We start from the raw sequence: 115,343 nt of genomic DNA on the forward strand, positions 1-115,343 counted from the left end.
GTGAGCAAGTGGACACTTGGACGGTCATGCGTCCCTCAGAGAACAACTTGAACATCCGTGTAGATGACTCGGCAGCCTTCAACACCTACTCCAACCTGACCTTTGGTTGGAGCCGTTCAGGTCAAGATGCCCCATGGTTCATGCCGACCTTCAACCGGGACAACCAAGACCTGATGACCGCCTCTGCAGGACATGCCCGTGACTGGGTCACAAGCACAGCCACAGATGGGGTAACAGACGGCGCCACTCACCCCGGAGACGGCACAGATGCCTACTGGTCTTCTGGCGACAGCTTTGATAACAGCGGACCAGTTTGGCCGGGAGAAGAAGTCACCCATGATGCAGCCCAAAACCTGCAACAAGACCGTGCCCCGATGATCATCAGCCAGTGGGCAGCCTTACCTAATAACCTGAAAGTCGGGAACTTCTGGGTCATCGACCACCAAACAGGCTGGGCTTACTGGGCGAATCAACTCCAAGCAGGAGAGACCACCTCTTACCTCTTGGATGCAGCAGAGATGACCGCAGCAGCGAATGCTATTCCGGGAGAATATTACTATGGTATCCATGTGGACGGGCAACTGATTAGTCCTGACCGTATCAATGACTTCTTGGCTGCAGATGGAAGCTTTACGCACCATGACGACTTGTCTGACTTCTTGACAGCCGTACAGAATGGTTCCATTGATAACAACTGGGGGAACCCGGGTCCAGATGATAATGTCCAACCCGACCAAATTAACTTTAGTATTATGGCACCGGGGACCATCTTCACTATGGCTAATGAGCAGTATCGTTATTTGGAGAATCAAGGTGGGGGGAATCATTTGATTATTCGGAATGATGCTATTGCAAGTGTTTCTTGGAATAATCAGAATATTCGTCTCAATGAATGGTATGATGCCCTTGATTCAACAGTTCGAACCATGGTTAGACCAGTTTCAGATAACTTTGTGACAGGGAGTGTTATGCAAACAGAAATTACCTGGGAAGGGGTACTTTGGCTACCAAGTAATCTCTTTGCTTTTCCTGAAGTTGCGCTAGATGAAACCAGAGTGGACTCCAGTGGTACTTCTCGTGCTTTTTCGCTTTCTTTAGCAGATGTGACTCGCTTATCAGGTCCAGGACGTGCTTTTCCTAATCCCGAACAACGTTTAAGTGGGAATGAGCTTGCGTGGTGGCTCCGTACTCCCGCAGGTAACGTTGAGGGTGAGCGTGCTTGGCGTGTAACTCGTAGATATGATGATGCTTCTCTTGGTCAGCTCCGAGGTGGGCATCCTGCTGCCGGTGGCGGAAATATCCGCCCCGCCCTAATCGTCCATCAATAAACTAAAAAAGCTTAGAACAATACAAAAAGAGTCAAAATCAGCATATATGCTCGTTTCGACTCTTTTTATTTTCAATTGAAAAATTTAAATCATTATCATTCACATTCTTAAAGATACCGCTCAGCAACAGTCCTATCCCCCGGGTAGGGCACACGCTCATCATTGATCAGTTGGAACTTGTCTGCCCCTTTTCCCGCGATAATCACAGCATCGTCTTTATCATGGACGCGTTGGATGGCAAGTTTGATAGCTTGGGCACGGTCAGCTTCAAAATCACAAGGCCGTGTCACATAGCTTGCGATTTCGTCAGCAATGACCTTTGGATCTTCGTGATTAGAGTCGTCCTGTGTGAGGATGACCTCCAAGCGTTGGTGTTCCTCAATGACTTGTCCGAAATCTTTGCGGCGACTTTCTCCCTTATTACCCGTTGCCCCAAGAACCAACACGATTTTTCCACTATGGTGTGGTTCGACGACAGAAACCAAGTTTTTCAAGCTAATGCCGTTATGAGCATAATCAACATAGACTCTTGCCCCATCTTTTGTTGCCAGCATTTCCATACGTCCAGGAACTACAGCCTTGGCAAGACCGGCTTTTATCTGAGCGATACTGGCACCCAGATGTTGTGTTGCGAGAGCTGTTGCAAGAGCATTTTCTTGGTTAAATTTACCCAGAAGCCGTATGTCGAAATGTCCATTAACCAGACCCTTTGTTGTAAAGTCATGTGCCTGTGAGTCGACGATTTGATTTTCAGAGTTTTTACCATAGAAAGCATGGGGAATGCCCAGTGTTTCCAGTTCCTGCTTGATGATATTGAAATGTGTCATTTCACTGTTGGCAACAAAGTATCCCGAGTGGTGTAAAAGTTGACGTTTGCAGTAGAAGTAATCTTCAAGCGTAGGATGCTCAATCGGTCCGATATGGTCGGGAGAAATGTTAAGAAAGACACCAACGTCGAAGTTTATCGCATAAACACGTTCTGTTTTATAGGCTTGTGAACTGACTTCCATGACTAAATGGGTCATGCCATTGTCGACAGCTTGACGCATCATTTTGAGCAAATCAAGACTTTCGGGCGTTGTTAACTCCGACTTGAAGAAATTTTTACCGTCTAAAGTTGTTTCAGCCGTTGAGAGGAGCGCTGTTTTTTGTCCATTCATCTCATCTAGGATGGATTTGGCAAAATAAGCAGAAGTTGTCTTGCCTTTGGTTCCTGTCAAAGCCAGTATTTTGAGTTCATTTTGCGGATAATCATAAAAGGCCTGCGCGAGCAGACTCATCGCACGCTTAACATTAGAAACGATAACAGCAGGAATGTCTACCTCGTAGTCTATTTCGGAAACGTAGAAGGGCGCTGCCAAGTCTTCTAAATACTCCGCTTTAAAATTCAGTCCCTTGGCAAAAAACAGGGTTGATGCAGACGTGTTACGACTGTCATAGCTCAACTGATCAAAGTCAAAATCTTCCTCCCAATTGTAGTAATAGTCTTTTTTAAAGGCAACTTCGTGGAAGTTTTCATCTTTTTTCAGAATTTCTAGAGCCTCTTGTAATTTTATCATGGAATGTTCTGCCTCCTTTGCTCATACCGCCTAAGCTCTGCCATGAGTTTAGACTATAAGGCCTATTATTTGATTATGAATTGGAGCTTATAATACAGGCTTAATTATACCATTTTCGCTACTGTTTTTGTGACTTGGCAGTCGTGTGAAGTTTTTGAGTTGGAGGAGAGGAGCTGTTCGATATAAGGCTAGAAAGTATTATAGAATGCTGGATGAACAGATGATTATGATTGATTTACTTTAATGAACATTCTAGACTTTTGATTTCTTGTTCGAGCTTTTGGGCGATTTGATAGGACTCACTCATCTCAAAAACATGCTGGCATTTTTTCATTGTGCATAGCCCATCAAAATTTCCGAAAGTAACTTCAAAGTGTGCTTTTTGGTAGATGAAACTGATTCTTTCAAAAAGGTCGAACTCATGGAATCTTAAGGAATCGATAAAATGAATAAGTTCCATGGCTAAGTATTTTTGCTTATTTTTAATAAAAATCTCAAGTACATTGATAGAGGTGAGGATTTGTACTTTTTTAGCGAAGGGATGACTGCTCTTGCTCTGCGTGCCCGTAAGCATTTTTTGACTGAATTTTGATAAAGTTCCTAGGTCCAGAAAATGAGCGATGTCATTTAATAAAGAAATCTCATATTCGCCCCATATTTTTACACTGTCCAAGTATTGCTTTATCATGCTAAGATTTTTGGGGGAGAACTGGAAAGAGGGCTCAACGGTACTTAAAGCAAGCTCTGCCCGGATTTTATCTAACTGCAGTCTTTTGGGGAGGGGGGCTTTTTTTGAAAGTATATATTCATATCTTTTGAGGATGTTTTTAAGATGGATAGAGTTGTTATTCAAGGAAGCTATTTCACGTTCTGCAAGTAAATTGAGGTGGTTGGCTTGATAATGTAGGTGGTAGAAAAATTCATGGGCTGAAACGTTGATATTACTCAGAAGATGGAGCAGTATGAGACAAGATACGAGACTTCGCCCCGTTTCAAAATTTGAGAGTTGCGAAATAGAGATGCATCCGTGAGCGGCTTCTTTGAGGGTGAAATTTTTAGAAATGCGGAAATGCCTATAAGTTTCTCCGACTGATGAGTTTGTTTGCATGAGAGCTCCTGAAATTTTAATATATTTATGTTTTTAAAGTTGTAATAAAACAGCATAAAACAGCTTATTAATGGCGAGTTTTTCATCAAATAAGCATCTGTAGAAGTACCAATATATAGTAAAATAAGCACAAGTTGTGACTATTTTTTGATTGTACTTGTGTTATATACTAAGTATGAGTTAGGCGGTGAAAATGGATAGGGCTTATTTTGCACTTCTTCTATTATTTATTCGTATTTTCACTGAGTGATTCACGTCTTAAACATATTAGGGAAAGATTTACTATGGAAGGAAAATTTCAATGAAAAAGCGAGCCAAAAAAATGACCACTTGTGTGGTAGCCACTGCTCTATTATTTTTGGGAGTTGCACCGTCTATGACAGGGACAGTAGAAGCCAAGGCCATTCAAGTTAACCAAAAAACCAGCAAAATATCGGACCTGCTTGAACAGACTGCATTTGATAAAGCTGACTTTGTTTTTTTGCAGCAAAAAGAAAGAGAGTTTATGGAAAGTCAAAACACGCCATTATTGGTCCCTCGTGCTTTCGCGCCCCGAACGGTTGGAAGAAGCTTGGGAGACTCGTGGCCTCCTCCGGAAGTTATGCACAAAGCTTTAACAGCAGTTGGGTTTGGATGGACACAAATTAGATTATCGCACCTGATATTTCTATCTATAGTTGTGGCGCAATTGCGGCTAAAATCACCATTGTTGCCGTCTGGAACTGAGCGCTTAGCGCTGTGATTGGTGCTTCATCTGCTGTGGCTATTTATGCGGTGGGCAATTTCCGACTTTTCGATTTAATTGCCCTTATAAATAAAAATATCCAAACACATATTTATAATTCTTTGCTTTTTCTTGCTGCCAGCTTTCTTATCTTTATTTCGGAGGAGAGCAAATTCACAGATTTTCATTCTCTTGTGGATTTGCTTGCAGTGATTCAGAGGAGCTTTATTTTGAGTTGCATCGGTATCTTCATCTTCCAAAAAGTGGCAGTCATGAAAAAATAGAAGAATTGCATTTTTATAAAAAACAATTGCTGAAAATTCAATCGATTTCCTACTTTCTTGTCCTATCTTTTTTACACTCATTTCCTTGGGTGAAGATAGTAACTCATAGTGTGAGTTGGGCTTCTTTTGTTAGTCCTTGTCTGCTAAAGTTAATGAATATCAAAGGTCAGATGAGGAAATATTTTTTTCGAGGAATTTTTTGGGTATTTCATTTATTCTCTTTATGATTTACCTTAATCTTTATACGGTGACATTTGTTCAGCAATACTTGTGAGTCGAACGATCTGGAACTTCAGACGGATCGTGGAAGGTAACTCTTCCGAATGAAAAAATTTAGATAAACTTTCTAAGAAAGGAAGACGAGGGCGCATGAACGTTACGGACTTTTATTGTCAAAACGCGCCTGTTCGTGGTAAAATAGAAAAATGAATAGTACAGAAATGAGTGGAAATCTCAGCATGGAAGAAAAGCTCCAGCAAATGGATGCCGAAACTAAGCGGAAAGAGATTCGAGACAATAAAGCAGCACAGCAAGATACAATGATGCGTGGAACCCTGTGGTTCACTTTATCAGATATTTCATCACGTCTTCTAGGTGCCATATATATCATTCCTTGGTTTGCATGGATGGGGGAGCATAATAATGAGGCAAATGCCCTGTTTTCAATGGGGTACAATATTTATGCGCTCTTTCTATTGATTTCTACGGCAGGTCTACCTGTAGCCATTGCCCGTGAAGTAGCGCACTACAATGCTATGGGGGATGAAAATCTAAGCAATCGTTTGGTTCGCCATATCTTTATCTTTATGGTTGGACTTGGTGCTATAGCTGCTGGTGTAATGTATCTTGGAGCCCCCGTGTTAGCCACTATGTCTGGGGGAGGAGAAAACTTGACGGAAGTGATGCGGTCACTTTCACTGGCTATTCTGATTTTCCCAGCTATGTCGGTTATTCGAGGCTACTTTCAAGGGCTAAATGATATGAAACCAATTGCCCTCAGCCAGATTTATGAGCAGGTTGTCCGTGTCATCTGGATGTTGGTGTTTACCTTTATGATCATGAAACTTGGTTTCTCAGGAGGCGACTGGACGCAAGCTGTTGTGCAATCAACAACAGCGGCCTTTGTTGGTATGCTGGGCTCCTGTGCTGTTTTATTCTGGTATTTGATTAAAAATAATATGCTGGGTAAAATTATCAATCCGGGACCAAGCATTACAAAGATTAGCGCCTTGCGTTTAATCTCACAAACGGTTTATCAAGCTATTCCTTTTGTTGTTATTGGCTCAGCTATCCAGATTTTCAAAATCGTTGACCAGGCGACTTTTGTTACAGTGATGCGTTGGGTATCTGACTACAGTGATACACAACTTTTGGTGTTCTTCTCATACTTTTCTGCCAATACAGATAAGCTGACGATGATTTTGATCGGTGAAGCCATGACATTAGGCGCTGTAGCTTTGCCATTGATTGCCTCTAACTTTGTGAAGAAAAACTACAAAGAAACAGCACATCTGATTTCTTATGATTTTCAGCTCTTTGTAGCCTTTATGCTACCAGCTGTTTTAGGGATGACTATTTTAGCCTCACCTATTTATACACTTTTCTATGGCTCTGTGAACAGTCTGCAGCTCGCACTCTTTATTTGGGCTGTTCTTCAAAGTTTCTTGCTGGCCTTGTATACAATGGTGGCACCTATATTACAAGCTTTGCACTATTCCAAGGTAGCGATGCGGTATTTCATTATTACTTTAGTGATTAAGCTACTTTTGCAGGTGCCTTCCATCATGATTTTCCATTCTTATGGTCCTCTTGTGGCAACAACCATCGCATTTGCCTATGGCACTTGGATTATTATCCGTAAGATTCATGAAGTGACAGGTTTCCGAGTAAAAAGTACATTGAAAGGAATTATAGGAATCTCGATTCTTACAGCCATGATGCTTGTAGTGACCCTAGTTCTCTATGGTTTGATTTCCTTAATCTTGAGGCCGCTTCCTTCAGGTCACTTCAAAGCTCTGCTTGTCGTTTTAGTTGCGGGAGGCGGAGGATTCTTTACCTATCTGTATTTGGCAGCTAAGGCAGGCTTGCTTGAAAAATTAATGGGCAGCCGTGGCACACGTCTTCGCCAAAAATTGCATATTTAAAGAAATAAGATGAATTTCCGAAGTCTTCTTCGGGAACCTGTTTTTTGAAGCTCCTGATGTGTTTCGGTAATCCTACAATGCTCAGTTCCCAATGAGTAGCTCTAAGTACAGGAGAAAAGATTAAAATAAAATTCATAATAGTACCGTGACGAGGAACACAGGCAGAGATTTAACTGATTCTAGTCGCAGTGCAAAAGTAAAAGCGCTTGAACCGCGACATTTTGTGGATGTGGTTCAGCGTATTTTTTTATTTTTGGAGAAATTTTTGCGCCAGCCTTGTTCCACAGCGTGTTTTTAGGTGTTATGAGGAGAGCGTTACGTTATTTTATAGTGAATGGACTTAAAAAACATCGGAGGGCGATTTTGAAAGAATGAGAAAGGTTTTAATTTGACAAACCACACCGTATGACTTTTAAGAAAACTTTGACCTGTAGAATCCGGCACAGCTTCTTTTTGGGTTATGCTGCGCTTCCTATCTTTTGTACATGTCTGAGGCTGAGTCAAGATTGCACCGCCGCAACTTAAAAGTTGAGAACGCGAGTGTTCGTTGTGTTATAATGGAAAAAAGCTTTTAGGAGGTTATAATGACACGAATACAAGATGATTTATTTATAGCAGTGAACGCTGAGTGGCTCGCTCAGGCTCAAATACCGAGTGATAAGCCTCGTATATCTGCCTTTGATGAGTTAGTATTAATTAATGAAAAAAACTTGACAGCGGATTTGCAGAAAATGTCGGTGGAACTTCCAGAAGATAATCCAGAGTTGTTAGAGGCTATAAAGTTTTATAACAAGGCAGGAGACTGGGAAGCACGCAATAACAGTGATTTTTCATCTGTATCGAAAGAGTTAGACAAGGTACAAAAGCTGGAAAGCTTTGAAGATTTTCGTGAACATTTACTTGACTTGGTTTTCCACTCTCAGGCATCGTTGCCCTTCTCGATGAATGTGGAGGCAGACATGAAGGATGCTGTGCATCATTCGCTTGGATTTATTGGACCGGATCTTATTTTACCGGATACGACTTATTATTCGGAGGAACATCCACGTAAGAGAGAGCTTTTAGAATTTTGGCAAAAAAACTCTGGAGACATCTTGGAGAAATTTCATTTAGAAGATGCGCGAGAAATTGCAGCTAAAGCTGTTGCTTTTGATAGTCTTCTGGTTGATTCAGCCAATACATCGGAAGAATGGGCCAAATATGCTGAGCTTTATCATCCGGTTCCTTTTGAAGAATTTGTGGATCATTTTGAAAATATAGATTTTCGCGCATTTGTTAAAGGACTGGTACATACGGAGCCAGAAAAGATTGTTGTTTTTGAAAAACGTTTCTATGAGAATTTCGACAGCATTGTTAATGAAGAAAATTGGCCTTTAATCAAAGCGTGGATGCTTGTGAAAATTGCGCGTAAGGCTTCTGGGTTACTCTCAGATGAACTTCGCCTTTTAGGCTCTGCATATGGGCGCTTTTTATCTAATGTGGCTGAGGCAAGAAGTCAAGAAAAACACCAGCTGGATATAACTGAAGGTTATTTTAGTCAAGTTATTGGCCTCTTTTATGGGTTAAAATATTTTGGGGAAGAAGCGAAGTCAGATGTTAAACGTATGACCTCCGAGATGATTAAAGTTTATCAAGAACGTTTGGATAAAAATGAGTGGTTGAGCCGTGCAACTATTGATAAAGCAATCGAAAAGCTGAGCGCAATCACTGTCTTTATCGGTTATCCAGACAAACTGCCAGAAATTTATAGTAAACTTAAAGTTGGAAGCGGTAGCCTTTATGAAGATGCTTGCAGCTTTGATGAGCTATTTACAGCTCGCTATTATGAAAAGTTTAGTGAAGAGGTTGATAAGAGCTTGTGGCATATGCCAGCACATATGGTAAATGCTTATTACAGTCCAGACAGTAATACAATTGTTTTCCCAGCAGCTATTTTACAGGCTCCATTTTACAGCCTTGAGCAAACAGCGAGTCAAAATTATGGTGGTATAGGTGCTGTAATCGCTCATGAAATCTCCCATGCTTTTGATAATAATGGCGCACAGTTTGATAAATATGGGAACTTGAACAAATGGTGGGCAGACGAAGATTATGCAGCTTTTGAAAAGAAACAGGAGGAGATGATTGCAATCTTTGATGGTGTGGAAACTGAAGCTGGTCCAGCCAACGGTAAGTTGATTGTCTCTGAAAATATTGCCGATCAGGGCGGGATAACAGCAGCGATGACAGCTGCACAAAAGGAAGCAGATGTTAATCTTGCTGAGTTCTTTAGCCAATGGGGCAAAATTTGGCGCATGAAGGCCAGCCTAGAATTTCAACAAATGCTTCTGTCAATGGACGTTCATGCCCCTGCTAAACTCCGGGCAAATATTCCACCGACAAACTTGGAAGAATTCTACCAAACCTTTGACGTGAAGGAGGGCGATGAGATGTATCGGGCGCCTGACAAACGTGTGAAGATATGGTAAAAGAATTTCAAGAACTCAAGCCAGAAACGCAACGTATACTCAGAGAGATTAAGAAAGTTCCTTATGGGCAAGTGAGTTCTTATAGAGATATTGCAGTCAGAGCAGGATTAATCAATGGCGCGCGGCAAGTTGCGCGAGCTCTACACGGACTTTCTGAAAGTCATCAATTGCCATGGTGGAGAATCATCAGGTCTGACGGCACTATCGGTATGCACGGCGAAGGCCGCATGGAACAAATACGCTTGCTAAAATTAGAGGGTTTCGAAGTAACGGACAGCGGAAAAGTGAAGCAGAAAATTGACCATAAGTAATAGGACTGATGCATGGGAAAGTTATGAAAACGAAACGGGCTCACGTGCGCTATCTTCACGTACAAGGTCGTTTTCCATCAAAAATATCAATGATGCGCTTGACTTGAAATAAGTGAGTGTAAACCTTGTAAAACAAGTCGATAAATGGTATAATGTAGGATAATGGTTTGTCGACAAATTCTGTGGGAAATATTGTCCCCATGGGTTTTGGAAGCAACGAAACATCGAGTTTTCGTTGCTTTTTTGGCGTTTCTGAACCGAAAAGATTCAAAAAAGTAATGAAAAAGACAAACTACTGACTTTTCAGAATTTTTTATGTAAGAAACCTAGAAGCGACAAATCTTGTATAACACATCCAGCAAAACTGGAAAAATAGAATGAGGAGAATCAACTTGGCAGGACATGACGTAAAATACGGTAAACACCGTACAAGACGCAGTTTTTCACGAATCAAAGAAGTAATTGGTTTGCCGAACTTGATTGAAGTTCAAACAGCAAGTTACCAGAACTTCCTTGATGAGGGATTGGCTAACGTTTTTAAAGAAATGTTTCCAATTGACAACTTTGCGGGCACAATGGAGCTTGAATTTGTCGGATATGAGATGAAAGCCCCAAAATACACGGTAGATGAAGCCCGTGCTCACGATGCAAACTACTCTGCACCAATCCATGTGACGTTTCGCCTTGTAAATAAAGAGACAGGCGAATTGAAAACACAAGAAGTTTTCTTCGGTGATTTCCCACTTATGACTGAAATGGGGACATTCATCAACAATGGTTCTGAACGTTTGATCGTCAGCCAGTTGGTACGTAGCCCAGGCTCATATTTCCATCTAAAAACAGACAAAAACGGCTTGGAATCATTTGGACATACAACTATTCCTAATCGTGGTGCTTGGTTTGAGTTGGATACAGATGCTAAAGGAGTTGGTTATGTACGTATTGACCGTACACGTAAATTGACATTCACAACGATGTTGCGTGCACTCGGCTTTGGTAGCGATGATGAGATTCTTGAACTTATGGGTCCAAGTGAGCTCCTCAGCACAACATTGGGCAAAGATGTACATAAAAACCCAGCAGATACACGTGTTGAAGAAGCACTCAAAGATATCTATGACCGTCTCCGTCCGGGTGAACCTAAAACAGCGGACAGTTCTCGTGGGCTTTTGATTGCGCGTTTCTTCGATCCACGTCGTTACGACTTTGCGCCAGTTGGACGCTACAAGTTCAACAAAAAACTTGCCCTTAAAAACCGTATTCTCGGTTTGACATTGGCAGAGCCAATCGTTGACCCAGAAACTGGAGAAATTCTTGTTGAAGCAGATACTGTGGTTACACGTGATGTGTTAAATTCCATTGAAGAACTTTTGGATAACGGTCTTAATACTACAGTTTACCAGCCTTCTGCTGATGCTGTTTTGCCTGACCCAATTGAACTTCAAACATTGAAAGTTTACTCTCCAAAAAATCCAGAACGTGTCGTGACCTTGATTTCTAACGGTCAAATTCCTGCGGAAAATCGTGTGTTGACACCGGCAGACGTTATTGCTAACATTAGCTACTGGTTAGGGCTTGCTGAAGGCATTGGTAAAGTTGATGATATTGACCACTTGGGAAATCGTCGTATTCGTTCAGTTGGCGAATTGCTTCAAAACCAAGTACGTATCGGTTTGTCACGTATGGAACGTGTGATCCGTGAGCGTATGTCATCTTCTGAAAATGAAAACATGACACCCCAAGGCTTGATTAACATTCGTCCTGTAACAGCTGCAATCAAAGAATTCTTTGGTTCTTCACAGTTGTCACAATTTATGGACCAGCACAATCCTTTATCAGAGCTTTCGCACAAACGCCGTTTCTCTGCTTTAGGACCTGGGGGTATCTCACGTGACCGTGCTTCCTATGAAGTGCGTGACGTTCACTATACGCACTATGGGCGCATGTGTCCGATTGAAACACCTGAAGGACCAAATATCGGTCTGATTAATAACTTGTCCTCTTACGCTAAAATTAATGAATATGGTTTCATTATGTCGCCTTATCGCCGTGTTGACCGTGCAACAGGGACAGTTACTGATGAAGTTGAATACCTGACAGCTGACGAGGAAGACAATTATACCGTTGCCCAAGCTAACTCGCCTTTGACAGAAGATAACAAATTTGTCAACGAAACAGTAATGGCGCGCCATGTCGGAAATAATATTGAAGTTGATGCTTCAACTGCCGACTACATGGACGTTTCACCTAAGCAGGTTATCGCCGTGGCTGCTGCTTGTATTCCTTTCTTAGAAAATGACGACTCTAACCGTGCTCTTATGGGTGCCAACATGCAACGTCAAGCCGTTCCATTGATTGACCCGCATGCGCCTTGGATTGGTACAGGTATGGAACATCAAACAGCACGTGACTCAGGAGCTGCCGTTATCGCTAAGCATGACGGTACCGTGGAATATGTAGATGCCGATGAGATTCGTGTACGTCGCGCATCAGGCGAGCTTGATATTTATAAGATTATGAAGTACCGCCGTTCAAACTCAGGCACTTCATACAATCAGCGTCCGCTTGCGGAACTGGGCGATAAAGTTGAAGCTGGCGATATTATTGGTGATGGTCCATCAATGGAGAAAGGGGAAATGGCGCTTGGTCAGAACCCACTTGTCGCTTATATGACTTGGGAAGGTTATAACTTCGAGGATGCCATCATCATGTCTGAACGTTTGATTAAAGATGACGTTTATACTTCTATCGCCATTGAAGAATATGAATCAGAAACACGTGATACAAAGCTTGGCCCAGAAGAAATCACGCGTGAAATTCCAAATGTTGGTGAAGAAGCGCTTAAAAACTTGGATGAAGATGGAATCATCCGCATTGGTGCTGAGGTAGAGGATGGCGATTTACTTGTTGGTAAAGTAACACCAAAAGGTGAAACTGATCCAACGCCAGAAGAACGTCTCCTTCGTGCCATTTTCGGTGAAAAAGCGCGTGAAGTTCGTGATACATCACTTCGTGTTCCTCACGGTGGTGGCGGTATTGTTCATGACGTTCGTGTCTTCACACGTGAGAATGGTGACGAATTGCCATCAGGTGTAAACAAATTGGTTCGTGTCTTTATCTCACAAAAACGTAAAATCCACGTTGGGGATAAGATGGCCGGACGTCACGGTAACAAGGGTGTCGTTTCAAACATCGTTCCTGTAGAAGACATGCCATATTTACCAGATGGTACACCAATTGATATCATGTTGAATCCATTGGGTGTCCCTTCCCGTATGAATATTGGTCAAGTTATGGAACTTCACCTGGGTATGGCCGCGCGTACTTTGGGTATCCACATCGCTTCCCCAGTCTTCGATGGTGCGAGCGACAAGGACATCTGGGATACAGTTAAAGAAGCAGGTATGGCTGACGATGCCAAAACAGTGCTTTATGACGGACGCACCGGTGAAGCCTTTGACAACCGTATCTCAGTTGGTGTCATGTACATGATTAAGCTTCACCACATGGTTGACGATAAACTTCACGCACGTAGTGTTGGTCCTTACTCACTTGTTACCCAACAACCGCTCGGTGGTAAAGCGCAGTTTGGTGGACAACGTTTCGGAGAGATGGAAGTTTGGGCTCTTGAAGCTTATGGTGCGGCAAATGTCCTCCAAGAAATCTTGACTTACAAGTCAGATGATGTTATTGGTCGTACACGTGCTTATGAAGCTATCGTAAAAGGCGAACGCATTCCTAAACCAGGTCTTCCTGAATCATTCCGTGTCCTTGTAAAAGAATTGCAAGCCCTCGGTATGGACCTTAAAGTCCTTGATGCTGAGAAGAATGTCCTTGATCTCCGTGAACTTGATGATGAAATTGAAGTGCGTCAAGAAAATATTGACATTACGCCAGAAATGCTTGAAGCACAAGAACGAATTGTTGCTGAAGCAGAGGAAACTGAGCAAGCCTTGATTAACGGAACAAAAGAAGAATAATTGTTCTTTTCTGTGAAACAAGTATAAATTTTTAGAAAGTTTGTCTGTAGACAAGCGCCCTTGAAAATTTTTCGGTAAAATCCTCTCGGGTGAATCGCTGTGCAAAATTGCTCGGCGGTAATACTGAGCTAAATTTATATAAAGTTGGTTCGGCATTGCTGCCGAGTGAGTTTTGGTCTTGCTGCTTTGATATACAGAGTGGAAAGGCAGCGCTCTTCACGCTCTTTTTACTGAGGCGAGGATATTCAAAAGAAAAGAAATAAATACAAAGAAAGTGGAGAAAACATTGGTCGATGTAAATAAATTTGAGAGCATGCGAATTGGTATCGCATCTCCACAAAAAATTCGTTACTGGTCATTTGGTGAAGTCAAAAAACCAGAAACCATCAACTATCGTACGCAAAAACCTGAACGCGAAGGTCTCTTCGATGAGCGTATCTTTGGTCCACAAAAGGACTGGGAGTGTGCTTGTGGTAAGCTTAAAGGCGTTTTCTACAAAAACCAAGTCTGTGAACTCTGTGGTGTTCAAGTAACGACAGCCAAAGCGCGCCGTGAACGTATGGGACACATCGAGTTGGCAGCACCAACTTCACACATCTGGTATTTCAAAGGGATTCCATCGCGCATGGGGCTTGCCCTCGACATGAGTCCACGTGCTCTTGAAGAAGTTATTTACTTCGCAAGCTATGTCGTTATTGACCCTAAAGAAACAGATCTTGAAAAGAAACAGCTTTTGACGGAACGTGAATACCGTGAACAACTCTTGAAAAATGGCTTCGACTCATTCGTCGCAAAAATGGGAGCAGAAGCTATTCAGGACTTGCTCAACGATGTCGATATTGAAGCAGAAATTGCTGAACTTAAAGAAGAACTGAAAAATGTGAGCGGCCAACGTCGTGTGAAAATCATTCGCCGTTTGGATGTTTTGACAGCCTTCAAAAAATCTGGGAATAAGTTGGCATGGATGGTCCTTAACGTTCTTCCAGTTATTCCACCTGATCTTCGTCCAATGGTTCAGTTGGATGGTGGACGTTTCGCTACATCTGACTTGAATGACCTTTATCGTCGTGTAATCAACCGTAACAACCGTTTGAAACGTTTGATGGAGCTTAACGCCCCAAATATCATCGTGCAAAATGAAAAACGGATGTTGCAAGAGGCCGTTGATACCTTGATTGATAACGGTCGTCGTGGGCGTCCAATTACAGGAGCTGGTAATCGTCCGCTCAAATCTCTCAGTCACATGCTGAAAGGTAAGCAAGGACGTTTCCGCCAAAACTTGCTGGGTAAACGTGTCGACTACTCAGGGCGTTCGGTTATCGCCGTTGGTCCAACGCTTAAAATGTATCAATGTGGTGTCCCACGTGAAATGGCAATAGAACTTTTCAAACCATTCGTAATGTCTGAATTGGTTAACAGGGGCATGGCTGCTAACATTCGTGCGGCTAAACGTAAAGTAGAGCGCCAAGATGCTGAAGTTTGGGACGTTCTTGAAGAAGTTGTTAAAGAACACCCAGTACTTCTTAACCGCGCACCTACGCTTCACCGTTTGGGTATCCAAGCCTTCGAGCCTGTACTTATTGATGGTCGCGCGATGCGTTTGCATCCATTGGCCTGTGAAGCCTACAATGCCGACTTTGACGGTGACCAAATGGCCATTCACGTACCATTGTCAGAAGAAGCGCAAGCTGAAGCACGCTTGCTTATGCTTGCGGCTGAACACATCCTTAACCCTAAAGACGGTAAGCCTGTCGTTACACCATCACAAGATATGGTCTTGGGGAACTACTACTTGACGATGGAAGCTAAAGGACGTGAAGGGGAAGGCATGATTTTTGCCAACCCAGAAGAAGTTGAGATTGCAATGCGTAACGGTTATGTTCACTTACATACACGTATCGGTATCGCGACACAATCAATGAACAAACCTTGGACAGAATTCCAAAAAGGTAAAATCTTGATTACAACTGTTGGTAAAGTCCTGTTCAACTCAATCATGCCTGAAGGAAATGATATTTATCCAGAAGGGATGCCTTATCTGAATGAAAATACGGATGAAAACATCACAACTAAAACAGATGACCGTTTCTTCATGGAACCTGGGGAAGATATTCATGCACGTTTGGCTGAACTTGATACAGTATTGCCATTCAAGAAAAAACATTTGGGTAATATTATCGCGGAAGTCTTCAAACGTTATCGTACAACAACAACTTCTGAGTTCCTTGACTTGCTCAAGAACTTGGGTTACCACCAATCAACATTGGCTGGTTTGACCGTTGGTATTGCAGATATTCCTGTGGTCCCTGAAAAAGCAGAAATCATTGGTGCTGCACACAAACGTGTAGAACAAATCACGAAACAATTCCGTCGTGGTTTGATTACTGATGATGAGCGCTACAATGCGGTTACTGATGTTTGGCGTGGTGCGAAAGATACACTTGAAAAACGCTTGATTGAAGAACAAGACTTGACCAACCCAATCGTTATGATGATGGACTCTGGTGCCCGTGGTAACATTTCCAACTTCTCACAATTGGCCGGTATGCGTGGTTTGATGGCTGCACCTAACGGACGTATCATGGAATTGCCAATCATCTCTAACTTCCGTGAAGGGCTTTCTGTCTTGGAAATGTTCTTCTCAACTCACGGTGCACGTAAAGGTATGACCGATACAGCCTTGAAGACTGCTGACTCTGGTTACCTTACTCGTCGTTTGGTTGACGTCGCTCAAGACGTTATTATCCGCGAGGTAGACTGTGGAACAGACCGTGGTCTTGTGATTTCTGATATCGCTACTGGTAAAGAGATGGTTGAACCATTGGTTGAACGTCTTGAAGGACGTTACACACGTAAAACAGTTGTGCATCCTGAAACTGGTGAAGTAATTATCGGTGATGATCAATTAATCACTGAAGATATCGCTAAAGAGATTGTTGCTGCAGGCATCAAAGAAGTGACTATCCGTTCTGTATTTACATGTAAAACACCACACGGTGTATGTAAACACTGTTATGGTAAAAACTTGGCAACAGGTGAAGCCGTTGAAGTTGGCGAAGCTGTTGGTACAATCGCCGCACAGTCAATCGGGGAACCTGGTACACAGCTGACAATGCGTACCTTCCACACGGGTGGTGTTGCGTCAAGCTCAGATATCACTCAAGGTTTGCCGCGTGTTCAAGAAATCTTTGAAGCACGTAATCCTAAAGGGGAAGCAGTTATTACGGAAGTCACTGGTACAGTTGACTCCATCGTGGAAGATACCATGGCGCGTACACGTGAAATCACAGTCAAAGGTAAAACAGATACACGGACGTATACTGTGTCAATGGCTGATGTGCTCATGGTTGAAGAAGGTGAATTTATCCACCGTGGTCAGCAATTGATTCAAGGTTCAATTGAACCTAAGCATTTGCTTCAAGTTCGTGATGCTTTATCTGTTGAAACTTACTTACTCGGTGAAGTTCAAAAAACTTACCGTTCACAAGGGGTTGAAATCGGTGATAAGCACATAGAGGTTATGGTTCGTCAAATGCTTCGCAAAGTGCGTATAATGGATACAGGTGATGTTGACATCTTGCCTGGTGGTCTTATGGACATTTCTGACTTTGAAAAGCTCAATGAAGAAGCGCTTCTTTCAGGCAAAACACCTGCGACAGCACGTCCAGTGCTTATGGGTATTACAAAAGCTTCATTGGAAACAAATTCGTTCCTGTCAGCTGCATCCTTCCAAGAAACGACACGTGTCTTGACAGATGCTGCGATTCACGGTAAAGAAGATCACCTGCTTGGTCTTAAGGAAAATGTTATTATCGGTAAGATTATTCCTGCCGGTACTGGTATGTTCCGCTACCGTAACATTGAACCTCTGGCAGACCTATCGGACGCTCCAGAAGTAGTTGCTTCAGTTGAAGTTGAAGAAGTAAAGTAATAGCATGACTTTTAAATAAACTTTTACAAAGTAGGAAAACGCTCAGTTGAGCGTTTTTTTTGTATGACAATTTTTCCACAGAGCCATAAAGTCAAGAAGCTCCAGTTGGAGCTTCTTTTCTCATACCTTCCTTGGTTCAGAAAAGAGAAAAAGCAAACCTCAAAGCCAAACTAAGCACCCTTTTCTCATCAAACACTCATTTCATTTGACCTTTTTTTTTTTATACTATAGACTCAGAAAGTAAACGTAACATTAGAAATGTATATGTAACGAAAATCTAAACCACACGTTACGTCAAAGGAGGAGTTTATGACACCAGAAAAGAAAAATCAATGGCGGCTGCGCAACCTCGCGCTCCTGTCCCTCTTATTGCTCTTGGTAGGCGGCACCTTCGCCTTCCAAGCCTTCAACCAGCGGGCCATCAATGACCGCATTCGAGAAAACATCCCCGGAGGCCGTGTTCACGACTACTACAACCGTGACACGGAAAACAAGGACGTCTTCGTGGAGAACTATGGCAATGTGCCCCTCATGGCTCGTATCCGCCTCTCCGAGTTCATGGAGAAACGCTCAGTAGGAGATACAGACTTCACCCCTATAGTGAACGGCACCATCCGTGACCAAGTAGACACTTGGACGGTCATGCGTCCCTCAGAGAACAACCTCAACACCCGTGTAGGTGACTCGGCAGCCTTCAACACCTACTCCAACCTGACCTTTGGTTGGAGCCGCTCAGGTCAAGATGCTCCATGGTTCATGCCGACCTTCAACCGGGACAACCAAGACCTGATGACAGCAGCCGCAGGACATGCCCGTGACTGGGTCACAAGCACAGCCACAGACGGGGTAACAGACGGCGCCACTCACCCCGGAGACGGTACAGATGCCTACTGGTCCTCTGGCGACAGCTTTGATAACAGCGGACCAGTTTGGCCGGGAGAAGAAGTCAGCCATGATGCAGCCCAAAACCTGCAACAAGACCGTGCCCCGATGACCATCAGCCAGTGGGCAGCCTTACCTAATAACCTGAAAGTTGGGAACTTCTGGGTCATCGACCACCAAACAGGCTGGGCTTACTGGGCGAACCAACTTCAAGCAGGAGAGACGACTTCTTACCTCTTGGATGCAGCAGAGATGACCGCAGCGGCAGACAATATCCCGGGAGAATATTACTACGGTATCCATGTGGACGGGCAATTGATCAGTCCTGACCGTATCAATGACTTCTTGGCTGCAGATGGGAGCTTTACCCACCATGATGACTTGTCAGACTTCTTGACAGCCGTACAGAACGGTTCCATTGATAACAACTGGGGGAACCCGGGACCAGATGACAATGTCCAACCCGACCAAATCAACTTTAGTATCATGGCACCGGGGACCATCTTCACTATGGCTGGGGAGCAGTATCGTCATTTGGAGAATATGGGAGATAATAATCACATGATTATACGTAATGCGGCAATTCGTAATACAAACTTCTCTACTATGGAACAACGGACCGAGGACTGGTATGCTGGTCTTGATTCCTCAGTTCAAGCACGGGTTCAGCGGGTATCAGACAACTTTATGACAGGAAGTGTTAACGGTGATGAACTCACTTGGACAGCAGGTCGGAGGCGCTGGTTACCAACAAACCTAGATGCTTTCCCTGAAGTTGCGGCGGATGAGACTCGAGTTGACTCAAGTGGGAGTCCGCGGGCATTTATCCTTTCCTTAGCAGATGTAGTCCGCTTGTCAGGTCCAGGACGTGCTTTCCCTGATCATGAAGCACGTGTGGGCTCAGGACCAGAAGGTGACTGGTGGTTGCTTCGTACGCTCGCGACAGATGGTGCTTGGCGGGTGCAACGTGATCCCTCTATTGGGGTGTTGTCTAGTCACCATGCAGGTTCTATTTTAGGATGGGGTGGTGTGCGCCCAGCCCTCATTGTTCGGCAGTAAGCCTTCTATTCGAGAGGCAGGGATAAGTGTAAGACGGTATGAAAAAAGAGGAATGCTCAGACAGGGGATTCCTCTTTTTTATTAACAAATAATACTTCTTCTTTCAGAAGTTAAAGTCAAGGTGTCATTGGCTTGTATCTCAAAAGTTTCTCCATCAATCTGTACAGGTTGGGTGGACTGAGGTGTGACAGACACGGCAGTAGAAACACTGTGGTGGAAAATATCGTTTTCTAAATGTCTTCCTTGAAGGACACTCGGGATAAGTGAAAATATTTTAGGCATACTGTATTTGTCCAGCTCGATAAGATGTATCTCTTGATTGAGGTTTGAGGCCTCGGGAGCAATTTTAACCCCACCACCAAAATAAGGATGTTTGGTAAAAGTAAGGAGAAAAGCATTGTCAAACTTGAATGTATCCTTTAGATTGTAAATAGAAATACAGAAAGATTTTTTGCTGAACAAAACGTGCAGAGCTGTCATAAGATAAGAAAGCCTGCCCAGTTTGATAGAGTTCAGGAGCTTTTTTACGCGACTGCCGTTTGTAGCTTTAACGATAGCAGCATCCAGCCCTATTCCCACATTATTGAGGGCATATCCCGAAAAAGATTGGGATTTATACTGCATAACATAAAAATCTTTTATCTGGTTGCGGCGGATATCTTTAAAAGCTTGGATAGGATCAAAGGACAGTCCGAGACTGCGGGCAAAATCATTGCCAGAGCCTGAGGGAATATAGCCAAAGGAAAAATCAGCGGGTAAGGCGTTGAGGGCGAGAGAGATGGTGCCATCTCCACCTAAAATAAGGAGTTGATCCTCGGGCTTTTTTTCTTCAAGAATTTGCTGGATAAAGGATGCTTCTTGACCCGTACGCTCAGTCGCAAAGAGTTTATATGATAAGCCGTTTTCTTCAAGATAAGGCAACAGGAGTTTCAATGAACGCTCCCCTTTGCGGGAACCGGCATTTGGATTGGCAAGAATGTAATAAATCATAGAACTATTCTATCAAAAAAATATATTTTAGAGGTAAATAACATAAGGATTGCGAATGATACGAAACTTTTTCGTAAAAGTAACAAGCCAACAGGAGGATTTTGAATGAGGCAAAAAAACGCGAAAAGTCTTTTATATGTTATAATTAAGAGAAACAGTTAATTATAAGTGAAGAATGTCGGTTTATAAAAATAGAACTAAGGGTTATCGGTAAGCTGACCGGCATAGAAAAATATAGGTTAAAACATGCAATACGAAGAAATAAACGAAAAAACGATAAAGATTAGCCTAACTTTTCAAGACTTGGTTGATCACGAGGTGAAGCTCTCAGATTTTTTTACCAATCAATCCATGGTTGAAAATCTTTTTTATGAGCTTGTAGAGGAGCTTGGACTTGAAGAAAGGTTTTCATCAGGGCTTTTGACTTTCCAAATTCAGCCTTTTCCAAAAGGTGTAAACATCATTGTTACAGAGGAAAACATTGACATTGATCCGACCACGCTTCCAGATGATCCAGAAGAGTTCGAGCAGCTCATGACAGATTTTTTTGGTCGTGTTGAAGATTTGAAGCAAAATGGCGGAGCAAGTCCAGATAAAAACACAACTGAAAATAAAGAAACAAAAGTAAAAAGTAAGCCGGACCCGGACTTTGTCTTTTATTCTGTCGAGTTTGATAACATGATGCAACTTTTGGCAGCTGTGAAAAATGTCAAAATTGAGGCAGAGGAGTCAGAGCTTTATGGCTATAAGGATAAGTTTTATCTGATTATTCTTGATAATCAAAGAGCAAAAGGTAAAACAGAGGTAAGTGCAATGCGCGCACGCATGTTAGAATATGGGCGGGAAACAGCCAAAAGTCGTGAAACATTACAGGAGTATGGAGAATTATTGATAACCACTCGTGCTTTGGAAGTTCTCTCTAAAATTTAAGATATGATAGATACTATAAAAGAAATCCCTATTAAAGGTATCCCTTTTACGGTTGAGTTCTTTATTGTTCTCTTTGTTACTTTTGGGATGTCCTTGATATTTACACCTTTAATGACCTTTATCTCACGCCGTATAGGAGCAGTAGATAAGCCAAATGAACGTCGGATCAATACGAAAGTCATGCCTTCAGCAGGAGGACTTGCAGTTTTCCTGTCTTTTGCTATTTCTACTCTCTTTATTCTTCCCCTAATTGTACATCCGCAACTTCCTTGGGTGGGGGTAGGCCATCCCCTCGCTCCTCGTTCTCAACTGGTTACGTATACGAGCTATATTCTTCCCTTTATCTTTGCAGGGGGAGTTGTAGTTATTACAGGGCTTATTGATGATGTCAAGGAAATCTCGCCGAAGATGAAGATGCTCGGGCTGCTTATTGCAGCTTCAATCACATGGTTCTTTACGCATGCGCGATTTGATAACTTGAAAATTCCTTTTGGTGGTCCTTTTCTAGAGTTTCCAGTTTGGCTGTCTTTCATTTTTACAGTCTTTTGGATCGTATCTATTACAAATGCCGTAAATCTAATCGACGGTTTGGATGGTCTGGCTAGTGGAGTTTCCGTCATTTCCCTGTTTACGATGGGGATTGTGTCCTACTTCTTTTTGCCTAGTCCAAATATATTCTTGCCCATCACCATTTTTACTTTGGTAGCCGCGATTATGGGCTTTTTCCCCTATAATTATCATCCGGCGATTATTTATCTGGGAGATACGGGTGCCTTGTTTTTAGGCTTTATGATTTCTGTTGTTTCTCTTCAAGGCTTGAAGAATGCAACTGCTGTAGCCGTTTTGACACCACTTTTAATTTTGGGTGTTCCATTGACAGATACGATTGTCGCCATGGTTCGCCGTAAGCTTAACAATCAGAGCATCTCCAGTGCAGATAAGATGCACTTGCATCATCGCTTGATGCAGATTGGCTTTACGCATCGTGGAGCTGTGTTAGTTATTTATGGTATTGCGGGTATCTTTGCATTTATTTCCTTGATTTTACAAGTTTCAAGTCGTATTGGCGGTATCTTCCTGATTATTGCTCTGCTGCTTGGCTTGGGCCTCTTTATTGATATGGTTGGAATACTGGGTAAGAATCGACAGCCTTTCCTCAATGTATTGCGATTTATTGGGAGCTCAGATTACCGTGAACAACTCATAAACAAGAAACGAAAAAAAAGGTATAAACATGATAAAACAGGACGGAAATGATTTTTTCGCCTGTTTTTTAATACGCTATCTTCCTTGTGCCTAAAGGCACTAATGAAGAACGGAAATTTTTATATAAATTTCCTGAGCGTCTTATTAGTCAATAATCAAAAAAGTATCGTTTTTGATTATTTCCGTCATAGCTATCTTCATGGTACCTAAAGGCACTCATGAAGAAGAGAAATTTTTATATAAATTTCCTGAGCGTCTTATTAGTCAATAATCAAAAAAAGTATCGTTTTTGATTATTTCCGTCATAGCTATCTTCCTTGTGCCTAAAGGTACTCATGAAGAAGAGAAATTTTTATATAAATTTCCTGAGTGTTTCGCTAGTTAATAATCAAAAAAATATCGTTTGTGGTTATTTTTGCCACAGCTATCTTTTTCGTTCTCAAAGCTGATAATGATGGGTAATGAGCGCTGTACATTATTCTTGACTATCTTAAAAAATGCATTCAAAAATATGTTTGAATTTTATCAAGGATAATTCGGATAAAAAGCAGATTTACTCCTTTTTTGATATAATGAAGGATGAAGTGTAAAAGATATTTTACTTATGAATTGAAGGAGTTAGAATGGCAACTTTAGAAATTAAAAATCTTCATGTAAGTATTGAAGACAAAGCAATCCTTAAAGGTGTAAATCTTACAATTAATACCAATGAAGTACATGCAATCATGGGTCCAAACGGTACAGGTAAATCAACCTTATCGGCAGCCATCATGGGAAATCCGGCTTATACAGTTACTGAAGGAGAAATTCTCTTAGACGGTGAAAATATCCTTGAATTAGAAGTCGATGAACGTGCGCGTCTTGGGTTATTCCTTGCGATGCAATACCCATCAGAAATCCCAGGAATTACAAATGCTGAGTTTATGCGAGCAGCTATCAATGCTCAACGTGCAGAAGACGATAAAATTTCTGTTATGGACTTCATCAAAAAGTTGGACAAAAACATGGAATTGCTCAACATGAAAGAAGAGATGGCAGAGCGTTACCTCAATGAAGGTTTCTCTGGTGGGGAGAAAAAACGTAATGAAATCCTCCAACTCTTGATGTTAGAACCAACTTTTGCTATTTTGGATGAAATTGACTCTGGGCTTGATATTGATGCCCTTAAAGTAGTCTCCAAAGGTGTAAACGCCATGCGTGGTGAAAGTTTTGGTGCGCTTATCATTACGCACTACCAACGTCTGCTCGACTATATTACACCCGATGTTGTTCATATCATGATGGAAGGCCGTGTCGTTATGACAGGTGGAGCCGAACTTGCGAAACGTCTTGAAAAAGAAGGTTATGCTAAGATCTCTGAAGAATTAGGGATTGAGTACGAGGAAGAAGCATAAGTTGATGTTGTGTACGGTGGTTAAAAGTCAGAAAATTTTAAACTACCAAACATTATCATGGAGATACAATTAAATGAATGAAAAAATAAAAGATTTCTCGCTCATGCATGCTGAACCAAATTGGTTGTCAGATTTACGTCAAACAGCTTTTGAGGCTATGACAGAGTTAGAGATGCCTAATATTGAGCGTGTGAAATTCAATCGTTGGGGCTTGGATAATACAGAGATAGGGGATTCTGAGCCAAGTGGAAATGTACCAAGCTTTACAGAATTGCCTAACCATCCACTTTTGGTACAAGTGGGAAGTCAAAATGTTATGGAACAAATGCGTCCAGATTTGGCTGAAAAAGGTGTTGTTTTCACTGATTTTGCCTCAGCAATGGAAGAAATTCCTGAGATAGTCGAAACTTATTTCGGCAAGGCTGTGAGTTATAAAGAAAATCGTTTAGCAGCAAGTAATGTTGCTAGTTTTAATTCCGGTGCGGTCTTATATATTCCGGACAATGTCGAAATTGATGTCCCTGTAGAAGCAAAGTTCTATCAAGATTCTGAGTCCGATTTGCCTTTCAATAAACACATCTTAATTATTGCTGGCCGTAACAGTAAGCTTGATTATTTGGAACGCTTGGAAAGTATCGGTGACGGGAATGTTAAGGTTACAGGAAATATTTCTATCGAAGTCATTGCCCTTGAAGGCGCGCAAGTGAAGTTTGCCGCTATCGATCGTTTAGGGGAACATGTGACAGCCTATATCAGCCGCCGTGGTCATTTAGCAAATAATGCTACAATTGATTGGTCTATCGGAACAATGAATGATGGCAATGTTGTTTGTGATTTTGACAGTGATCTTAAAGGTGATGGCAGTCATTCACAAATCAAAGTTGTTGGATTATCTATGGGGAAACAAATCCAAGGGATTGATACTCGTGTGACAAACTTTGGCCGTAATTCAGTAGGACATATCTTGCAACATGGCGTTATTCTTGATCGAGGCACATTGACTTTTAATGGAATAGGTCAAATCATGCGTGGCGCTAAAGGGGCAGATGCGCAACAAGAAAGCCGAGTATTAATGCTTTCAGACCGTGCCCGCAGTGATGCAAATCCTATTTTGCTGATTGAGGAAAATGACGTAACTGCAGGTCACGCAGCTTCTATCGGTCAGGTCGATCCTGAGGATATGTACTATCTTATGAGTCGAGGCTTAGATGAAACAACAGCCAAACGTCTTGTTATTCGAGGTTTCCTCGGTGCAGTTGTGACTGAGATTCCGATTAAAGCTGTTCGTGATGAATTTATCTCAATTATCGAGAGAAAGTTGGCAATCTAATGATTGACTTAAAAAAAGACTTTAAAATTCTTAATCAAAAAGTTAATGATGAACCATTAGTCTACTTGGACAATGCAGCCACCACCCAAAAGCCACAGCAGGTATTGGATATTTTGACAAAATATTATGAACATGATAATGCCAATGTCCATCGTGGGGTTCATACTCTAGCAGAGCGTGCAACGGCAGATTATGAGGCAGCCCGTGAAAAGGTGCGAAAGTTTATTCATGCTGCATCTACGAAGGAAGTATTGTTTACACGTGGGACGACAACGGGCTTAAATTGGGTTACAAAGTTTGCAGAGCAAGTTTTAACAGCAGGTGATGAGATTATTATTTCTGTTGCAGAGCACCATTCAAACTTTGTCCCTTGGCAACAAGTCGCTGAAAAAACAGGGGCTCTTTTGAAGATTGTTTATCTGAAAGATGGTGCTTTGGACATTGATGACTTAAAGGAAAAACTGACTGCCAAAACAAAGTTTGTAAGTTTAACCCATGCCTCAAATGTTTTAGGATCGATTACTCCGATTAAGGAAATTGCTGAGTCGGTTCATCACTACGGTGCTTATTTTGTTGTTGACGGTGCACAATCTGTCCCGCATATGAAAATTGATGTCCAAGACTTGGATGTGGATTTCTTTGCTTTTTCGGGTCATAAAATGTGTGGTCCAACAGGAATTGGTGTCCTCTATGGAAAAGAGGCTTTACTTGATCAAATGAACCCTATCGAGTTTGGTGGGGAAATGATTGACTTTGTTTATGAAAGTCACTCGACATGGACCGAGTTGCCGTGGAAATTTGAGGCAGGTACGCCAAATATTGCAGGTGCTATCGCGCTCGGAGCAGCCATTGATTACCTTGAAGCAATAGGAATGGACAATATTCATCGCTATGAGCAAGAGCTTGTGGCCTATGTGATGCCTAAACTAAAAGCGATTGACGGTTTAGAAATTTATGGCCCGGAAGCAGTGGAAGAGCGAAGTGGTGTGATTGCTTTTAATATTCAAGGCCTCCATCCTCACGATTTAGCCACAGCTTTGGATATGGAAGGTGTTGCTGTACGCGCTGGTCATCATTGTGCACAGCCTTTGTTGAATTACCTTGGTCAATCATCAACTGCACGCGCAAGTTTTTATATTTATAATACGAAGGAAGACTGCGATAAACTTGTGGACGCTCTTTTGAAGACAAAAGAGTTTTTCGGCTTATAGTATTAAGAAAAACGGAGAAAAAGAATGGCACTTTCAAAATTAGATAATTTATACCGTGCAGTAATTCTTGATCACTCTTCTGCTCCGCGCCATGCAGGTGAACTCCAGCAGGCTTGTGTTGTTGATTTGAACAATCCAACCTGCGGTGATGTTATTCGCTTGACTGTTGCGTTTACAGAAGATAAGATTAGCGACATTGCCTTTAGTGGGCACGGTTGTACAATTTCAACAGCATCTGCTTCAATGATGACGGAAGCTGTGATTGGCAAGACAAAAGCAGAAGCTTTGGAATTGGCACGGATTTTTTCAGAAATGGTGACGGGACACGAAGATCCTGCGCAAGAGCGCTTAGGAGACGCACAATTCCTTGCAGGAGTTTCTAAATTTCCGCAACGGGTAAAATGTTCAACTCTGGCGTGGAATGCCCTGAAAAAAGCGATTGAGACAGATGGTAGTGCTACCGTATCTGAATCTCACTAGAATGCAAATAAAGAGAGGAAAATAATGACAGAAGAAGTTCCAGTATTAGAAGAATATAAATTTGGTTTTCATGATAATGCTGAATTAGTCATGTCTACAGGAACAGGTCTGACAGAAGAGGTTATTCGTACAATGTCGGCCGCAAAAGAAGAACCAGAATGGATGCTGGATTTCCGCCTCAAGTCCTTCGAAGCCTTCAAAAAATTAGATCTCCCAGAATGGGGACCTGATTTGTCAGACATTGATTTTGATGATGTAGTGTATTACCAAAAACCCACCGATAAACCTGCACGTACTTGGGAAGAAGTCCCTGATGAAATTAAGGAAACCTTTGAAAGAATCGGTATCCCAGAAGCAGAGCGTGCTTATTTGGCAGGAGCTTCGGCACAATATGAGTCAGAAGTTGTTTACCACAACATGAAGGAAGAATTTGAAAAGCTTGGTATCATCTTCACCGATACCGATTCTGCTCTGAAGGAATATCCAGATCTTTTCAAAAAATACTTTGCAAAACTTGTCCCTCCAACAGACAATAAATTAGCCGCCTTGAACTCAGCAGTTTGGTCTGGAGGAAGCTTCGTTTACGTGCCTAAGGGAGTAAAGTGTGAAATTCCTATCCAAGCCTATTTCCGTATCAATAACGAAAAATCAGGACAGTTTGAACGTACTTTAATCATTGTTGATGAAGGAGCTTCTATCCAATATGTGGAAGGCTGTACTGCACCAACATATTCATCAGCCAGCTTGCACGCTGCTGTTGTTGAAATCTTCTGTGAAGAAGGTGGATACATGCGTTATTCAACCATTCAAAACTGGTCAGATAATGTCTATAACTTGGTAACAAAACGTGCCAAAGCAGAGGCAAATGCGACCGTGGAATGGATTGATGGTAACTTAGGTTCACGTGTCTCTATGAAGTATCCAGCTGTCTATTTAGACGGTCCTGGCGCACGTGGTACAATGCTTTCGATCGCCTTTGCTAACGCAAATCAAGAGCAAGATACAGGTGCCAAAATGATTCATAATGCACCAAATACAAGCTCATCGATTATTTCTAAATCCATCTCTAAATCTGGTGGAGCCGTAAACTATCGTGGACAAGTAACCTTCAACAAAAACTCCACACATTCTAAATCACATATTGAATGTGACACGATTATTATGGATGATATTTCAAAATCAGATACAATTCCATTTAATGAGATTCACAACTCACAAGTTGCCTTGGAACACGAAGCTAAAGTATCTAAAATCTCAGAAGAACAGTTGTACTATTTGATGAGCCGTGGTTTAACAGAAAAAGAAGCCACAGATATGATCGTGATGGGCTTCATTGAACCATTCACAAAAGAGCTTCCAATGGAGTACGCAGTAGAACTCAACAGATTGATTTCTTATAGTATGGAGGGTTCAATCGGGTAAAGAAAAAGCAAAGCTTTTTCCCGATTGAATCGGCGAATAGGGATTTTCGTAAGAAAATCTTCACTCGTATCGGGTAAAGAAAAAGCAAAGCTTTTTCCCGATTGAATCAGCGAATAGGGATTTTCGTAAGAAAATCTTCACTTGTATCGGGTAAAGAAAAAGCAAAGCTTTTTCCCGATTGAATCAGCGAATAGGGATTTTCGTAAGAAAATCTTCACTTGTATCGGGTAAAGAAAAAGCAAAGCTTTTTCCCGATTGAATCAGCGGATAGGGATTTTCATAAGAAAATCTTCGCTCGTATCGGGTAATAAATAAGGCGCAGCTTTTCCGATGAAAAAATATTGTAAGTGTAAATATGTCCTTCGTATTTTATGAGGGGCATATTTATTTTATACTTTTTCAAATTGCAAGGTGCTATTCTAACCAGAAACTCAGATATGTATCAGATTTCCTGAACAAGTAACACAACTTCCTACTTTCAATTTTTTGTGTTAAACTATTAAACAGTATGTAAAAGAAAGAGCAGTAATATGAGTATTATCAATGTAAAAAATTTATCCCATAGCTTTGGCGAGCGCGTGATTTTTGAAAATGTGTCTTTTCGTCTGCTTAAAGGCGAACATGTCGGGCTTGTCGGGGCAAATGGTGAAGGAAAATCCACCTTTATGAATATCATCACAGGTGCTTTACAACCTGATGAAGGAAAAGTGGAGTGGTCTAAAAAAGTTCGCGTGGGTTACTTGGATCAACATGCAGTCTTACAAAAAGGACAAACGATTCGGGATGTTCTTTCAAGTGCCTTTCAGTACCTTTTTGATATTGAAGCGGAAATTAATGAGCTTTATCTGAAGATGGGAGATGTGCCCCCAGAAGAGATGGATCAACTTTTGGAAGAAGTCGGCGAACTGCAAGATATTCTGGAGCAAAGTGATTTTTATCAAATTAACTCTAAAGTAGAAGAAATCGGGCGCGGACTTGGTCTTCACGAGATTGGTTTTGAGCGTGATGTTGAAGATCTTTCTGGTGGCCAACGCACCAAGGTTCTTTTGGCAAAACTCTTGCTGACAAAACCCGAAATTCTGATGCTGGATGAGCCCACAAACTATTTGGATGAAGAACATATTGCATGGCTTAAACAGTATCTTCTGGACTATGAAAATGCCTTTATCTTGATTTCGCATGACATTCCTTTCCTGAGCTCTGTCATTAACATCATTTATCATATGGAAAATGGCTCCTTAGACCGTTATGTTGGTAATTACGAAGATTTTCAATCTGTCTATGAAATGAAGAAAAAACAAGAGTTAGCTGCATATAAACGTCAACAGGCAGAAATAGCAGATCTTAAAGATTTTGTGGCGCGAAATAAAGCACGTGTAGCTACACGAAATATGGCCATGTCCCGTCAGAAAAAGTTAGATAAAATGGACATGATTGAACTAAGTGCCGAACGACCAAAACCGCAATTTGACTTTAAAAAAGGTCCAACTTCAAGTAAACTTATTTTTGAGACGAAGGATTTAGTTATTGGTTATACTGAACCTTTATCTCGTCCGCTTAACTTGCGAGCTGAACGTGGACAGAAAATTGTTTTTACAGGGGCAAATGGGATTGGTAAAACAACACTCTTGCGCAGTATCCTAGGCGAAATAAAAGCGCTTAGTGGTGAAGTTCAACGTGGTGAAAAGTTAGAGATTGGCTACTTTGAGCAAGAAGTCAAAAGCGATAATGGAAAAACATGTTTGGAAGAGATTTGGGACACTTTTCCGGCAATGAACCAAGCAGAAGTTCGTGCAGCACTTGCGCGTTGTGGCTTAACCAAAAAACACATCGAAAGTAAAGTTGCTGTTTTAAGTGGGGGTGAAAAAGCTAAAGTTCGCCTGTGCAAATTAATGAATGCTGAAAGCAATGTTCTTGTCCTTGATGAACCAACTAACCATTTGGATGTGGATGCCAAGGACGAACTCAAGCGTGCCTTGCAAGAATATAAGGGAACAATTCTTTTGATTTCCCATGAACCAGAGTTTTACCAAGATGTGGCTACTGAAACTTGGAATTGTGAATCTTGGACAACAAAAGTACTGTAAAAAGTACTTTTTGTTTTAGCAAATCAGAGTGATGATACGCAAGGAGCGCAGCAAGTTATGAACCATCACTTGCTTAAAAAGGTCAATTTTATCTATTTTTGGGCTTGGCTGTGTCTGTTCTCTTACTTCTTCTAAAAAAATACGATTTTTTATAATCTTTTTCGTAAATTCATGGAAAAAAGTTGTATAATTGTAGGAGTGTAATTAATCAGTTTTTTTAGGAGAAAATATGGAACAGCAAATCACAGGAAAGCCAAGTAGTACTTTCAAAAAGTTGACCCATTTTTTTATTGTTGATAAGGTTTTTCTCGTATCCTTTATAATTGCGGTGATTTCAGTAAGCATGGGTGGCGTCCAGACTGAATTTTTTGACGATAAAGTTATCGTCACTGTTTTTGGTCTCATGTTGGTTATTGCTGGTTTTCGCTCTACAGGTATTTTATCCTACATCGGCCAAAGCTTAGTCAAGAGAAGTAAAACAACGCGTCAGCTTGTACGATTTACCACAATGCTGGCCTTCTTTTTTGCTTTATTTTTTACTAACGATTTAACGATTTTGACTATCTTACCTCTTTATTTAACCATTACACGAGAGATAAAAAATCGTAAATCGGTCTATATCGGTGCAGCTATGATTGTTCCGGCCTGTCACACAGGGTCAAGTCTTCTTCCGCAAGGAAATCCTCATAATCTTTATCTGTATTCTTTCTATCAAAACCCAGATCATCATTTGGGACAAGCCTTGACAAATTTAGAATTTTTCAAGGGGACGGGCCTACTTTGGCTTGCTGGTTTGCTTCTTCTCAATTTGGCCTGTCAATTTATTGATAATGAGCCTTTGGTCATTGAGACCAGGGTTAACACGTTTAAGCGACTGGAAATTTCAGTCTTTATTGCCTTGATGGTCTTGATGGCAGCGGCAGTCTTTGGTTATGTGAACTTTTATTTAGCTGTAGCTGTCGTGACTGTTATTGTTCTTTTTTACCGTCCAGCTCTCTTTAAAGGGGTAGATTACCATCTGCTCTTTACCTTTGTTTTCTTCTTCTTAATTGTGGGAAATATTGCTCATATCCAAACTTTAACTGACTTTATTCGCAATGCCTTTGTTGGTCCACAAATGTCCTTTTTGGGTACGGTTTTTATGAGTCAAATTATCTCTAATATTGCAGCTCCGATTCTTATTTCACCTTTTACACCTCATGCTATTTCAGTTGTTATCGGTGCTGACATTGGAGGCATTGGAACGCTTGTGGCCTCAATGGCAACTTTGATTGCTTACAAGATTATCCGCATACAAGCAAGGGGAGAAACAGCAGGATTTATAAAATATTTTGCTTTGGTAAATGCAGGTTTTCTTGCAGTCTTAGTGGTGATAGGTTTAATCATTGTTAGCCTTGGAACTTAAAATAAAAACATGTAGTGAGGCGCTGCATGTTTTTTCGTATTATAAGATATGGAAAAAATATCAGAATACATCAGAGATAATTTAAAAATAATTATCGGAAGTCTTACAATTGTAGTCGTTCTAGGTGCTCTTTATCTGGGTAAGCAAGAAAAAAGCAGCACTAAGAAGTCAGACAATCTTGAATGGTCTGCTGTAGATAGCAAAAAATCAAAACCGGAAAAAGAAGTTAAGGAGGGAAAAAGTGTTGAGGAGGATATTTTTGTTGATGTCAAAGGAGCCGTGCGAAAGCCTGGTGTCTACAAGCTTTCAGCCAAACAGCGTGTATCTGATGCAAATGCACGTGCTGGGGGCTTCACTGAAGAAGCAGAAAGAAAGGCTATAAATCTTGCGAAAAAGCTGCAAGATGAAGCAGAGGTCTATGTTCCTGCACGTGGAGAGGTGGATACAAGAAAACTGTTGGAAGGAGAGACTGGAGGAACAGCTGAAAGCGAGAAAGAGGAAAAATCAAAAATAAACCTTAATACAGCTGATTTGGCGGAACTGCAGCAACTTAGTGGCGTGGGCGCTAAAAAAGCACAAGATATTATCGACTATCGCTCTGAAAATGGAAACTTCAAGAGTGTGGAGGACTTGGGAAAAGTGAGCGGCTTCGGTCCCAAAACTTTAGAAAAGTTAAGAGACTCAATAGTTGTAGATTAGGGGAAGACTGCAGGTAGCATATGAAGCAAAATTTTTCTCTTATTTATTTGATTTATCTTTTGGTTTTATTTTACTTTCTTATTTTCAGCTTTTCCTGGCCACTGTGCATTCTGACTTTGGCGAGTACGGTTCTTTCTTTTTATAGAGGTTATTATGGCTTACTCTTGATCTTGTTGGGTTTTGCCTTGTTTTTCTTCTGGGTTAAAGAAACGGAAAGAATAAAAGAAAGTAGACAGCCAGACAAAATTTCTAAGATTAAACCCTATATTGATACAATTGAAGTCAATGGGAGTCGATTAAGTTTTAGAGGAGAAACAAGTGGACAAGATTATCAAGTTTTTTATACTTTTAAAAGTCAAAAGGAACAAGAATATTTTAAAAAGCTAGATGTAAACGTCCTTATTTACTTTGAAGGGCAGCTAGAAGAACCTGAGGAGCAGCGTAATTTTTCGGGGTTTGACTACAAAAAGTATTTAAAAAGTCAAGGAATTTATCGTCTGGTACAGTTAGAAAAAATTCAAGGGATTGAGCGTTTGAACGGTTTTGACATGCGCCTTTTACGCAGGCAAGCTATTCTTTGGACGCAGGAACATTTTCCAAAACCCATGTCCTCTTATATGACAGGTTTACTTTTTGGCTGGCTGGATAAAGATTTTGAAGAAATGAATGACATTTATACAAGTCTTGGTATTATCCATCTTTTTGCGCTTTCGGGTATGCAGGTAAATTTCTTCATTGAACTGCTCCGAAAAATTTTGCTAAGACTGGGCTTGTCCCAATCTATTGTATTTTTTATCCAAGTCCCCTTTTCAATTTTTTATGCTTTTATTACAGGTTTATCTGTGTCGATTTTACGTGCTCTGCTCCAAAAAAATCTTCTCATGAAAAGAACGGTTGATAAATTTTCCTTGACTTTTATTCTTTTGCTTTTGTTTAAGACCAATTTTTTAATGACAGCAGGGGGACAGCTAACCATGATTTACTCCTTTTTACTGGTCATTTTCTCTGGGAAGTTCAACCATGTCAAAGGAATCAAAAAAACCTTGCTTGATTCTACGGTATTAGCTGTTGGTGTACTTCCACTTTTAATTTTTCATTTTCACAGTTTCCAGCCTTTATCTATCTTACTGACCCTATTTTTCAGTTTAATCTTTGACTTTTTACTCTTGCCGGGCTTACTTCTCATTTTCCTCCTTTCATTGCTGGGCATCAATTTGATTTTTTTTAATGACTTTTTTATATTTTTGGAAAGTATAATAAAAGTTGTGGAGTCTTTGTTCCAGTATCCTTTGATATTAGGGAAGCCGGACGTTTTATTTTTACTTTTACTTTTTGGATTTAGCGGTCTTTTTATTGATTTTTACAAGAAAAAAACTTGGAATCTAGTGTTATTTTCTGTACTTTTTCTATTGTTTTTCCTCGTTAAAAATCCACGACAGGCAAGCATCACGATGGTGGATGTGGGTCAAGGAGATAGCATTCTTTTGCAAGATAAATGGAACCGGCGAAATATTCTCATTGATACTGGGGGAAAACTCAACTTAGGCTCAGATGAAAGTTGGAAAAGCGCCTCCTATAAAAGTAATGCGGAGAAGACACTTATCCCCTACCTTAAATCACAGGGAATTGGGACTGTTGAAACTCTAATCTTGACTCATCCAGATGAAGATCATATGGGGGATTTGGAAATATTGTCGCAGAAGATGAAGATAAAGCATATTTACATCTCTGAAACAGCCTTGAAGAAAAAAAGTTTTGCTAAAAAGTTGTCCAAGTTAAAAAGTAAGGTCCATTTTGCACGAGAAGGGGATAAACTCCCAATATTTGATGGTCATCTTCACTTTTTAGCCACAGGTCTTGAAGGAAGGAGTAACAACGATAACTCTCTCGTAACCTTTGGTGAATTTTATGGAAAAAAATTTTTGTTTACGGGGGATTTGGAGGAAGAAGGGGAAAGGGACTTGCAGAAACGTTACCCCAACCTGCAGACGGATGTTTTGAAGGTCGGTCATCATGGGAGTAAGAGTTCTTCAAAAGTAGAGTTTTTGAAAAATCTTAAGCCGAAGATTGCTCTTATCTCTGTGGGAAAAAACAATCGCTACAAGCATCCTAGTCAGGAAACCTTAAAGAACCTGTATGCGGAAAATATAAAAATTTATCGGACTGATCAACAAGGTGCAACACGATTTATTTATAAAAAGAAGGGCTGGGTCATTCAAACGGTTAAATAATTTCTGTAAAAAAGAGTATGTCAAATTGTATGACAAGAACTCTTTTTTTGATTGAATAGACATAAGATTATAGAGATATGTAATATTTCTTATGTTATAATAGTAGGAAACGTTTACTTGGGTAGATAAAAGTAAATAGGATAGGAGGAAAAATGGCTATTATAAATGTTGAGTATTACTCTGAAACACTAGGAATGAATCGTAAATTTAATGTGATTTATCCAGAGTCCAGTAAGACAGGAAAAGAAGTGAACAGTGACATCCCTGTACTGTATCTCTTACATGGAATGTCAGGAAACGAAGATTCATGGTTGATACGAACAGGGATTGACCGATTGATTCGACATACTCAGCTTGCACTTGTTATGCCCTCGACTGATTTGGGTTTCTATACGAACACAAGCTACGGCATGAAGTATTTTGATGCGATTGCTAAGGAATTACCACAAGTTCTTCATAATTTCTTTCCTAATCTAAGCACCAAAAGAGAGAAAAACTTTATTGCAGGCTTATCTATGGGAGGATATGGCGCCTTCAAGCTGGCTTTGGCAACAAATAATTTCAGTTATGCGGCCAGTTTATCAGGGGCCTTGGACCTGTCAGACTTGAAAGAACAAAGTGCTGAAAATCAGGCTTATTGGACAGGGTTATTTGGAAATCTTGACCAGTTCAATGAGAGTGAGAACAGTATTCTCTATCTGGCAGAGCATCATGTAGGACCGCAACCTAAACTCTACAGTTGGTGCGGAGAACAAGATTATCTTGTAGCAGGAAATGATCGTGCATCAGCTGTACTTGAAGATAACGGATTTGACTTAATCTATAAGAAATCTCCTGGAACGCATGAATGGTATTATTGGAGCAAGCAGATTGAAGAAGTTCTTAAATGGTTGCCCATTGAATATAAGCAAGAGGAACGCCTAAGTTAAAAGAAGTTAAACTTATAAAAATAATGAATAATAAGAGAAAGTTCCTAAAAACTAAAACTGTTCATAAAGAAAACGTTTGCTCAAAAAAGACCGAACAATTGCAGATGAAATGTATGATAATCTTAGGTTAAGTTTTGACAAACGGATTGAATAGGACTATAATTTCATAGTAATAAAAATTTGCGAAAAATCGCATATAGAAAGAGGTCATTAAATGACAACAATCTCAATTGAAGCTCTTAAGGCAGTAGCTATTGGTATTAGTGCACTTGGTGCCGCTATCGGTGATGGATTGATTGTATCAGCATTTATTAACGCTGTTGCACGTCAACCGGAAATGGAAGGTAAGCTTCGTGGAAGCATGTTCCTTGGTGTCGCCTTTGCTGAAGGTACGTTCTTTATTGCTTTGGCTATGGCTTTCTTGTTCTAAAAAACGTTGATTTAACTTATTTATTCAACAATTATTTAGAAAGGAAGACGAGTTATGGAATCGACATGGACATTTAATGTTGGACCAGTGACTTTTGATGGTGTCATTCTCTACATGACAGCTTTGACCGTTTTAATTGTCTTTGGTTTGATTTATTGGGCAAGTCGCAACATGCAACTTAAGCCTACAGGTAAGCAAAACGTCCTTGAATGGGTGGTTGACTTTATTAACGGCATCGGACGTGAAAATCTAGGTGCCAAAGAGTCTCCAAAATATGCCCTCATGAGTTTTACGCTCTTTTCTTTCCTTCTGATTTCAAATATTATTGGGCTGGTGACTAAAATCACTGCACCAGGAGATGTTAGTTTATGGCGCTCCCCAACAGCCAACTCAACAGTTGACTTGACCTTAGCGATTTTAATCGTTGTACTTGCCAATACTCTTGGTGTAAAACAGTTTGGCTTTAAAGGTTATATTAAAAATTCCTTTTGGAAAGAACCGAAAGTCATGCTTCCGATGACAATTATGGAAGAATTTACAAATGCTTTGTCTCTGGGGCTTCGTCTTTACGGTAATATTTTTGCAGGTGAAGTCCTTTTAGGAATAATTGCTGAGATGATTCATTCGGGATGGTTCCTTCTTCCTGTTGTTTGGATTTTGGAGATGGCTTGGATAGCATTCTCAATCTTTATTTCAGCCCTTCAGGCTTATGTATTTGTTCTTTTGACAAATCTTTATATCAGTCACAAAATTTTAGCAGAACACTAGGAAAGGAGTAGAAATGCTTACTACATTATTAGAAACTGCTCCGAACACAGTTCTGGGGAATATTATCGTTGTCAGTGGTGCCTTTATTATCTTGCTGCTCTTGATTCGGAAATTTGCATGGGGGGCTATTACTGGAATCTTTGAAGAACGTGCAAATAAGATCAGCAACGATATCACAACTGCAGAACTGTCAAAAAAAGAAGCAGAAACATTATTAGCGCAACGTGAAGCTGAGCTTGCGGGTTCAAAAGAAGAAGCTGCAAACATTATCCAAACAGCTAACGATACAGCTAAACAAAATCGGGCAAACATCTTAGCTCTAGCCAATGAAGAAGCGGCAAACGTGAAGAAACGTGCTCAGGAAGATATTGAGCAAGAGCGTAAAGAAGCCCTAAGTTCGGTTAAGGGAGATGTTGCGGATATCTCTGTGCAAATTGCTGAGAAGCTCATTGGACAATCTTTGGACGCGCAGGCACAATCAGAACTTATTGACAGCTATATTGCTAAACTTGGCGAATAGGAGGTTGGTTGTAAATGACAACAGTCAATGCTCAAAAATACGGTAAAGCCCTGCTTGAAGTTGCGGAAGAACGGTCTCAGCTAGAAGTCATTCTACCTGAGGTAAACGAACTGACGCAGCTTTTTAAAGAAGAGAACCTGGCTTCATTCTTTGGGGCAGAGGTTTATTCTGCCTCTGCAAAATCGCAAGTCATTGACATGATTAAGGAAAATGCCTCAGACTTGATGAAAAATTTCCTTGATACTGTGCGTGCAAACGGACGTTTGGCAGACTTGTCAGACATTCTTGTTGAAGTCAAAAACACAGCAGATGACATGTTTAAGATTGCAGATGTAGAGGTCGTTTCAAGTGTCAAGTTAACTGAAACACAAATCGAAAAATTTGTTGCTCTCGCTAAATCGAAATTTGATTTGAACGAAGTAACAATCGTGAACACAGTAGATGAAAAGATTGTCGGTGGTTTTATCGTAAATTCACGTGGAAAAATCATTGATGCTTCTGTCAAATCACAATTGGCAAAAATTGCCAAAGAGATACTATAGTTATCTCTTATTTGGGAAAAATTCTCAGCCATTTAACATGAAAACTCAGAAAGGAGCAAAATACATTTGGCAATCAAAGCGAATGAAATCAGCTCACTGATTAAACAACAAATTGAAAATTTTACACCAGATTTTGAAGTCGCTGAAACTGGTGTTGTCACATATGTTGGTGACGGTATTGCCCGTGCCTATGGTCTTGAAAATGCGATGAGCGGTGAGCTTGTCGAGTTTGAGAACGGCGTATATGGTATGGCACAAAACTTAGACAGTACAGATGTTGGTATTATCGTACTTGGTGATTTTCTTAACATCCGTGAAGGAGATACAGTAAAACGTACAGGTAAAATCATGGAAGTTCAAGTCGGTGAAGAACTCATCGGTCGTGTTGTAAATGCACTTGGACAGCCCGTTGATGGCTTAGGCGACATCAATACAGGTAAAACACGTCCTGTTGAAGCTCCAGCTTCAGGTGTTATGCAACGTAAATCAGTTTCAGAACCACTCCAAACTGGACTAAAAGCCATTGATGCGCTTGTACCAATCGGTCGCGGCCAACGTGAGTTGATCATCGGCGACCGTCAAACAGGTAAAACATCTGTAGCTATTGATGCGATTCTTAACCAAAAAGGGAAGGATATCATCTGTATCTATGTCGCTATCGGTCAAAAAGAATCGACAGTTCGTACACAGGTTGAGGCTCTCCGTAAACTTGGAGCGATGGATTACACAATCGTTGTAACAGCTTCAGCATCACAACCCTCACCCTTGCTTTACATTGCCCCTTATGCTGGTGCAGCTATGGGTGAAGAATTTATGTACAATGGTAAGCATGTGCTTATTGTCTACGATGATTTGTCTAAACAGGCCGTGGCTTATCGTGAACTTTCACTCTTGCTCCGTCGTCCACCAGGTCGTGAAGCTTATCCAGGGGATGTCTTCTATCTTCATTCACGTCTTTTGGAACGTGCAGCGCAGTTGAGTGATGATTTAGGTGGAGGGTCGATGACTGCCTTGCCTTTCATTGAAACACAAGCTGGAGATATCTCTGCCTATATCGCGACAAATGTTATCTCCATCACAGATGGACAAATTTTCCTTGAAAATGACCTGTTCTACTCAGGGGTTCGTCCAGCTATCGATGCCGGTTCGTCTGTATCACGTGTCGGGGGCGCAGCCCAAATCAAAGCGATGAAGAAAGTTGCTGGTACACTCCGTCTGGACTTGGCCTCATACCGTGAGCTTGAAGCCTTTACACAATTTGGTTCAGACCTTGACGAGGCGACACAGGCTAAACTCAATCGTGGACGTCGTACAGTTGAAGTTTTAAAACAACCTTTGCACAAACCACTTCCTGTGGAGAAACAAGTCCTTATTCTTTATGCATTGACACACGGACATCTTGACGATGTTCCTGTAGAAGATATTCTTGATTTTGAATCAAAAATGTTTGATTTCTTCGATGTAAACTATGCTGACCTTTTGCAGGTTATTACAGATACTAAAGATTTACCAGACGAAGCAAAACTTGATGATGCGATTAAAGCCTTCAAGAAAACTACAAATTACGTTAAATAAGGAGGTTCATTATGGGCGCTTCACTTAGCGAAATTAAAGCAAGAATTGCTTCAACAGAAAAAACAAGTCATATTACTGGGGCCATGCAGATGGTCTCCGCAGCAAAGTTGCAAAAGTCAGAAAAGATTGCAAAAACGTATCAGATTTATGCAGACAAGGTACGCCAAGTGACAACAGACTTGGTTGCTGCAGATCGTGGGCCTTCTAAAAATCCAATGATGATTAAACGTCCAGTTAAGAAAACAGGATATTTGGTCATCACTTCGGATCGTGGTCTTGTAGGAGGTTACAACTCTAACATCTTGAAGTCAGTCATGAACAAGCTTCGAGAAAAACATCAAGGACCAGAAGATTACTGTATTCTTGCCTTGGGAGGCGTGGGAGCAGATTTCTTCCGTTCTCGGAAAATCAAATTATCCTATGAATTACGTGGTTTGACTGACCAGCCAAGTTTTGAGGAAGTACGCGAGATTGTAGGTCACGCGGTGTCGCTTTATAAAAAAGAAGAGTTTGATCAGCTTTATGTGTGTTACAACCATCATATTAATTCATTGACAAGCGAAGTACACATGCAAAGAATGCTGCCAATCACTTTTGATGAAGCAGAGGAAGTAGAAGAAACAGTGGCGCCAGTCAGTTTCGAGTTAGAACCGAGTCGTGAGGCTATTTTGGATCAATTATTGCCACAATATGCTGAAAGTATGATTTATGGCGCGATTGTTGATGCAAAAACGGCAGAACATGCAGCCGGAATGTCAGCGATGCGTACGGCCACAGATAATGCGAAAACACTGATTAATGATTTGACAATTCAATACAATCGTGCGCGTCAAGCAGCAATTACGCAAGAAATTACGGAAATTGTTGCAGGAGCTTCAGCGCTTTAAGTATGAAGTAATCTTTCTCAAAGAATTAAAGACAGAAAAATAAACTAGGAGGAAAAACATTGAGTTCTGGTAAAATTACTCAGGTCATTGGTCCTGTTGTTGACGTGGAATTTGCGTCAGATGCGACTCTGCCTGAGATTAATAACGCCCTCATCGTGTACAAAGATGTAGACGGCGTGAAAACTAAAATCGTCCTCGAAGTTGCTTTGGAACTTGGTGATGGCGCAGTGCGCACTATCGCTATGGAATCAACAGATGGCTTAACACGTGGGCTCGAGGTCCTCGATACAGGAAAAGCAATCAGTGTGCCTGTTGGTAAAGAAACACTTGGACGTGTTTTCAATGTGCTTGGAGATGCTATTGATGAAGGGAAGCCTTTTGCTGAAGATATAGAACGTAGTCCTATCCACAAGAAAGCTCCTGCTTTTGATGAGCTATCAACAGCTAACGAAATTCTTGTTACAGGGATTAAAGTCATTGATTTGCTTGCACCCTATCTTAAAGGCGGTAAGATTGGCCTGTTTGGTGGTGCCGGAGTTGGGAAAACAGTTCTTATTCAAGAGTTGATTCATAACATTGCCCAAGAACATGGTGGGATTTCCGTATTTACGGGTGTTGGAGAACGTACACGTGAAGGAAATGACCTTTATTGGGAAATGAAAGAGTCAGGCGTTATTGAAAAAACAGCCATGGTCTTTGGTCAAATGAATGAACCACCTGGAGCACGTATGCGTGTTGCTCTTACTGGTTTGACAATTGCTGAATATTTCCGTGATGTGGAAAAACAAGACGTTTTGCTTTTCATTGATAACATCTTCCGTTTCACCCAAGCGGGTTCAGAAGTATCTGCCCTCTTAGGACGGATGCCATCAGCTGTTGGTTACCAACCTACATTGGCAACTGAAATGGGGCAGCTTCAAGAACGTATCACTTCAACAAAACAAGGTTCTGTAACATCGATCCAAGCGATTTATGTCCCAGCCGATGACTATACTGACCCAGCGCCAGCAACAGCCTTCGCTCACTTGGATGCAACAACCAACTTGGAGCGGCGTCTCACTCAGATGGGGATTTATCCAGCTGTTGACCCATTGGCTTCTTCATCTCGTGCTCTTACACCAGAGATTGTTGGTGAGGATCACTATGCGGTCGCTATGGAAGTGCAACGTATTCTCCAACGTTATAGAGAATTGCAAGATATCATTGCTATCCTTGGTATGGATGAATTGTCTGACGACGAAAAAGTATTGGTTAACCGCGCACGTCGTATTCAGTTCTTCCTTTCGCAAAACTTTAACGTTGCTGAAACATTCACGGGTATTCCAGGCTCTTATGTACCGGTTGAAAAAACAGTGGAAGACTTTAAGGCTATCTTGGATGGCAAATACGATGAAATCCCAGAAGATGCTTTCCGTGGCGTAGGTCCAATCGAAGACGTTCTCGAAAAAGCTAAAAAAATGGGTTACTAGGATAGGAGGTTGCCGAGATGAGTGAAAATGTCATGGCTGTTCAGGTCATCACTCCTGCAGGTGTCATTTATGATCACCATGCAACCTACATTCTTGCGCATACTATCGGTGGCGATATGGGGATTTTGCCCAATATGATTTCAACCATCGCTGGTTTACAAATCAGTGAACTTAAGGTGCGTCGCCCTGATGATATGAAGCATGTTGATTATATCGCTGTGAATGGTGGAATTATCGAAGTGAAAGAGAGCTTGATTACTGTTATTGCAGACTCTGCCGAACGCAATCGAGATATTGATGTTCCACGTGCTGAACGTGCGAAGCTTCGTGCTGAAAAAGAACTTGAAGAAGCAAAAGCAGCGCATAAAGCTGATGAAGTTAAGCGTGCAGAGGTGGCACTTCACCGTGCGATTAACCGTTTGAATGTATCGAAACACTATTAATAAATCTCAAAACATCTCTCAGTGGATGTTTTTTTATTTTTTAACAGAAACGTAACAAAAAATCGAATGAAAATGTTAAAATGTAAAACAGAAGACAAATTTTACGTTAGTTTTCACAATAAGTTACAGAATAATTAATAAAGTTTTTTCAAACATCATGTGGAATAAAAGAGGGGAAAAGTGTGAGAAAGGAGGAAAATATGGCTTTGGGTTATTGCGAAGAAGTAATGCAAACTTTAGAAGTTCTTGAAGAAACGCTTAATCAATTTGAAATTTTGAAGATAGAATTTTTAGAAGAAATTCAACATAAAATCGATTATCGTTCGGCCTTATTGGCCTTTGCATTACCAATAGTTGTTCTTTTTTTCTACCTTGCGAACGATTTTTCTTTCATTGAGGGACAGCCAGAACGCTCTATTCTGGAGGCTTTTCTAGGGACATTCATTGTTAGCTTTTCCCTGTGGGCACTGGGCGTTTTTTTGAACGGTTTACTTAAAAAAGTATTTGGGAGTGACGCATTACCTATAGGGAGAAAAGCCCTCGTCAAACAGATTTTTCCAAAATATAGTCGAAAAAGAAAAGAACTTGTTGATGATGTTGAAAGAATCTTAGACTGTCAAACCTTGAAAAGTACACCGATTCCAGAAAGATATCTAAATTTGAAGAGCATTGACTACATCATTCGAGTTTTAAAACTAGAGGAAGTTTCTAGTCTACAAGAAGCAGTTGAATTACTGGATTTGGAAGTCAAAAATTCTCGGATTCAACATACTTTGACAGATAAAGCAAGTACACTTCGTGCTACAGAAATTATCAATGGTGACATGGGGCAACTTTTCTTTGAAGATTTGCTTAAGACAAGCCCGCATATGAGAAAATAAATTCCAGAAGTTTCTGGAGAAATGTTTATATACCGTTTAAAGGGGTTGTGAACAAAAAGGAAAACATTAGAAAGGAGTTTTGAAGCTATATGAGAAATAAAAAACAAGTCATCAGTTTAACGGTCGCTTTAGTTGGGAGCATCACAACAAGTCCTGCCCCTCTCAAAGCACTCTCTCTTTCCGCTGCTGATGGGATACAAGGGAGTACGGCAGCATATAACATGGTCTTGCCAGAAAACTTTTCTCAGGGTGCCGAGCAGGATATGGGCAAGAACGTCTGGGACCTATCGGAGAACCACACAGGCGATAAAAATCTTACTTTCCATTTAACGCATGAGGAGGCGAACATTGATACGTCAACGGCAGGGGGGCAAGAGGTATCAGAAACTCCTGATTTAATCGTACCGCCAGTGACGACTGAACCGCCACACCCCATTACACCAACAATGCCACCGCTAATACCGATAAAACCAGATATAACCGTTCCGACGATTCCGCCAGTAACGGTAGAACCGCCTAAGCCTATTACACCAACTGCTCCACCACTAATACCAATGCAACCTGATTTCACTCTACCAACTGTAGCACCACTTCTTCCAGAATATCCTGCCCCAATCACGCCAGTCGTTCCTATAGGAGAGCTTGAAAGCTTGGGACAAGAAACATCTAATCTTCACGAGAGGGCTGATGAGAAGAGTAAAAAAGAACAAGTGGAAAAGTTGCTCAATAAGGGAATTTCAAAACCACAAGTCTCTGCTTCTCATACAGCAACTTTGTCAGATAAAGCGTACACTCGCTTAGGTCAAGGACTTGTGGCTTTGGAAGGAGAACAAACGGCAAAAAATACAAATATTCAAGATGAAGGAAGCCAGGTCGAAAAAGAAGCAGTGCGTAAGCATTCTATTGCAGTTAATGCTGCCAGTGCTGGCGGGGCTGTCACAGGAGTTTGTGCTTCTGCCTTATTTCTAAGCGCGTTGAAAAAACTCAGCTGGTTGCGGCAATTTTTTGGAAAGTGAAAAGAAGAAATCTCTGAAAGAAGGGATTTTTTTGATACACTTCAACAAGTAAGGCTTATCTCAAACTTGCTGAGCGGGTTTAGCCAATGTGAAGCGTCTGCACAGGCAAGTCAAGAAAAGAGTGAGAACTAAGCTAGAAATCAAGTCTCTTGGGTAACAGAAGTTATTTTTCTCTGTTCAATTGCTGTGAAATAAAGTATAATATTAAGATATAGAATAGAAAAAAGACAAGGTGAATTCATGGTTGAGATTTATTTAGTAAGGCACGGAAAAACAATGTTCAATACAATCGGTCGTGCGCAAGGCTGGTCTGACACCCCTTTGACAGCAGAGGGGGAACGTGGTGTTATGGAATTAGGGCTAGGCTTCAAAGAAAAGGGATTAAAATTTGATCGCGCCTATTCCTCTGATTCCGGAAGAACTATTCAAACTATGGGCTTCATCTTGGAGTATTCAGACAATCAAAATATTCCTTACAAGATGGACAAGCGCATCCGTGAGTGGTGTTTCGGCTCCTTTGATGGAGGTTATGATGGAGAGCTATTTGATGGGGTTCTTCCGATTGTATTTGATGAAAAGGATTGGAGAGCTACTGGCAAATTTCCGACAGATGAAGAACTGGCGCGTGCAATCTATGAAGTAGATACTGCAGGCTGGGCTGAAACCTGGGAAGAACTCTCTGGACGCATCATGAGTGGCTTTGCGGATATGGCTGCTGAATCAGAGGCCGCTGGGGCAAAGAATATCGTTGTCGTGAGTCATGGCATGACCATTGGGAGCTATGTCAAGATGCTTCAGCCCGATATGGAACGCCCGTATAATTTAGACAATGGCTCTGTGACACATCTTAGTTTTGAAAATGGGAAGTTTGAAGTTGGAGAAATTGGTTCCATGGCTTACCGTAAGCTTGGAGCAGAAGTGATGAAAAATGCAAAGACAGACTAAAAAGAAAAAATTAAAAAAAGGAAGAATTTTTGGAGGGATCTTTGTTCTCCTAACCTTTATTTTTCTGTGTGTGCTTGCCGTGAATAAACTTCAATCACAAGGCACTAAAGAAACGACAAGTTCGAACAAATCGGCAGTCTCAAGTCCCAAATCTGAAAACAAAAAGTCAGATTTACCAGAAGCACATCAGTCAGATTGGAATTTAATATTGGTGAATAGAGCGCATCCTAAAGAAGAACTCTCTCCTCATCTAACAACCGTTGCTGGTGTTCAAGTGGACAGCCGCATTGCGGAAGCTCTGGAGAAATTTTTAGGAGCGGCTCAAGCCATTGATTCTTCTGAGCATCTCATCTCAGCTTATCGTTCAGTAGCCTATCAAGAGCAACTTTTTAATGGCTACGTAGAGCGTGAAATGGCTGGTGCTGCAGGTTCGCTCAACAATACAGGACAGCCAATTTCCCGGGAAGAAGCAGAGAATAATGTCAAAACTTATTCACAGCCGGCAGGAAGTTCAGAACATCAAACCGGCTTGGCTGTGGATATATCGACAGTGGATGCCTTAAATCAAAGCCCCAAAGATGTTGTGGCAGAGCTGAGAAAGATTGCTCCGAATTATGGCTTCATTTTACGTTTTCCTGAGGGAGGAAAGTCTTCCACGGGAGTAGATTATGAAGACTGGCATTTCCGCTATGTAGGGATAGATAACGCAAAATATATGGCAAAACATGATCTTACGCTTGAAGAATATCTAAAATTACTGCCTCAATGAAAGGAAACATGTTTAAAAGGAACCGTACATCTATGTTGAACAAAGCGCATCTTGTTTTATATGCTAACCTTGCTTTATTTCTCTACACTCTAATAAGTGTAGCACAAAGGCTTTTAGCAAGTCCTAATCCCTTCACAACTGTTTTCCAAAATACAAGTCGTACAGTCACAAGTTTTATTAATCAAGTCTTAGCTCCAGTCGCACAATGGCAAAGTGTGATACAAATTTTACTTGTATTTCTAATCATTCTTTTGATTATCCGCTTTTTTCATGTCGGAATGCTGCTTTTGGAGGTTGCAGCAGCTCTGGTAATTATTGATTGGCTTTATCAGTATTTCACACAGCAGCAAAGTTTAAGTCTATTGTTTCCACTAGCTGTTCTCCTTGTCAGCTTGTTGAGTATTCGCTTTGTCGCCAAGGATATTGGGCTGATTTAATGACCAAAAGCCAAAAATTAGCACTCTATAAAAAAGAGTGCTAATTTTTTGGTCTTTTTTCTTGACAAGTTATCAAATAAGGGATATAATAATATTGTTAGCACTTAAGGGTATCGAGTGCTAAATGTGAAGAAAGGAGACAAGTATGATTACAGAACGGCAACAGCAGATTTTGAATTTGATTGTCTCTCTTTACGCCAAAGAACATACACCAGTAGGTTCAAATGCCTTGCTGGAACAAATTAAGGCTTCGAGTGCAACGATCAGAAATGACATGAAAGTGCTAGAAAATCTTGGTCTTATCCAAAAAGAGCACACATCGAGTGGACGTGTACCTAGTATTTCAGGCTATAAATATTTTATTGAAAATGTATTACGCTTGGAAGAATTTACACAAAATGATCTTTTCGAAATTATGAGCTCCTTTGACGGCGAATTTTACCGTCTTTCGGACTTATTTGAAAGGGCGAGTGAGATTTTGTCAAGTCTGACAGGTCTAACTTCCTTTGTACTCAATGTTCCTCAAAGCGAACAAGTTTTACAGTCTTTTGAGCTTGTTACTCTGGATAATCACTCTATATTAACAGTGATGGGTCTAGCGACAGGTGAGATTCGTACCAACCAATTTGTTCTTCCTAAAAGTATGAGTGAGCAAGATTTACAAATCTTCACCCATCTCATTAAGGAACGTTTGGTAGGTAAGAAGGTTTTGGAAGTGCATTACGCGTTACGAACGGAAATTCCGCAGATTGTTCAACGTTATTTTAAAGTAACAACGGACGTCTTAAGGCTCTTTGATACTGTATTTGCTGACTTACTTACAGAAAAGCTGACAAGTAGTGGGCGTGAACATGTTTTTGAGTTTGCGACGGACAACCTGTCTGAGCTTTATAAAATTTTAAGTGACGATGCGCGCATGGCGCAAGAAATACGAGCACTGACAAATACAGAGGAGATGCGTTCAGTAGTTATTGATAATGTATCCTATTTTGCAAACTTAACATTGATTAGTCAAAAGTTTGTCATTCCTTATCGGGGACTAGGGACCTTGACAGTTATCGGTCCTGTAGAACAAGATTATCAAAAAACCTTGAGTAGGCTGGACTTACTTGCTAAAGTCCTCAGTATGAAATTGATGGACTACTACCGTTACCTTGATGGGAATCACTATGAGATAAGTTAATATAATATGAAATTTTTTAAAAGAAAAGGAAACAACATGGCTGAAAAAAAGAAAGAAGATATGAAGAAAGTCCAGGCTGAAAAAGTGGATGAGGTGACTGAGGAAGCAGTTGAGGAACTCACAGAGGAAGCCCTTGAAGATATCGTAGAAGAAGAAGTTTCTGAACTTGACGAAGCCCTAGCGAGAGCTGAAGAATGGGAAAATAAGTTTCTCCGCATCAGCGCAGAAATCCAAAACATCCAACGTCGTGCGAATGAAGAACGTTCAAGTATCTTAAAATACCGTTCGCAAGATCTGGCCAAAAAGATTTTGCCAAGTTTGGATAACCTAGAACGTGCACTTGCAGTTGAAGGTCTGACAGAAGATGTTAAAAAAGGTTTAGAAATGACGCGGGAAAGTTTGATAAATGCTCTTGAAGAAGAAGGGGTAACAGAGATTAAAGCTGATGGAGCCTTTGATCCGAACTTCCATATGGCAGTTCAAACGGTTCCAGTTGATGATGAACATCCAGCAGATCATGTGGTTCAAGTCTTCCAAAAAGGGTATCAGCTCCATGACCGCATCCTTCGTCCAGCGATGGTTGTTGTTGCACAGTAAGAAAGCAAAGTGACCGAAATGTCCTTAAACTATAAGAATAGATAAAAAAGAATAAAATAAGAAGAGGTAAAGCATATGTCTAAAATTATCGGTATTGACCTTGGTACAACAAACTCAGCAGTAGCAGTTCTTGAAGGAACTGAAGCAAAAATCATTCCAAATCCAGAAGGAAACCGTACAACACCATCTGTTGTTGCTTTTAAAAACGGTGAAATTCAAGTTGGTGATGCTGCGAAACGTCAAGCAGTAACAAACCCTGATACAGTTATTTCAATCAAGTCAAAAATGGGAACAGATGAAAAAGTTTCTGCTGGTGGTAAAGAATACACTCCTCAAGAAATTTCAGCAATGATTCTTCAAAACCTAAAAGCAACAGCTGAAGCATACTTGGGCGAAAAAGTTGAAAAAGCAGTTATCACCGTTCCAGCTTACTTTAATGATGCGCAACGTCAAGCAACAAAAGATGCAGGTAAAATTGCCGGTCTTGAAGTAGAACGTATCGTTAATGAACCAACAGCAGCAGCGCTTGCTTACGGTATGGACAAACAAGACAAAGATGAAAAAATCCTTGTCTTCGACCTTGGTGGTGGTACATTTGACGTGTCTATCCTTGAGTTAGGTGATGGTGTCTTCGATGTGTTAGCAACAGCAGGTAACAACAAACTTGGTGGTGACGACTTTGACCAAGCCATCATCGATTACATGGTTGCTGAATTCAAAAAAGAAAACGGTATCGACCTTTCACAAGATAAAATGGCGCTTCAACGTTTGAAAGATGCGGCTGAAAAAGCGAAGAAAGACCTTTCAGGTGTAACTTCTACACAAATTTCATTGCCGTTCATCACTGCAGGTGCTGCGGGTCCTCTCCACTTAGAAATGACCCTTACACGTGCAAAATTCGATGAATTGACTGCTTCATTGGTGGAAGCAACTCGTGAACCTGTACGTCAAGCTCTTGCGGATGCAGGACTTTCAACATCAGATATCGATGAAGTTATCCTTGTTGGTGGTTCAACTCGTATTCCAGCAGTTGTTGATCTTGTGCAAAAAGAAACAGGTAAAACTCCAAACAAATCAGTAAATCCTGACGAAGTTGTTGCCATGGGTGCTGCTATCCAAGGTGGCGTTATCTCAGGTGATGTTAAAGACGTTGTCCTTCTTGACGTAACTCCACTTTCACTTGGTATCGAAACTATGGGTTCTGTCTTTACAAAACTTATTGAACGTAATACAACAATCCCAACATCTAAATCACAAATCTTCTCAACAGCAGTAGACAATCAACCAGCAGTTGATATCCACGTGCTTCAAGGTGAACGTCCAATGGCAGCGGATAATAAAACATTGGGCCGCTTCCAATTGACAGACATTCCTGCAGCACCACGTGGTGTGCCACAAATCGAAGTAACATTTGACATTGACAAAAATGGTATTGTTTCTGTTAAAGCGAAAGATTTGGGTACTCAAAAAGAACAAACAATCGTTATCAAGTCTAACTCAGGTCTTTCTGATGAAGAAATCGACAGAATGATGAAAGATGCAGAAGCAAATGCAGAAGCAGATGCAAAACGTAAAGAAGAAGTAGATACACGTAACGAAGCAGATGCTCTTGTTTTCCAAACTGAAAAGACACTCAAAGAGCTTGAAGGTAAAGTAGACGAAGCTGAAGTTAAGAAAGCAGAAGAAGCTAAGGAAGAACTTAAAAAGGCACTCGAAGGCGATGATATCGCTGACATTAAAGCAAAATCAGAAGCACTTAGCGAAATCGCTCAAAATCTTGCAGTAAAACTTTACGAACAAGCAAGCGCTGAACAAGCAGCAGCAGGTCAAGCAGCGGGAACAGAAAATGATTCTAAAGATGACAACACTGTTGATGGTGACTTTGAAGAAGTGAAATAAGACAGTCAAAAGTAAAATTAAAAGTTCAAAGGGTTATATCCCTTGGACTTTTTTTGTGCCTTAATAACAGGTTTTATGTTGAATAGATTTATGCTCATCGGTGATGTTAATAAAAACAGTGATTTTTATTGGAATGCCTTGAGTTATTTGACTCAGGCTTATATGAAAAGCATTTTGTTTGTATTCGTTTTCATAAAATAGGATAATAAAAGTAGCAAAGAGTCTAGTTTTAAATTTTAACAGAAAGGAGGTTGTTATGCTCAAGATTTATACTGTATCTTCTAACCAGGAGACAAAGAAAGCGGAGAGTTGGTTGTATGCACATAGAATAAAATTTGTGGAAATTGACATTTTGACAGAGTTGGTTTCCACTGAAGAAATCTTACAAATCGTTTCCCTAACTGAAAATGGTATAGAAGAGATTATTTCTACAGAGACAAGGGCATTCACGCGTTTGGATATCGACCCTAATGGTCTGGGATTAGAAGACTTTATGGAACTGATAGAAGAAAATGCTACGTTACTAAAAGTGCCGCTTATGCTGGATGAAAAGCATCTTCAAATAGGTTTTGATGAAGGGGAAATGCAAAAATTTTTAAAGAAACCAAGTAAGAAAATTGTCGACTTGGCAAGTCAAGAAGTTCGAACGGGCTAGGCTCTGAAAAAAGAAATTGGGGCAAAAGTCTCAAAAATGAAACAAGCACTTAATCCTCTGTACAAGAATGCAAGGGTTAAGTGCTTTTTTGTTTGAGGGCTTTATTGGTAACTATTCTCCACACCATCATTTTTATGATATCACTTTGAATTTGGTAAGAAAAAGATTACAATAACATTATATAATATGTATATTGTGTTACTTAATGTGTACAATATACTTGACGAGGAAAAAGCCATGCTCTATAATCAGACAGCACAGCACAGCACAGCACAGCACAGCACAGCACAGCACAGCACAGCACAGCACAGCACAGCACAGCACAGCACAGCACAGCACAGTGATATGACCCCCAGAAGTTAGACTAGAAAAATCTAACTTTTGGAGGTCTTTTCTTATGAAAAAGTATTCTTTTGAATTCAAACTTAAGGTTGTGAATGATTATCTCTCAGGAGTGGGAGGCTATACATTTCTAAGAGATAAATATGGACTGTCTAACCATGAAGTAGCTCTTAGATGGGTTAATGCTTATAAAAAATTTGGAGAAGAGGGGTTAAAACGCAACCCTCACAATACTGTTTATGATTCCAATTTTAAACGCAATGCGGTAAACTTATACTTAACAAGTGAAATGTCTTATCGCGAAGTTGCCAAACAATTAAACATGAGTAATTGTACAGTGATTGTTCGTTGGGTTAAAGAGTACCGTCAAGAGAGGGAATTTGCTTTTATTTCAAAGCCTCGTGGAAGACCTAGAAAAGAGAATGAATTGTCAAAGCCTAAATCTAAGAAGACTAAGAAATCAAAAGAGGAGCACTCAGAGCTTGAGAGACAACTCGCGGAAGCTCAAGAAGAGAATCTTTACCTACGTGCTGAGTTAGAGTATTTAAAAGGCTTGAGGAGACTTCGAATGGAACAACAAATTCGGGAAAATCCCGACTTGTTCAAAGCCTCCAAAGACAATTCCAGTTCCCTCTTGAACTCCTCCTCAGAGTTGCTAGACTAGCTCGGAGTACTTATTTCTATTGGCTTAAACGCTTCGAACGTCCCAATAAGGACGAAGACATTGAGCAAGCTATGCTGGAAATTCGCAAGGAACATAAGAATGCAGGTTATCGTCCAATGGTACAGTTGCTTAAAGACAAAGGCTTTCATGTCAACCATAAGAAAGTACAACGCTTGATGAAAAAACTGGGACTACGTGTGACTTCTTTTGGGCGCAAATCCCGCAAGTACAATTCTTACAAGGGAAAAGTGGGCAAGACTGCTAAAAATAAGTTGAATAGACGCTTTCATACCCGTATTCCTCACCAGAAAATAACGACAGATACGACAGAGTTTAAATATTACGATAAGGGCGTTCAGAAGAAGGCTTATCTTAATCCTTTCTTGGACTTGTTTAACAACGAAATTGTGAGCTTTGAAGTCTCTAAGCAGCCAACTTATCATGCGATTTCAAGTGCGCTCACGCAGGCACTTGAAGTGACTTCTGACTGCCCTTATCGCCGAACTTTTCACTCTGATCAAGGCTGGGCTTACCAGACCAAAAGCTATGTTCACACGCTCAATGAACATCGAATTTTCCAGTCGATGAGTCGCAAGGGAAATTGTCTTGATAACTCTGTTATGGAGAACTTCTTTGGCCTTTTGAAGCAGGAAATCTACTATGGAAAGGTCTTTCACTCTTATCAAGAACTGAACACCGCTATTACGAAGTGGATTCAATACTACAACACCAAACGAATTAAGAAGAAATTGAATTGGTTAGCACCTGCTCAATTTCGGCTTGCTTATCAAAAATAAAATACAAAAAAATGAGATATTTCTATCTCATTCAAAAGTCTAACTTTTAGGGGTCACTACACAGCACAGCACAGCACAGGTAGGTGATACCTTTTTTTATAGTGCCCTAAAAAAGAGCCGTAGCAACATTTTAGTAGATGAAGCTATGGTTCTTTTTGTAGCTATCAACCAAAAGGTGGTGGCATAAGTGGGAAAGAAAGTGCAATCTAGCGAAACTATTACTGAAAATATTTTTCGTTCGTTTTATGGTCCTGATACTTTCATTGAAAAGTCCGCAATTGATAAGTCTTATGGTTTCAAATCAAAGAATGGGACATCATTTGCAGGTTACCCAGATTTTTTTCTTGATTTACCTGACTTTGCAATAATTGTTGAAGCAAAACCACTCTTACATTCTAGAGCTGAAGAAGAAGTTAAGTTCTATATGACGACAAACAACATTAAGAAAAATATGGTTGGGATTGCAGTATCGGGACGAGAATTAAGTCAAATAAAGGTAACCTATTTTTTCAAGAAAACGGATTCTGATGAAATAGAGAAGTTCAATATAAAAGATAAGCTGCTCACACTTGAAAATATTGGAAAAGCATTAAGTAAGCGTGTTTCGGGAGAAACTATCTCAGATGAGCAGCTTGTTAGCATTTTGAAGTCTATCAATGAAAAATTCCATGATGGTGGAATAAAAGATACCTACCGAAGTTTGTTTTTTTCAGGTATTATGATTGCATTGACTAATACAAATTTTCGGAGCATCTACCTGAACATTCAAGAACCAACTGATCAAGAGATAGCAACAACTTCAGTTACAATATTAAATGCCCATTATATGAACAAGTCAATCCTTCAAGCAGTTGATACTCAACTGGGATTAAAAGTCAATAATTTGTCAAAAGAGTTTAGTTGGCGTGACCAGTTTTCATTTATAAAAAATATCGACTTGCCATTGTTGACTTATAAGCAACTAATATCTCAAATCCACAATAAAATCTTTATCCCTTATCAATACGAAGAAAAGCAGGATATATTAGGAAAAGCTTATAAGATTTTTCTTTCTCGTGCAGGGAAGATTGAAAATAAAAATATCATTTTAACTCCTGACCATATAAAAGAGTTAATGGTCAAGTTAGCTCGATTAAACGTCAATGATGTCGTAATTGATACTTGTACTGGCTCGGGTGGCTTTCTAATGGAGGCTATGGAAACACTATATAATCTTGCTAAAGATGATGAAGATAAGCTTGAAGAAATACGAAATCGCCAGTTAATAGGATTTGAGATTGATCCTGTATTATTTTCGTTAGCATGTTCAAATATGTTCCTACATGGAGATGGTCGTTCAAATATGCTGTTTAGGAATAGTCTTTTAAACGTGAGTGATAATACAATTATGAACAATAAGGATGATGTATTACTTGAGTATATTAGAGAAAAGAAACCCACAAAGTGTATCATCAATCCACCTTATGAGAATAAAAATCCAATCAAATTCACATTACAGGCTATTGATTATCTTGAAAATAATGGGAAGCTCATTATTATTATGCCAAGTCCAACGTTAACAAAAAATCAAGGAAAAGATGGGACGACAGGCTTAACCGACCTGTTGCTAGAAAAAGCACGGCTTGATTATGTAATAAAGATGCCTCTATCTATTTTTAGAGAACAAGGGAGGACCGTTAATACTTCAATTTTTGGATTCACAAAAACTCCACATAATCCAACAGATGAAGTCTTGTTCTATAATCTTGAGGATGATGGATTAGTTAGCGTCCAACACAAAGGACGAATTGACAAAAACAATCGATGGAATGACATAGAAAATCAAATTGTAGATTCAATTAACAATTCTAAGGAAATACAAGGTATTTCGGAAAAGAAAAAAATTTATAAAGAAGGTGTTCTAAATGCAGCAGGCTACCAAAATGAGGACGGTAGTCACCACAAGTTAGTAAAATTCAAAGAGCTATTTTCATCAACAAAGGGAGAACTTGCTTCAACCAATGAAATGGACGATGGGGAATATGATTTTATTACGGCTTCGGATGAGTGGAAAAAGTATTCGTCATACACACATGATGAGGAAGCGTTAGTTTATGCCGTATCAGCAAGTGGATCATTAGGGAAAAGCCAGTATGTAAATGGAAAGTTTATCGCAAGTAATTTATGTTTGGTGTTGACACCAAAGAACTACGATAAATATCCAATCAACATGAAATTTTATAATTGGTATTTTGAAGCCATTAGAAAAAAAGTTGTTGCTGATCTTGCGGATGGTACTTCAAAACTAACAATCAATCCTGGCCACTTGAATGAATATTTTGTAGAATATTTCCCTATTGAAGAGCAGAATGCTTTTGTTAACGAATATATTGTTAAATATGATGAATTAAAGAAACAAGTGCAACGAGCTGAGAGGGATTTGAAAATAAATCTTAGAAATTTTATGTAAGTCTTTTATAGGATTACATGTGTTTGGGGAGTTTAAAACTAATAGATGAAGTCAAATTTGACTTCATCTTTTTTTTTTTTTGCACTTTTTTGGAAGTGAAGTGGGGGCGTAAAGCAAGAATTTTGAATCCAAGTTAAAATCAAGAAAAACAAAATGAAAGTAGGTAATTTAATGTATCAAGGGAGCGATAATTATGGTGTCCCACGGGACATTTTTGCAAAGTTTAAGATGGGAATCTTTTATGGTTTAGATTTTGGCTTTATGGCTATAGGTGGAGGCTTTGCCTGGTGGCTGAATCGTTTTTTTCCTGTGAGTCAATGGCTGAACATGCTTATTTTTGATGTGCTCACCGCAATCATTGTTATTTTTCTTATCATGCATACCAATGGTGGGAAGCGTAATTATATGGTCTTATTGCTCTTTTTGCGTACTAAGACAAGTCGAATCAAAAGGCAGTTCAAGCCACTGAAGAAGAAAGCACAAGGAAAGGAAATAGAGATCGATGCCAATTTCTAAATTATCACAAAAAGAAGATAAGGCTGTTCAAAAAGAAAAAAGGGGAAATCTGGCAAGTTTTTTAGAACACACGTTTTATAAGCGATTGAATAAGACCAAGGAGGCTGAATTGGTTTTAGTGGATGACAGTGTGCTTCAGATGTTTCGGATTGAAGGGACAGGTGCATCCAGTGTCAGCTATGAAGAACAACGGATGATTTTATCTTATTTTTATACTTTTTTATCTAAAACAAATGAACACTTCACCATTGAAACGACAAAACTTCCTGTTTCTACGGCTTCTCAAGTGGCGCATTTACGTCGAAAACTTCGAAATCTTACTTCTTTAAAACCTACAAGTGAACGTGGACACTTACAATTGGAAATAAAAAAGAATATGATTCGAGCAAAAATTGAAAAACAAAAGGAGTTGGAAGAGCGTTTAAGTAATATTGAATATTTGTTATTTCTTTATGCAGAGACTCCTCGGGAATTACATAAAAAAAGCAAGCAACTTGTCAGTTTAGCACGTTCCTATCGCTTTCATCTTTCTATGCTCAACCCTAAAGAAAAAGAGCTGGTACTGTTTCAGCTCAATAACTTGAATACAAAACTATAAAAGTTGTGTAAATTTTTGTGTATGGATAGACACAAGAATTTATGCAAGGAAAGGAAATAGAATGGTACATTTGAAAAAATACGAGAAAAAAGGCTATGACATTGATTTTTTAATGCGTGTTCAGCCACAAGGAGGTTCTAAATACTTCTCACACTACGTTCAGTATGGTGATGGGTGTGTGACTTACCTGCGCATTTATGATTATCCCAGAGAAGGTTTGGGGAGGATGTGGTTGAAAGAACTTCTCCAACAAGATCACGTGGTTTCTTTTTTAGCTATAGAGTCTTTGGATAGTAAAAAAGTTGAAGAAAAAGCTGAGAAATCAATCAATGAAAAAGAGAGTCGAATTGACATCAATGCCAAGACAACAGACAATAACCGTGAAGCTCAAGAAGTTGGGGATTTGTTAGAGTTGATTGATGATATGACACGTAAGCACGAGAAAATGAAAGGTATTTCTATTCGATTAGCTGTCTATGATTTAACAGAAGAAAAATTGATGACACGTGTCAAAAAAATTAGAGATGAAGCGAGTCAATTCAAAAGTACAGTCATGTTGGATGAACTGTACTTTGAACAAGAAGCACTCTTTACAAGTCCTGACTCGCATTATGAGTTATTAAATACGCCGAGTCACCGTCCTATTAAAAGTCGAGATTTAGCAGGCGGATATTTTTTAGATCATACAAAATTAGAGGATAAGACGGGGAGCTATTTCGGTAAAACGAAAACAGATGGCGTTATTCAATTGGACTGGCTCTTGAAAAATGAGTTTCGTACACGTCCTTTTATGTTGATTTCTGGAACGCCTAATATGGGGCAAGGCACATTTTCAATTGCTTTGATTGATGACAATTTTGCTCAAAATCATTATATTCGAAATATCAACTTGGATCAGTCTCCTTTTCTTAATAATTACACAGAAAACAATCTAGGTCTCTTAATAGATATGGCAGGAAGTCGAAATAAAATCAATATTTTCCAAGTCTTTCAAGGCGCAACCAATGAAAAAGGGGAAACAGATGAAATCAAATCCTTTGGTCTTCACATTGCAAAATTGAAAAACATGTTTGAGGTACTCAAACCCGATGCAACTGCGGATGATTGTGATATTTTTGAGGATTTAGCGACGGCCTTTTATTGTCAATATCCTTCAGAAAATAATCCTTTGTGGTATCGGAACCCCACTCTACACTTGAATGAGTTAAAAGCAACAAAAGTACCTGCAAGTGAATATCCGACACTTAAAGATTTTGTAGGATACGTTGAAGGGCAACTTGTTTTAGCTAAAACAGCTGAAATGGAGCGTTCTTATCGGCGCATCTTATCTACTTTTGTGAAGCTATTGAATACGAAACCTGATGTTTTTGAAGGAACGACAAACTTTACGGACTTATCAGAAGAACATTTGGTCACCTTTGATTTATCAGGTTTAACTGGAACACCTGATTATCTCAATGTCCAACTTTTTTCAGTCATGGCACTGATTTCTTATGATGTTATTCGAAATGGAAAAATACAGAGAGAGCGTTTAAGAAACAATCCTCGTCTATCAGAGTCTGAAGTGGAACATTACATTGTTAATATCACAGATATTGGTAAGATGCTCAATCCACGTACGCCCTCCTCAAGTGAACTGACACTTCAGATGATTGATGCCTTGTCTCAAAACTATGCAGGGATTATTGTCCAAGCAGGAAGTTTTCAAACAATTTTGAATTCTGGGGGATCTGGTTTTAAGGCGGAACGCTATCAGTCATCTATGAAAGCTATTTTTGGAATGATGAATTATCGTGTTTTCGCTCAAACATCGAGTGCAGACAAACAATTATTGGCAGATATTTTGCAAGAAGAAATCAGTCCCTATGAATTAGATGCTATTACAACTTTGGAACAAGGTCAACTTTATTTGAATATTGCAGGCAGACAAAGCATTATTTTTTCACAAGATTATGAAACATCAGATTTAGCAGAATATGGAGGATGGCACTGATGAAAAAATGGTTCGCTGGTTTTGCGATTCTTTTCCTATTGATTGGAGGTTCTTTTGGTGGACTTCTGATGATGACAGTCTCTTTAGGAGCAGGGGAGGCTGTAGCTTCGGCACAGAGTTGTAGGGATGTCCAAAATGAAAGTGCCAATCCTTCAAATGATAAAGATAGGACGAATCATCATGGTAAAGCTCTTTTTGATCATTTGACGAAAAGCAATGGCTTTTCGGGGGCAGGTGGTGCAGGAGCAGTTGCGGTTGCCGAGAGAGAGTCTGGATTGGATCCACAAGCGATTAATCCAAGCGGAGGAGTTGCAGGCTGGTTTCAGTGGTCGGGCTGGGGAAATACTATCAATGGGAATAGAATCACCTCAGAAGGCTCCATTAAATCGGGGGATTTATCTACTTTAACACCAGCTAATCAGTTTAAGCTGTTGGATTATGAGTTAAACGGCTCTAAAAATTCAACAAGAATTATTGTAGGAAAGGCGACTGATCCGCAACAAGCTGCTCTTGACTGGTCAGTGCTCTATGAGGGTATATCACTCTCTGATGGACAGACTAAAGAAGCTGAAATTAAAGCCAATGCACTCAAGTGGTACACGACCTTTGATGGAAAAAACATTCCATCAAGTATCAAAGAGGCGGTCAATGATGGTGCAAAGAATAATACGTACAATACCTATCAAGAAGCGAATAGTGGATGTGATGCAGGAGCTGGAACAGGAGAACAAGTAAAGGGTACCATTCCTATGGGAACGTACTACAAGCAACTGAGCCCTGAAGTAAAAAGAGCTATTGGTAAGCGAGCCAATTTCACTTCTTATCCAGATGATGAAGTCAATGCACCCTATGGGCACCAGTGTGTATGGTATGTCATATTTCGTACTAAAGAAATAGGCTGGGGAGTGACAGGAATGGGAAATGGCGGTGTTTGGGGACACAGTACACCTGGTTTGACAGTTGAAGTAGGAAAACCCAAACCGCATAGCGCTGTCAATTTTGTGGCGGGGAAAGACCCCTACCGTGGAAATTCAGATCCAGGTCACGTCGCTTTTGTCGAATATGTGAATCCAGATGGCTCTTTGATTATCTCAGAGTGTAATGTTGTGGCGGGTCAAACTGGTTTTGATCGTGCAACAGCAACTCAAACAGAAGAAACTTATGGCACAATTTCTGCAAAAGAAGCCAAAACATTGACTTACGTTTATCCAAGAGGAAAGTAGAGGGTTTAAATATGAGGAAGTTTTTGAAAGAAGGGAAAAAAGAAATTCAAGACTGCTTATTACTTGAAAAGCTTAAATTTAAGCAAATGGTGAAAAACAGACAATTCTGGCAAATTCAGCTCCTAAATGTTTTAAAAATCATGATGACTTTGAGCTTTTGGGGAAGTATCCTTTTTGCCTTTAGAAGTTTTGTGGGTTTATTCTTCATTCAGAAAGCTTGGCCAGGATTACAGACTGTGGAAGGACGGGAACAAGCTTTATCAAGCATTTTCGTTATTTTTTTCTTCATTGTTGTTTTTCGGTTCAGTTACGCTTTATTCAAAGGTCTGGATATTATGGAAAATACTTGGCGTTTTATGAAGCATAATTTTATCATTTGGAGTCTCAGTTTTAGTTTGATGGGCTTAAAAACTGAAAGCGTAGAGGGTATTGTTGGAGATGTTTCACAATCTTTTCAAATAAATCTCGTCGCTCTCTTACTTGGTTTTTCTTTCTTTGCGGTTCGTCAAATTATACAGTCTATGATTTTCAGAAAGCTTGATCAGCTCAATATCTTTGAGAAGTGGATTCCTATGATTCGTTGGTATGGAGTTGAGACAAGAAACAGACAAACTGCTTGTAATACTTTGAATGAAGGAAAGACGTTTCAGACAGGTTTTGAAAGTTCCACTCTCAAAATCATTCGCTTTAAATTCAAGTATTCGAGAATTGAAATGGTGCGAATACTTTATCCAGAAGCACAAGCTGTCTATTGGGTGGAAGCGGATATTCCTTCAGAAGAACCTAAAGCATTGGATTTCTCGGATTATCCTTTTAGTCAAGACGGTGAAAAAACGATTGAAAATGAAGGTAGAAAGGGTCAGGCAAATGGAGATTAAACAAAAAAGTATTATTTTAGGGCTAGGTTTTGCTTGTGGAATTATCGTCATGCTTCTCATAGCTTTTGTTCTTATGGGTGGGAACAAAGATAATCCTCGTGGAGCAGTCACACAACAGATTATAGAAGATAATAAAAAAGAGATTTCTAGCTTGAAAGAGGAGCTTGCGAATGCAGAGAAGACTTTGAAGCAATCCCAAGATGGTAAAACTCAGCAGCAACTCATAGACTTACAAACAACTGCTTACTCTCTTTTTAAGATCTATTATAATTATAATCAAAGTCAAACCACCAATGAAGAGAGACAAAAAGAGGTCGCAACTTTGGTGGCTTCAGAAGTTGCACAAAAACTTTTTCCATTATCTGCGGATAAGTCAAGTTCAGATTATGGAATGATTCAAAGTCACTTAAACAGCCTACAAGTTTATGCTCAACCGCAGACGGGAACGTCGATTACAGCATTTGTTGATTGTGACTATACCGCAAGTGCTGGAGATTTAAAATCGAATGTGCCCCATTATATTTTTCAAGTGACCTATGATACAAAGGGAAAGAAAATTACAGGTATGACAGAACTTGGAAAGGTAGGAAAATAATGGCATAATAATGGAAAAAGTACAAATATTTCTTTGTTTATAACACACGCTTTGCCAGTGTGTTTTTTGTTATAATAAAAAGCGAAGGGATCTACATGGATAAGATAAAATCATGCGTGAATGATTTTGGAATGTGATTTTAATTTACAGTTTTGAGTAAGGAGGATAATTTGAGAAAAAAGTATTTAAACAAGAAGTAAGGGATTTTCTTAACAATGGGGTTGTTTCAGAACAGTTACAAATGGTCATAAACAACTCAATCATGAGAATAGACGATAAAAGGTTTAGTGTGGATGAAGCGAAGGAGTATATTTGGGAATGGGGACTAAAACTTCAAGAACAAGGTTATAAATTTTCGAAATATGAAGCAGAATTTATGAATCAGAACATTCAACCAAAGCACAAATTGGCTATAACAAATAGTCTTACATGGAGCATGATGAGTATATTCAGGTGAAAATTATAATAAAGTGTATTTTTTATTTTATAAAATAGCTAGAAATTCTATTTATACTGTTTGATAATATATAAAATATGTTATAACAATACGTTATAACGAATGTTTATTCTAAATCTCAACATTTGTTGGGATTTTTTGAGTTACTTCAAGCACACAAATTGATTTTCTTCATCAAATTTGGATTGTAGATTTTTAATGTATTTTGTGGACATGGCAATGTTGTTATCAAGTTAATATAGTTTTTTATTAAATTGGTATAATGGTTAAAAATGTTGATATTGCCTGTTGTGTTTGTTATAATTAAGTTAGTGGTATACCTATTATATAAGCCGAAAAGGAGGAGTATCATGAAGCTTATTCAAAAAAAGTATAAATTTATTGTTTTATCTATCTTTCTATTATTTACTACTTTGAGCAGTCTATCAGTACCTACAACAAAAGTTTTCGCAGACGAAGTTGCGGATACTTCTAGTATCGTTGAAAAAAATGAGACGAAAGTAAGCTTTAGATACGGAGGATTGGCATGGGCTCTACAAAGTTTAGGTGGCAGTTTTGCTAAATCACCTACTTTTGAACAAATAAATGGAAAATATAGACCGCCTAAACATACAAATTGTGGTCCTTATGGTACAGGAGGCACGCCTAATTCGTGTAACATGTAATGAAAAATAAAGCGATAAAAAAAAGTAATAGTAAAGAAGTCGAGTTTTGGATTGTTAGTCATGAACATGAACGCCCTTATTGGATAAATCGTTTATTCTATCTCGGTCTTATGCAATGGATAAATGAAAAAAAACTGAGCTATGGTCAAGTTCTTCTTAGAGGGGGGGGAGTTCCCTTAGAGGTAGGAGATGTCCTTGTTTATGATGGAAAAACTCGTTTAGAACTACTTAACTTAGAATATATGACTTACAAGAAATTTAAAAAAAAATATAAAGTACTATCAGAGTGAGTTTATTGGAAAGTTTGAAAGTGGTTAAAGAGAATATAACAATAAAAAAGAGCACAGCACCAAAAGGGCTCTTTTTATTGTTATATTGATTGAGTTAGTAAACTTGGAGTAAACTCAATAATTTTTGAAGGAGTAGTAAGAAAGAAATAATGAGTATTGAAGGCAGATGAGTTAGTTTTGAAGATTCTTTAGGAGGTCTTTTTTATTTGTGAAAAAACTATAATATATTAAGCACTCTTGATGTTTAAGAGATTATCTTGATAAAACATGATACAATAAATATGAACTTTATCTTCTGGATAAACGAACTATCAGAAGTTATGAGAGGTGATTAGATGCCCATTACTTACAATAAACTGAGGAAATTGCCAATTGATTTGAACATGACAAAAACAGAGTTGAAGGATGCTGCAAGGGTTAGTAGCAACATCATCGTCAAGATGGGGAAGAATGAACCCATTTCAATTGATTCATTGGTGAAGATTTGTGTAATCTTGAATGTTGATACAGGTGATGCGAGTTCGATTGATTACAAGGGAAGGAGAGTGAGTTAAATGAGTAACTTTGATATGCTATCAGCACAGTGGCCTTTATTCGCAAAACTAGGCAAGCAAGCCGAACAGAACGTATACCGCGACCCAAATGTTTCGCTCATTAAAATCCGTCTTTTTGCTGAGCAACTGACGGAGGCTCTATTCTCGCTTGAACGATTGACACCATGTAATTTAGATAATCAATTTGACAAGTTACGTGAGCTTGAACGTAAAGGTGTCTTAGATACTGAGATTGCGACGGTTTTGCATACTATCAGAAAAATTGGTAATAAGGCTGCTCATAATAATTATGGAAATACTACTGAAGCTATGACCATGCTTCGTTACGCTCATTACTTGTCAAATTGGTTTATGGAAGTGTATGGCCCACTTGACTTTGCTGCCACGACTTTCGAAGATCCTAAAGATATTGATAAGGCCACAGCAGATGAGCTGACAAAATTAAGAGTTCAGGTTGAACTGGCTGAATCTGAGAAAAAGACTTTTCAGGAACAATTGGAAAAGATGGCTTCACAACCATCTTCACATTCAGAACAAGAAATCAAAACAGATCGACGTGCAAGGTCTAAGAAGTTTCTTCATAATGCAACACTTGATGAGAAACAAACACGTATCATGTTTATTGATGAGCAACTACGAAATGCTGGATGGGAAGCTGATACTGAAAACTTGGATTGGCGGAAAGGTGCACGTCCAGAGAAGAATAAAAATAAAGCTATCGCTGAGTTTCCTACGGCGGAAGGTCGTGCAGACTATGCAATGTTTGTTGGCTTGCAGCTCGTTGGTATCATTGAAGCTAAAAAATATGGAAAAACTGTTGCTGGTGATTTGGTTCAAGCGAAAGAGTATTCTAAAGAAACACAAAAATCCACTGAATACACTTTTGAGGAAACCGCCAATGGTTATAAGGCACCATTCCTGTATTCTTCAAATGGAAGGCCTTACTTGAAACAATTAGCTGAGCAATCCGGTATTTGGTTCTGGGATGCTCGAACTCCTGAGAAAACATCGTTTGCTTTAGAGAGCTGGCATAGTCCTGATGATTTGTTGCAAAAGTTGGTTGTCAATGAAGCGAGAGCAGAAAAGGAATTAAAAGAAGAACCATATCCAGAATTTGCGAATCGTGCCTATCAGATAGAGGCTGTAAAAGCTGTTGAAAGAGTTTTAGAAGAGAACAAGCGCCGTATGTTATTGGCTATGGCAACCGGAACTGGGAAAACAAGGCTTGCATTATCTTTGATGTATAGACTACTTAAAACGAAACGTGTCAGACGTATCTTGTTTTTAGTTGATAGAAGAAGCTTAGGCATTCAGGTATCAGATGCATTGAAGGATACTAAGATTGATAATCTCTCTTTTTCTGATATTTATGATGTGAAGGAAGCTGGAGACATCCTTCCAGAGCAGGCTACTAAGATTCAAATTGCAACGGTACAGGGGATGGTAAGACGTTTATTTTTCAAAGATGATGTTACTGAGATTCCATCTGTCGGAACTTATGATTTCATCATTGTTGATGAGGCACACCGGGGCTATACTGAAGACCGTGAAATGACTGATGATGAGTTGTTTTATCAAAATGAAAAAGATTATGTGAGTCAGTATCGTCGGGTAATTGATTATTTTGATGCAACTGTTGTTGGATTGACAGCGACACCTGCGCTTCACACAATTGAAATATTTGGTGCACCAATTTACACTTACTCATATACAGATGCTGTTGTTGACGGTTATCTTGTTGACCATGAACCGCCAATTAAATTCGAAACTCATCTGTCAAAATATGGGATTAAGTTTGAAGCAGATACGGATGTTGACATTTGGAATGATGAGACTAAAAGCATTGATAAAGCTCACTTGGACGACGAGTTAGATTTTGATATTGAACAATTCAATAAGAAGGTCATCACAGAAAATTTCAATAAAGCAGTGTTAGAAGGATTGACAGGCTACATTGACCCTAATGAACCAGGGAAAACCTTAATATTTGCGGCTAACGATCAACATGCAGATTTGATTGTACGGCTCTTGAAAGAAGCATATGCAGAAGAGGGTACAGTAGTTGACGATGACGCAATTGAGAAGATTACTGGCTATATTCGCCACCCTGATAAAAAAATCAAGTGTTTCAAGAACGAAAAATATCCAAATATCGTTGTTACGGTTGACTTACTTACAACGGGTATCGATGTGCCGGAAATTGAAAATCTTGTCTTTATGCGCCGAGTGCGTTCGCGTATCTTATATGACCAAATGTTAGGACGTGCAACACGTCTTTGCCGTAAAATTGAAAAAGAAGCATTTAGGATTTTTGATGCCGTACATCTTTATGATTATTTGCAAAACATTACAGACATGAAACCTGTCGTTTCAAATCCGAAACAGTCAATTCAAGAAGTCCTTGAAAAAACTTTGCAAGCCGAAGATGATGAAGAGTTTGGTTTTTTCAAGGCCGAGCTGATTGCTAAGCTACAGCGGAAAAAGCAGAGAATTAGCAAAAAGGATGAAGATGAGATTGCTACGCTGAATAAAACTACTGACTTGGACATGTGGATTCAAAGTATTAAAACGATGAACAAAAGTGAATTAGAATCGCAAACAGAAAATATCCATCGAGTTGCTTCATGGTACACCTTCAAAGATCCGATGGTAATATCCGCCCACGAAGATACTTTGATTGATATATCAAGGGGATACGGTGAGGGGAACGTCAAGCCAGCAGATTACTTGAACGAATTTAACAAATTTATTCGAGATAATATTAATCATATCCCAGCCCTTCAAGTTGTCGTAAAGCGTCCAAAAGATCTAACCTATCAAGATTTGAGGGAAGTACAATTACGGCTGAAGGAAAAGAAATTTGATGAAACGTCACTTCGAGAAGCTTGGAGACAAGAGAAGAAAGAGTATATTGCAGCAGATATTATTAGCTTTATCCGGCAGGCAGCACTTGGAACAACTCTCGTGGATCATGAAACCCGCATCAAACGTGCTATGCAAAAAGTCTATGGGATGGAATCTTGGAATCTTAAACAATTGAAATGGCTCCAAAGAATTGAAAAACAACTGCTGGAAACTCCAGTGCTCGCTCCAACGGCTAAACAATATTTTGATGAAACAGAAGTTTGGAAGCGGCAAGGGGGGTATAAGTTTGTTTTGAAACAAATTGGTGCTAATGTAGACAATATTGTTCAAGTGCTTAACGAGGAACTCTACGCAGCATAAGTAAGCGAGCCATGTTTCGCTCGTTTACATAAAGAGGAGAAATAATAAAGTGACAAATAACGAAATTGTACAAAAACTGTGGAAGATGGCAGATGTTCTTCGTGATGATGGAATTAGCTATCAAAATTATGTGACTGAATTGACTTATATCCTGTTCTTAAAAATGATGAAAGAACAGGAAACGGAGTCATCAATCCCAGAAGGATATCGTTGGGATGATTTGGTTACAAAAGAAGGGATAGAGTTAAAAACCTTCTACAAAAAACTTCTATTGGATTTAGGTAATCCAGAAATAGCAACCGATAAACGGTTGAACATGATTTATGCGGATGCGTCAACAAGCATCGACGAGCCAAAAAACCTTGAAAAAATCATTAAAGACATCGATGCATTGGATTGGTACTCGGCTAAGCATGAAGGTCTTGGTGATTTATACGAAGGCTTGCTTGAAAAGAATGCGAATGAAACTAAGTCAGGTGCGGGTCAATACTTTACACCTCGTGTCTTGATTGATGTGATGGTTGAATTGATGGATCCAGAAAAAGGCGAGAGATTAAACGACCCTGCGGCTGGTACCTTTGGCTTTATGATTGCTGCTAATCATTATCTCAGAGAGAAATACGATGACTTTTTCGACCTATCACCTGAAGAAGTGCAGTTCCAAAAGGATGAGGCGTTAAGTGGTATGGAACTTGTCCCAAACACCCACAAACTGGCTTTGATGAATGCTTTGTTGCATGACATCAACCCGAGACTTGAACAAGGAGACTCTCTTTCATCTAATGGTAAATGGATGAAGGGATTTGACTTAGTATTGACGAATCCTCCATTTGGTATTAAGAATGGTGGAGAACGTGCGACGCGGGATGACCTGACGTATGAAACTAGCAATAAACAATTGAATTTCTTACAAACTATCTATAATTCCTTAAAAACAGATGGACATGCTCGCGCTGCAGTTGTTGTTCCAGATAATGTTCTTTTTGATAGCGGAGTTGGTGAGTCAATTCGTCGAGATTTGATGAACAAAACCAATCTTCACACAATATTGAGACTTCCAACTGGTATTTTTTACGCGCAAGGTGTTCAGACAAATGTGCTGTTCTTTACCCGTGGAACAACTGAAAAAGACAATACTAAAGACGTATGGATATATGACATGCGTAACAATATGCGCTCTTTCGGTAAGCGTAACTCTTTAAATCGGAGAGACTTTGAAGAGTTTATCGAAGTTTACAAACGGGATGACATTGGCAATCGAGAAGAAACCTGGAGCTCTGATAATCCAAATGGTCGCTGGAGAAAATATTCAATTGATCAAATTCAATCACGCGACAATTTGAGTCTTGATATCTCTTGGATGGAAGCGGAGAGTGATACTCCGGATTACACGATTGCTGAAATGTTGGATCTGATGCAAGAAAAATCTGATAATATCGCAAACGCGGTAGCACGGCTGCAAGAGCTTTTGGGTGAGGTGGAAGAATGATAGATACTAAAGCCTTGCGAGAAAAAATATTAGATTTAGCGATGCGCGGAAAACTCGTTCCGCAAGATCCTAACGATGAGCCAGCAAGCGAACTTCTGAAGCGTATAAAAGCTGAGAAAGAAGAACTCATCAAACAAAAGAAAATCAAGCGAGACAAGAATGAAACTGAGATTTTCAAAGGTGATGATGGTTTACATTATGAGAAGTTCGCCGATGGGACAGTGAAAGAAATTGAGGTTCCTTATGAAATTCCAGATGGATGGGTGTGGGCGAGAATTGCTTCAGCTACAAAAAATATCGTAGCTGGTGGTGATAAACCAAACGAGGTTTCAACTGAAAAAACAAATGAATTTAAATTTCCAATCTACTCAAATGGAGTAAAAAACAATGGATTGTATGGATGGGCAAAAGAAGCGAAAATAACTGAGCCGAGCGTCACGGTATCTGCACGTGGCACCATTGGATTCACTGCTATACGGCATCACCCATTTGTTCCAATCGTGCGTTTAATATCAGTTACTCCTTTAAGAGATTCTGTTGATGTTAGTTTTTTGAAGTATATGTTGAGCCATTTAATTCCAACTGGAGAGGGAACGAGTATCCCTCAGCTAACAGTTCCCGGCATAAAGCCTTTTTTGATTTCCTTACCTCCTTATCATGAGCAACTCAGAATATCGGAATCAATTGAATCATATCTTCAAATTATAGATGAAATTGATAAGGGCCAGGTGGAACTCAAAAATCTCGCCGATCAACTCAAACAAAAAGTTCTTGATATCGCCATGCAAGGGAAATTAGTTCCTCAAGATCCGAATGATGAGCCAGCGTCAGTATTGCTTGATAAAATTAGGGAAGAAAAACAGCGTTTGTTCGAAGAAGGCAAGCTCAAGAAGAAAGATTTAGTTGAAACTGAAATCGTAAAAGGTGTTGATAACGCCTATTATGAGAAGTTACCAAATGGTTGGGATGAAACCAATCTTGGTAGTGTTGGTCTCTTAATTTCAGGAAGAGATCTAACTTCATCTGAATACACTGACACGGATGGAAACGGAGTACCCTATATCACTGGAGCTAGCAGCATTATTGATGGTGTTGTCAATACCTCAAGAACTACTACATCCCCTCAAGTGATATCTAAAAAAAGCGACATATTGATAACTATAAAAGGAACTGTAGGAACACTTGCATTTAACCCATATTCTGAAGCGCATATTGCTCGTCAAATAATGGCATTCAGGCCTTACCTGATTAATGTTTATTTCCTCATGAATTACTTCGAAGCAAGAATTGAGGATATGCGTTCTAGGGCTAAGAGTATGATTCCGGGCGTTTCACGGGATGTGTTACTACACCTGCCTCTAGCAGTGCCACCGCTGAATGAGCAAAAAAGAATTGTCAACGTTATTGAAAAAATATCTCAACAAATTTATCAAATTGATTGATCATATTGATGATTTTCTCCTGCAAAGAGATACTTGGGGTTGAAATCCATTCTTTTTCTAAGTATGACCAATGTCTAGCATAGCCTCTATCTTTTACAAATGGTAATACTTGCTCAATCTGCAGCTTTAGGAATGCTGCATCAGAATAAATTGGAACTAATATTTTTACTCCATCAGCGCCAACTATAAAGTTTTCTGAAACGAATTTGACATTTCTGGTATGGTCTCCAAATACTATAACTGGTTGATCGTGTTCAAAGACTTTCGTACTAGCATCTGAATAACCCTCAATCGCATTAGCGGACTGGCTGATTACTGGATATAAGCCATTGATAGATATTTCAGATTGTTTTATCTGAAATTTTTTGGCAGGAACGATAATCACCATCTCCGAAAGTTTGGATTTGACCCATTTTTTCGGATGCATATAGTGAAATTCAATTTCTGCAAACTCTCCATTGACTAACTTCTCATAATAGGCGTTATCAACACCTTTTACGATTTCAGATTCAACTAAGTCTTTCTCCTTGAGCTTTCCTTCTTCGAATAATTTTTGTTTTTCAGCTCTAATTTTTTCGAGCAAAACTGATGCTGGTTCATCATTCGGATCCTGAGGAACTAATTTCCCTTGCATGGCGATATCAAGAACTTTTTGTTTGAGTTGGTCAGCTAGTTGTTGCAAGGCACCTTGATCAGCTTCAATCGAGTTAACTTTTTCAAAAAGCTCATCAATTTTCTGTGAAATTCGTTTTTGTTCTGATAACGGTGGAATGCAAATCACAGTATCTCCAAATCCAGAACCAGATATCTCTTTAAAAGTTGTTCCACTAGCTCTTTTTTGAATATCAGAAGTCCTATTTTTTATTAGCCAGTAGATAAACTCAATGTCGACTAATACAGGAAATATCGACTTGCAACCTTGGTTAGTAGTGTATTCCTTTTTTACAATATTAATGTGTCCAATCGGAGCACGACTTGAGAAGACAATTGAATTTGTCGGAATTATTTGAGCCGAAGAACTGGTTAATCCTTTTTCTGTGATATGTTTACTTGAATCATCAAAATAGATACTATCTTGTTGTTTCCCCATATCTGCAGGTGTAATCCATGTAATATCACCATTGTAGAAACTTGGTTCGCTAGATTTTGGAGTTCCTCCCGAAATAATAGAACCTATATTTCTTAATTTAGTCAGTTCCCATGAGTCAGGGATATCTAATTCATATTCCAGTTGAACAATCGTTCCATCCGCGAACTTCTCATAATGTAAAATATCAGTATCGCAGTCAAAGAATAGTTAGTTTGATTTTTTTTGAGTTGTTCAAAGTGTAAGACGTTTGTACTCTTTCGGACTTGAATTTTGTTTTTTCAAGAAGGAGTTTTAAACTCAAGGACTTTCGGTTTCTCTTTTGTTTAGGTGACAGTTTTGTAAACATAAATTCCTTTTCTGAATCGAGAATATTACAAAATGGTTGCGAACTAACAAAGCTGATATATATGGATTTGAGGCACTTTCGCCTCTTTTCTTTTGCTATAATACTTATATAAAGTTACACACGAAAGTATGTAAGTGATTGCGCAAAAACTTGTGTATTTTCCATCAATTATTTGAAGGAGAAATTTCACAATGGACGAAGAAAAATTTCCAATTGTTCTAACTGCCGCACTTCCTGCAGGAGGTACAGGTAAAACACCATTTATTAAGGTTTATGGTGAGTGGAAAGCGAGACAAGGTTATAAAGTTGCTTTGATTGATTTGGATCATCAGTGTTCCTTGACAGAACTTTATGATATTTATGAGACAGAAAATACCTCATTGAATCTGTTCAAGGGTGGAGAAGTTAATTTTATCTCGGTTGAAGAAAATATCTGGCTCTTGCCTGCTCATCCGAATTTACAGTACGAGCCTGCCCGACTCAGAGCAGAAGGTACCCAAAACGTTTACTTTTTATTAGAGGATTGGATGTATGAGCATGAAGACCTCATCAAAAGCTTTGATTATTTGCTTATTGATACGCATCCTGACACAGATACTTTGACTAAAAATGCTTTGGCGATATCAACGGCACAGATTGGTGTTGTCATGCCAACAGAAAAATCAACCAATGCGATTCCCAAGGCTGAACAGGCTCTCATAGATCTAAAAACAGACACCTATGATAAACGACACCAAGAAGAACGAGTGACTTGTGAACTGGTTCTGATGGGAACGAATATTGAAAAGGTTGGGAAGTATTATACCAGACTCTCTAAACAGTTGATAGCTCTTATTTCTGAAGATGAGCGATTTGTTGGTTACATTCCCCATAAAGAACTGTTTGCACAAGCTTTTTCCGATGAAAAGCAATCTATTTGGACACAACTGGAAAAAGAAGCTATTCTGAAAGTCGAAACAAACCAAACCTTTAAACAGCAACTTGAAGAAGTGATGACTGAAATAGATAAGAAAATTGAGGTGTTGACATGGCATTAGGAGATAAACGTCGTGCAGAATCGATTCGTGCAACTCGAAAAGAAGCAGGAAAACAAGAAGGAATGAAACGCGTGGTTATTGCATATTCCTCTCAGAATAAACGAAAAACTCGTTCCCAAAAGAAACGTTATAATTTCTCTTTACGCTATAATGAACGTCAAGCATTGACAGAGTTGACCGATTTGCTTGGTGAAAAGAGTGATTCTGAAGTTTTAGGCAAATTGATTTTGCGTGCGTATAAAGCCGCAAGTGATCCAGAATTTAATTCAAAACAAACAGATATTTTTGATTTTTTATGAGAATTGGGAAGTAAGTTTTGTTATATTGATACAAATTGAATAATATCGTCTGTGGAAAAACAGTCGGTATTTTTTGTACATTTGGTATTGTCGAAAAACAACAATTGCTTAACCATGCGCTTTGTCGCATTGTTGAATTTAAACAATACGAATAAAACAATTCAAATGGAACAATACTAATGGTACTGTTCCAGAATAGCATGTACGAAATACTCTATTAACGAAACACTTTATTTACTAAATATGAAAGAAAAGAATAAAAAAAGAAAAATTTTAAGAGAACAAAAAAATTCTTGATAGAAAAAGTTCTCCCCCTTATAATGGAAAGTACTATGTTTAGAAACGAGAACAATGGTGCTGTTTAGTGAAGAAGCTTATGAATTAGAGATGCAAGAATTGCATGTCCAGCGTTTTATCAAAGAAATGAGGCGTGTAGATCGTGAGCAAGGAGCTTTGTTGGAAAAGGAAGGATGGACCTATAAAGAAACGGCAGAACGTCGTGTGATGTTTACTTTTGGGGAGGTACTTCTTGTCAGAAGATGCTATACCAAAAACGGTAAACGTCGTTACCCTGTGGATGAATATCTTGATTTACTCCCATATAGCAGATACTCTAAAGGGCTGCTCTATAAAATGGCTTCAACTGCGGTTGACTTAACATGTAGGAAAGCAGCTGCTCACTTTAAAGAATTACTTCATCTGGATATCAGTAAAGATGCTGTTCATAAGGCGCGTAAAATGGTTACTCAGCTGTACAAAGAACGTGAGGAATATCGCTTTTTTGAGGAAGAAGAATTCATGAATAAGAAGGAAATAGATATTCTCTATATTGAAGGAGATGGCCTTATTATCAGTACACCAGAATTTATGAATGATAAGAAGAAAACAGATTTTGCCCATTTTCTTATTCATGAGGGTATTGAAAAAGAGTATGGTATGCGTGGGAAAACAGTGAATAAGCATGAAATATGGTCATCAAGCAATAAAAAAGCGAGAGAGGAAGTACTTGATTACCTACATAATCACTATGAAATAAGGAAAGATACACTTCTCATTACAAATTCAGACATGGGGCATGGTTATACCCCTTATGTATTTGAAGAAATTGCGAAGGCGTTTTCATGTAAACATGAACATTTTTGGGACAGGTATCATCTTAATAAGGAGATTTCAATGATGATGAAGCCTTTTCCTGACTCTTTTGAGAAGGCTCTTTTTCAAGCGATTACAGACCACAATAAGCGAGAGGCACGAGAAGTTCTTACTCAAGTCGAACAGCTTATTCCTGAAGAAGAGGTAGAATTTCTTGAGAAATTTTCCAAGTTTTCACGGAAACTCTTAAGGAATTTTTCGTATACTCAAACCCCAGAAATGCGGGGGTTGTCACCCATAGTCCTCGGTATTATGGAAAGTAACCACACAAAAATGTCTTATCGTATGAAGAAACAAGGACGTTATTGGTCGGTGGAAGGGGCATTGACAATGGGGCGAATGATTATTGATAAAATGGAAGGGCGGCTTTATGACCTTTTCTTTGGGGAGTGGCGAGAAAAGTATGCGAAATATAAAAGTATTGAGCAACTGAGTGTGCAGCAGTTTCTAAGAAAGTCCTACATCCCACCAGAGATAAGGCGGGTCAAACAAGCCAATAAATCAGGACGTCGGAGATATTATTAGAGGAAGAAGTCCAATAAAAAACACAATCATTTTTTGAAAATGATTGCGTTTTAACGTGCTTTTTAGTATAATCAATTCGTGATATAAATCAAGAAAAAAGCTCCGACTTCCATTCGGAGCTAGGAGATTAAAGCAATTGGCTCTTGCTTCAATCAACTTTGACTATTTTACACTAGAATGCGTAAAAAATCAAGGCTGAGGATTGCGAGGGGGCAGGCTTCAGCTTTTTTCTATTCTAGCTTAAAAATGTTTGATTATTTTTTTAGTTACGGAAATTTACGACACACACTCATTTGAGCAAAAGCTTGAATTTCAAGAACAATTCTGTTAGAATATTATGGTCTAACAAACTTTGGTCTGGCAAACAGTCCAAGGCAGAAAGGAAATTTTGCAAAATGAAAAAAGACATCCATCCTAATTACCAACCTGTTGTATTTATGGATACAAGTACAGGTTTTAAGTTCTTGAGCGGTTCAACTAAAGGCTCTAAAGAAACTATTGAATGGGAAGACGGGAACACTTATCCATTGATTCGTGTGGAAATCTCTTCTGACTCACACCCATTCTACACTGGCCGTCAAAAATTCCAAGCGGCAGACGGACGTATCGCTCGTTTCAACAAAAAATATGGAAAATAAAGAAAGTGCTTCGGCGCTTTTTTATTTTTACTTATAGGACTATAAAAAATTAAAAAAATATCATATAATAGAGGAAGGTATCACACGATATAGGGATAAGGTGCATGACAAGGAAATGCTCTTTTATTCTGAAATAAAGATAAAGGAAAAAAACAATGAAGTGGTCGATTCTTGAAGTATCAAAAAAGAAAACAATTAAATTCGAGGAAGAACTTGATTTGACCGCTGAGCTTAAGCAGCGTTCAGAAGAAATTCTTGATGCAAAGCCAGTGAAGATTCAAGGACAAATTTCCTATGATACAGGTATTTACTACCTAGACTATACGCTTAAAGCGGAACTGGTTCTTCCCTCTTCACGTAGTTTGAAACCCGTCGATTATCTGATGGAACTTTCGGTCAGTGAAGCATTTACAACGGAGGCGTTTCTTAAAGAGAACAAAGATTTACTAGATGATGACATGATCTTTACATTGGACGAAGACTGGATCAGTTTATCAGAGTCTGTAGCAGATAATATTCTTTTAGAAATCCCGTTGCAGATTCTGTCTGAGGATGAGAGGGAGGACGGGAAACTACCGTCAGGGAAAAACTGGACAGTCTTGTCTGAAGCGGATTACCAGAAACAAAAGGAAGAAGAAGCGGATAAGGAAAATAAATCTCCTTTTGCAGATTTGGCGGGTCTTTTCTCGGAAGAAAAGAATTAAGAAAAATCTCATAAAACACTTGCAACAAAATTACAATTGTATTATAATTTTGTTATAGAGGAAATAAAATTAAAAAAGATATAAATGAGGCTAAACTATGAATTCATCTAAACGTATTTTGATTATCGAAGACGATAAAAACATTGCGAGATTTGTTTCACTTGAACTTGAGCATGAAGGCTATCAAACTGCTGTTCAAGACAATGGTCGCAAAGGACTTGAAGAAGCAATGTCAAAAGATTATGACTTGATTTTGCTTGACCTAATGCTGCCAGAACTTGATGGTTTTGAGGTAGCACGTCGCTTGCGCCGTGAAAAAGATACGCATATTATCATGATGACTGCGCGTGACTCAACAATGGACCGTGTCGCAGGTCTTGATATTGGAGCTGATGACTATATCACAAAACCATTTGCTATTGAAGAACTTTTAGCACGTGTGCGTTCACTCTTCCGCCGTGAAGACCATATCCAAGCTGCAGATAAAGCAGACAACACTTCATTCCGCGACTTGGTCATTGACAAAACCAACCGCACTGTTCACCGTGGTAAAAAAGTTATTGACCTTACCCGCCGTGAGTACGACTTGCTTTTGACACTCATGCAAAATGTTGGAGATGTCGTAACACGTGAATATTTGGTTTCAGAAGTCTGGGGTTATGATGAAGGCACTGAAACAAATGTCGTTGACGTCTACATTCGTTACTTGCGTAACAAAATTGATGTGGAAGGACGTGAAAGCTATATCCAAACTGTCCGTGGTATGGGCTACGTCATGCGCGACCGTAAATAACATAGCGAATAAATAAGAAAATTTCTAGTGGCTTTGTCACTAGATTTGTTCCTTTTATGTCATCTAAAAGAAATAGAAAAATGCGACATGATAAAATTTTTTGATGCGAAAAGAGAGAAAACAGAAAGTCTTCCAGAGCGAAAGCGCAGTATCATGCTGCGCTGGGCTTTTGCAAATACAATTTTCTGTTTCATCACTTTCACTATTTTTACAGTACTGATTTATCAACTCACAATAACCACTTTTATTAATGCTGAAAAAGGTGACATGCTGCAAGCCTTGGATAACGTGGAGCAGCGTTTGGCACGCTCTGAAAATGAGCTTACAGAGGAAAACCTCTTTGATTACTTGGGTTATGGACAAGACTATACCGCTTCAAAGCAGTGGCGAGAAAATGAACTTGAAACTTTAGGGAGCATGATTGGTTCGCGAAAGTCTTTTTACGTCTTTGATGTGAATGAACAACTCATCTACTCTACACGGGCCTATAATTTTCCTTTGAGAAAAGATGTGGGAGATTCGAGTGTTGCTATACGCACATTTGGTGATTATTCTGGCTATTTAGCTGAACGACCTGTATTTTCGAGCAAGACAGGGGAATTGATCGGTTATGTTCAGGCCTTCTACGATATGAGTTATTATTACAGCGTACGTACGAAACTTCTTATTGCTCTTATTATTTTGGAAATTATCGCCCTCTTTATCGCTCAGTTTGTGGGTTATTTCATGGCCAGTCGTTACATCAAACCGCTCGAACGCTTACACGATGCTATTACGACCAGAGCAAACAATTTAAGCATGGATTTCAAACCTGTTCTTATTCAAACGGGGGATGAGATTGAAGAGCTGGCTACGGTATATAATGACATGATGATAAAACTCAACGATTATGTGGATCAGCAGAAGCGTTTCGTTTCTGACGTGAGTCATGAGTTAAGAACGCCTCTGGCAGTACTTGACGGACATTTGAACCTGTTGAATCGTTGGGGGAAAAATGATCCTGAGGTACTTGACGAATCACTGATTGCGAGTATTGAAGAAGTAAAAACAATGCGGACAATGCTTGAAGAGATGCTCGCCTTAGCTCGTTTGGAGAGCATTGATTTTCAAGATGAGGACTTAATCTGTGACCCAACGGAAGTTTCGAATTTTCTGATGAAAAACTTTTTACTTATTCATCCCGACTTAAAAATGTCTGTGAAAAACGATTTAAGTCCGGACAGTTTGGCCCATATTTATCCTAATCACTATGAGCAAGGTTTGAAAATTCTGATCGATAATGCGATAAAATATTCGCCAAAAGATCGCCAAGAAGTCAATCTTCATCTTGCAGAAGACGAAGATTATATTATTACGACTGTTGAAGACAGGGGTTATGGAATCAGTGAAGATGACCTGAAACATGTTTTCGAGCGTTTCTTCCGTGCAGATAAAGCCCGAAATCGTGATATAGGTGGTACAGGTCTTGGACTATCTATTATTAATCGCCTTGTGGAAAACTATGAGGGAGAGATTAGTGTTACCTCTGTTTTGGGTGAAGGTTCTAAATTCACGCTGAAAATTCCAAAAATTAAATAAACATAAAAGTCTGTAGATGCCTTAAAGAAGCTGTCGACAGACTTTTTAATTTCCTTATAATTAATTTGACTTGTTTGATGATTCGAGTAAATTGTTGACATTCATCTGAAAAAAGGTTAAGATTTAGAGTACAAAATACAAATAAAATGATAGAGGTCGCAATGAATAGGAAGTTTTACTGAGCTGGACAAGCGTTGAAGTAAAATGGAGGAGACATTGCCGAAATGAATCTACTCGTCCAAGTAGATTTGTTGGGGCAGCAAGGGATACTTGCTGAACTGTCGCAGTTTTGCGGAGTGCTATTCGTTATTGATAAATGCGTCATATTCAACGTTTAGCAACCTCCTTATGTGAAGGTTGCTTTTTATGTTTATTACTACTGTCATCGTATATTCGAATACAATGATAGGGGCATTTCTAGGTTAATTTCCCGCATGTCTCATTGGGAGAAGGCAAAGCGCCTATCCGTGATCTTTACATTATATTGATTTTGTAAAATATGAAAGAGAGAGTGTTATGAAAAGGAAAAACCTATTATTAATTGCCTTGACGTTGTTTACGGTATTATTTATTGGAAACTCAAAGGTTAGTGCAGAGGAGTTCCGTGTGGGGATGGAGGCAGCATATGCCCCCTTTAACTGGACACAGTATGACCAAAGCAACGGTGCAGTTCCTATCGAGGGTGTAGATGGACAATGGGCCAACGGCTATGATGTACAAGTTGCGAAAAAAATTGCGGATAAATTGAATAAAGAGCTGGTCATTGTAAAGTCCAGCTGGGATGGCTTACTTCCCGCTCTTAAGTCAGGAAAAATTGATGCCATTATCGCAGGGATGTCTCCTACAGCAGAGCGTAAAGAACAGATTGACTTCTCAGAGCCTTACTATACGTCGAATCTTGTTATGATGGTAAAAAGTGGCGGAGCGTTTGCCCAAGCTTCAAGTTTGGCTGATTTCTCAGGAGCAAAAATTACCGCTCAGCTCGGAACTTTCCACTACAACATGATTGATCAGATCGAGAATGTAAATAAACAAACAGCCATGAAGGACTTTTCAAGCATGCGAGTTGCCTTGCAGAGTGGGGCCATTGATGGTTATGTTGCAGAGCGACCTGAGGGGATTACGGCAGAAAAAGCAAATCCTGACTTTAAAATGATTGAATTTGGGGAAGGTCAAGGTTTCGTAACGAACTCAGAGGATACGACAGTAGCGGTTGGTGTCCGTAAAAATGACCCTAATTTAGCAGCAATCAATAGCTTTTTAACAGGTTTCTCAGTGCAGGATCAAAAAGAGCTGATGGATGAGATGATTGCTGCGCAGCCAGAAGCAAAAACACAAGGAACTTGGTATGACCAGATTATTGGCATTGTGAAAGACAATGGGAAACAGTTCCTTAATGGTACAGGGATGACATTGTTTATCTCACTTATCAGTACGATTATTGGTACCATTTTAGGGCTTCTTATTGGTGTATACCGTACAATTCCTGAAATCAGTAATAAGTTTTTAGCTTTCTTATATAAAGTGTTTGGCTGGATTATCTCAGCATATATCGAGATTTTCCGTGGGACACCGATGATTGTTCAAGCAATGGTCCTTTATTATGGCTCTGCTCTGGCATTTGGAATTAGCTTGGACCGTACTGTGGCAGCTTTGATTATTGTATCGATTAACACAGGGGCTTATATGTCAGAAATTGTTCGTGGAGGAATCTTCTCTGTAGATAAAGGACAATTTGAAGCAGCACAGGCTCTTGGAATGACACACGGGCAAACAATGCGTAAAGTTGTCTTGCCACAGGTTTTACGAAATATCCTTCCTGCAACAGGTAATGAGTTTGTGATTAACATTAAAGACACATCCGTCTTGTCTGTGATTTCAGTAACGGAACTCTTTTTCCAAGGGACTACAGTGGCACAGCAAAACTTTATGTATTTCCAAACGTTTGCTGTGATTTGCGCAATTTATTTTGTTCTTACTTTCACAGTAACACGTATTCTCCGTTTTATAGAAAGAAAAATGGATGGGCCAGATGCTTATGTTCCAATCCAAAACCAGATGCAAGTCCAAGAATTGGGGGAGGCCTAAATGACAGCTATTTTAGAAATCAATCACTTAAAAAAATCATTCGGAGACAATGAAGTCTTAAAAGACATCCATTTGACCGTTAATACAGGCGAAGTTATTTCTATCATTGGTTCATCAGGAAGTGGTAAGTCAACCCTGCTTCGCTCAATTAATTTACTAGAAAAGCCTAGCGGTGGTGAAATCATTTATAAGGGAGAAAATGTTCTCGAAAAAGGCTTTGACATTCCTCAGTATCGTACACATTTGGGCATGGTTTTCCAAAGCTTTAACCTCTTTAACAACATGAATGTTATTGAAAATGTTATGGCTGGGCAGGTCACTGTATTGAAAAAAAGCCAAGAGGAAGCAAGAAAGATTGCTTTGGAAAATCTAGAAAAAGTGGGGATGGCTAGATTTGCGAATGCTAAACCTGCACAACTCTCAGGTGGACAAAAGCAACGTGTTGCTATCGCACGTGCGATTTCAATGAATCCTGATGTCATTCTTTTTGATGAACCGACATCAGCTCTAGACCCTGAAATGGTTGGCGAAGTTTTGCAAACCATGCAAGGTTTAGCTGAAACAGGTCTTACCATGGTTATCGTCACCCATGAGATGGAGTTTGCGCGTGATGTGAGTGATCGTGTAATCTTCATGGATAAGGGAGTCATTGCTGAAGAAGGCAGTCCTGAAGAAATCTTTGGTTCGCCAAAAGAAGAACGCACAAAAGCTTTCCTCTCACGTTTCCTACGTACTTGAACAAAAAGCAGAAAAGCAAAAATGCTTTCTGCTTTTTTTTATTGTCACCAGTGTAATGTAAACTCTATATTGAAAAAATGGGCAAATAGCGGTAAAATAGAGGGACGTAGAAAGAATAGGGACAATGAAAAAAATCACAACTTTTGAACAAAAAAAAGTGCTTATCCTTGGATTGGCAAGGTCTGGAGAAGCTGCTGCACGCTTGCTTTATTCATTGGGAGCTTTAGTTACTGTAAATGATGGAAAAGCTTTTGATGAAAATCCAGCAGCCAAAGCCTTGCTGAAAGAAGGCATCCAAGTCATTTGTGGGAATCATCCTCTTGAACTTTTGGACGAAGGTTTTGCTTATATGGTAAAAAACCCAGGCATTCGCTACGATAATCCAATGGTTAAACGAGCTTTAGCTAAAAAAATTCCTGTCCTAACAGAAGTTGAGCTGGCTTACCTCGTCTCTGAGGCTCCCATTATCGGTATTACAGGTACAAATGGAAAAACAACGACAACGACACTCATCGCGGAGATTTTAAATGCTGATGGTCGGTCAGCAAAATTAGCAGGAAACATTGGCTTCCCTGCTTCGGAAGTGGCTGCTACAGCTACTGAAAAAGATACTCTTGTCATGGAGCTTTCAAGTTTCCAACTCATGGGGACTATTGACTTTAAGCCAAAGATTGCTCTGATTACAAATATCTTCTCGTCACATTTAGATTATCATGGTTCGCAGGAAGCCTATGAAGCAGCCAAATGGCGCATTCAAGAAAACTTGACTGCTGATGAATACTTGGTGCTTAACTTTAATCAAGAGAAGTGCCGTGCTTTAGCAGCGCATACTGCAGCTCAAGTCGTAGCTTTTGCTACTGAACAGCAAGTCGATGGTGCCTATTCTTTAGAAGGCAAACTGTATTTTCGGGATGAATTTATTATGGAAACCGCAGCACTGGCCTTACCAGGAGAACATAATCTAGAAAATGCTCTAGCAGCAATAGCTGTTGCAAAACTGTCAGGTGTTGAAAATCAAGCCATTATTAGAGTATTAACAAGCTTTTCTGGTGTCAAGCACCGCTTGCAATACTTGGGCGAAATTTCTGGACGGAAAGTTTATAATGACAGTAAGGCTACAAACATCTTGGCAACAAAAAGAGCACTCTCTGGTTTTGAGAACAGTAAGCTGTGGCTTTTAGCAGGCGGACTAGATAGGGGAAATGACTTTGATGAGTTGCTGTCTGCTGTTTCTGGCCTTAAAGGAATGGCTGTGTTTGGAGAAACTGCTCCCAAACTTCAAAAGCTTGCGGATCAGTTACACATCCCGACAGTCCCCAGTGAAAATGTTGCCACGGCACTTAAAGAAGTTTTTGAAAAGTCAACAGCCGGTGACACGATTTTGCTTAGTCCTGCTAGTGCCAGCTGGGATCAATACAAGACCTTTGAAGAACGTGGCGACATGTTTATCAAAGCCTTTGAAGAATTGAAAGGTGAACTGAAATAAGATGAGAATTATTGTAACTGGAGGCGGTACAGGCGGGCATATCTATCCAGCTTTGGCTTTCATCAATCATCTAAAAACGATTGAGCCAGAATCCGATGTCCTCTATGTTGGGACAGAACGGGGATTAGAAAGCAAAATTGTACCTGCGGCTGGCATCGACTTTAAAACAGTAGATATACAAGGTTTCCGCCGTAGCTTTTCCTTTAGCAACTTTAAGACCCTTTATAAATTTTTGAAGTCCACCTCAGACGCTAAGAAGATTATTAAAGACTTTGAACCAGATGTGGTGATTGGTACAGGAGGATATGTCGCAGGTCCTGTTCTTTATGCAGCAGCCAAGCTTAAGATTCCAACACTTGTGCATGAACAAAATTCTATTCCAGGAATAACAAATAAGTTTTTAAGCAAGTATGTGGATAAGGTTGCTGTGGCATTTGAAGCGGCAAAACCCTACTTTCCGAGGGAAAAAACAGTTTTTACTGGTAATCCTCGTGCGCAAGAAGTTGCCAGTTTAGAAGCAACAGATATTTTGGAAACAGAGTATGAGCTCAAAAAGGATAAAAAAACAGTGGTGATTTTTGGAGGTTCATGTGGTGCACAAACCATCAATGAAGCTGTGAAAGCCGCCCTTCCTAAGTTTGCAGAAAAAGATTATCAGCTTGTGTACGCTTCAGGACAGATTTACTACGATGAAGATTATGCAGAATTTGCTAAATATAAGGAAAGTGCAAATATTGCGATTCGTCCTTACATTTCAAACATGCTTGAAGTGCTGGCGTCATCAGATTTAATTTTATGCCGTGCAGGAGCAACGACGATTGCGGAAATTACAGCACTTGGTCTTCCAACCATCTTTGTGCCGAGTCCAAATGTAACGGCAGACCATCAAACGAAAAATGCTCAGGCACTTGTTGACATTGGGGCTGCCAAGATGATCAGAGATGCAGAGCTTACGGCTGAAAAAATGCTGGAAAGCATTTCGGAAATATTTTCTGATGAAAGTCTCTATCAAGCCATGTCGGAAGCCAGTAAAAAAGCAGGAGTTCCTGATGCAAGCGACCGACTTTATCAACTTGTGAAAGAAATTAAAAATAATGAGTGAAGAAAACCTTACGCCTTGGCAAAAGAAACATCTGGAATATCAGCGCCGTAAGGCTGCTGAAAATCAAGAGAAGTCTGAGGAGCCTAAAAAACGGAAGTTTTTGAAGAATAAAGAAGACGATACGGCTAAAAATCAAGAAGATATAGGTCAAGATTCAGAGAGCCAGTATATTGAAGACGGGGAAGAATCAGTAATGACTCACTCAGAAGAGTTTTCTGAGATCGCTGAAGAGGAAGAAACGAAACCCTCTTACTTTGAAGGCAGCTTTGAAGTCTTTAAAAAAATGTGGCCCTTGCTATTAGTGGCTGTCTTACTTTTCATTGTTTCTGTTTATGCTGTATCACCGATAAGTAAGATTGGTAAGTTTACTGTGTCTGGAAATCAGCACGAATCTTTTGAAGCAATAGTAGAAGCCTCGAATTTAAAACCAAGAGATAGAATTTACGGTGTGATTAGAAATCGACGAGGGATTGAGAACAGTATTGTCCAAAAATTCCCACGTGTGAAAGCAGTAGAGATACAAGTTACTTTTCCTAATCATGTTGAAGCTAAGGTCACTGAGTTTCAGACAGTGGCTTATGTTGAACAGAAAGGAAAGAACTATCAAGTTTTAGAAAGTGGCTATATTCTGAGAGATGAAGAGATTCCAGGGGATAAACTTTCAAACCATCCTTTACTTAAAAGTTTTTCAGATCAAGAGGTAGAAAAATTTGTTACCGCTTATATGAAATTGAAACCTGAAATTCGCAGCCTTATTACTACGGTAAGCAAAGCACCGACTAAAGCAACAAGTGATTTCCTTGCCTTAGAGATGTCTGACGGCAACCAGGTACGTGTTTCCTTGAGCCAAATAGCAGAAAATATGCCTTACTATCCAAGCGTTGCTAGTCAGCTTACCCCTCCCCAAGTGATTGATATGGAGGCTGGGATATACGCGAAATCTAAGGAAGAGTATCTCAATGATTTGAAAAATCCTGAGGGTGAGAAAAAGGACTCAGAAGATACTGCTGAAACGACAACTCAATAGTCTGGAGCAAAAATAGAAAAGATTGATTTCAGGCAAAGCCGAAAAAAGCTTAACCACAGCATTCATATGCACGTGATTAAGCTTTTTTGTTTTTAAGTCATTTGGTTCAATCTTTTTATAGTATCTTAAAGTAAAAGAAAAACGGTTTTCTTTTAAAACGAAAACCGTTTTTACTTTTAAGCGTTCAAGACTTTTGACAAGAAGTCTTGTAAACGTGGGTGCTGTGGATTGTCAAAGATGTCTTCTGGCTTACCGTCTTCAAGGATAACACCAGAATCTGTGAACATGACACGGTTGGCAACTTTGCGTGCAAATCCCATTTCATGTGTCACAATAAGCATTGTCATACCATCGTCAGCGATACGGCGCATGAGGTCAAGAACATCACCAACCATTTCAGGGTCCAAGGCGGAAGTTGGCTCATCAAAGAGCATAACATCAGGATCCATAGCCAAGGCACGAGCGATAGCAACACGCTGTTTTTGCCCACCTGAGAGCATCTCAGGCATGGTATCTTTCTTCTCTTCTAGCCCAACCGCTTCAAGCAAATGAAGTGCTTTTTCTTTGGCCTCTTCTTTTGTTAGTTTCTTAAGCTCAACAGGCGCATACATGATATTTTCCAAAACAGTCATGTTAGGGAAAAGGTTGAAATGCTGGAAAACCATTCCGACATGTTGGCGAACCAAGTTGATATCTGTGTTTTTATCCGTGAGGTTGTAGCCGTTGATAATGACATCACCACTGGTGGCGCCTTCTAAGCCGTTCAATGTACGGAGGAAGGTTGATTTACCAGAACCTGAGGGTCCTATGATACAGACAACGTCCCCCTTGTTGAACTTTGCCGAGATACCTTTGAGGACCTCGTTTTTACCATATGTTTTGTGAAGATCAGTGACTTCGATTTGTACAGACATATCTTTAATCTCCTTATTTCATTTTTTGTTCAATGCGACGTCCAGCCCACATCAAAAGAAGCAGAACAATCATGTATATCAAACCAATCAAACCATAAACACGGAAAGCTTGGAAGTTACGTGCAACGATGATTTGACCAGCTTGTAAGAGCTCAACCAATCCGATAACAGATACTAAGGTTGTATCTTTAAGCGTGATAATAAATTGGTTAATCAAGCTCGGAATTGTAATCTTGACAGCTTGTGGCAAGATTACTTTTTGCATTGTCTTCACATAAGGAATTCCTAGTGAGCGACTGGCTTCCATTTGTCCAGCTGGAACAGCAGCAATACCACCGCGAACGATTTCAGCGATATAGGCTGATTCATTAAGCGTTAAGGCAATAACACCGGCAGTGAACTCGTTCAGAGGACTTTGATGACCTGTAAGGAGTTGTAACATGTTTGGAATACCATAGAAAATGAAGATAGTCAACACTAAGAGAGGAATAGAACGGTTAAGGTCAACGTAAATGCGTGAAATCGTACGCAAAACTGATGAAGGACTAGCTGAGAAAAGTCCAAAGATGATACCGACAATCATAGCCAGGACAAATGAAACTAAAGCAAGTTGAATCGTAATCCAGAGTCCTTTTGCCAGCTGTTTCCAGTTGTTTTTCAAGATGCCAAACATCGTGCTTTCTGTATCTGATTCAGATGCTGTCTCTGCTTTTGAAGTCAGATATTTGTCAAGGATTTCTTGGTATTTTCCGCTAGCACGCAGTGAAGCTAGACCATTGTTAAACATTTCAATCAATTCAGGATTTGTTCCTTTTTTCACGGCAAAGCCATATTGACCAGTTGGGATACCTTCAAAAGGTGTTTTAAATTCCTGCCCTTGCTTGATGGCATATTTAACCACGGGTTCGTCATCCATAAAGGCCTGTATTGAACCGTTCTTCAATGAAGAATACATTGAAGTTGCATCAGTAAAGGTTTTTAAAGTATAACCGTACTTGCTTTCATTTTTAGTTAGGTAGTCATAAGAAGCTGTACCATTTTTGGCACCTACCTGTTTCCCCTTTAAATCTTCCCATGTTTTAATGTCATCGTTAGACTTAGAAACAGCGAGAGTCAGATTAGAGTCAAAGTAAGGATCGCCAAAGTCAAAGACTTTTTTGCGTGCGTCAGTAATAGACATACCAGCCATCATTGCATCTGCATGTCCAGCTTGGACAGCATCTACGGCAGGTTGGAAACCAACGTGGTTCCATTTAATTTTAAACCCTTGTTGTTCAGCAATTGCGTTAAGCAAGTCAACGTCAATCCCGGTGAATTTTTTATCCGTATTTTGGAATTCAAAAGGGGCGAAACTATTGTCAGAAGCAATAGTATAAACATCTTTTTTAGGTATAGCTTTTTTACCACTTGTGTATTTTTGAACGATTTTATCATAATCGCCATTGGCTTTCATTTGAGTGAGAGCCTTATTGAAGCCATCAATTAATTTAGAATTTTCACCTTTCATCACGGCAAAACCGTAACCTCCTGGAAGTGAAAAAGAGGGGAGTTTGATGGCCAGGTCTTGACCTTGACTGATGGCATAAGAAATGACAGGAGCTTCATCCATGGCGCCGACGATATTCCCTGAAGCTAGTGATGCAAACATGTGCACCCCATCAGGATAAGTCTTAATGGAATAGCCGTATTTATCTTGATTTTTTAGCAACCAATCATAAGCAGCTGTCCCTTTTTTAGCACCAACAGCTTTGCCCTTAAGTTCATCATAGCTCTTAAGCGTAGAAGCTTTTGTTGTAGCCAAAGTAATAGCTGAGGTATAGTAAGGCTCAGAAAAATCAAAAATTTTCTTACGTTCGTCAGTGATTGACATCCCTGCAATAACGGCATCGGCTTTTCCAGCTTTTAAGTTTTGAAGAGCAGCATCAAAGCCGGGGAAGGTCATTTCAAGCTTCCAGTCATTGATCTTTGCAACTTCTTTCATGATATCTACATCGATACCTACCCAGTTTTTATTTGAATCTTGAAATTCAAAAGGGGCATAAGCATTATCACTTGCGACACGCACGGTTTCTTGAGCGCTGACGTTATCAGCAGTTACGAAGGACATTCCAGTAAGCGTGGCGAATATTAAAGATAATGTAAAGAATAATTTCTTCATTTCATTATTTCTCCTAAGTTTCATTAATTATATAAACAAATCATATACATGCCAGTATACCACAAAATAGCCTTGAAAAAAATAATCCGTGTCATAAAACATGACATGTAAAAAACTTGAGAAATGAATTTATAATTTTTTCTACAAAAATACACAAAGGAAGAATTTGATAAAGGGAATTATTTAGTGTAAAATTAAAAATGCAGCAACACTTTAACAGAAAGAAGAACTAAAACATGTTTGTCACACTTTCAATCTTTGGCTTTTTCAACGATTGGATTTCCAGTTTCTTGAATACGCCAGGCGCCCACATCTGGGTCTATGTACTTTTAGGTGCCATTATCTTCATCGAAACAGGATTAGTAATTTTTCCGTTTCTACCAGGTGATTCAATTCTCTTTTTTGTCGGCTCTATGGCAGCCTTATATCCAAATAAATTATCAATGCCCTTTCTAATTATAACGATGGGGACTTTGGCTTTTCTCGCAAATCTTCTTAACTATGAAATTGGGCGCAGGTTTGGAGATGTCATCCCTAAACACAAAAGTTTATCCAAATTTTTAAAACCAGAATATATTGAAGAAGCAGAACAATTTTTTGTGAAATGGGGGTCTTGGGCGATCTTCCTTGGGCGTTTTATGCCTATCATTCGTACAGTAGTTCCCTTTACAGCAGGAACCAGTCGTATGCCGCATAAAAAGTTCGTCCTCTATAATTTTTTAGGTGGTTTTGCTTGGGTGATTGTTGCTCTAGGTGCTGGTTTCCTTTTTGGACAAGTTCCATTTATTAAGAAAAATTTTGAGTTGGTCATGTTAACTATTGTTGCTGTATCCTTACTTCCGGCAATGATTGGTGTGGCAAAACGATTTTTCACAGGGCGCAAAGCAGCATAAATAAGTTATAATAGTATTAGTTATCTAATACTATTTTTTATATTAAAAATCAATGCGGCAAAACAACTAATAGATACGGGTAAAATATGGAGATAAATGGATACACGAGGATGGCGGCAGTTTTAGCCTATCCTATCAAACATAGTTTCTCACCCTTTATCCATAATCGTGCATTTGAACTGGTGAACGAAAATGGTGCATATCTGGCTTGGGAACTTAAAGATGAAAAATATTTAGGCCAGACGGTAAATAATGTTAGAACTTTGGACATGTACGGGCTTAACATCTCGATGCCTTATAAGTATAAGGTAATCGAATTTTTAGATGATTTATCGGAGGAAGCACGCTTGATGGGCGCTGTGAACACTGTTGTCAATCATAGCGGGAAGCTGGTAGGCCATAATACAGATGGCATAGGATTTTTTAATGCCCTAACTTTTGAGCCTAAGGATAAAAAGATGGTACTTATAGGCGGTGGTGGCGCCGCCCTTGCCATTATTGTTCAAGCTTTCCTGCTCGGGATGCGAGAAATTACTGTTTTTGCTAGGCGGTCTAGTTCTTACAAGGCCTTGGAGCAACGCGTGGAAGAATTAGCGACTCAAACACAAAGTATACTCAGAGTTTTCGACTTGGCTGATACCTCACGTCTACAATATGAAATTACTGAAGCAGATCTACTGGTTAATGCAACACCGGTCGGTATGTTGGACAAAGCAATGCCCGTCTCGTCTTCTATTAATCTCCCCTCTCATCTATTAGTGGTAGATACGATTTACAAGCTACAGGAAACGCCATTGATGAAATGGGCAGAAGCTCAGGGAGTTCAAACGAAAAATGGCTTGGGAATGCTTCTTCATCAAGCTGCGGCCTCTTTTGAATTATGGACGGGGAAGAAAATGCCTATTGGGCAGATAGGACAGGAATTGGAGGAAAAAAATGAGATTAAAAGTTGATCTTCCACGAAATCCTTATGACATTCTTATCGAAAAAGTCAGTTTATCCTCTGTCGGAAACTGGGTCAGCAGTCTTTGGGAGAAGCAAAAGATTGTCCTCGTGACAGATAATAATGTGAATGCGTTCTATGGTACTGGGGTAAGAACCCATTTGGAGCGCGAGGGTTTTGAGGTTTTTACTTTTGAATTTCCAGCAGGGGAGGCGAACAAAAACTTAGCTACTGTAGAAAGACTTTGGAACTTTTGTGCTGAACAATCTCTGACACGTTCAGACGGCATTATTGCCTTGGGAGGAGGAGTTGTTGGTGATCTGGCTGCTTTTGCTGCCAGTACTTATATGCGGGGAATTCATTTTCTCCAAATCCCCACCAGCTTGACCGCACAAGTTGACAGTTCTATTGGTGGAAAAACTGGTGTGAATAGTGCTTATGCGAAAAACATGATTGGCACTTTTGCACAGCCAGGTGGTGTACTGATTGATCCAGAAGTCTTAAAAACGTTACCCTCTCGAGACTTCCGTGAAGGCATCGGGGAAATTGTGAAGTGTGCCCTTATCGCAGATAAGGAGCTGTGGCAACGTCTATCCAAGTTGAAAAATGCTCAAGAATTATTACAGGAAGCAGAATACTTTATTCATGCAGCCTGTGAAGTAAAGCGAAAACTTGTAGTGGAAGACCAATTTGACCAAGGAACGCGGCTATATTTGAATTTTGGTCACACCATTGGCCATGCTGTAGAAACTTGGGCGGGCTATGGTCAAGTTATGCACGGTGAAGCTGTTGCTATTGGCATGGTCCAAATCAGCAAGGTTGCGGAAAGTAAAGGGCTTATGCCCAAAGGGATGACAGAAAAAATCAGAGAAATGCTGCAAAAGTTTCAACTTCCTCAAACTTATCAGCCTTGGGATGAAACGGCTTTGTTTGACATAGTCGTGCATGACAAGAAGGCACGGGGCAATAGAATAAAGACAATACTTGTGCCAGAAATTGGACGTGCCACAATCCATGAAATAAGCCTAGAAGAAATGCGAGAGTACCTAAAGGTAGGAGGCAGTGACAGTCTCTGAAGAGTGGGCATTGTTGATGAAGATTGACTAAAAGAGTTAATACAGGCTCATCTTTCGCCAAGATTTTGGAAACAGGGCTTATAAAGACTGCTTGTTTCTCATAAATAAGAATACAATGGAGAAAATAATCAAAAAATTATAATGTTTGTCTATCTTGGAATAGCACTTTTTGCGGGTTTTTTACTAGCAAACCAAAACCCGATTAACGCCGAACTTCGCAAAAATGTTAATTCCCCATTTTGGGCATCGACAATTTCTCAAATTATTGGGGTTGTTTTCTTAGGTACAACCTCATTGCTTTTAACGGGGAACTTGTTTCCGTCTGCCGAATTTATCCAGTCTCATCCAGTCTGGATATGGATTGGTGGCTTACTTGGTCCTGTCTATGTCACGTCTAATGTTTTCCTTTTTCCAAGATTAGGCGCTGTGCAGACCGTTATTTTCCCTATTTTGGGGCAGGTAGTGACAGGTGTTATTATTGACAGCTTTGGCTGGTTTTACGCAGTCCATATTCCTATGAGTGTGATGCGTGTTTTGGGAGTTCTTATTACAATATTAGGTCTCCTGATTGCTGTAGTCCTCCCGAGTCTAAAGGACAACTCAAACCAGTCCGAACCGAGACCTAACTTGTTGCCTTGGCGACTCTGGGCAATTATATCCGGTTCATTTATGGCAATTCAGCAAGCGATTAATGGACACTTGGGCCTTTTGTTGCAGAGGCCTATTCAAGCTTCTTTTATCTCCTTTTTTATCGGTTTAATCGCTATTCTTCTTGTTACTTTGCTGATTGAGCGGCGCCTTATCACTAAAGTAGAGTTAAGACAGATAAAAAAATGGAACATGTTAGGCGGCATTTGGGGGGCTTTCTTCGTTTTAGGTTCGGTTTTGGCCGTGCCAAAGATGGGCGCGGGGCTCAGTATCATGATGGCTCTTTTAGGACAAATCCTTGGGTCAATGTTGGTCCAACAGTTCGGTTGGTGGCGTTCAGGTACCTATCCGATACGCATGATACAAGTTGTTGGTCTTGGGCTCATGCTGGTGGGTATTGTTTGTATAAAATTTTTGTGAGGTCATATGTTTAGAAAAAAATCATTTGAAGTATTTGATATTGAAGGTCTGGATGCGCGTATGCAAGCTGTGCGCTCGGAGATTCAACCTGTTTTTATGGAGATAGGTGAGGTCTTGAAAGAAAGAATCAGTCAAGCTTTTCCAGAGCAGGATTTTTATCTGCACATTGCTCAGCATCGACGCCGCACCAGCCATGCTCCAGAAAATACGTGGTCAGCCATCGGTCGACAAAAGCGAGGATATAAGATGGAACCGCATTTTCAGCTAGGCATTTGGAAAGACTATGTGTTTATTTACCTTTCCATCATTGATCAACCGAAAGGTCAGCAAGACTATGCTGATAAATTAACTCAATTTGGCGCTTTGCCAGCCGGTTTTGTTCTTTCAAAGGATCATACGCAGCCGAACTTTTATGAAACCAGCCATTTTTCAGAACTGATCACACGTTTGAAAAAGGTAAAAAAAGCAGAGTTAGAAATAGGGAAAGTTTGGGAAGCTTCTCGTTTTGATGGGAAGCAAGACGAAGTAATCTTGCAAGAAATGCTTGAAACTGTTGACCTTCTACTTCCCATATACAAAGGATTGATGGAGGAATAACATGCGTTTTTTTACAGCCGGAGAGTCACATGGTCCGCGATTGACAGCCATTATTGAAGGGCTTCCTGCAGGACTTCCTCTGCAAGCTGAGGATATCAATATTGAACTCAAACGTCGTCAAGGTGGCTATGGACGGGGCGGACGTATGAAGATTGAGAATGATCAAGTTGAAATTACGAGTGGTCTTCGACACGGAAAAACTTTAGGAAGTCCGCTCACGCTCAATGTAAGCAATCGTGATTTCTCACATTGGACAGAAATTATGGCTTCTGGAGCGGTTGACGCATCCGTAAAGAAACAACGAAAGCTAACGAAACCAAGGCCCGGTCATGCAGACCTCGTTGGGGGAATGAAGTACGAATTTGATGACTTGCGCAATACACTTGAACGTTCTTCAGCGCGTGAAACGACCATGCGAGTAGCGGTTGGTGCGGTAGCTAAGACTTTGCTAAAAAATTTAGGCATTGATCTGGCTAATCATGTGGTCAATTTTGGTGGCAAGGAGGTTGCAGCGCATCTTTCAGATTTGACAGTGGAGAAAATCAAAGAAAGAGCTGGATCAAATGACTTATCTCTGGTCGACACCTCACGTGCGGCAGAGATTCGTGCCTATATAGATGACATAAAAAAGAAGGGGGATACAATCGGGGGAATAGTTGAGGTACGTGCGACAAATGTTCCTGCTGGTCTGGGTTCCTATGTGCATTACGACCGAAAATTAGATGCGAAAATTGCAGCAGCTGTTGTTTCAATTAACGCCTTTAAAGGGGTCGAGTTTGGTTTAGGTTTCGAATCAGGACGGCTTCAGGGAAGCCAAGTCATGGATGAAATCTGTTGGTCGGAACAAGCGGGTTACAGCCGGAAGAGCAATAATCTTGGCGGCTTTGAAGGGGGAATGACAAACGGCGAAGATTTGATCATTCGAGGTGTAATGAAACCTATTCCGACCTTGTATAAGCCTCTTATGTCAGTAGATATGGAAACACATGAGCCTTATAAGGCAAGTGTTGAGCGTTCTGATCCTACGGCCTTGCCAGCGGCAGGCGTCGTTATGGAAAACGTTGTTGCCACCGTTTTAGCTCAGGAAATTTGTGACAAATTTTCGAGTGACAGTTTTAGAGAACTTCAAGAAGCATTTCAAAAGTATAAAGCACGCTTAAGAAAATTCTGAAAAAACTAGAACCATTGTGGTCCTAGTTTTTTTCATTACAAAAGTGTAAGTTTATAGAAAATATTATTTGCTAGAATAAAGATATAAACTTAAGTAAAAGACACGCCTAATATGAAAGAGGAAAAAATATGAAAAAGGTATTATTTGGTTTACTTGCATTTGTCGTAATCATCGGTGGTTTAGGTTATGGTTGGTATAAAACGAGCTATGGTGGCACAGAACGTTATGTGAAAATCACTGAAGATGGTAGAAAAAAAGTCATTAAAGCAGACTCGGGCGAGCGTTTTACAGATTATGAGTACGAGATGACCGCTTATGATAAAAAAGGAGATGAAAAAGAAGTTTCCTTTACAGCACAGCATAACTTACGTAAAAATGCTTACCTAAAACTGATAGATAACAAAGTCAAAGGTATAACAAGCTGGGAAGAAGTTCAAGAAAAAGACTTGCCAAGTAAAGCAAAAGAGAAGTTAAACCAAAACTAAAATCAAGGCAAGATATATGGAGGAGAAAAAATGCTATTAGAAGTTAAACACATCAAAAAAGTTTTCAAAACACGTTTTTCAAAGGAAGAAACAACAGCTCTTGCAGATATTGATTTCTCTGTGGAAAAAGGCGAATATATCGCGATTATGGGTGAGTCGGGGTCAGGAAAAACCACTTTATTGAACATCCTATCTACCTTGGAAAAACCTACGGCAGGTCAAGTTTTACTCTCAGGACGTGATATCACAGCCATTAAGGACAAAGACATTTCAGCTTTTCGCAGGGAGCATCTTGGCTTTGTTTTCCAAGATTTCAATCTTTTAGATACCTTGTCTGTCAGAGATAACATTTATCTTCCTTTGGTTTTGTCTAAGGCTCCGGTAAGCGAGATGAAGGCGCGTTTGGACAACTTGGCACCAAAACTAAATATTGAGAGCCTCTTAGAAAAACAGCCTTTTGAGCTCTCAGGTGGGCAGCAACAACGTGTGGCTGTGGCGCGTGCCTTGATTTCTCAACCAGATTTAGTTTTAGCTGATGAACCTACAGCAGCTCTGGACTATAAAAATTCGGAAAGTTTGCTTGAACTTTTTGAGAATATTAATGATGCGGGTCAAACAATCATCATGGTTACACACTCAAGCTTGGCAGCAAGTCATGCTAAGCGCGTCCTTTTTATTAAAGATGGGATGCTCTACCATCAGCTTTACCGAGGTGAAAAATCATCGACAGACTTTGCAAAGGAAATTACACTGTCAATGACTTCATTCTTAGGTTCTCCAGTAGGTCCAAGTGAAACGGAGGTGGCACACAATGCTTAGTTTTAAGCTGGCAGTCCAAAATTTGAAGAAAGGTTTCAAGTCCTTTGCTCCCTTTATTGTGGCGAGTGTGACAATGTTTGTTTTGCTCTTTATCACAGTGGCTATCGGACAGTCCCCCTCTCTTGAACACATGAAGGGAGGCGCAGCAGTTTCACAACTGATGACTTTTGGAATGTGGATTTTAGCTATATTTGCTGGCATCATCCTCGTCTATAGTTATCGTTTCTTGCAACTGCAACGTTCGCGTGAGTTTGGGCTTTATGATATTTTAGGTCTGGGAAAGAAGAAAATAGCACTCGTTTCTTTCTTTGAACTTGTTCTGAGTTACATTGCCATAGTAATTATTGGTACAATCGCTGGGATTGCCTTTTCAAAATTCTTTTTCCTTATTTTCATAAATATGATTGGAGAAAATCAGTTTGATTTGGCAATTACAGCAGGAGCTGTGTTTACTGTTGCATTAATTTTCTTGATTTTCTTCTCTATACTCCTTGTCATAGGAACATTTATCATTTGGAAATCTTCAAGTTTAGACCTGTTGCGTGAAGAATCTAAGGGAGAAAAAGAACCCAAGTCAAATATCTTCATGGCTATCATTGGGCTTCTCTTACTCATTGTAGGATATAGTCTTGCAGTAAGCGTCGATAACCCGATCAAGGCTTTGACAACTTTCTTTATTGCGGTCTTAGTCGTTATTCTGGGGACATACTTCTTTTATATAAGTTTTACTGTTTGGTATCTAAAATGGCGTAAAAAGCGCAATTCTTACTATAAACCGCAAAACTTTATCACGATCAGTTCCATGCTTTATCGGATGAAAGCCAATGCAGTTGGGCTAGCAAACATCACGATTCTTTTATCCATGAGTTTAGTGACATTAGTGGTCACAATTGGTATTTTTGTGGGAAGCACTCAAGCAGTAGAGCGGGCTTATCCGAAAGAAGGAAGATATGTTCTATACAGCCAAGAAAAAACAACTGCTCAAATGGTCCAAACTCTGAAAGAAAAAGCAGACCAAGCTGGAGTTGAAATTTCCAATGTTTCGACAGCTCTAAGCGCGGATTTCTTAATGGTTGATGGGCAAAAAGCAGCAACGAATACTCTCCGTATTTCTCCATTGATGACTCAAAAAACAGCCCTGCAATTCTCAATGACAACCTTGCAAACATTGAAAAACTTGAATGAAAAAGTTGCAGATATTTCAGGCAAGCAGATAAACGTCCTCGATTATTTTGGAGCTTATCCAAATCTAAAAAAGCTCAACTGGTTTGGTACTCAATATGAAGTCAAAACCATTATGGCAACGAGTGACTTGAAGAAATATCCAATCATGTTGAACATGACAACACCAATGCTTATTATATTTCCAAATGATGAGGCATTGTATCAAGCTCTAGCTGCCTATAATCAGGCAAACAGCGAGAGAGAGAACTTTTATCAAATGACTCCAGCTGTGACGGTGAACTTTGAGCTTCAAGAGCAAGAACAGGACAAGCTCAGAAAGGTATTTAAGGAGGAACAAGGCGCACTGACTTTCCGCTCAACTGAGATGAAAGAAGTGAGAACAGGTATTGGTGCATTTGTCTTCATAGGCTTAGTGCTTGGTATCAGCTTTATCTTGGGTGCAGCTTTGATTATTTATTACAAGCAGTTATCTGAAGGTACGCAAGACAAGCGTTCGTTCAAGATTCTCCAAGAAGTGGGACTTTCGAAAAAACAAGTGGCTAAAACGATCAAGTCACAAGTCAGCATGATTTTCTTACTGCCTATTGCCATGACTATCCTCCATTTCAGTTTTGCCTACATCATGATTAGCAAACTTATTCAAATCTTTGGCATCATGGATAACCAATTAATTCTCTGGGTAAGCTTAGGAAGTATTGCCGCCTTGGCAATCATTTACTGGCTTATTTATAAGGGAACAAGCCGAGTTTATTACAATATTGTGGAGAAAAAATAAATGGAAAAAATTCCCTACTATTTACTGATTCTTGGAGGTTCACTCACTGCGCTTAGTTTCTGTGCATGGTATGCTTGGGCAGGGATTCGCTTTGTCCAGAGAAAGATTCAAAATTGTAAGGACATTAAGCTCTTACAGAAAATATCAGTCAGTCTACATACTCTTTCATTGCTCATCATTGTTGGTTTGGTTTACTACGGGCTTACCACACTTTTTTGACAGAGTTCCTGCATTGAGACCGGTTTGGCTAAAGTTGGACAAGTAACTTAGGTAAAGGACTTAGTTCTGTACTGTATAGGGCTAAGTCCTTTTTGTTTGGATGCGTTTATTGTCTTTACCACATCTATTGTGCAGCTGTCCATCCGCAAATTTCATACGTATTACTTTCTGGTTGAGTTCTCGTCTGCTGTTCTTACGTATTGCTTTTTGCCTATCATATATTATAGAATAGGAGATATTAGAAAATATTTTTGGAGGAGAAATGCCCAAGATTTTTATTGTCGAGGATGACAAAACAATTGTCAAAATGTTGACCAATGCTTTAAAAACTGAATTTCAGGTCCATTCTGTTTTAAATTTTCGAGCAGTAAAGCAAGAAATCTTGGAAGCAGAGCCAGATTTGGTGTTGATGGACATCGGCTTGCCTTTTTATAATGGATTTTATTGGACAACAGAGCTACGAAAAGTTTCCCAAATTCCGATTATCTTTATTTCATCAATGAGTGATGATATGAATCAAGTGACAGCTATGAACCAAGGGGCAGATGATTTCGTGACAAAGCCCTTTTCATTAGAGATATTGAAGGCCAAGATAAAGGCTCTCTTACGTCGCTCTTATAAGTTTTCAGGTCCAGAAAAATTAGAATTTGCAGGATTTATTTTATCTGAAAATAGGGTAAAGTTTGGCCAAAAGCAAGTTGAACTTACACCATCAGAAAACAAAATCTTAAGTATACTTTTTAGAGCAAATGGTGCAGTCGTCAGCAAGGAAGTTATCCTTCAGGAACTTTGGCAAACGGATGAATTTATTGATAGCAATACTTTAAATGTGAAGATGGCGCGCTTACGCAAGAAACTGGCGGAAATAGGTTTCGCACATCTGGTGACGAAGCGAGGTGTAGGCTATGCCTTGGAATAAAATAAAGAGATTTCTACAGACAAAGATTGCTCAGATTGGTGTCTTTTTACTCATGCTCTTTATTTTTGTCAGCAATTTTCTACTCTGGCATCTGCCGATAGAATCACTCATAAACGCAACGATATTGGCCTTGATTGTATTTGTACTTTATCTGCTTTCTTCTTATTTTCGCTGGGAAAAGCGGGAGGAAATCTTGCTGGACCTCAAGCATGAGTTGGCTGATTTGGGTGAAAAACTAGTAGAGAGGGAGCGACATATTAGGGAAACTGAAGATATCCTTAAAGTCTGGTCTCATCAGATGAAGATACCTCTGGCTGCTATAGACTTAATGGCACAAACAGAGATAAATCCAACAGAGCTAAAAAATCAAACCTTTGCCTTGGATAATTATCTGAAGATGCTACTGGAATATCAACGCATATCTAACATTTCGACAGACTTTCGTTTTGAGAGGTTTTCGGTTGCTCTTGTTATGAGTGAACTTCTTAAAAAATACAGTAGTTTTTTTATCCAGAAAAACTTATCCGTCACGCTGTCAGGAGATTGGGAAGTAGTTACTGACCGAAAATGGTTAGCTCTAGCCCTAGAGCAACTGCTTAATAATGCGATAAAGTATACAAATGAAGGAAGTTTGACGATTACTATTGAAGAGAATAAAATCGAATTAAGTGACACAGGAATAGGGATTTTACCTGAGGATTTACCGCGGATATTTGAGCATGGTTTTACAGGATATAACGGCCGGGGACACTATAAGGCTTCAGGTTTAGGACTCTATTTGACAAAACTTATCTTTGACCGTCTGGACTTTGAGATTGGGATAAGTTCAGACGTTGGTATAGGAACAAAGGTTGAGGTGAAAAAAGATGAAAGATAAACAGGTTATACTTGCGGAGCTCCAAGTTTTTGAAACGGAGCGATTGGTTTTTAGAAAGATAGAACTTTCTGACAAAGAGGATATGTTTGAATATGCCAGCGACCCAGAAGTTGTGCGTTACGTCACTTTTCCAGAGCATAAAAGCTTAGAAATGACAGAAGAAAGTATTGTCAACTATTTTATACCCAATCGTTTAATATGCTGGGGAGTAGTGGATAAACAAAGTGGGAAAATGATTGGTACTATTGACTTAAGATTAGAGGGAGATCAAGCTATCTTTGGCTGGGTGCTTAACCGCAAGTTCTGGGGAAGAGGTCTCATGCCAGAGGCTGCTGCATACCTTAGAGATTTAGCTTTTAATCAGCTAGAAGTGCAAGTCATTACTGCGGAGCACGATGCGGAAAATCCGAAGTCAGGTCGTGTGATGGAGAAGATAGGCATGCGAAAGATTGGTCAAGTTTATACTTATATTGCGAAAGAGAAGCGTTCTGTACTCTGCGATTACTGGGCGTTGACAAAAGCAGAGTATCAAGCACTGCGTAAATAAAAGTATTCATTGCTGATAATGTCATGAAGTTAAGAAGCTCTAGCTCAGGCAAGAGCTTCTTTTTTGTCCGCGTTTCGGGCGCTGGTTACGGAAACTGAAAACAAGTCCAAGTGAAAACCCTCCTCGCTTTTCTCATCAAACACTCATTTCATTTGACCTTTTTTTTTTTTTATACTATAGACTCAGAAAGTAAACGTAACATTAGAAATACAAATGTAAAGAAAAATCTAAACCACAGGTTACGTCAAAGGAGGAGTTTATGACACCAGAAAAGAAAAAACAGCGGCGGCTGCGCAACCTTGCACTCCTGTCGCTCTTGTTACTCGCAGTAGGCGGCACCTTCGCCTTCCAAGCCTTCAACCAACGGGCCATCAATGACCGGCTGAATGAAGTGGACATCAATGTCGGCGGCCGTGTCCACGACTACTACAACCGAGACACCGAAAACAAGGACGTCTTCGTGGAAAACTACGGCGAACGGCCAATCATGGCACGGATACGCCTGGCCGAGTTCCTCGAAACCCGCCAACGTGATGAAGCCAACTTCACCCCCTTGGTGGCAGGGACCAGCCGTGAGGATGTAGAAAACTGGACCACATGGATCCCAAGCGCAGGCAATATCAATGACCGTGCAAACAATAATCCGTCCAATGCCTTTGACCAGTATGCCACACTCATCTTCGGTTGGGAGCGTTCCGGTCAAGATGCCCCATGGTATATGCCGACCTTCAATCATGACAACCTGGACTTAAGAACAGCAGCGGCAGGTCATGCGCGGGACTGGATTGAAGGGAACGAGGCAACAGATGGCGTTACAGACGGTGCGACACATCCGGGTGACGGAACAGATGCCTACTGGTCAGCAGGCGGCAGCTTTGACAACAGTGGTCCAGTCTGGCCGGGAGAAGAAGTGACCAACCAAACTGCCCAGAACCTCCCCCAAGACCGTGCCCCAATGACCATGAACCAGTGGAGCACCTTGCCTAACGAAGACAAGATAGGCAACTTCTGGGTGGTTGACCACAACACAGGTTGGGCTTACTGGGCCAACAGACTGAACAGTGAGCAAGCCAGCTCTTACCTGCTTAATGCAGCGGAGATGACAGCTGCCATTGAGGACAAGGTCTTTAACGGTTTTTACTACTATGGAATCCATGTTGAGAGTGGACTGGTACACCCTGACCAGCATGAGGAGTTCCTCAATGACGGGGAGCAACACCATGCGGAGCTGGCAGACCTTCTCCGTGGTATCCAGAACGGAGTGATGTTTGATGACGGCCCGAACCCACTGCCTAACGAAGACAGCCCAGCATCAGCCTTTGACTTTTCGACCATGCGTCCGGGCCGTATCTTTACCATGGCTGGGGAGCAGTACCGCTACCTTGAAAACATGGGTTCTGGGAATCATATGATTATTCGGAATGGTGTAATTACGAATATCCCCTTGACACAACATGAAGCAGAATTGAATACTTGGCGTCAAGCTCTTGCCCCAGAAGTTCAGGCGATGATTCAACCTGTCTCTGTCCCATATATAGGCCCTGCTATTTTGGATGAAGATATTGTTTGGGAAGGCGGCTGGCGTTGGATAATGAGTGCCAGCAGCTTGGCTCAATTTCCTGATGCTGCAGCTGACATCACTCAAGTTGACTCAGGTGGCACACCACGTGCTTTTACTCTTTCCGTAGCAGATGTGGTGCGCTTGTCAGGCCCAGGTCGTGCTTTTCCTCGTAGGGAAGGACGTGTAGGTGCAAATGATACCCTTTGGTGGACGCGTACGCTTTCATCACAAAGTCCTAATCCTGATACAGGTTGGTTTATTAATGGAGGTAACGGATGGCTAAATTCCCATTGGACCACAAATCTTGCTGGAGCACATGGCGGCATGCGCCCAGCCCTCATCATCAACCAAGCTCCTTAGAACTTTCTTTCAGAAGTTTTGGACGAAAGTTCAAATTCAGAGTTCGAAAACGCCCACTTTTGACACAAAAAATGTCGAAAGTGAGCGTTTTTCTGTTTTTGGGTCCTTGTCTCAGAGTTTTTTCAATTCAAAACCAGTAAACGAGGGATGTTTTATAGTTTTTCTTGATTGCACTAAGCTACAGTTTTTCTTTTGTTAAAGTGAAAGAATAGGAAATGGTAGCATGAGTAACAAGGATTTCGGTCTAATTTTGCTTTCTCTTAATCTAGAAACAGAGGGAAGCAGGAGAAAAAATATCCTGTATTGTCGTGTATGATTTTTATATTTTTCATGTTGTGTGTTGCACTAATATTCTATTTTTTGAACTCTAACTTATCCAGAGACCAAGCCACTTTTGTTACATAACAGCACTCCAATATTTCATCTTAAGACTTGTGCTATAATAGAAGATAAAATCGCATAGAAGAAAGCTACAAGGTTAATAATGAAACTCACAACAAATGCAAGGAGACTTAAGGGAACTATCACAGTCCCTGGAGATAAATCAATCTCACATCGTTCGATTATGTTTGGTGCTATTGCTCATGGACAGACACGGGTGCATCACATTTTGAGAGCAGAAGATGTTACAGCAACCATCCAAGCTTTTCAGGCTTTAGGTGTCAAGATTGAAGACAATGGAAAAATGGTCTGCATTCAGGGGAGAGGTTTTGAGGGGTTAAAATCTGCTCGAAAGCCTTTGAACATGGGGAATTCGGGAACATCTATGCGCTTAATGTCTGGAATTTTAGCAGGTCTACCTTTTGAAACTGACATGTATGGCGATGCCTCTCTTTCAAGACGACCTATGGATCGTGTTGCCCAACCTCTAACACTGATGGGCGCGGAAATTGAGGGAGAAGGCGAACGCTTCCTTCCCCCTTTGAAAATTCGCGGGGGACATTTGAAACCAATAAACTACCAGCTTCCAGTAGCTTCTGCACAGGTTAAGTCTGCTTTGATATTTGCTGCCCTACAAACGGAAACAGGTCAAGTGTCAGAAATAGTTGAAAAAGAGCTGACCCGTAATCATACAGAGGAGATGCTTCAACAATTTGGTGGAAGGATTGAGATATCTGGTAAGAGAATTTTAGTTCCTGGTGGACAGAAACTAGAAGGACAAGAGATAACTGTGCCCGGAGATATATCTTCCGCAGCCTTCTGGATTGTAGCAGCTTTGCTTATCCCAGAAAGTAATATCCAGCTCAAAAATGTTGGTATAAATCAAACCCGAACAGGAATTCTTGATGTCATTGAAGATATGGGAGGACAAGTTGAAGTATCCGAACGGACAGAGCTATCAGCAACACTTAAGGTAAAGCACAGTGCCCTAAAAGCAACGAAAATATCTGCCGCCTTAATTCCAAGGCTTATTGATGAGCTACCTATTCTTGCGCTCCTAGCAACTCAGGCTGAGGGAAAAACGGTCATTACGGATGCTGAGGAACTTAGAATAAAGGAAACAGATCGAATTGCGGTAGTGGCAGATACTTTGCAAGCTATGGGAGCCAATGTCCTACCTACAGCAGATGGCATGATAATCAGAGGCAAAACAAAGTTGCATGCGCCAAAGAAGAAGATTAGTACATATGGCGATCATCGTATAGGTATGATGACTGCCATTGCAGCTCTTCTTATCTCAGAAGGAGAGGTCAGTCTAGAAGGAAGTCAAGCCATAAGCACAAGTTATCCAGGTTTTTTTGATGACATGGAAACTTTACTTGCTGGGAGCAGAGAGGATAGGGAATGGCAGTGATTTTAATAGGCTTCATGGCTGCCGGCAAATCAACTGTCGCAAAAGCTCTTGATAAAGAAAATTTTGTTGATCTTGATAAGGAGATTGAAAAAGAGGTTGGCATGACTATTGCACAGTTTTTTCAAGAATATGGAGAAGATAAATTTCGGAAAATTGAAAGGGAAAAACTTGAAGCGGCAATTCTCTCAGGCTTTAACGTAGCTACAGGTGGTGGCATTGTCAACTTGATTGAAAATCGCAACTGTTTGAAAAAACTGGGAAATGTTGTTTATCTGAAGGCAGATTTTGAAACCCTTTATGAGCGCATTTTATTGGACAAGGAGAACAGTCGTCCCTTGGCTTTCCAATCAAAGGAAGAAGTTAAAAAACTTTTTGCTCAGCGTGTCAAATTTTACGAAGAGGTAGCCGATATTGTTATTGAAACTCGGGGCAAAGGTCCAGAGGAAGTAGTCAAAGAAATTCAGGAGTTGAAATGAAAATCTATTTTGTTAGACATGGAAAAACACAGTGGAATTTAGAAAAAAGGCTCCAAGGGCAGAAGGGGGATTCGCCTCTCTTGCCTGAATCTTATGAGGCCATTGCGCGTGTCAGTGAAAAACTGTCGCAGATTGTACGATTTGATAGGGTTATTTCAAGTCCTCAAGCTCGAGCGATTACTACAGCGGAGCTCTTGACTGATTTGCCAGTTGAAAAAGATCCTCGCCTGTCTGAGTGGAATTTTGGCCAACTTGAAGGTCAGCTTGTTGCAGATGCACTCTTAAAATACCCAAAAGAAATGTATGCATCTCGGAATGAGCTACAAAACTTTGACGGTCGACATTTTGGGGCTGAAACGGTTGAACAGGTTTTAAATCGTTTTGACAGCCTAGCGCTAGATTTGCGTAAGGATGAAGCTGAAAATATCCTACTTGTCGGGCACGGTGCTTCTGGAACAGCAGGTATGCGGCATCTGGCAGGGTTTCCCATATGGGAATTGCGCGCAGCAGGAGGCTTAGCGAACAACAGTGTAACTGTCTTGGAAGCAAAGGATAAAGGCTTTCAAATCACTCATTGGAATCAAGAATTATGACAGAAAAAATATATTTTACAGGAACCATTGCGGCTATTTTTTTCAGCAATCCTAGCAATTTTTACAAGGTTCTTTTGCTGGAAATTGATGAAACAAACAGCGATTATATAGGCTATGAGATTGTCGTGACAGGAACGATTGGCGACCTGATAGAGGGAGATACTTATACGTTTTATGGGCAGATGACAACTCATCCAAGGTATGGGGAACAGTTACAGGTAGAAACTTATGAGAAAGCCGTACCAACCAGTGCTGCAGGCTTAATCAAGTATTTTTCATCAGATAAATTTCCAGGTATTGGTAAAAAAACGGCCGAAAAAATCGTTGCGCGATTTCCTGAAAATACTGTAGACAGCATTTTAGGTGCTCCTGAAGAGTTAGGAGAAATACTGCCCCTCGCAAGAAAAAATTCATTCATTAAACGCCTGCGTGACAATCACGGTGTTGAAAAAATACTGTCCAAGCTAGCTGAGTATGGTATTCCAAGCAAGCTACAATTTCAGATTCATGAGCTTTACAAGGATGAAACATTAGAGATTATTGCTAAAAATCCCTATCAGCTGGTAGAAGATGTAAAGGGTATCGGTTTTAAAACAGCAGATCAAATTGCTCAAGAGTTAGGGATTGCAGCCGACAGTCATGCGCGTTTTAGGGCAGCTTTAATGCACGTGGTGAAGACACAACCGATGATTACAGGGGATACATATATCGAAGCACATGACCTTTTGCTGGAAACTATTCAACTTTTGGAGGACTCCAGACAAGTTGAGATTGCGCCAGAATATGTAGCTGAAGAAATCAACCCTCTTTTAGAAGAAGGAAAAATTCAGCAAGAAGAAACAAAAATATTTGAAAACTCGCTTTACTTTGCTGAAGAAGGCATCAGTGCCTCTTTAAAAAAACTGATTCAACCCAGTTCGCAACCTTTTTCAGATGAGAAAATTCTGGAGCAGATTGGACAGGTTGAGCATGATTTGGAGATTACATACGATAAGCTACAGAAAGAAGCAATTATTCAAGCGCTAAAAAGTCAATTCTTTATTTTAACTGGTGGACCTGGGACAGGGAAAACAACGATTATCAACGGTTTTATTGAAACATATGCGAAACTTTATGGTATTGATCTGGATCCCGAGAACTATCATGATGATGTTTTTCCCATACTTTTGGCTGCACCGACAGGGAGAGCAAGTCGACGGATGAATGAGCTGACTGGCTTGCCAGCAGCAACTTTACATCGTCATTTGGGTTTAAATACAGATGAAGCTATGGACACAGAGAGTAATCTTCTTTCAGGTTCCCTGCTCATCGTGGATGAGTTTTCAATGGTGGATACTTGGTTAGCAAATAAACTTTTGCAAGCCATTCCGCCTTCCATGAAGGTTCTTTTTGTGGGCGATGCGGATCAGCTCCCTTCTGTTGGTCCCGGGCAAGTTTTTGCGGATCTCTTAAAAATATCTGAGATACCTTCAGTAAGATTGGATAAAATATTCCGTCAGGGGGAAGAGTCAACCATTATTGATCTTGCACATGAAATTAGGGAAGGACGCTTGCCTCAAGATTTTACCAGCCGTCATCCAGACCGCTCCTACTTTGAAGCGAGTACAAGTCAGGTGGCAAATCTGGTGACCCAGGTTGCAACAGCTTGGAAAAAAAGAGGAAACAATCCTTTTGAGCTACAGGTTTTGGCACCGATGTACAAAGGAATGGCAGGAATAAACACACTCAATGCTTTACTCCAAGAACTTTTCAATCCTTTAGAAGGAAGACAAGAGTTTAACTATCAAGATGTTCATTTTCGTCAAGCAGACAAGGTTTTACATCTGGTTAATGATGCAGAATGCAATGTTTTTAATGGGGATCTAGGAGTAATCGTTAAGCTGGTCCCTGCCAAGCATACGGAAAGCAAACAAGATGAAATTGTAATGGATTTTGATGGTCAAGAAGTGACTTATCCTCGCGCCGAGTGGTATAAGATAACGCTTGCTTATGCCATGTCTATTCATAAGTCGCAAGGGAGCGAGTTTTCAACAGTCGTTGTTCCGATGGTTTCTTCTTATTCAAGAATGCTGGAGCGAAACTTACTTTATACGGCCATCACGCGTGCCAAACAGAGTCTCATCCTTATTGGAGAGCAGAGAGCATTTGCTCAGGCTGTACAAAAAGAAAGTGCCAACCGTAAAACTTATTTGATTGAGCGCTTTTCTGGTAAATCTGAAGTGCTGGATAAGCAGCCAAAACCTCAGATGGAGCTTGTTACTGCGGAGAAGAAGGAAAGTTCCACAGTAGAAGAAATTTCACTTTTTTCAGAAGAAGACATATCTGAAAATTTGGTGAAAGAGCCCTTTCTTACTACAGCTTTAATCGCTTCGGGAGATTTTGACCCTTTGATTGGTTTGACAGAAGAAGATTTCCTTATTTTCAAATAGAAAAAAAGACTTGCTTATCCATTCTGAGCAAGTCTTTTTCTTAGATAGGGAGATGGCGTTTAAAGTATTTACGCGTTTTCCATTTGAAACGTGCAGTTTCTATACCTTCAGTCATTGCGACATAATCATCTGCTAGAGTAACTACCCAGCTTTCCTTGTAACGCGGTGGCGCAAGCGTTGCGCCCCACATATGTTTAACAATACAATCGTATTCAAGATCTGAAAGTGTTGTGATTTTTGCAGCATTACGTGCAGCAATGCGTGGATGAACATAGGCATGACTTTTGTTAAACTTAGTGTCGCGCCAATCGTAGTAGAAGAGGTCATGCAAAAGCCCTGCACGTGCAGCTGACTTTGCATTCCAGCCCATTTTTTTACAAACTAAATAACTTACATAACTCACTTTTATAGAGTGAATCAAACGTGTTGAAGTATAGTGATGTGTGATTTCATCAAGCTGTTTCAGTTCTGGCATCTCAAGAAAGTGACCAACGTAACTCATAAATTCAGCATCTGTCAACCAAGGATTTTCATCTAATTTCATATTCATATTATAGCACCAATTGATAAAATGTAAATAGCAATATGCAATTTGTCCAAATAAAAAAAGGAAAATAATTGGATTTTATTCAGACAAACAGTTGCTAAAAAGCCAAAAATCCTGTATAATTTATAGGTATTACAAAAATTTGGAGGAAATAATGGCTAATATCAAATCTGCAATCAAACGCGCTGAATTGAACGTGGCTGCTAACGAACGCAACTCACAACAAAAATCTGCAATGCGTACTGCAATCAAAAAATTTGAAAAGGCACCAAGTGAAGACACATACAAAGCTGCAAGCTCTGCGATTGACAAAGCTGCATCAAAAGGTCTCATCCATGCGAACAAGGCTTCACGTGACAAGTCACGTTTGGCTGCTAAATTGGGCTAATTCTTAAACTACAAGAAATATTCCTATCAGATGATAGGTTTCTTTTTTTTACTTTTTATATTACAATATAGTTACAAAAGCTTTTTTTAAAACATATACTTGACAGTTCTGTTATAAATGTTATAATTAGTTTATGAATAAATAAGAAAAAAATAAGGAAAGCAGAAACAACCATGCTAAAAATTTATACAGTAACGACATGTAGCTCATCTAAAAAGGCAAAAGAGTGGCTGGATGAACACCGGATTGAGTATCAAGAGATTAATTTGTTGACGGATAATATCGAAAAGCAAGAGTTTCTTAATATGCTCTCATTAACAGAAGAAGGAACAGGTGAAATACTTTCAAAGCGCAGCCGAATTTATAAAAAAATTGCAACAAGACTAGATGAACTTTCCTTAGGAGAACTCGTTCGCTTTATAGATGAGAATCGCTCTGTCTTACGACGTCCTTTGATTGTCAATGACAAATGTCTTCAGGTTGGTTATAACGAAGATGACATTCGTAAGTTCCTACCAAGAACAGTACGTCGTGTGGAGATGGCTAATGCCAGTGAAAGCATTCGTAGTATTGCTCTTGGAGGTAAATTTAAAATTCAGGCGAGTTAAAAAGTAAACATTTAGTCGCTCACACTGAGTGCTACTCTATTCATATTTGATTAAAGAGGTGATGTTAACCTCTTTTTTCTATCAAAAATATCAGCATAGCAACATTTCCATATTAAAATTTATAATAGTAACTGTTGTTGGATAAGAAAAGATAAATGATATAATGAATGGATAAATTGTTATCAGTTTTGAGAAGAAAATACGCTAGAAAGCAGAAAAGGAAGGAGAAGGAAGCGGTGAGAAAAAAGTAAATCAACTGCTGTTTACTTTTGCGACCATTTCCAAAAATTAAATGACGTTTGAAACAGAGAAAGTTGACTTTAAAAAGACGGAGAAAAAGTTTTATTATCCGAAAAAGGTAGAGGCGATTATGGTTCCAGAGATGACTTATTTAACGGTTTCAGGAGCGGGTGAACCCGCAGGAGAGACTTTTCAGAAAGCGATTGCTTCCCTTTACCCTGTTGCTTATACGATTTCCATGTCTTATAAAAAGGAAGATTGCAAAATTCCTAATTTTTACCGTTTTGTTGTGCCTCCTTTGGAAGGACTATGGACGAGTAAAACTGTTCCCAAGAAAGGCGAACCTTTAAAAAAGGAGGACTTTGTTTGGAAAATAATGCTTAGAATGCCAGAGTTTGTCACCAAGGAAGTTGTAGAGTGGGCCAAAGAAGAAGCAGAGCGAAAAAAGAAACAGGATTTTTCTCATGTAAAATATGAAAAAATAGAAGATGGTTTTTGTGTGCAGGCTCTACATAAGGGATCTTTTGACGAAGAGGCTCATACTTTTGCTCAGATGGAAGAATTTGCAGCTGCCGAAGGACTTCAACTCATCCACAAAGCCTATCATCATCGTGAGATTTATCTCAGCGATTTTCGAAAGACCGCACCGGAAAAACTAAAAACAGTGCTTCGACAGTACGCCAGAACTAAAGAAGAGGATAAAATATAAACAGCTTTTTTCTGAATAGATGACACGTCTAGGAATTTAAAGTGTACAAGAGTATTTATCAAACCATAGGTAGCTTATAGATGCATGTATAGTTAAGTCCAAAAATATTTGTCCAATAGATGAGCAGCAGCCCCCTTGACTGTCGTTGAATTTTATTTTCAGTGTTTTCTTATGACATTGAGAAAGATAAAACGTCCTGCCTTGTCATTTTTATATGAATAATAAAGAGTTCCAGTTAGCATCTTTCTAGAATCGTCAAAGAGGTTGGTAAAATATAAAACCTCGTAGCGCTACAAGCGAAGTATAAAAACAGACTAAAAAGAAAGGTTTATACGGGTGGGAGCTAGCCGATAATATAAAAATAAGGTAAAATAGAAGGAAAATATCCTAGTGTGAGTGTTTTGTGACTTGGCAATAGGTTATCTACTACAAGGAGGTTGAACAATGAAAAAAACAGACTGGAGTCGTCCTTTGAGAGAACGATTGCCTGAAGAGTATTTTCGAAAAATAGTAGCTTTCATTAATCATGCTTATTCCCAAGGAGAAGTTTATCCACCTGAGGATAAGATTTTTCGGGCAATTGAACTTACTTCTTTAGCGGAGGTAAAAGTTGTCCTTGTTGGACAAGATCCCTATCCGCAGCCTGGAAAAGCACAGGGACTAAGCTTTTCATACCCAGCTTCATTTGTTGTTCACCGTCCGGATTCTATTGTTAACATTCAGAAGGAACTTCAAAGTGAAGGTTTTGATAAACGAGATTCAGATTTGACCCATTGGGCCGAACAAGGGGTATTGCTCCTTAATGCTGTTTTAACGGTTCCTAAATTAAAGTCCAATGCCCATAAAGGAAAAATATGGGAACCTTTGACAGATGAAATTATCAAAATTGCTTCAGACGACGACCGCCCTAAAGTCTTTTTGTTGTGGGGAGGAGATGCGCGAAAGAAAGCCAGACTTATTGATTCGGATAAACATTTGATTATTGAGTCTGCTCATCCTTCTCCGTTGTCTGCTGCGCGTGGATTTTTTGGCTCTCGTCCTTTTTCAAGAGCGAATGCATTTTTAGAGCAAACAGGTCAAACAGGAATAGACTGGTCAAAATAAGAAAAATATGAAAAGAGTTAAAAAATAGGACGTTAGTCGGATGACAGTCCTAGAAAATTTTGGTAGAATAGTCCTAATGATAGAATTAAAAAGGAGAAATCATGGAAAATCCATTTATAAATAATCAGAACAGTAGCCAGGTGTCGTTAAACCAATTCTTTGCACGCATCTATGGAATTGTGGGGATTGGGGTTGCCGTTTCAGCACTCACATCTTTTTTGACAATTAATGTTTTCTGGGAAGCAGCTCAGAACTTGGTGCATCGTGCAGGCTTTGGAATGCTTGTTATTTGGTTCCTGCCACTTATTCTTATTTTCCCAATGCAAAATGCAGCCATGAAAAATAAACCTACCGCTTTACCGATGTTTATCGGTTTCTCGGTAATGATGGGCTTCATGATGAGCTTTACGATTGCTGCTTACACAGCTTCTGATGTTACTCTAGCCTTTGTTTCCACTGCGGGTATGTTCTTTGGTCTTTCTGTTTATGGGCGGACAACTAAACGTGACTTGTCAGGCATGGGACGTGCTATGATGGGAATGCTGATTGGTTTGATTATTGCAGGTGTTATTAACATCTTTTTAAGAAGTCCAATGGTTGTCTTTGTTTCATCAATCATCAGCGTACTTGTTTTCAGCGGTTTGATTGCGTGGGACAACCAAAAAATTGAGCAGGTATATCGTCAAAACAGTGGTAACGTAAGCAATGGCTGGGCAGTTAGCATGGCCTTGTCACTTTATCTTGACTTTATTAACCTTTTCCTCTCACTTTTGAGAATTTTCGGAATCATGGGAAGTAGTCGTGATTAATGAATACCAAAAAGAGATAGAGATGCTTTTGTCCCTATCTCTTTTTATTTATGGCTTATATCCAGTTTTCAACCTAGGTGTTGAAAACGCGAAAGTTCTCTGGTTTAAGGATGATTTTTATTACTGATACAGCAACTTTTTTATTTATTCCAGCACTCGATAGGTCTGATTTCCAAGTTTGGGATCAAAAATAAAAATATGAGCAATGCTTTATCGTCATTCCCCAAGCACAGCAGGGATTTTTCTTCCAGCGGTTGCCCTATTTTTTGAATCTGACTCTTCTTGTGTCTATTCCCTTAGCTCCGTTGTAGCATTCTTCCATAGAAAAAAGACAAAATCCAGAGACTTTGTCTGTAATCTGCCTTTATCAGAAATGATAAAGCTTTTTATATTTTAAAGTAACTTTGAAAAGGAGATGTGTGGAAAGTGCTATTTCAAGAAGAGTTCTTCAAGCTTTCTAGCAACACCGTCTTCATCATTTGTCCAAGGAATAATTTCGGTGGCATGGGGCGTGAGGCGAGAAGAAGCATTTTTCATTGCATAAGCCTCTTCTGCCAGCTTAAACATCTCAATATCATTGTGTTCATCACCAAAAGCAATCAAATTTTCTTTGGGAATATCTAAAACTTTGAGGAGATGTTTGAGACCTGATGCTTTGCTCACTCCCTTAGGGACAATTTCAAGAATGCCATTTGGTCCTCCCCATCCGCTTACGCTGACTTTTCCATTATAGTGATCTTGAATCTGCTTGGCCAGGCGAAACTTGTCTTTGACACGCGTTGAAAGAAGAACGGCATGAGGGTTGTCATCCAGACGATCAGCACGAAGACGGTTATAAGGATGAAATTTTTCTACACCAAACAATTTTGGCTCGACATAGCGAAAGCTGTTGAGGAAAAACTTCCGGCGGTACTCGACAGCAAAAAACTCCAAATCAAAATTTTGTTGATGGCGCAAAAAATCAAATACAAATGAGCGATCAATATAATGTCCTTTTGTGTGCTCCCAATTACGGTTATCGGGCATAGAAATCAAGGCACCATTAAAGTTAATCATGGGGCTTTTAAGTTCTAATTCACGATAAATATCTAAGGACATACGAAAAGGGCGACCTGTCGAGATACAGATAATGTGTCCTAATTCTTCGATGCGTTTGAAGACATATTTTGTATAGCGGCTGATAGTTTTGCCATCACTGTGAAGTGTCGTTCCGTCAAGATCGATGGCAATGAGCTTTTGATTGTTCTTGTCCATGGAAGTTGTTCTGCTTTCTAAACATAATACACTGTCATTATAACAGCACAAGTGCGGAGGGTTTATCCGTAGAAATTCAAAACGATCACCTTTGAATTTCGCTGTTATAATTTTTTTATGAAGAGGGATTTCTTTACCTTCTACTTACAATTAGTGCTAGAGATATTATAACATAATCGTAAATGGCTTAATAAAGAGAGATTTACTTTTTTAAAGTTAGCTATTTCCGAATAATGCAGCAACTAATCTGAAGAATAGCTTAAAATGAATTGAAAGTGAACTTGAAAGACATTAGAATAGGGATGTAGAAATAATTATTTTTTTAACATTAGAAAAAGGGAGATTATCCTCGTGAACAAGTTCTTTAAACTTGAAGAAAACGGCACAACAGTTAGCCGTGAAATTATGGCAGGTATTACCACTTTCTTTGCCATGAGCTATATTTTATTTGTTAATCCTGATGTTTTAGGAACAACAGGCATGCCAGTTCAAGCAGTCTTCTTAGCGACTATCTTGGCTTCAATTGTTGGCTCTGTAGCCATCGGTTTAATCGCTAATGTCCCGTATGCTCTTGCGCCAGGTATGGGTATCAATGCCTTTTTTGCTTATACGGTCGTTATCTCTCTTGGTTATACTTGGCAAGAAGCCTTGGCCATGGTCTTTATCTGTGGGATTGTCAATATTATTATTACCTTTACTTCTATCCGTAAAGCAATTGTCTTAGGTATTCCAGAAAGTTTGCAACATGCTATTGGTGGAGGTATTGGTATCTTCATCGCTTACATTGGTATTAAAAATGCAGGAATTTTGGAATTTATTGCTTCACCAGGGACTTATTCAGATAATCACGGGACGATTACAGCGGATTCAACAATTGTTCCAGGACTTGTGAAATTTGATAATCCAGGTGTCTTAATCGCTCTTGTGGGCATTGTGGTAACGATGTTCTTTGTGCTTCGCAAATGGAAGGCTGGAATCCTCCTTTCAATCGTAGTGACTACTGTTCTTGCGCTCGTGACAGGTGTTACAAAGGTTGATATGAATACGCTTTTCTCAGACAACAATCTTGGAACAGCTATAAATGAGATGGGGACCACATTTGGTGCTGCACTTGGCTCACAAGGTTTGTGTAGTCTGTTTTCTGACTCCTCACGTATCATTGAGGTGCTAATGACGATTCTAGCATTTTCTTTGACTTCTATCTTTGATCCGATTGGTACTTTTATTGGTACAGGACGCAGTACAGGGATTTTCTCTGATCAAGATTTTGAAGACATGGCTAATAGCAAAGGTTTCTCATCTAAGATGGATAAAGCGCTCTTTGCGGATATGATTGCAACGCCGATTGGGGCAATTTTCGGTACGTCAAACACAACTGTATATGTAGAATCAGCAGCAGGTATTGGTGCAGGCGGACGTACAGGTTTAACTTCAATCGTTGTTGCTGGAATGTTCGCAGTTTCTAGCCTATTTTTGCCCTTACTGGCTATTGTTCCAACACAAGCAACAGCCCCAATCTTGATTATTGTGGGTATGATGATGCTGGGCTCCTTTAAAGAAATCAATTGGTCTGAGTTGAGTGAAGCTATTCCAGCTTTCTTCGCTTCTGTATTTATGGGATTGGGCTACTCTATTTCATATGGGATCGCTGCTGGGTTTATTACATACATCTTCTCTAAACTTTTCACAGGTAAGATTAAGGAAGTCAAACCAATTATTTGGATTGTAGCCTTCGCCTTTGCATTGAACTTCGCAGTATTGGCTATTCTCTAAGGACCTAGATTATAGTCTAATTTATGAGAAACATCCGCTTTTTAAGCGGGTTTTTATGTTAAAATGATGTTATGGAAACACCACTTATTATTGTTTTTTCAGTGATTAGTATTTTAGCACTAATCCCAACTGTTATTTTTTATACAAAATCGCATCGTCTGAAGGATTTGAGAACATTACGCTTGGGGCGACTGACCATTGGATTTTTGGCAAGTCTTTTTGTCCTGTTTAATGGTATTATGGGTATCATTTTTGCTGCGAACTATAATTACCATAGGGAAGTCATCGTGGTTATACTCATTATTGAGCTGGCACTCTTTTTGATTCCAGCATTCATGATTAGTTTTGTTGTTCCGATTGGGATTGTTATTTTAACCGTCAAAATGTGGCGGCGCGAATCTCACAGTCTTGCAAATTTGATTCTCCCTGCAATTATGCTTGTTTTCTTTCTGGTAGATTGGATCTATATTCGTGTGTCTTCTTTGTCAGAAGGCTGGCTTTGGTTGCAACTTCTAAGTTATATTTACCCTATTCTTGCCTTTTACTTGCTTTGGCAATTCATTGTTTTCTTTTTTTCAAGCTGGACTTATGGACGTCGTTTTCGTAAAAAGTTTGCTAAATATCACGTGATTTTAGGATCAGGATTAATCAATGGTCAACATGTCAGTCCACTTTTGGCAAATCGAATCCGCGCAGGTCTGGCGTTAGCTAGCCCGGAAACAATTCTTGTTTTTTCAGGCGGACAAGGTAAGGACGAGCAACTTTCTGAGGCTTTAGCAATGCAAAAGTATGCGATTGAGCAACTTGGATTTCCAGAAGAACGTACAATGGTTGAGGATCAATCGAGAACAACTTTCGAAAATTTAAAGTTTTCCTCCGTCTTAATCGATAAAGCTGAAAACAAGAAAAATGAAGAATTCCTATTTTTCTCCTCCGACTATCATGTTTTTCGTGCAGTTCTCTTCGCCGCTCAACAAGGTTTAAATGCTCAAGGTGGTACCGGAGGGAAGACGCCACTATATTTTCGACTCCCAGCATTTATTCGGGAGTTTATTGCGGTCATGAATAGCCAACGCCGTAAACACATTTTCTGGGTAGGCTTAATCACAGGTATCTTTATTGCTTTTTCTCTCTTCGTTTTATTTATGGACCATTTTGTGTTCAATCCTTAAAAATCTGTTATGAAGAAACTTGCTTTCTGCGAGTTTTTTTGCTTTATCTGTAATAAAAAGTGATTTATGAAACGAATTTACGTGTTAGAAGGTATGCTGATAGCCTTAGATAAAAATGGACAAACTGTAAATATACTAGAGAGTAACAAATTGAAAGAACCCTTTTATTGTCCAGCTTGCAAATCATCCGTGCGTTTAAAAAAGGGCAAGATAAAAATTTCACACTTTGCTCATATCTCTTTACAAAATTGTTCTTCATGGTCTGAACATGAATCTGCTCAACATTTGGAGTTAAAACTTGGTTTGTATCAGTGGCTACGTCAAAAAGAAAAAGTTGAAATTGAAAAGTATTTACCACAGATACAGCAGACAGCGGATTTATTAGTGAATGACAAATTAGCTATTGAGATACAGTGTTCCTCTCTCTCGCTACAAAGATTAAAAGAGCGCACATTAAGCTACAGGGCCAATGGCTACTATGTTCTTTGGCTTCAGGGAAAAGATTTATGGCTAAAAAATTCTTTGACTGCTTTACAAAAAAGTTTACTCTATTACTCGGAAAACAGAGGCTTTTACTTTTGGGAGTTAGATTTAGAAAGACAGAAAGTACGCTTAAAATCCTTGATACATCAAGACTTACGTGGGCGACTTATTTATCTCACAGAAGAATTTGACTGGTTTCAAGGAGGACTTTTGGAAGTGCTTCGTTTGCCATTTAAGGAAAAATTAGACCTGCATTTAAAAGCTCCACCAAGCAAAGGAATGCAGTCTTTTATTCAGAGACAGCTTTATCATCAAGTGCCGAAATGGCTTAAGGTACAAGGAGAATATTATGAAGCAGGAGAAAACTTATTAACATTGGACTTGGATAAAGGGTACTGGAGTCCGCCAGGCCTGAATTTGTTGACGTATGCCTTGAAAAAGGAAGAAAAACAATATTTTTATCAACTGGATCATTCCTTAGAGAGTTACTATCGAAATTTTTACGAAA

The 115,343-nt window shown here is 39.8% G+C and carries 98 protein-coding genes, 1 pseudogene and 1 riboswitch (1 of these 100 running past the window's edge); of the genes and pseudogenes, 90 read left to right on the forward strand and 9 right to left on the reverse strand.

The features are described from left to right. Positions 1 to 1,328 (forward strand): hypothetical protein (locus ACGHCK_RS04700; protein WP_394304491.1); only part of this gene is annotated, 1,328 nt, incomplete at its 5' end. 107 nt (positions 1,329 to 1,435) lie between these two features. Here ACGHCK_RS04700 and ACGHCK_RS04705 read toward each other — a convergent pair. Next, entirely contained in the window at positions 1,436 to 2,887 is a 1,452-nt protein-coding gene (locus ACGHCK_RS04705) for a UDP-N-acetylmuramoyl-L-alanyl-D-glutamate--L-lysine ligase (RefSeq protein WP_251423616.1), read from the reverse strand. 235 nt (positions 2,888 to 3,122) lie between these two features. Further along, positions 3,123 to 3,995 (reverse strand): helix-turn-helix domain-containing protein, encoded by an 873-nt coding sequence (locus ACGHCK_RS04710; RefSeq protein WP_202230956.1) that lies wholly within the window; start codon positions 3,993 to 3,995, stop codon positions 3,123 to 3,125. A gap of 301 nt (positions 3,996 to 4,296) precedes the next feature. On the opposite strand from ACGHCK_RS04710, the gene ACGHCK_RS04715 reads away from it, so the two are divergent. Next, positions 4,297 to 4,737: a hypothetical protein gene (locus ACGHCK_RS04715; protein ID WP_251423613.1), complete on the forward strand. Its 441-nt coding sequence runs from the start codon at positions 4,297 to 4,299 to the stop codon at positions 4,735 to 4,737. A gap of 56 nt (positions 4,738 to 4,793) precedes the next feature. Here the strand turns inward: ACGHCK_RS04715 and ACGHCK_RS04720 are convergent, their stop codons facing one another. After that, complete coding sequence (locus tag ACGHCK_RS04720; protein WP_251423610.1) at positions 4,794 to 5,084, reverse strand: hypothetical protein; 291 nt, start codon at positions 5,082 to 5,084, stop codon at positions 4,794 to 4,796. Positions 5,085 to 5,428: 344 nt separating this feature from the next. On the opposite strand from ACGHCK_RS04720, the gene ACGHCK_RS04725 reads away from it, so the two are divergent. The 6 genes from ACGHCK_RS04725 (at position 5,429) to ACGHCK_RS04750 (ending at position 19,778) form a co-directional block, all read left to right on the forward strand. Beyond that, positions 5,429 to 7,147, forward strand: coding sequence for a putative polysaccharide biosynthesis protein (locus ACGHCK_RS04725; RefSeq protein ID WP_202230955.1), 1,719 nt, complete (start codon positions 5,429 to 5,431; stop codon positions 7,145 to 7,147). 584 nt (positions 7,148 to 7,731) lie between these two features. Then, the gene (gene pepO, locus ACGHCK_RS04730) at positions 7,732 to 9,615 is read left to right on the forward strand and encodes an endopeptidase PepO (RefSeq protein WP_251423607.1); all 1,884 of its coding nucleotides are present in this window, start codon (positions 7,732 to 7,734) and stop codon (positions 9,613 to 9,615) included. After that, entirely contained in the window at positions 9,609 to 9,926 is a 318-nt protein-coding gene (locus tag ACGHCK_RS04735) for an MGMT family protein (RefSeq protein WP_202230953.1), read from the forward strand. Before pepO ends, ACGHCK_RS04735 begins: the two co-directional genes overlap by 7 nt. A 392-nt stretch (positions 9,927 to 10,318) precedes the next feature. After that, entirely contained in the window at positions 10,319 to 13,906 is a 3,588-nt protein-coding gene (gene rpoB, locus ACGHCK_RS04740; protein ID WP_251423622.1) for a DNA-directed RNA polymerase subunit beta, read from the forward strand. 286 nt (positions 13,907 to 14,192) lie between these two features. Next, positions 14,193 to 17,837, forward strand: coding sequence for a DNA-directed RNA polymerase subunit beta' (rpoC, locus tag ACGHCK_RS04745; protein WP_271328296.1), 3,645 nt, complete (start codon positions 14,193 to 14,195; stop codon positions 17,835 to 17,837). Between the two features lie 309 nt (positions 17,838 to 18,146). Continuing rightward, positions 18,147 to 19,778 carry a hypothetical protein gene (locus tag ACGHCK_RS04750; RefSeq protein ID WP_394304492.1) on the forward strand — a complete coding sequence of 544 codons (1,632 nt, stop codon included), beginning with the start codon at positions 18,147 to 18,149 and terminating at the stop codon, positions 19,776 to 19,778. An 81-nt stretch (positions 19,779 to 19,859) separates the two neighbouring features. Here ACGHCK_RS04750 and ACGHCK_RS04755 read toward each other — a convergent pair whose 3' ends face one another. Next, complete coding sequence (locus tag ACGHCK_RS04755; protein ID WP_251422745.1) at positions 19,860 to 20,768, reverse strand: diacylglycerol/lipid kinase family protein; 909 nt, start codon at positions 20,766 to 20,768, stop codon at positions 19,860 to 19,862. 246 nt (positions 20,769 to 21,014) lie between these two features. Between ACGHCK_RS04755 and ACGHCK_RS04760 the strand changes: the two genes are divergently transcribed. From ACGHCK_RS04760 to ACGHCK_RS04975, 44 genes are all read left to right on the forward strand, one after another. Then, positions 21,015 to 21,698, forward strand: coding sequence for an adaptor protein MecA (locus ACGHCK_RS04760; protein ID WP_271328230.1), 684 nt, complete (start codon positions 21,015 to 21,017; stop codon positions 21,696 to 21,698). A gap of 3 nt (positions 21,699 to 21,701) precedes the next feature. Beyond that, positions 21,702 to 22,955, forward strand: a complete 1,254-nt coding sequence (locus ACGHCK_RS04765; RefSeq protein ID WP_271328231.1) for a glycosyltransferase family 4 protein — start codon at positions 21,702 to 21,704, stop codon at positions 22,953 to 22,955. Positions 22,956 to 23,527: 572 nt separating this feature from the next. After that, a complete protein-coding gene (gene sufC, locus ACGHCK_RS04770) occupies positions 23,528 to 24,298 on the forward strand; it encodes a Fe-S cluster assembly ATPase SufC (protein WP_251422739.1) in 771 nt (256 codons plus the stop codon). Between the two features lie 73 nt (positions 24,299 to 24,371). After that, positions 24,372 to 25,628, forward strand: coding sequence for a Fe-S cluster assembly protein SufD (sufD, locus tag ACGHCK_RS04775; protein WP_251422736.1), 1,257 nt, complete (start codon positions 24,372 to 24,374; stop codon positions 25,626 to 25,628). After that, on the forward strand, positions 25,628 to 26,839 hold the full coding sequence (locus ACGHCK_RS04780) for a cysteine desulfurase (protein ID WP_251422733.1): 1,212 nt from the start codon (positions 25,628 to 25,630) through the stop codon (positions 26,837 to 26,839). Before sufD ends, ACGHCK_RS04780 begins: the two co-directional genes overlap by 1 nt. 24 nt (positions 26,840 to 26,863) lie before the next feature. After that, positions 26,864 to 27,319, forward strand: a complete 456-nt coding sequence (gene sufU / locus ACGHCK_RS04785; RefSeq protein WP_251422730.1) for a Fe-S cluster assembly sulfur transfer protein SufU — start codon at positions 26,864 to 26,866, stop codon at positions 27,317 to 27,319. Between the two features lie 24 nt (positions 27,320 to 27,343). Further along, complete coding sequence (gene sufB / locus ACGHCK_RS04790) at positions 27,344 to 28,741, forward strand: Fe-S cluster assembly protein SufB (protein ID WP_202231099.1); 1,398 nt, start codon at positions 27,344 to 27,346, stop codon at positions 28,739 to 28,741. Between the two features lie 530 nt (positions 28,742 to 29,271). Then, entirely contained in the window at positions 29,272 to 30,828 is a 1,557-nt protein-coding gene (locus tag ACGHCK_RS04795; RefSeq protein WP_271328232.1) for an ABC-F family ATP-binding cassette domain-containing protein, read from the forward strand. A gap of 229 nt (positions 30,829 to 31,057) precedes the next feature. After that, a complete protein-coding gene (locus ACGHCK_RS04800) occupies positions 31,058 to 32,233 on the forward strand; it encodes an SLC13 family permease (RefSeq protein ID WP_202231101.1) in 1,176 nt (391 codons plus the stop codon). 48 nt (positions 32,234 to 32,281) lie between these two features. Next, complete coding sequence (locus ACGHCK_RS04805) at positions 32,282 to 32,932, forward strand: helix-hairpin-helix domain-containing protein (protein ID WP_251422724.1); 651 nt, start codon at positions 32,282 to 32,284, stop codon at positions 32,930 to 32,932. A gap of 20 nt (positions 32,933 to 32,952) precedes the next feature. Then, the gene (locus tag ACGHCK_RS04810) at positions 32,953 to 35,163 is read left to right on the forward strand and encodes a DNA internalization-related competence protein ComEC/Rec2 (RefSeq protein WP_251422720.1); all 2,211 of its coding nucleotides are present in this window, start codon (positions 32,953 to 32,955) and stop codon (positions 35,161 to 35,163) included. Positions 35,164 to 35,315: 152 nt separating this feature from the next. Continuing rightward, positions 35,316 to 36,092 carry an alpha/beta hydrolase gene (locus ACGHCK_RS04815; RefSeq protein WP_251422717.1) on the forward strand — a complete coding sequence of 259 codons (777 nt, stop codon included), beginning with the start codon at positions 35,316 to 35,318 and terminating at the stop codon, positions 36,090 to 36,092. A 214-nt stretch (positions 36,093 to 36,306) separates the two neighbouring features. Continuing rightward, positions 36,307 to 36,522 carry a F0F1 ATP synthase subunit C gene (locus tag ACGHCK_RS04820; RefSeq protein WP_003135074.1) on the forward strand — a complete coding sequence of 72 codons (216 nt, stop codon included), beginning with the start codon at positions 36,307 to 36,309 and terminating at the stop codon, positions 36,520 to 36,522. 54 nt (positions 36,523 to 36,576) lie between these two features. Further along, complete coding sequence (gene atpB / locus ACGHCK_RS04825) at positions 36,577 to 37,290, forward strand: F0F1 ATP synthase subunit A (RefSeq protein ID WP_202231105.1); 714 nt, start codon at positions 36,577 to 36,579, stop codon at positions 37,288 to 37,290. Between the two features lie 13 nt (positions 37,291 to 37,303). Then, positions 37,304 to 37,810, forward strand: coding sequence for a F0F1 ATP synthase subunit B (atpF, locus tag ACGHCK_RS04830; RefSeq protein WP_202231106.1), 507 nt, complete (start codon positions 37,304 to 37,306; stop codon positions 37,808 to 37,810). A gap of 14 nt (positions 37,811 to 37,824) precedes the next feature. Next, positions 37,825 to 38,352: a F0F1 ATP synthase subunit delta gene (locus ACGHCK_RS04835; protein ID WP_271328233.1), complete on the forward strand. Its 528-nt coding sequence runs from the start codon at positions 37,825 to 37,827 to the stop codon at positions 38,350 to 38,352. Between the two features lie 66 nt (positions 38,353 to 38,418). Further along, positions 38,419 to 39,927, forward strand: a complete 1,509-nt coding sequence (gene atpA / locus ACGHCK_RS04840) for a F0F1 ATP synthase subunit alpha (protein WP_202231108.1) — start codon at positions 38,419 to 38,421, stop codon at positions 39,925 to 39,927. 11 nt (positions 39,928 to 39,938) lie between these two features. Then, positions 39,939 to 40,814, forward strand: a complete 876-nt coding sequence (locus ACGHCK_RS04845) for a F0F1 ATP synthase subunit gamma (RefSeq protein WP_202231109.1) — start codon at positions 39,939 to 39,941, stop codon at positions 40,812 to 40,814. 59 nt (positions 40,815 to 40,873) lie between these two features. Continuing rightward, a complete protein-coding gene (gene atpD, locus ACGHCK_RS04850) occupies positions 40,874 to 42,283 on the forward strand; it encodes a F0F1 ATP synthase subunit beta (protein WP_202231110.1) in 1,410 nt (469 codons plus the stop codon). A 17-nt stretch (positions 42,284 to 42,300) separates the two neighbouring features. Further along, positions 42,301 to 42,726: a F0F1 ATP synthase subunit epsilon gene (locus tag ACGHCK_RS04855; RefSeq protein ID WP_202231111.1), complete on the forward strand. Its 426-nt coding sequence runs from the start codon at positions 42,301 to 42,303 to the stop codon at positions 42,724 to 42,726. A 200-nt stretch (positions 42,727 to 42,926) separates the two neighbouring features. After that, positions 42,927 to 43,607: a hypothetical protein gene (locus ACGHCK_RS04860; RefSeq protein WP_251422708.1), complete on the forward strand. Its 681-nt coding sequence runs from the start codon at positions 42,927 to 42,929 to the stop codon at positions 43,605 to 43,607. 89 nt (positions 43,608 to 43,696) lie between these two features. Continuing rightward, on the forward strand, positions 43,697 to 44,623 hold the full coding sequence (locus ACGHCK_RS04865; protein WP_271328234.1) for a hypothetical protein: 927 nt from the start codon (positions 43,697 to 43,699) through the stop codon (positions 44,621 to 44,623). 240 nt (positions 44,624 to 44,863) lie between these two features. After that, complete coding sequence (locus tag ACGHCK_RS04870) at positions 44,864 to 45,568, forward strand: histidine phosphatase family protein (protein ID WP_202231114.1); 705 nt, start codon at positions 44,864 to 44,866, stop codon at positions 45,566 to 45,568. After that, positions 45,552 to 46,337, forward strand: a complete 786-nt coding sequence (locus tag ACGHCK_RS04875) for a M15 family metallopeptidase (RefSeq protein ID WP_271328235.1) — start codon at positions 45,552 to 45,554, stop codon at positions 46,335 to 46,337. The genes ACGHCK_RS04870 and ACGHCK_RS04875 overlap by 17 nt, the downstream gene beginning before the upstream one ends. 8 nt (positions 46,338 to 46,345) lie before the next feature. Next, on the forward strand, positions 46,346 to 46,774 hold the full coding sequence (locus ACGHCK_RS04880; RefSeq protein ID WP_286927480.1) for a hypothetical protein: 429 nt from the start codon (positions 46,346 to 46,348) through the stop codon (positions 46,772 to 46,774). Positions 46,775 to 46,919: 145 nt separating this feature from the next. Next, entirely contained in the window at positions 46,920 to 47,957 is a 1,038-nt protein-coding gene (gene hrcA, locus ACGHCK_RS04885; protein WP_251422696.1) for a heat-inducible transcriptional repressor HrcA, read from the forward strand. 36 nt (positions 47,958 to 47,993) lie between these two features. After that, entirely contained in the window at positions 47,994 to 48,554 is a 561-nt protein-coding gene (gene grpE / locus ACGHCK_RS04890; protein WP_251422693.1) for a nucleotide exchange factor GrpE, read from the forward strand. Positions 48,555 to 48,629: 75 nt separating this feature from the next. After that, on the forward strand, positions 48,630 to 50,453 hold the full coding sequence (dnaK, locus tag ACGHCK_RS04895; protein ID WP_202231118.1) for a molecular chaperone DnaK: 1,824 nt from the start codon (positions 48,630 to 48,632) through the stop codon (positions 50,451 to 50,453). Between the two features lie 256 nt (positions 50,454 to 50,709). Next, positions 50,710 to 51,108 carry a Spx/MgsR family RNA polymerase-binding regulatory protein gene (locus tag ACGHCK_RS04900; RefSeq protein WP_251422687.1) on the forward strand — a complete coding sequence of 133 codons (399 nt, stop codon included), beginning with the start codon at positions 50,710 to 50,712 and terminating at the stop codon, positions 51,106 to 51,108. Between the two features lie 186 nt (positions 51,109 to 51,294). After that, positions 51,295 to 51,471, forward strand: coding sequence for an adenine methyltransferase (locus tag ACGHCK_RS04905; RefSeq protein WP_394304494.1), 177 nt, complete (start codon positions 51,295 to 51,297; stop codon positions 51,469 to 51,471). Positions 51,472 to 51,505: 34 nt separating this feature from the next. Next, positions 51,506 to 52,911 (forward strand): IS3 family transposase gene (locus ACGHCK_RS04910; protein ID WP_394304495.1). Its coding sequence is split into 2 segments (ribosomal slippage): positions 51,506 to 51,995 and positions 51,995 to 52,911, totalling 1,407 coding nucleotides; the frame shifts between segments, so codons are not numbered across the junction. Positions 52,912 to 53,098: 187 nt separating this feature from the next. Then, positions 53,099 to 55,360 (forward strand): N-6 DNA methylase, encoded by a 2,262-nt coding sequence (locus ACGHCK_RS04915; protein WP_271328176.1) that lies wholly within the window; start codon positions 53,099 to 53,101, stop codon positions 55,358 to 55,360. Positions 55,361 to 55,513: 153 nt separating this feature from the next. Next, a complete protein-coding gene (locus tag ACGHCK_RS04920) occupies positions 55,514 to 55,876 on the forward strand; it encodes a hypothetical protein (protein WP_251421820.1) in 363 nt (120 codons plus the stop codon). Then, positions 55,863 to 56,474 (forward strand): hypothetical protein, encoded by a 612-nt coding sequence (locus ACGHCK_RS04925; protein ID WP_251421823.1) that lies wholly within the window; start codon positions 55,863 to 55,865, stop codon positions 56,472 to 56,474. Before ACGHCK_RS04920 ends, ACGHCK_RS04925 begins: the two co-directional genes overlap by 14 nt. 61 nt (positions 56,475 to 56,535) lie before the next feature. After that, positions 56,536 to 58,467 carry a virulence factor gene (locus tag ACGHCK_RS04930; protein WP_251421826.1) on the forward strand — a complete coding sequence of 644 codons (1,932 nt, stop codon included), beginning with the start codon at positions 56,536 to 56,538 and terminating at the stop codon, positions 58,465 to 58,467. Beyond that, positions 58,467 to 59,690 (forward strand): phage tail tip lysozyme, encoded by a 1,224-nt coding sequence (locus ACGHCK_RS04935; RefSeq protein WP_251421829.1) that lies wholly within the window; start codon positions 58,467 to 58,469, stop codon positions 59,688 to 59,690. Before ACGHCK_RS04930 ends, ACGHCK_RS04935 begins: the two co-directional genes overlap by 1 nt. Positions 59,691 to 59,713: 23 nt before the next feature. Then, positions 59,714 to 60,568 (forward strand): hypothetical protein, encoded by an 855-nt coding sequence (locus tag ACGHCK_RS04940; protein WP_271328177.1) that lies wholly within the window; start codon positions 59,714 to 59,716, stop codon positions 60,566 to 60,568. After that, the gene (locus ACGHCK_RS04945; protein ID WP_394304496.1) at positions 60,528 to 61,163 is read left to right on the forward strand and encodes a hypothetical protein; all 636 of its coding nucleotides are present in this window, start codon (positions 60,528 to 60,530) and stop codon (positions 61,161 to 61,163) included. Before ACGHCK_RS04940 ends, ACGHCK_RS04945 begins: the two co-directional genes overlap by 41 nt. A gap of 807 nt (positions 61,164 to 61,970) precedes the next feature. Next, positions 61,971 to 62,285 carry a hypothetical protein gene (locus ACGHCK_RS04950; RefSeq protein WP_251421838.1) on the forward strand — a complete coding sequence of 105 codons (315 nt, stop codon included), beginning with the start codon at positions 61,971 to 61,973 and terminating at the stop codon, positions 62,283 to 62,285. Next, complete coding sequence (locus ACGHCK_RS04955) at positions 62,285 to 62,575, forward strand: hypothetical protein (RefSeq protein ID WP_251421841.1); 291 nt, start codon at positions 62,285 to 62,287, stop codon at positions 62,573 to 62,575. Before ACGHCK_RS04950 ends, ACGHCK_RS04955 begins: the two co-directional genes overlap by 1 nt. 335 nt (positions 62,576 to 62,910) lie before the next feature. Beyond that, on the forward strand, positions 62,911 to 63,129 hold the full coding sequence (locus ACGHCK_RS04960) for a helix-turn-helix domain-containing protein (protein WP_251421844.1): 219 nt from the start codon (positions 62,911 to 62,913) through the stop codon (positions 63,127 to 63,129). After that, positions 63,130 to 66,354, forward strand: coding sequence for a type I restriction-modification system endonuclease (gene hsdR, locus ACGHCK_RS04965; protein WP_271328178.1), 3,225 nt, complete (start codon positions 63,130 to 63,132; stop codon positions 66,352 to 66,354). It begins immediately after the preceding gene. Positions 66,355 to 66,403: 49 nt separating this feature from the next. Next, on the forward strand, positions 66,404 to 67,843 hold the full coding sequence (locus ACGHCK_RS04970; protein ID WP_251421850.1) for a class I SAM-dependent DNA methyltransferase: 1,440 nt from the start codon (positions 66,404 to 66,406) through the stop codon (positions 67,841 to 67,843). Further along, on the forward strand, positions 67,840 to 69,285 hold the full coding sequence (locus ACGHCK_RS04975; RefSeq protein ID WP_271328179.1) for a restriction endonuclease subunit S: 1,446 nt from the start codon (positions 67,840 to 67,842) through the stop codon (positions 69,283 to 69,285). The genes ACGHCK_RS04970 and ACGHCK_RS04975 overlap by 4 nt, the downstream gene beginning before the upstream one ends. A 463-nt stretch (positions 69,286 to 69,748) precedes the next feature. Here ACGHCK_RS04975 and ACGHCK_RS11455 read toward each other — a convergent pair. Next, positions 69,749 to 70,558 (reverse strand): annotated as a pseudogene (locus ACGHCK_RS11455) (restriction endonuclease subunit S); the annotation flags it as partial. A gap of 354 nt (positions 70,559 to 70,912) precedes the next feature. Here ACGHCK_RS11455 and ACGHCK_RS04985 point away from each other — a divergent pair. The 12 genes from ACGHCK_RS04985 (at position 70,913) to ACGHCK_RS05040 (ending at position 83,888) form a co-directional block, all read left to right on the forward strand. Then, complete coding sequence (locus ACGHCK_RS04985) at positions 70,913 to 71,758, forward strand: ParA family protein (protein WP_251421859.1); 846 nt, start codon at positions 70,913 to 70,915, stop codon at positions 71,756 to 71,758. Next, positions 71,749 to 72,057: a hypothetical protein gene (locus tag ACGHCK_RS04990; RefSeq protein ID WP_251421862.1), complete on the forward strand. Its 309-nt coding sequence runs from the start codon at positions 71,749 to 71,751 to the stop codon at positions 72,055 to 72,057. Before ACGHCK_RS04985 ends, ACGHCK_RS04990 begins: the two co-directional genes overlap by 10 nt. Before the next feature lie 354 nt (positions 72,058 to 72,411). After that, positions 72,412 to 73,734 carry an ISLre2 family transposase gene (locus tag ACGHCK_RS04995; protein ID WP_420908628.1) on the forward strand — a complete coding sequence of 441 codons (1,323 nt, stop codon included), beginning with the start codon at positions 72,412 to 72,414 and terminating at the stop codon, positions 73,732 to 73,734. 395 nt (positions 73,735 to 74,129) lie between these two features. Then, positions 74,130 to 74,372, forward strand: a complete 243-nt coding sequence (locus ACGHCK_RS05000; protein ID WP_202231356.1) for a type B 50S ribosomal protein L31 — start codon at positions 74,130 to 74,132, stop codon at positions 74,370 to 74,372. Between the two features lie 155 nt (positions 74,373 to 74,527). Then, the gene (locus tag ACGHCK_RS05005) at positions 74,528 to 75,076 is read left to right on the forward strand and encodes a YceD family protein (protein ID WP_271328180.1); all 549 of its coding nucleotides are present in this window, start codon (positions 74,528 to 74,530) and stop codon (positions 75,074 to 75,076) included. A 97-nt stretch (positions 75,077 to 75,173) separates the two neighbouring features. Then, positions 75,174 to 75,869 carry a response regulator transcription factor gene (locus ACGHCK_RS05010; RefSeq protein ID WP_202231358.1) on the forward strand — a complete coding sequence of 232 codons (696 nt, stop codon included), beginning with the start codon at positions 75,174 to 75,176 and terminating at the stop codon, positions 75,867 to 75,869. Between the two features lie 87 nt (positions 75,870 to 75,956). Beyond that, entirely contained in the window at positions 75,957 to 77,447 is a 1,491-nt protein-coding gene (locus ACGHCK_RS05015; protein ID WP_251421870.1) for a HAMP domain-containing histidine kinase, read from the forward strand. 142 nt (positions 77,448 to 77,589) lie between these two features. Beyond that, positions 77,590 to 77,757: riboswitch (Lysine riboswitch) on the forward strand. A 206-nt stretch (positions 77,758 to 77,963) separates the two neighbouring features. Continuing rightward, on the forward strand, positions 77,964 to 79,535 hold the full coding sequence (locus ACGHCK_RS05020) for an ABC transporter permease subunit (RefSeq protein WP_202231360.1): 1,572 nt from the start codon (positions 77,964 to 77,966) through the stop codon (positions 79,533 to 79,535). Continuing rightward, positions 79,536 to 80,273 carry an amino acid ABC transporter ATP-binding protein gene (locus ACGHCK_RS05025; protein ID WP_251421872.1) on the forward strand — a complete coding sequence of 246 codons (738 nt, stop codon included), beginning with the start codon at positions 79,536 to 79,538 and terminating at the stop codon, positions 80,271 to 80,273. A 124-nt stretch (positions 80,274 to 80,397) separates the two neighbouring features. Then, entirely contained in the window at positions 80,398 to 81,759 is a 1,362-nt protein-coding gene (murD, locus tag ACGHCK_RS05030) for a UDP-N-acetylmuramoyl-L-alanine--D-glutamate ligase (protein WP_251421877.1), read from the forward strand. A gap of 1 nt (position 81,760) precedes the next feature. Then, positions 81,761 to 82,861 (forward strand): undecaprenyldiphospho-muramoylpentapeptide beta-N-acetylglucosaminyltransferase, encoded by a 1,101-nt coding sequence (murG, locus tag ACGHCK_RS05035; protein ID WP_271328181.1) that lies wholly within the window; start codon positions 81,761 to 81,763, stop codon positions 82,859 to 82,861. Beyond that, entirely contained in the window at positions 82,854 to 83,888 is a 1,035-nt protein-coding gene (locus ACGHCK_RS05040; RefSeq protein WP_271328182.1) for a cell division protein FtsQ/DivIB, read from the forward strand. The genes murG and ACGHCK_RS05040 overlap by 8 nt, the downstream gene beginning before the upstream one ends. Before the next feature lie 176 nt (positions 83,889 to 84,064). Here the strand turns inward: ACGHCK_RS05040 and ACGHCK_RS05045 are convergent, their stop codons facing one another. Together ACGHCK_RS05045 and ACGHCK_RS05050 are read right to left on the reverse strand one after the other, a co-directional pair. Continuing rightward, complete coding sequence (locus ACGHCK_RS05045) at positions 84,065 to 84,802, reverse strand: amino acid ABC transporter ATP-binding protein (RefSeq protein WP_251421887.1); 738 nt, start codon at positions 84,800 to 84,802, stop codon at positions 84,065 to 84,067. A gap of 13 nt (positions 84,803 to 84,815) precedes the next feature. Further along, positions 84,816 to 86,960: an ABC transporter substrate-binding protein/permease gene (locus tag ACGHCK_RS05050; protein WP_271328183.1), complete on the reverse strand. Its 2,145-nt coding sequence runs from the start codon at positions 86,958 to 86,960 to the stop codon at positions 84,816 to 84,818. A 236-nt stretch (positions 86,961 to 87,196) separates the two neighbouring features. Here ACGHCK_RS05050 and ACGHCK_RS05055 point away from each other — a divergent pair, with 236 nt between their 5' ends. The 18 genes from ACGHCK_RS05055 to recD2 all read left to right on the forward strand — a co-directional run bounded on the left by ACGHCK_RS05055 (position 87,197) and on the right by recD2 (position 105,748). Continuing rightward, positions 87,197 to 87,853, forward strand: a complete 657-nt coding sequence (locus tag ACGHCK_RS05055) for a VTT domain-containing protein (RefSeq protein WP_251421893.1) — start codon at positions 87,197 to 87,199, stop codon at positions 87,851 to 87,853. An 86-nt stretch (positions 87,854 to 87,939) separates the two neighbouring features. Continuing rightward, a complete protein-coding gene (gene aroE / locus ACGHCK_RS05060; RefSeq protein ID WP_251421896.1) occupies positions 87,940 to 88,806 on the forward strand; it encodes a shikimate dehydrogenase in 867 nt (288 codons plus the stop codon). Further along, positions 88,790 to 89,872, forward strand: a complete 1,083-nt coding sequence (gene aroB / locus ACGHCK_RS05065; protein WP_251421899.1) for a 3-dehydroquinate synthase — start codon at positions 88,790 to 88,792, stop codon at positions 89,870 to 89,872. The genes aroE and aroB overlap by 17 nt, the downstream gene beginning before the upstream one ends. A 141-nt stretch (positions 89,873 to 90,013) precedes the next feature. Next, entirely contained in the window at positions 90,014 to 90,940 is a 927-nt protein-coding gene (locus ACGHCK_RS05070) for a DMT family transporter (RefSeq protein ID WP_251421901.1), read from the forward strand. A 6-nt stretch (positions 90,941 to 90,946) separates the two neighbouring features. Then, positions 90,947 to 91,537 (forward strand): DUF1054 domain-containing protein, encoded by a 591-nt coding sequence (locus ACGHCK_RS05075; RefSeq protein WP_251421903.1) that lies wholly within the window; start codon positions 90,947 to 90,949, stop codon positions 91,535 to 91,537. Between the two features lies 1 nt (position 91,538). Beyond that, positions 91,539 to 92,708: a chorismate synthase gene (gene aroC / locus ACGHCK_RS05080; protein ID WP_251421906.1), complete on the forward strand. Its 1,170-nt coding sequence runs from the start codon at positions 91,539 to 91,541 to the stop codon at positions 92,706 to 92,708. A 128-nt stretch (positions 92,709 to 92,836) separates the two neighbouring features. Beyond that, the gene (locus tag ACGHCK_RS05085) at positions 92,837 to 93,193 is read left to right on the forward strand and encodes a YxeA family protein (protein ID WP_251421910.1); all 357 of its coding nucleotides are present in this window, start codon (positions 92,837 to 92,839) and stop codon (positions 93,191 to 93,193) included. A gap of 30 nt (positions 93,194 to 93,223) precedes the next feature. Beyond that, on the forward strand, positions 93,224 to 94,012 hold the full coding sequence (locus ACGHCK_RS05090) for an ABC transporter ATP-binding protein (protein ID WP_251421913.1): 789 nt from the start codon (positions 93,224 to 93,226) through the stop codon (positions 94,010 to 94,012). Then, positions 94,005 to 95,972, forward strand: coding sequence for an ABC transporter permease (locus tag ACGHCK_RS05095; protein ID WP_251421916.1), 1,968 nt, complete (start codon positions 94,005 to 94,007; stop codon positions 95,970 to 95,972). Before ACGHCK_RS05090 ends, ACGHCK_RS05095 begins: the two co-directional genes overlap by 8 nt. Beyond that, positions 95,973 to 96,191 (forward strand): hypothetical protein, encoded by a 219-nt coding sequence (locus ACGHCK_RS05100; RefSeq protein ID WP_202230899.1) that lies wholly within the window; start codon positions 95,973 to 95,975, stop codon positions 96,189 to 96,191. 262 nt (positions 96,192 to 96,453) lie between these two features. Then, the gene (locus ACGHCK_RS05105) at positions 96,454 to 97,110 is read left to right on the forward strand and encodes a response regulator transcription factor (protein ID WP_202230900.1); all 657 of its coding nucleotides are present in this window, start codon (positions 96,454 to 96,456) and stop codon (positions 97,108 to 97,110) included. Further along, positions 97,097 to 97,987 carry a sensor histidine kinase gene (locus ACGHCK_RS05110; RefSeq protein WP_271328184.1) on the forward strand — a complete coding sequence of 297 codons (891 nt, stop codon included), beginning with the start codon at positions 97,097 to 97,099 and terminating at the stop codon, positions 97,985 to 97,987. Before ACGHCK_RS05105 ends, ACGHCK_RS05110 begins: the two co-directional genes overlap by 14 nt. Beyond that, positions 97,977 to 98,534 carry a GNAT family N-acetyltransferase gene (locus tag ACGHCK_RS05115; RefSeq protein ID WP_251421922.1) on the forward strand — a complete coding sequence of 186 codons (558 nt, stop codon included), beginning with the start codon at positions 97,977 to 97,979 and terminating at the stop codon, positions 98,532 to 98,534. The genes ACGHCK_RS05110 and ACGHCK_RS05115 overlap by 11 nt, the downstream gene beginning before the upstream one ends. A 259-nt stretch (positions 98,535 to 98,793) precedes the next feature. Then, positions 98,794 to 100,455: a hypothetical protein gene (locus ACGHCK_RS05120; RefSeq protein ID WP_394304498.1), complete on the forward strand. Its 1,662-nt coding sequence runs from the start codon at positions 98,794 to 98,796 to the stop codon at positions 100,453 to 100,455. 484 nt (positions 100,456 to 100,939) lie between these two features. Then, positions 100,940 to 102,250 carry a 3-phosphoshikimate 1-carboxyvinyltransferase gene (gene aroA / locus ACGHCK_RS05125; protein ID WP_251422355.1) on the forward strand — a complete coding sequence of 437 codons (1,311 nt, stop codon included), beginning with the start codon at positions 100,940 to 100,942 and terminating at the stop codon, positions 102,248 to 102,250. Beyond that, a complete protein-coding gene (locus ACGHCK_RS05130; protein WP_251422352.1) occupies positions 102,241 to 102,726 on the forward strand; it encodes a shikimate kinase in 486 nt (161 codons plus the stop codon). Before aroA ends, ACGHCK_RS05130 begins: the two co-directional genes overlap by 10 nt. Further along, on the forward strand, positions 102,723 to 103,319 hold the full coding sequence (locus tag ACGHCK_RS05135; protein WP_251422349.1) for a histidine phosphatase family protein: 597 nt from the start codon (positions 102,723 to 102,725) through the stop codon (positions 103,317 to 103,319). The genes ACGHCK_RS05130 and ACGHCK_RS05135 overlap by 4 nt, the downstream gene beginning before the upstream one ends. Then, positions 103,316 to 105,748: an SF1B family DNA helicase RecD2 gene (gene recD2 / locus ACGHCK_RS05140; RefSeq protein WP_251422346.1), complete on the forward strand. Its 2,433-nt coding sequence runs from the start codon at positions 103,316 to 103,318 to the stop codon at positions 105,746 to 105,748. Before ACGHCK_RS05135 ends, recD2 begins: the two co-directional genes overlap by 4 nt. A gap of 40 nt (positions 105,749 to 105,788) precedes the next feature. Here the strand turns inward: recD2 and ACGHCK_RS05145 are convergent, their stop codons facing one another. Further along, a complete protein-coding gene (locus ACGHCK_RS05145; protein ID WP_202230909.1) occupies positions 105,789 to 106,298 on the reverse strand; it encodes an HD domain-containing protein in 510 nt (169 codons plus the stop codon). 151 nt (positions 106,299 to 106,449) lie between these two features. Here ACGHCK_RS05145 and rpsT point away from each other — a divergent pair, with 151 nt between their 5' ends. The 5 genes from rpsT to ACGHCK_RS05170 all read left to right on the forward strand — a co-directional run bounded on the left by rpsT (position 106,450) and on the right by ACGHCK_RS05170 (position 110,153). After that, entirely contained in the window at positions 106,450 to 106,683 is a 234-nt protein-coding gene (gene rpsT / locus ACGHCK_RS05150; protein ID WP_202230910.1) for a 30S ribosomal protein S20, read from the forward strand. Positions 106,684 to 106,856: 173 nt separating this feature from the next. Next, on the forward strand, positions 106,857 to 107,291 hold the full coding sequence (locus tag ACGHCK_RS05155) for a Spx/MgsR family RNA polymerase-binding regulatory protein (protein WP_202230911.1): 435 nt from the start codon (positions 106,857 to 106,859) through the stop codon (positions 107,289 to 107,291). Positions 107,292 to 107,583: 292 nt separating this feature from the next. Further along, the gene (locus tag ACGHCK_RS05160) at positions 107,584 to 108,240 is read left to right on the forward strand and encodes a GyrI-like domain-containing protein (RefSeq protein ID WP_251422343.1); all 657 of its coding nucleotides are present in this window, start codon (positions 107,584 to 107,586) and stop codon (positions 108,238 to 108,240) included. Positions 108,241 to 108,684: 444 nt separating this feature from the next. Further along, positions 108,685 to 109,344 (forward strand): uracil-DNA glycosylase, encoded by a 660-nt coding sequence (locus ACGHCK_RS05165; protein ID WP_251422341.1) that lies wholly within the window; start codon positions 108,685 to 108,687, stop codon positions 109,342 to 109,344. Between the two features lie 101 nt (positions 109,345 to 109,445). Beyond that, on the forward strand, positions 109,446 to 110,153 hold the full coding sequence (locus tag ACGHCK_RS05170; protein ID WP_202230914.1) for a Bax inhibitor-1/YccA family protein: 708 nt from the start codon (positions 109,446 to 109,448) through the stop codon (positions 110,151 to 110,153). A gap of 429 nt (positions 110,154 to 110,582) precedes the next feature. Here the strand turns inward: ACGHCK_RS05170 and ACGHCK_RS05175 are convergent, their stop codons facing one another. After that, positions 110,583 to 111,407 (reverse strand): HAD family hydrolase, encoded by an 825-nt coding sequence (locus ACGHCK_RS05175; protein WP_202230915.1) that lies wholly within the window; start codon positions 111,405 to 111,407, stop codon positions 110,583 to 110,585. 351 nt (positions 111,408 to 111,758) lie between these two features. Between ACGHCK_RS05175 and ACGHCK_RS05180 the strand changes: the two genes are divergently transcribed. The 3 genes from ACGHCK_RS05180 to ACGHCK_RS05190 all read left to right on the forward strand — a co-directional run. Beyond that, positions 111,759 to 113,180 carry an NCS2 family permease gene (locus ACGHCK_RS05180; protein WP_251422335.1) on the forward strand — a complete coding sequence of 474 codons (1,422 nt, stop codon included), beginning with the start codon at positions 111,759 to 111,761 and terminating at the stop codon, positions 113,178 to 113,180. A gap of 71 nt (positions 113,181 to 113,251) precedes the next feature. Beyond that, positions 113,252 to 114,352, forward strand: a complete 1,101-nt coding sequence (locus tag ACGHCK_RS05185; RefSeq protein WP_271328196.1) for a YdcF family protein — start codon at positions 113,252 to 113,254, stop codon at positions 114,350 to 114,352. Between the two features lie 93 nt (positions 114,353 to 114,445). Next, positions 114,446 to 115,343, forward strand: the 5' portion of a protein-coding gene (locus tag ACGHCK_RS05190) for a competence protein CoiA (protein ID WP_251422361.1). Its footprint extends 107 nt past the window's final position; 898 of the gene's 1,005 nt are visible here — the first part of the coding sequence; the start codon lies at positions 114,446 to 114,448; the stop codon falls past the right edge of the window.

The sequence above is a fragment of the Lactococcus muris genome, assembly GCF_042849115.1.
Classification (GTDB): Bacteria; Bacillota; Bacilli; order Lactobacillales; family Streptococcaceae; genus Lactococcus; species Lactococcus muris.

Bases quoted from the DNA above. Each gene is read 5' to 3' on its own strand.
- ACGHCK_RS04705 (WP_251423616.1), bottom strand. From the start codon at position 2,887: ATGATAAAATTACAAGAGGCTCTAGAAATTCTGAAAAAAGATGAAAAC.
- ACGHCK_RS04710 (WP_202230956.1), bottom strand. From the start codon at position 3,995: ATGCAAACAAACTCATCAGTCGGAGAAACTTATAGGCATTTCCGCATT.
- ACGHCK_RS04715 (WP_251423613.1), top strand. From the start codon at position 4,297: ATGAAAAAGCGAGCCAAAAAAATGACCACTTGTGTGGTAGCCACTGCT.
- ACGHCK_RS04720 (WP_251423610.1), bottom strand. From the start codon at position 5,084: ATGAGTGTAAAAAAGATAGGACAAGAAAGTAGGAAATCGATTGAATTT.
- ACGHCK_RS04725 (WP_202230955.1), top strand. From the start codon at position 5,429: ATGAATAGTACAGAAATGAGTGGAAATCTCAGCATGGAAGAAAAGCTC.
- pepO (WP_251423607.1), top strand. From the start codon at position 7,732: ATGACACGAATACAAGATGATTTATTTATAGCAGTGAACGCTGAGTGG.
- ACGHCK_RS04735 (WP_202230953.1), top strand. From the start codon at position 9,609: ATGGTAAAAGAATTTCAAGAACTCAAGCCAGAAACGCAACGTATACTC.
- ACGHCK_RS04750 (WP_394304492.1), top strand. From the start codon at position 18,147: ATGACACCAGAAAAGAAAAATCAATGGCGGCTGCGCAACCTCGCGCTC.
- ACGHCK_RS04755 (WP_251422745.1), bottom strand. From the start codon at position 20,768: ATGATTTATTACATTCTTGCCAATCCAAATGCCGGTTCCCGCAAAGGG.
- ACGHCK_RS04760 (WP_271328230.1), top strand. From the start codon at position 21,015: ATGCAATACGAAGAAATAAACGAAAAAACGATAAAGATTAGCCTAACT.
- ACGHCK_RS04765 (WP_271328231.1), top strand. From the start codon at position 21,702: ATGATAGATACTATAAAAGAAATCCCTATTAAAGGTATCCCTTTTACG.
- sufC (WP_251422739.1), top strand. From the start codon at position 23,528: ATGGCAACTTTAGAAATTAAAAATCTTCATGTAAGTATTGAAGACAAA.
- sufD (WP_251422736.1), top strand. From the start codon at position 24,372: ATGAATGAAAAAATAAAAGATTTCTCGCTCATGCATGCTGAACCAAAT.
- ACGHCK_RS04780 (WP_251422733.1), top strand. From the start codon at position 25,628: ATGATTGACTTAAAAAAAGACTTTAAAATTCTTAATCAAAAAGTTAAT.
- sufU (WP_251422730.1), top strand. From the start codon at position 26,864: ATGGCACTTTCAAAATTAGATAATTTATACCGTGCAGTAATTCTTGAT.
- sufB (WP_202231099.1), top strand. From the start codon at position 27,344: ATGACAGAAGAAGTTCCAGTATTAGAAGAATATAAATTTGGTTTTCAT.
- ACGHCK_RS04795 (WP_271328232.1), top strand. From the start codon at position 29,272: ATGAGTATTATCAATGTAAAAAATTTATCCCATAGCTTTGGCGAGCGC.
- ACGHCK_RS04800 (WP_202231101.1), top strand. From the start codon at position 31,058: ATGGAACAGCAAATCACAGGAAAGCCAAGTAGTACTTTCAAAAAGTTG.
- ACGHCK_RS04805 (WP_251422724.1), top strand. From the start codon at position 32,282: ATGGAAAAAATATCAGAATACATCAGAGATAATTTAAAAATAATTATC.
- ACGHCK_RS04810 (WP_251422720.1), top strand. From the start codon at position 32,953: ATGAAGCAAAATTTTTCTCTTATTTATTTGATTTATCTTTTGGTTTTA.
- ACGHCK_RS04815 (WP_251422717.1), top strand. From the start codon at position 35,316: ATGGCTATTATAAATGTTGAGTATTACTCTGAAACACTAGGAATGAAT.
- ACGHCK_RS04820 (WP_003135074.1), top strand. From the start codon at position 36,307: ATGACAACAATCTCAATTGAAGCTCTTAAGGCAGTAGCTATTGGTATT.
- atpB (WP_202231105.1), top strand. From the start codon at position 36,577: ATGGAATCGACATGGACATTTAATGTTGGACCAGTGACTTTTGATGGT.
- atpF (WP_202231106.1), top strand. From the start codon at position 37,304: ATGCTTACTACATTATTAGAAACTGCTCCGAACACAGTTCTGGGGAAT.
- ACGHCK_RS04835 (WP_271328233.1), top strand. From the start codon at position 37,825: ATGACAACAGTCAATGCTCAAAAATACGGTAAAGCCCTGCTTGAAGTT.
- ACGHCK_RS04845 (WP_202231109.1), top strand. From the start codon at position 39,939: ATGGGCGCTTCACTTAGCGAAATTAAAGCAAGAATTGCTTCAACAGAA.
- ACGHCK_RS04855 (WP_202231111.1), top strand. From the start codon at position 42,301: ATGAGTGAAAATGTCATGGCTGTTCAGGTCATCACTCCTGCAGGTGTC.
- ACGHCK_RS04860 (WP_251422708.1), top strand. From the start codon at position 42,927: ATGGCTTTGGGTTATTGCGAAGAAGTAATGCAAACTTTAGAAGTTCTT.
- ACGHCK_RS04865 (WP_271328234.1), top strand. From the start codon at position 43,697: ATGAGAAATAAAAAACAAGTCATCAGTTTAACGGTCGCTTTAGTTGGG.
- ACGHCK_RS04870 (WP_202231114.1), top strand. From the start codon at position 44,864: ATGGTTGAGATTTATTTAGTAAGGCACGGAAAAACAATGTTCAATACA.
- ACGHCK_RS04875 (WP_271328235.1), top strand. From the start codon at position 45,552: ATGCAAAGACAGACTAAAAAGAAAAAATTAAAAAAAGGAAGAATTTTT.
- ACGHCK_RS04880 (WP_286927480.1), top strand. From the start codon at position 46,346: ATGTTTAAAAGGAACCGTACATCTATGTTGAACAAAGCGCATCTTGTT.
- hrcA (WP_251422696.1), top strand. From the start codon at position 46,920: ATGATTACAGAACGGCAACAGCAGATTTTGAATTTGATTGTCTCTCTT.
- grpE (WP_251422693.1), top strand. From the start codon at position 47,994: ATGGCTGAAAAAAAGAAAGAAGATATGAAGAAAGTCCAGGCTGAAAAA.
- dnaK (WP_202231118.1), top strand. From the start codon at position 48,630: ATGTCTAAAATTATCGGTATTGACCTTGGTACAACAAACTCAGCAGTA.
- ACGHCK_RS04900 (WP_251422687.1), top strand. From the start codon at position 50,710: ATGCTCAAGATTTATACTGTATCTTCTAACCAGGAGACAAAGAAAGCG.
- ACGHCK_RS04905 (WP_394304494.1), top strand. From the start codon at position 51,295: ATGTATATTGTGTTACTTAATGTGTACAATATACTTGACGAGGAAAAA.
- ACGHCK_RS04920 (WP_251421820.1), top strand. From the start codon at position 55,514: ATGAAAGTAGGTAATTTAATGTATCAAGGGAGCGATAATTATGGTGTC.
- ACGHCK_RS04925 (WP_251421823.1), top strand. From the start codon at position 55,863: ATGCCAATTTCTAAATTATCACAAAAAGAAGATAAGGCTGTTCAAAAA.
- ACGHCK_RS04930 (WP_251421826.1), top strand. From the start codon at position 56,536: ATGGTACATTTGAAAAAATACGAGAAAAAAGGCTATGACATTGATTTT.
- ACGHCK_RS04935 (WP_251421829.1), top strand. From the start codon at position 58,467: ATGAAAAAATGGTTCGCTGGTTTTGCGATTCTTTTCCTATTGATTGGA.
- ACGHCK_RS04950 (WP_251421838.1), top strand. From the start codon at position 61,971: ATGAAGCTTATTCAAAAAAAGTATAAATTTATTGTTTTATCTATCTTT.
- ACGHCK_RS04955 (WP_251421841.1), top strand. From the start codon at position 62,285: ATGAAAAATAAAGCGATAAAAAAAAGTAATAGTAAAGAAGTCGAGTTT.
- ACGHCK_RS04960 (WP_251421844.1), top strand. From the start codon at position 62,911: ATGCCCATTACTTACAATAAACTGAGGAAATTGCCAATTGATTTGAAC.
- hsdR (WP_271328178.1), top strand. From the start codon at position 63,130: ATGAGTAACTTTGATATGCTATCAGCACAGTGGCCTTTATTCGCAAAA.
- ACGHCK_RS04975 (WP_271328179.1), top strand. From the start codon at position 67,840: ATGATAGATACTAAAGCCTTGCGAGAAAAAATATTAGATTTAGCGATG.
- ACGHCK_RS04985 (WP_251421859.1), top strand. From the start codon at position 70,913: ATGGACGAAGAAAAATTTCCAATTGTTCTAACTGCCGCACTTCCTGCA.
- ACGHCK_RS04990 (WP_251421862.1), top strand. From the start codon at position 71,749: ATGGCATTAGGAGATAAACGTCGTGCAGAATCGATTCGTGCAACTCGA.
- ACGHCK_RS05000 (WP_202231356.1), top strand. From the start codon at position 74,130: ATGAAAAAAGACATCCATCCTAATTACCAACCTGTTGTATTTATGGAT.
- ACGHCK_RS05005 (WP_271328180.1), top strand. From the start codon at position 74,528: ATGAAGTGGTCGATTCTTGAAGTATCAAAAAAGAAAACAATTAAATTC.
- ACGHCK_RS05010 (WP_202231358.1), top strand. From the start codon at position 75,174: ATGAATTCATCTAAACGTATTTTGATTATCGAAGACGATAAAAACATT.
- ACGHCK_RS05015 (WP_251421870.1), top strand. From the start codon at position 75,957: ATGATAAAATTTTTTGATGCGAAAAGAGAGAAAACAGAAAGTCTTCCA.
- ACGHCK_RS05020 (WP_202231360.1), top strand. From the start codon at position 77,964: ATGAAAAGGAAAAACCTATTATTAATTGCCTTGACGTTGTTTACGGTA.
- ACGHCK_RS05025 (WP_251421872.1), top strand. From the start codon at position 79,536: ATGACAGCTATTTTAGAAATCAATCACTTAAAAAAATCATTCGGAGAC.
- murD (WP_251421877.1), top strand. From the start codon at position 80,398: ATGAAAAAAATCACAACTTTTGAACAAAAAAAAGTGCTTATCCTTGGA.
- murG (WP_271328181.1), top strand. From the start codon at position 81,761: ATGAGAATTATTGTAACTGGAGGCGGTACAGGCGGGCATATCTATCCA.
- ACGHCK_RS05040 (WP_271328182.1), top strand. From the start codon at position 82,854: ATGAGTGAAGAAAACCTTACGCCTTGGCAAAAGAAACATCTGGAATAT.
- ACGHCK_RS05045 (WP_251421887.1), bottom strand. From the start codon at position 84,802: ATGTCTGTACAAATCGAAGTCACTGATCTTCACAAAACATATGGTAAA.
- ACGHCK_RS05050 (WP_271328183.1), bottom strand. From the start codon at position 86,960: ATGAAGAAATTATTCTTTACATTATCTTTAATATTCGCCACGCTTACT.
- ACGHCK_RS05055 (WP_251421893.1), top strand. From the start codon at position 87,197: ATGTTTGTCACACTTTCAATCTTTGGCTTTTTCAACGATTGGATTTCC.
- aroE (WP_251421896.1), top strand. From the start codon at position 87,940: ATGGAGATAAATGGATACACGAGGATGGCGGCAGTTTTAGCCTATCCT.
- aroB (WP_251421899.1), top strand. From the start codon at position 88,790: ATGAGATTAAAAGTTGATCTTCCACGAAATCCTTATGACATTCTTATC.
- ACGHCK_RS05070 (WP_251421901.1), top strand. From the start codon at position 90,014: ATGTTTGTCTATCTTGGAATAGCACTTTTTGCGGGTTTTTTACTAGCA.
- ACGHCK_RS05075 (WP_251421903.1), top strand. From the start codon at position 90,947: ATGTTTAGAAAAAAATCATTTGAAGTATTTGATATTGAAGGTCTGGAT.
- aroC (WP_251421906.1), top strand. From the start codon at position 91,539: ATGCGTTTTTTTACAGCCGGAGAGTCACATGGTCCGCGATTGACAGCC.
- ACGHCK_RS05085 (WP_251421910.1), top strand. From the start codon at position 92,837: ATGAAAAAGGTATTATTTGGTTTACTTGCATTTGTCGTAATCATCGGT.
- ACGHCK_RS05090 (WP_251421913.1), top strand. From the start codon at position 93,224: ATGCTATTAGAAGTTAAACACATCAAAAAAGTTTTCAAAACACGTTTT.
- ACGHCK_RS05095 (WP_251421916.1), top strand. From the start codon at position 94,005: ATGCTTAGTTTTAAGCTGGCAGTCCAAAATTTGAAGAAAGGTTTCAAG.
- ACGHCK_RS05100 (WP_202230899.1), top strand. From the start codon at position 95,973: ATGGAAAAAATTCCCTACTATTTACTGATTCTTGGAGGTTCACTCACT.
- ACGHCK_RS05105 (WP_202230900.1), top strand. From the start codon at position 96,454: ATGCCCAAGATTTTTATTGTCGAGGATGACAAAACAATTGTCAAAATG.
- ACGHCK_RS05110 (WP_271328184.1), top strand. From the start codon at position 97,097: ATGCCTTGGAATAAAATAAAGAGATTTCTACAGACAAAGATTGCTCAG.
- ACGHCK_RS05115 (WP_251421922.1), top strand. From the start codon at position 97,977: ATGAAAGATAAACAGGTTATACTTGCGGAGCTCCAAGTTTTTGAAACG.
- ACGHCK_RS05120 (WP_394304498.1), top strand. From the start codon at position 98,794: ATGACACCAGAAAAGAAAAAACAGCGGCGGCTGCGCAACCTTGCACTC.
- aroA (WP_251422355.1), top strand. From the start codon at position 100,940: ATGAAACTCACAACAAATGCAAGGAGACTTAAGGGAACTATCACAGTC.
- ACGHCK_RS05130 (WP_251422352.1), top strand. From the start codon at position 102,241: ATGGCAGTGATTTTAATAGGCTTCATGGCTGCCGGCAAATCAACTGTC.
- ACGHCK_RS05135 (WP_251422349.1), top strand. From the start codon at position 102,723: ATGAAAATCTATTTTGTTAGACATGGAAAAACACAGTGGAATTTAGAA.
- recD2 (WP_251422346.1), top strand. From the start codon at position 103,316: ATGACAGAAAAAATATATTTTACAGGAACCATTGCGGCTATTTTTTTC.
- ACGHCK_RS05145 (WP_202230909.1), bottom strand. From the start codon at position 106,298: ATGAATATGAAATTAGATGAAAATCCTTGGTTGACAGATGCTGAATTT.
- rpsT (WP_202230910.1), top strand. From the start codon at position 106,450: ATGGCTAATATCAAATCTGCAATCAAACGCGCTGAATTGAACGTGGCT.
- ACGHCK_RS05155 (WP_202230911.1), top strand. From the start codon at position 106,857: ATGCTAAAAATTTATACAGTAACGACATGTAGCTCATCTAAAAAGGCA.
- ACGHCK_RS05160 (WP_251422343.1), top strand. From the start codon at position 107,584: ATGACGTTTGAAACAGAGAAAGTTGACTTTAAAAAGACGGAGAAAAAG.
- ACGHCK_RS05165 (WP_251422341.1), top strand. From the start codon at position 108,685: ATGAAAAAAACAGACTGGAGTCGTCCTTTGAGAGAACGATTGCCTGAA.
- ACGHCK_RS05170 (WP_202230914.1), top strand. From the start codon at position 109,446: ATGGAAAATCCATTTATAAATAATCAGAACAGTAGCCAGGTGTCGTTA.
- ACGHCK_RS05175 (WP_202230915.1), bottom strand. From the start codon at position 111,407: ATGGACAAGAACAATCAAAAGCTCATTGCCATCGATCTTGACGGAACG.
- ACGHCK_RS05185 (WP_271328196.1), top strand. From the start codon at position 113,252: ATGGAAACACCACTTATTATTGTTTTTTCAGTGATTAGTATTTTAGCA.